General features: G+C 57.5%; 108 protein-coding genes, 6 tRNA genes and 1 pseudogene (2 of these 115 cut by a window edge). 66 read left to right on the top strand and 49 right to left on the bottom strand.

All coding sequences use genetic code 11. From position 1 onward, the window contains the following. Positions 1-208 carry the 5' portion of an exodeoxyribonuclease VII large subunit gene (gene xseA, locus IB144_RS06515; protein ID WP_004174856.1) on the bottom strand. It extends 1,184 nt beyond the left edge of the window, so 208 of the gene's 1,392 nt are visible here — the first part of the coding sequence; its start codon is at positions 206-208; its stop codon lies off the left edge, out of view. 158 nt (positions 209-366) lie between these two features. Here xseA and guaB point away from each other — a divergent pair, with 158 nt between their 5' ends. Both guaB and guaA read left to right on the top strand, forming a co-directional pair. Next, the gene (guaB, locus tag IB144_RS06520) at positions 367-1,833 is read left to right on the top strand and encodes an IMP dehydrogenase (RefSeq protein ID WP_004151980.1); all 1,467 of its coding nucleotides are present in this window, start codon (positions 367-369) and stop codon (positions 1,831-1,833) included. A 67-nt stretch (positions 1,834-1,900) separates the two neighbouring features. Beyond that, on the top strand, positions 1,901-3,478 hold the full coding sequence (guaA, locus tag IB144_RS06525) for a glutamine-hydrolyzing GMP synthase (protein WP_004890427.1): 1,578 nt from the start codon (positions 1,901-1,903) through the stop codon (positions 3,476-3,478). 94 nt (positions 3,479-3,572) lie between these two features. Here the strand turns inward: guaA and IB144_RS06530 are convergent, their stop codons facing one another. The 3 genes from IB144_RS06530 to IB144_RS06540 all read right to left on the bottom strand — a co-directional run bounded on the left by IB144_RS06530 (position 3,573) and on the right by IB144_RS06540 (position 8,129). Beyond that, the gene (locus IB144_RS06530) at positions 3,573-5,441 is read right to left on the bottom strand and encodes a sulfatase-like hydrolase/transferase (protein WP_004890430.1); all 1,869 of its coding nucleotides are present in this window, start codon (positions 5,439-5,441) and stop codon (positions 3,573-3,575) included. Further along, a complete protein-coding gene (locus IB144_RS06535; protein WP_004890433.1) occupies positions 5,425-6,603 on the bottom strand; it encodes an anaerobic sulfatase maturase in 1,179 nt (392 codons plus the stop codon). Before IB144_RS06535 ends, IB144_RS06530 begins: the two co-directional genes overlap by 17 nt. A 293-nt stretch (positions 6,604-6,896) precedes the next feature. Continuing rightward, positions 6,897-8,129 carry an MFS transporter gene (locus IB144_RS06540; RefSeq protein WP_004890437.1) on the bottom strand — a complete coding sequence of 411 codons (1,233 nt, stop codon included), beginning with the start codon at positions 8,127-8,129 and terminating at the stop codon, positions 6,897-6,899. Positions 8,130-8,202: 73 nt separating this feature from the next. On the opposite strand from IB144_RS06540, the gene IB144_RS06545 reads away from it, so the two are divergent. Next, positions 8,203-9,114: a LysR family transcriptional regulator gene (locus IB144_RS06545; RefSeq protein WP_004221278.1), complete on the top strand. Its 912-nt coding sequence runs from the start codon at positions 8,203-8,205 to the stop codon at positions 9,112-9,114. A 96-nt stretch (positions 9,115-9,210) separates the two neighbouring features. Here the strand turns inward: IB144_RS06545 and IB144_RS06550 are convergent, their stop codons facing one another. Continuing rightward, the gene (locus IB144_RS06550; protein ID WP_004174861.1) at positions 9,211-9,384 is read right to left on the bottom strand and encodes a YfgG family protein; all 174 of its coding nucleotides are present in this window, start codon (positions 9,382-9,384) and stop codon (positions 9,211-9,213) included. 370 nt (positions 9,385-9,754) lie between these two features. Between IB144_RS06550 and IB144_RS06555 the strand changes: the two genes are divergently transcribed. Further along, positions 9,755-11,983: an EAL domain-containing protein gene (locus IB144_RS06555; protein ID WP_021469752.1), complete on the top strand. Its 2,229-nt coding sequence runs from the start codon at positions 9,755-9,757 to the stop codon at positions 11,981-11,983. 53 nt (positions 11,984-12,036) lie between these two features. On the opposite strand, the gene ppx is transcribed toward IB144_RS06555, so the two are convergent. The 4 genes from ppx to purM all read right to left on the bottom strand — a co-directional run bounded on the left by ppx (position 12,037) and on the right by purM (position 17,489). Then, a complete protein-coding gene (ppx, locus tag IB144_RS06560) occupies positions 12,037-13,569 on the bottom strand; it encodes an exopolyphosphatase (RefSeq protein WP_004149289.1) in 1,533 nt (510 codons plus the stop codon). Between the two features lie 3 nt (positions 13,570-13,572). Beyond that, the gene (gene ppk1, locus IB144_RS06565; protein WP_002913838.1) at positions 13,573-15,633 is read right to left on the bottom strand and encodes a polyphosphate kinase 1; all 2,061 of its coding nucleotides are present in this window, start codon (positions 15,631-15,633) and stop codon (positions 13,573-13,575) included. Between the two features lie 180 nt (positions 15,634-15,813). Further along, positions 15,814-16,455 carry a phosphoribosylglycinamide formyltransferase gene (gene purN, locus IB144_RS06570; protein ID WP_004145656.1) on the bottom strand — a complete coding sequence of 214 codons (642 nt, stop codon included), beginning with the start codon at positions 16,453-16,455 and terminating at the stop codon, positions 15,814-15,816. Then, on the bottom strand, positions 16,452-17,489 hold the full coding sequence (gene purM / locus IB144_RS06575; RefSeq protein ID WP_149358907.1) for a phosphoribosylformylglycinamidine cyclo-ligase: 1,038 nt from the start codon (positions 17,487-17,489) through the stop codon (positions 16,452-16,454). Before purM ends, purN begins: the two co-directional genes overlap by 4 nt. A 263-nt stretch (positions 17,490-17,752) precedes the next feature. Here purM and bglK point away from each other — a divergent pair, with 263 nt between their 5' ends. From bglK to IB144_RS06600, 5 genes are all read left to right on the top strand, one after another. Continuing rightward, positions 17,753-18,646, top strand: a complete 894-nt coding sequence (gene bglK / locus IB144_RS06580) for a beta-glucoside kinase BglK (RefSeq protein ID WP_004213188.1) — start codon at positions 17,753-17,755, stop codon at positions 18,644-18,646. 9 nt (positions 18,647-18,655) lie between these two features. After that, entirely contained in the window at positions 18,656-20,089 is a 1,434-nt protein-coding gene (locus tag IB144_RS06585) for a 6-phospho-beta-glucosidase (RefSeq protein WP_004174870.1), read from the top strand. A 217-nt stretch (positions 20,090-20,306) separates the two neighbouring features. Next, the gene (upp, locus tag IB144_RS06590) at positions 20,307-20,933 is read left to right on the top strand and encodes a uracil phosphoribosyltransferase (RefSeq protein ID WP_002913827.1); all 627 of its coding nucleotides are present in this window, start codon (positions 20,307-20,309) and stop codon (positions 20,931-20,933) included. Between the two features lie 95 nt (positions 20,934-21,028). Continuing rightward, entirely contained in the window at positions 21,029-22,315 is a 1,287-nt protein-coding gene (gene uraA / locus IB144_RS06595) for a uracil permease (protein WP_002913824.1), read from the top strand. 98 nt (positions 22,316-22,413) lie between these two features. Next, positions 22,414-23,115 carry a DnaA inactivator Hda gene (locus IB144_RS06600; protein ID WP_020947395.1) on the top strand — a complete coding sequence of 234 codons (702 nt, stop codon included), beginning with the start codon at positions 22,414-22,416 and terminating at the stop codon, positions 23,113-23,115. Here the strand turns inward: IB144_RS06600 and IB144_RS06605 are convergent. From IB144_RS06605 to bepA, 3 genes are all read right to left on the bottom strand, one after another. Further along, complete coding sequence (locus IB144_RS06605; protein ID WP_040215409.1) at positions 23,112-24,155, bottom strand: Rpn family recombination-promoting nuclease/putative transposase; 1,044 nt, start codon at positions 24,153-24,155, stop codon at positions 23,112-23,114. The two genes, IB144_RS06600 and IB144_RS06605, sit on opposite strands and share 4 nt — an antisense overlap. A 127-nt stretch (positions 24,156-24,282) precedes the next feature. Beyond that, positions 24,283-24,642 carry an arsenate reductase (glutaredoxin) gene (arsC, locus tag IB144_RS06610; protein WP_002913810.1) on the bottom strand — a complete coding sequence of 120 codons (360 nt, stop codon included), beginning with the start codon at positions 24,640-24,642 and terminating at the stop codon, positions 24,283-24,285. Positions 24,643-24,651: 9 nt separating this feature from the next. Continuing rightward, positions 24,652-26,115 carry a beta-barrel assembly-enhancing protease gene (gene bepA / locus IB144_RS06615; RefSeq protein WP_002913807.1) on the bottom strand — a complete coding sequence of 488 codons (1,464 nt, stop codon included), beginning with the start codon at positions 26,113-26,115 and terminating at the stop codon, positions 24,652-24,654. 51 nt (positions 26,116-26,166) lie between these two features. On the opposite strand from bepA, the gene IB144_RS06620 reads away from it, so the two are divergent. Then, the gene (locus IB144_RS06620; protein ID WP_004221267.1) at positions 26,167-26,283 is read left to right on the top strand and encodes a hypothetical protein; all 117 of its coding nucleotides are present in this window, start codon (positions 26,167-26,169) and stop codon (positions 26,281-26,283) included. 54 nt (positions 26,284-26,337) lie between these two features. Continuing rightward, positions 26,338-27,399 carry an AI-2E family transporter gene (locus tag IB144_RS06625; RefSeq protein ID WP_002913806.1) on the top strand — a complete coding sequence of 354 codons (1,062 nt, stop codon included), beginning with the start codon at positions 26,338-26,340 and terminating at the stop codon, positions 27,397-27,399. Between the two features lie 60 nt (positions 27,400-27,459). On the opposite strand, the gene bcp is transcribed toward IB144_RS06625, so the two are convergent. Further along, positions 27,460-27,930, bottom strand: coding sequence for a thioredoxin-dependent thiol peroxidase (gene bcp, locus IB144_RS06630; protein ID WP_002913805.1), 471 nt, complete (start codon positions 27,928-27,930; stop codon positions 27,460-27,462). Between the two features lie 3 nt (positions 27,931-27,933). Beyond that, the gene (locus IB144_RS06635) at positions 27,934-28,500 is read right to left on the bottom strand and encodes a glycine cleavage system transcriptional repressor (protein WP_002913804.1); all 567 of its coding nucleotides are present in this window, start codon (positions 28,498-28,500) and stop codon (positions 27,934-27,936) included. A gap of 153 nt (positions 28,501-28,653) precedes the next feature. Between IB144_RS06635 and dapA the strand changes: the two genes are divergently transcribed. The 6 genes from dapA to ypfH all read left to right on the top strand — a co-directional run bounded on the left by dapA (position 28,654) and on the right by ypfH (position 35,293). Further along, on the top strand, positions 28,654-29,532 hold the full coding sequence (gene dapA, locus IB144_RS06640; protein ID WP_002913803.1) for a 4-hydroxy-tetrahydrodipicolinate synthase: 879 nt from the start codon (positions 28,654-28,656) through the stop codon (positions 29,530-29,532). A 16-nt stretch (positions 29,533-29,548) separates the two neighbouring features. Beyond that, a complete protein-coding gene (gene bamC / locus IB144_RS06645) occupies positions 29,549-30,583 on the top strand; it encodes an outer membrane protein assembly factor BamC (protein ID WP_004149279.1) in 1,035 nt (344 codons plus the stop codon). A 216-nt stretch (positions 30,584-30,799) separates the two neighbouring features. Further along, positions 30,800-31,513, top strand: a complete 714-nt coding sequence (gene purC / locus IB144_RS06650) for a phosphoribosylaminoimidazolesuccinocarboxamide synthase (RefSeq protein ID WP_002913801.1) — start codon at positions 30,800-30,802, stop codon at positions 31,511-31,513. 119 nt (positions 31,514-31,632) lie between these two features. After that, positions 31,633-32,508 carry a neutral zinc metallopeptidase gene (locus tag IB144_RS06655; RefSeq protein WP_040215408.1) on the top strand — a complete coding sequence of 292 codons (876 nt, stop codon included), beginning with the start codon at positions 31,633-31,635 and terminating at the stop codon, positions 32,506-32,508. A 9-nt stretch (positions 32,509-32,517) separates the two neighbouring features. After that, positions 32,518-34,521, top strand: coding sequence for a GNAT family N-acetyltransferase (locus IB144_RS06660; protein WP_040215406.1), 2,004 nt, complete (start codon positions 32,518-32,520; stop codon positions 34,519-34,521). Positions 34,522-34,597: 76 nt separating this feature from the next. Then, positions 34,598-35,293 carry an esterase gene (gene ypfH, locus IB144_RS06665; protein ID WP_002913770.1) on the top strand — a complete coding sequence of 232 codons (696 nt, stop codon included), beginning with the start codon at positions 34,598-34,600 and terminating at the stop codon, positions 35,291-35,293. 48 nt (positions 35,294-35,341) lie between these two features. Here ypfH and IB144_RS06670 read toward each other — a convergent pair whose 3' ends face one another. The 3 genes from IB144_RS06670 to IB144_RS06680 are packed head-to-tail and all read right to left on the bottom strand — an operon-like array spanning position 35,342 to position 37,056. Next, positions 35,342-35,545 carry a YpfN family protein gene (locus IB144_RS06670; protein WP_002913768.1) on the bottom strand — a complete coding sequence of 68 codons (204 nt, stop codon included), beginning with the start codon at positions 35,543-35,545 and terminating at the stop codon, positions 35,342-35,344. 26 nt (positions 35,546-35,571) lie between these two features. Beyond that, positions 35,572-36,699, bottom strand: a complete 1,128-nt coding sequence (gene dapE / locus IB144_RS06675) for a succinyl-diaminopimelate desuccinylase (RefSeq protein WP_002913766.1) — start codon at positions 36,697-36,699, stop codon at positions 35,572-35,574. Positions 36,700-36,702: 3 nt separating this feature from the next. Further along, complete coding sequence (locus IB144_RS06680) at positions 36,703-37,056, bottom strand: ArsC family reductase (protein WP_002913764.1); 354 nt, start codon at positions 37,054-37,056, stop codon at positions 36,703-36,705. Positions 37,057-37,421: 365 nt separating this feature from the next. Here IB144_RS06680 and ypfM point away from each other — a divergent pair, with 365 nt between their 5' ends. Next, positions 37,422-37,481: a protein YpfM gene (ypfM, locus tag IB144_RS06685; RefSeq protein ID WP_100181659.1), complete on the top strand. Its 60-nt coding sequence runs from the start codon at positions 37,422-37,424 to the stop codon at positions 37,479-37,481. Positions 37,482-37,608: 127 nt separating this feature from the next. Here the strand turns inward: ypfM and acrD are convergent, their stop codons facing one another. Beyond that, positions 37,609-40,722: a multidrug efflux RND transporter permease AcrD gene (acrD, locus tag IB144_RS06690; RefSeq protein WP_149358906.1), complete on the bottom strand. Its 3,114-nt coding sequence runs from the start codon at positions 40,720-40,722 to the stop codon at positions 37,609-37,611. A 372-nt stretch (positions 40,723-41,094) separates the two neighbouring features. Here acrD and aegA point away from each other — a divergent pair, with 372 nt between their 5' ends. The 3 genes from aegA to IB144_RS06705 all read left to right on the top strand — a co-directional run bounded on the left by aegA (position 41,095) and on the right by IB144_RS06705 (position 44,842). Next, positions 41,095-43,077, top strand: a complete 1,983-nt coding sequence (gene aegA, locus IB144_RS06695; RefSeq protein WP_032429689.1) for a formate-dependent uric acid utilization protein AegA — start codon at positions 41,095-41,097, stop codon at positions 43,075-43,077. Positions 43,078-43,135: 58 nt separating this feature from the next. After that, positions 43,136-43,732: a GDP-mannose pyrophosphatase NudK gene (gene nudK, locus IB144_RS06700; RefSeq protein ID WP_002913754.1), complete on the top strand. Its 597-nt coding sequence runs from the start codon at positions 43,136-43,138 to the stop codon at positions 43,730-43,732. A gap of 63 nt (positions 43,733-43,795) precedes the next feature. Continuing rightward, entirely contained in the window at positions 43,796-44,842 is a 1,047-nt protein-coding gene (locus IB144_RS06705) for a DUF1176 domain-containing protein (RefSeq protein ID WP_040215405.1), read from the top strand. Here IB144_RS06705 and tkt read toward each other — a convergent pair. After that, positions 44,832-46,826 (bottom strand): transketolase, encoded by a 1,995-nt coding sequence (tkt, locus tag IB144_RS06710; RefSeq protein ID WP_002913734.1) that lies wholly within the window; start codon positions 46,824-46,826, stop codon positions 44,832-44,834. The two genes, IB144_RS06705 and tkt, sit on opposite strands and share 11 nt — an antisense overlap. A gap of 16 nt (positions 46,827-46,842) precedes the next feature. Then, the gene (gene tal, locus IB144_RS06715; protein WP_065888741.1) at positions 46,843-47,799 is read right to left on the bottom strand and encodes a transaldolase; all 957 of its coding nucleotides are present in this window, start codon (positions 47,797-47,799) and stop codon (positions 46,843-46,845) included. Between the two features lie 294 nt (positions 47,800-48,093). Between tal and maeB the strand changes: the two genes are divergently transcribed. The 18 genes from maeB to eutR all read left to right on the top strand — a co-directional run bounded on the left by maeB (position 48,094) and on the right by eutR (position 65,473). Further along, complete coding sequence (gene maeB, locus IB144_RS06720; protein WP_002913731.1) at positions 48,094-50,373, top strand: NADP-dependent oxaloacetate-decarboxylating malate dehydrogenase; 2,280 nt, start codon at positions 48,094-48,096, stop codon at positions 50,371-50,373. 218 nt (positions 50,374-50,591) lie between these two features. Next, positions 50,592-50,927 (top strand): ethanolamine utilization microcompartment protein EutS, encoded by a 336-nt coding sequence (gene eutS / locus IB144_RS06725; protein ID WP_002913729.1) that lies wholly within the window; start codon positions 50,592-50,594, stop codon positions 50,925-50,927. 12 nt (positions 50,928-50,939) lie between these two features. Next, positions 50,940-51,419 (top strand): ethanolamine utilization acetate kinase EutP, encoded by a 480-nt coding sequence (gene eutP / locus IB144_RS06730; protein ID WP_002913727.1) that lies wholly within the window; start codon positions 50,940-50,942, stop codon positions 51,417-51,419. Next, entirely contained in the window at positions 51,397-52,086 is a 690-nt protein-coding gene (eutQ, locus tag IB144_RS06735; protein ID WP_065888742.1) for an ethanolamine utilization acetate kinase EutQ, read from the top strand. The genes eutP and eutQ overlap by 23 nt, the downstream gene beginning before the upstream one ends. Beyond that, positions 52,083-52,892: an ethanolamine utilization cob(I)yrinic acid a,c-diamide adenosyltransferase EutT gene (eutT, locus tag IB144_RS06740; RefSeq protein ID WP_065888743.1), complete on the top strand. Its 810-nt coding sequence runs from the start codon at positions 52,083-52,085 to the stop codon at positions 52,890-52,892. Before eutQ ends, eutT begins: the two co-directional genes overlap by 4 nt. Next, complete coding sequence (pta, locus tag IB144_RS06745; protein ID WP_065888744.1) at positions 52,882-53,898, top strand: phosphate acetyltransferase; 1,017 nt, start codon at positions 52,882-52,884, stop codon at positions 53,896-53,898. Before eutT ends, pta begins: the two co-directional genes overlap by 11 nt. Before the next feature lie 38 nt (positions 53,899-53,936). After that, positions 53,937-54,227 carry an ethanolamine utilization microcompartment protein EutM gene (gene eutM / locus IB144_RS06750; RefSeq protein ID WP_000387720.1) on the top strand — a complete coding sequence of 97 codons (291 nt, stop codon included), beginning with the start codon at positions 53,937-53,939 and terminating at the stop codon, positions 54,225-54,227. A gap of 128 nt (positions 54,228-54,355) precedes the next feature. Continuing rightward, entirely contained in the window at positions 54,356-54,643 is a 288-nt protein-coding gene (gene eutN / locus IB144_RS06755; RefSeq protein ID WP_002913719.1) for an ethanolamine utilization microcompartment protein EutN, read from the top strand. An 11-nt stretch (positions 54,644-54,654) separates the two neighbouring features. After that, positions 54,655-56,058, top strand: coding sequence for an aldehyde dehydrogenase family protein (locus IB144_RS06760; RefSeq protein WP_004152003.1), 1,404 nt, complete (start codon positions 54,655-54,657; stop codon positions 56,056-56,058). 9 nt (positions 56,059-56,067) lie between these two features. Beyond that, positions 56,068-56,907 (top strand): ethanolamine utilization protein EutJ, encoded by an 840-nt coding sequence (eutJ, locus tag IB144_RS06765; protein WP_048270921.1) that lies wholly within the window; start codon positions 56,068-56,070, stop codon positions 56,905-56,907. Next, on the top strand, positions 56,897-58,084 hold the full coding sequence (eutG, locus tag IB144_RS06770) for an ethanolamine utilization ethanol dehydrogenase EutG (RefSeq protein WP_016947278.1): 1,188 nt from the start codon (positions 56,897-56,899) through the stop codon (positions 58,082-58,084). Before eutJ ends, eutG begins: the two co-directional genes overlap by 11 nt. Before the next feature lie 199 nt (positions 58,085-58,283). Further along, positions 58,284-59,516: an ethanolamine utilization protein EutH gene (gene eutH / locus IB144_RS06775; RefSeq protein WP_004149260.1), complete on the top strand. Its 1,233-nt coding sequence runs from the start codon at positions 58,284-58,286 to the stop codon at positions 59,514-59,516. Beyond that, on the top strand, positions 59,513-60,916 hold the full coding sequence (gene eutA, locus IB144_RS06780; RefSeq protein ID WP_062920576.1) for an ethanolamine ammonia-lyase reactivating factor EutA: 1,404 nt from the start codon (positions 59,513-59,515) through the stop codon (positions 60,914-60,916). The genes eutH and eutA overlap by 4 nt, the downstream gene beginning before the upstream one ends. 11 nt (positions 60,917-60,927) lie before the next feature. Beyond that, positions 60,928-62,289 carry an ethanolamine ammonia-lyase subunit alpha gene (gene eutB / locus IB144_RS06785; protein WP_004152001.1) on the top strand — a complete coding sequence of 454 codons (1,362 nt, stop codon included), beginning with the start codon at positions 60,928-60,930 and terminating at the stop codon, positions 62,287-62,289. Positions 62,290-62,309: 20 nt separating this feature from the next. After that, positions 62,310-63,209, top strand: coding sequence for an ethanolamine ammonia-lyase subunit EutC (gene eutC / locus IB144_RS06790; protein WP_004174901.1), 900 nt, complete (start codon positions 62,310-62,312; stop codon positions 63,207-63,209). A gap of 9 nt (positions 63,210-63,218) precedes the next feature. Then, entirely contained in the window at positions 63,219-63,878 is a 660-nt protein-coding gene (gene eutL / locus IB144_RS06795) for an ethanolamine utilization microcompartment protein EutL (protein ID WP_004174905.1), read from the top strand. Between the two features lie 11 nt (positions 63,879-63,889). Next, positions 63,890-64,375: an ethanolamine utilization microcompartment protein EutK gene (gene eutK / locus IB144_RS06800; protein WP_004213215.1), complete on the top strand. Its 486-nt coding sequence runs from the start codon at positions 63,890-63,892 to the stop codon at positions 64,373-64,375. 45 nt (positions 64,376-64,420) lie between these two features. Beyond that, positions 64,421-65,473, top strand: coding sequence for an HTH-type transcriptional regulator EutR (gene eutR, locus IB144_RS06805; protein WP_002913642.1), 1,053 nt, complete (start codon positions 64,421-64,423; stop codon positions 65,471-65,473). A gap of 43 nt (positions 65,474-65,516) precedes the next feature. Here the strand turns inward: eutR and hemF are convergent, their stop codons facing one another. Further along, positions 65,517-66,416: an oxygen-dependent coproporphyrinogen oxidase gene (gene hemF / locus IB144_RS06810; protein WP_004145617.1), complete on the bottom strand. Its 900-nt coding sequence runs from the start codon at positions 66,414-66,416 to the stop codon at positions 65,517-65,519. Continuing rightward, complete coding sequence (gene amiA, locus IB144_RS06815; protein WP_002913639.1) at positions 66,416-67,288, bottom strand: N-acetylmuramoyl-L-alanine amidase AmiA; 873 nt, start codon at positions 67,286-67,288, stop codon at positions 66,416-66,418. The genes hemF and amiA overlap by 1 nt, the downstream gene beginning before the upstream one ends. A 211-nt stretch (positions 67,289-67,499) precedes the next feature. Between amiA and IB144_RS06820 the strand changes: the two genes are divergently transcribed. The 4 genes from IB144_RS06820 to IB144_RS06835 all read left to right on the top strand — a co-directional run bounded on the left by IB144_RS06820 (position 67,500) and on the right by IB144_RS06835 (position 69,992). After that, positions 67,500-67,925 (top strand): GNAT family acetyltransferase, encoded by a 426-nt coding sequence (locus tag IB144_RS06820; protein ID WP_002913637.1) that lies wholly within the window; start codon positions 67,500-67,502, stop codon positions 67,923-67,925. Continuing rightward, positions 67,912-68,361: a DUF2919 domain-containing protein gene (locus tag IB144_RS06825; RefSeq protein WP_002913635.1), complete on the top strand. Its 450-nt coding sequence runs from the start codon at positions 67,912-67,914 to the stop codon at positions 68,359-68,361. The genes IB144_RS06820 and IB144_RS06825 overlap by 14 nt, the downstream gene beginning before the upstream one ends. Positions 68,362-68,422: 61 nt before the next feature. Then, a complete protein-coding gene (locus IB144_RS06830; RefSeq protein ID WP_002913630.1) occupies positions 68,423-68,998 on the top strand; it encodes an RpoE-regulated lipoprotein in 576 nt (191 codons plus the stop codon). A 94-nt stretch (positions 68,999-69,092) separates the two neighbouring features. Then, positions 69,093-69,992 carry a Dyp-type peroxidase gene (locus IB144_RS06835; RefSeq protein WP_004145614.1) on the top strand — a complete coding sequence of 300 codons (900 nt, stop codon included), beginning with the start codon at positions 69,093-69,095 and terminating at the stop codon, positions 69,990-69,992. A gap of 95 nt (positions 69,993-70,087) precedes the next feature. Here IB144_RS06835 and IB144_RS06840 read toward each other — a convergent pair. Continuing rightward, a pseudogene (locus IB144_RS06840) lies at positions 70,088-70,431 on the bottom strand (DUF559 domain-containing protein). A gap of 200 nt (positions 70,432-70,631) precedes the next feature. Between IB144_RS06840 and cysP the strand changes: the two are divergent. The 5 genes from cysP to cysM all read left to right on the top strand — a co-directional run bounded on the left by cysP (position 70,632) and on the right by cysM (position 75,470). Continuing rightward, a complete protein-coding gene (gene cysP / locus IB144_RS06845; protein WP_002913628.1) occupies positions 70,632-71,648 on the top strand; it encodes a thiosulfate/sulfate ABC transporter substrate-binding protein CysP in 1,017 nt (338 codons plus the stop codon). Next, entirely contained in the window at positions 71,648-72,481 is an 834-nt protein-coding gene (gene cysT / locus IB144_RS06850) for a sulfate/thiosulfate ABC transporter permease CysT (RefSeq protein ID WP_002913626.1), read from the top strand. The genes cysP and cysT overlap by 1 nt, the downstream gene beginning before the upstream one ends. Beyond that, positions 72,481-73,356, top strand: coding sequence for a sulfate/thiosulfate ABC transporter permease CysW (gene cysW, locus IB144_RS06855; protein ID WP_020325285.1), 876 nt, complete (start codon positions 72,481-72,483; stop codon positions 73,354-73,356). Before cysT ends, cysW begins: the two co-directional genes overlap by 1 nt. Continuing rightward, positions 73,346-74,440 (top strand): sulfate/thiosulfate ABC transporter ATP-binding protein CysA, encoded by a 1,095-nt coding sequence (gene cysA, locus IB144_RS06860; RefSeq protein WP_002913623.1) that lies wholly within the window; start codon positions 73,346-73,348, stop codon positions 74,438-74,440. Before cysW ends, cysA begins: the two co-directional genes overlap by 11 nt. A gap of 118 nt (positions 74,441-74,558) precedes the next feature. Next, complete coding sequence (gene cysM, locus IB144_RS06865) at positions 74,559-75,470, top strand: cysteine synthase CysM (protein ID WP_004145610.1); 912 nt, start codon at positions 74,559-74,561, stop codon at positions 75,468-75,470. On the opposite strand, the gene IB144_RS06870 is transcribed toward cysM, so the two are convergent. Then, positions 75,467-75,862: a nuclear transport factor 2 family protein gene (locus IB144_RS06870; RefSeq protein ID WP_004174913.1), complete on the bottom strand. Its 396-nt coding sequence runs from the start codon at positions 75,860-75,862 to the stop codon at positions 75,467-75,469. The genes cysM and IB144_RS06870 overlap by 4 nt on opposite strands. A gap of 140 nt (positions 75,863-76,002) precedes the next feature. Beyond that, positions 76,003-77,301, bottom strand: a complete 1,299-nt coding sequence (gene ptsJ / locus IB144_RS06875) for a transcriptional regulator PtsJ (RefSeq protein ID WP_002913617.1) — start codon at positions 77,299-77,301, stop codon at positions 76,003-76,005. A gap of 82 nt (positions 77,302-77,383) precedes the next feature. Between ptsJ and pdxK the strand changes: the two genes are divergently transcribed. Next, complete coding sequence (gene pdxK / locus IB144_RS06880) at positions 77,384-78,250, top strand: pyridoxine/pyridoxal/pyridoxamine kinase (RefSeq protein WP_004174917.1); 867 nt, start codon at positions 77,384-77,386, stop codon at positions 78,248-78,250. Beyond that, entirely contained in the window at positions 78,247-78,486 is a 240-nt protein-coding gene (locus tag IB144_RS06885; RefSeq protein ID WP_002913605.1) for a hypothetical protein, read from the top strand. The genes pdxK and IB144_RS06885 overlap by 4 nt, the downstream gene beginning before the upstream one ends. A 40-nt stretch (positions 78,487-78,526) precedes the next feature. Here the strand turns inward: IB144_RS06885 and crr are convergent, their stop codons facing one another. The 5 genes from crr to cysZ all read right to left on the bottom strand — a co-directional run bounded on the left by crr (position 78,527) and on the right by cysZ (position 83,398). Next, on the bottom strand, positions 78,527-79,036 hold the full coding sequence (gene crr / locus IB144_RS06890; RefSeq protein ID WP_000522253.1) for a PTS glucose transporter subunit IIA: 510 nt from the start codon (positions 79,034-79,036) through the stop codon (positions 78,527-78,529). Between the two features lie 42 nt (positions 79,037-79,078). Next, complete coding sequence (gene ptsI / locus IB144_RS06895) at positions 79,079-80,806, bottom strand: phosphoenolpyruvate-protein phosphotransferase PtsI (protein WP_002913506.1); 1,728 nt, start codon at positions 80,804-80,806, stop codon at positions 79,079-79,081. 44 nt (positions 80,807-80,850) lie between these two features. After that, positions 80,851-81,108 carry a phosphocarrier protein Hpr gene (ptsH, locus tag IB144_RS06900; protein WP_002913505.1) on the bottom strand — a complete coding sequence of 86 codons (258 nt, stop codon included), beginning with the start codon at positions 81,106-81,108 and terminating at the stop codon, positions 80,851-80,853. A gap of 380 nt (positions 81,109-81,488) precedes the next feature. Beyond that, positions 81,489-82,460 carry a cysteine synthase A gene (gene cysK, locus IB144_RS06905; protein ID WP_002913498.1) on the bottom strand — a complete coding sequence of 324 codons (972 nt, stop codon included), beginning with the start codon at positions 82,458-82,460 and terminating at the stop codon, positions 81,489-81,491. Positions 82,461-82,636: 176 nt separating this feature from the next. Beyond that, positions 82,637-83,398, bottom strand: coding sequence for a sulfate transporter CysZ (gene cysZ, locus IB144_RS06910; protein WP_004174922.1), 762 nt, complete (start codon positions 83,396-83,398; stop codon positions 82,637-82,639). A 230-nt stretch (positions 83,399-83,628) separates the two neighbouring features. On the opposite strand from cysZ, the gene zipA reads away from it, so the two are divergent. The 3 genes from zipA to IB144_RS06925 all read left to right on the top strand — a co-directional run bounded on the left by zipA (position 83,629) and on the right by IB144_RS06925 (position 86,995). Beyond that, the gene (gene zipA / locus IB144_RS06915) at positions 83,629-84,690 is read left to right on the top strand and encodes a cell division protein ZipA (RefSeq protein ID WP_004180822.1); all 1,062 of its coding nucleotides are present in this window, start codon (positions 83,629-83,631) and stop codon (positions 84,688-84,690) included. Positions 84,691-84,759: 69 nt separating this feature from the next. Then, positions 84,760-86,775 (top strand): NAD-dependent DNA ligase LigA, encoded by a 2,016-nt coding sequence (ligA, locus tag IB144_RS06920; RefSeq protein ID WP_004180820.1) that lies wholly within the window; start codon positions 84,760-84,762, stop codon positions 86,773-86,775. 1 nt (position 86,776) lies between these two features. Continuing rightward, positions 86,777-86,995 (top strand): DUF3820 family protein, encoded by a 219-nt coding sequence (locus IB144_RS06925; protein WP_002913440.1) that lies wholly within the window; start codon positions 86,777-86,779, stop codon positions 86,993-86,995. Here the strand turns inward: IB144_RS06925 and IB144_RS06930 are convergent. Further along, entirely contained in the window at positions 86,992-87,990 is a 999-nt protein-coding gene (locus IB144_RS06930) for a bile acid:sodium symporter family protein (RefSeq protein ID WP_032418578.1), read from the bottom strand. The two genes, IB144_RS06925 and IB144_RS06930, sit on opposite strands and share 4 nt — an antisense overlap. A gap of 88 nt (positions 87,991-88,078) precedes the next feature. On the opposite strand from IB144_RS06930, the gene IB144_RS06935 reads away from it, so the two are divergent. Continuing rightward, positions 88,079-89,005 (top strand): LysR family transcriptional regulator, encoded by a 927-nt coding sequence (locus tag IB144_RS06935; RefSeq protein ID WP_009486215.1) that lies wholly within the window; start codon positions 88,079-88,081, stop codon positions 89,003-89,005. Positions 89,006-89,089: 84 nt separating this feature from the next. Here the strand turns inward: IB144_RS06935 and IB144_RS06940 are convergent. The 4 genes from IB144_RS06940 to IB144_RS06955 all read right to left on the bottom strand — a co-directional run bounded on the left by IB144_RS06940 (position 89,090) and on the right by IB144_RS06955 (position 89,488). Continuing rightward, positions 89,090-89,165: transfer RNA gene (locus IB144_RS06940), tRNA-Lys, on the bottom strand. Between the two features lie 4 nt (positions 89,166-89,169). Continuing rightward, positions 89,170-89,245: transfer RNA gene (locus IB144_RS06945), tRNA-Val, on the bottom strand. A gap of 46 nt (positions 89,246-89,291) precedes the next feature. Then, positions 89,292-89,367: transfer RNA gene (locus IB144_RS06950), tRNA-Val, on the bottom strand. A gap of 45 nt (positions 89,368-89,412) precedes the next feature. Beyond that, positions 89,413-89,488, bottom strand: a tRNA-Val gene (locus IB144_RS06955). A gap of 259 nt (positions 89,489-89,747) precedes the next feature. Here IB144_RS06955 and gltX point away from each other — a divergent pair. Next, the gene (gene gltX, locus IB144_RS06960; protein WP_004145598.1) at positions 89,748-91,166 is read left to right on the top strand and encodes a glutamate--tRNA ligase; all 1,419 of its coding nucleotides are present in this window, start codon (positions 89,748-89,750) and stop codon (positions 91,164-91,166) included. Positions 91,167-91,217: 51 nt separating this feature from the next. On the opposite strand, the gene IB144_RS06965 is transcribed toward gltX, so the two are convergent. After that, the gene (locus IB144_RS06965; protein WP_002913435.1) at positions 91,218-91,610 is read right to left on the bottom strand and encodes a YfeC-like transcriptional regulator; all 393 of its coding nucleotides are present in this window, start codon (positions 91,608-91,610) and stop codon (positions 91,218-91,220) included. 3 nt (positions 91,611-91,613) lie between these two features. After that, the gene (locus IB144_RS06970; protein WP_002913434.1) at positions 91,614-91,967 is read right to left on the bottom strand and encodes a YfeC-like transcriptional regulator; all 354 of its coding nucleotides are present in this window, start codon (positions 91,965-91,967) and stop codon (positions 91,614-91,616) included. Between the two features lie 219 nt (positions 91,968-92,186). On the opposite strand from IB144_RS06970, the gene IB144_RS06975 reads away from it, so the two are divergent. From IB144_RS06975 to IB144_RS06985, 3 genes are all read left to right on the top strand, one after another. Further along, positions 92,187-92,262, top strand: a tRNA-Ala gene (locus tag IB144_RS06975). A gap of 41 nt (positions 92,263-92,303) precedes the next feature. After that, positions 92,304-92,379, top strand: a tRNA-Ala gene (locus tag IB144_RS06980). Between the two features lie 209 nt (positions 92,380-92,588). Next, entirely contained in the window at positions 92,589-94,760 is a 2,172-nt protein-coding gene (locus IB144_RS06985) for an EAL domain-containing protein (protein WP_020324251.1), read from the top strand. 48 nt (positions 94,761-94,808) lie between these two features. Here IB144_RS06985 and nupC read toward each other — a convergent pair whose 3' ends face one another. Beyond that, positions 94,809-96,011, bottom strand: coding sequence for a nucleoside permease NupC (nupC, locus tag IB144_RS06990; RefSeq protein WP_002913423.1), 1,203 nt, complete (start codon positions 96,009-96,011; stop codon positions 94,809-94,811). 346 nt (positions 96,012-96,357) lie between these two features. Here nupC and IB144_RS06995 point away from each other — a divergent pair, with 346 nt between their 5' ends. After that, positions 96,358-97,599 (top strand): Nramp family divalent metal transporter, encoded by a 1,242-nt coding sequence (locus IB144_RS06995; protein WP_002913421.1) that lies wholly within the window; start codon positions 96,358-96,360, stop codon positions 97,597-97,599. A gap of 57 nt (positions 97,600-97,656) precedes the next feature. Here the strand turns inward: IB144_RS06995 and IB144_RS07000 are convergent, their stop codons facing one another. Then, positions 97,657-98,016: a DUF2502 domain-containing protein gene (locus IB144_RS07000; RefSeq protein ID WP_002913419.1), complete on the bottom strand. Its 360-nt coding sequence runs from the start codon at positions 98,014-98,016 to the stop codon at positions 97,657-97,659. A gap of 130 nt (positions 98,017-98,146) precedes the next feature. Beyond that, on the bottom strand, positions 98,147-99,139 hold the full coding sequence (mgrA, locus tag IB144_RS07005; protein WP_004174934.1) for an L-glyceraldehyde 3-phosphate reductase: 993 nt from the start codon (positions 99,137-99,139) through the stop codon (positions 98,147-98,149). A 180-nt stretch (positions 99,140-99,319) separates the two neighbouring features. Between mgrA and IB144_RS07010 the strand changes: the two genes are divergently transcribed. Continuing rightward, entirely contained in the window at positions 99,320-100,981 is a 1,662-nt protein-coding gene (locus tag IB144_RS07010) for a thiamine pyrophosphate-binding protein (RefSeq protein ID WP_004159719.1), read from the top strand. On the opposite strand, the gene IB144_RS07015 is transcribed toward IB144_RS07010, so the two are convergent. Continuing rightward, positions 100,978-102,213, bottom strand: coding sequence for an ion channel protein (locus tag IB144_RS07015; protein ID WP_004154521.1), 1,236 nt, complete (start codon positions 102,211-102,213; stop codon positions 100,978-100,980). The two genes, IB144_RS07010 and IB144_RS07015, sit on opposite strands and share 4 nt — an antisense overlap. Before the next feature lie 263 nt (positions 102,214-102,476). Between IB144_RS07015 and glk the strand changes: the two genes are divergently transcribed. Next, positions 102,477-103,442, top strand: a complete 966-nt coding sequence (gene glk / locus IB144_RS07020; protein WP_002913377.1) for a glucokinase — start codon at positions 102,477-102,479, stop codon at positions 103,440-103,442. A gap of 53 nt (positions 103,443-103,495) precedes the next feature. On the opposite strand, the gene IB144_RS07025 is transcribed toward glk, so the two are convergent. Continuing rightward, the gene (locus tag IB144_RS07025; protein WP_032419440.1) at positions 103,496-104,233 is read right to left on the bottom strand and encodes a LytTR family DNA-binding domain-containing protein; all 738 of its coding nucleotides are present in this window, start codon (positions 104,231-104,233) and stop codon (positions 103,496-103,498) included. Positions 104,234-104,244: 11 nt separating this feature from the next. Continuing rightward, a complete protein-coding gene (locus IB144_RS07030) occupies positions 104,245-105,942 on the bottom strand; it encodes a sensor histidine kinase (RefSeq protein WP_004149230.1) in 1,698 nt (565 codons plus the stop codon). Here IB144_RS07030 and IB144_RS07035 point away from each other — a divergent pair. Then, positions 105,941-106,054: a hypothetical protein gene (locus tag IB144_RS07035; protein ID WP_004153200.1), complete on the top strand. Its 114-nt coding sequence runs from the start codon at positions 105,941-105,943 to the stop codon at positions 106,052-106,054. The genes IB144_RS07030 and IB144_RS07035 overlap by 2 nt on opposite strands. Here IB144_RS07035 and IB144_RS07040 read toward each other — a convergent pair. Continuing rightward, on the bottom strand, positions 106,051-106,236 hold the full coding sequence (locus IB144_RS07040) for a hypothetical protein (RefSeq protein WP_004145585.1): 186 nt from the start codon (positions 106,234-106,236) through the stop codon (positions 106,051-106,053). The genes IB144_RS07035 and IB144_RS07040 overlap by 4 nt on opposite strands. 88 nt (positions 106,237-106,324) lie before the next feature. Between IB144_RS07040 and alaC the strand changes: the two genes are divergently transcribed. Further along, positions 106,325-107,539: an alanine transaminase gene (gene alaC, locus IB144_RS07045; RefSeq protein ID WP_002913372.1), complete on the top strand. Its 1,215-nt coding sequence runs from the start codon at positions 106,325-106,327 to the stop codon at positions 107,537-107,539. 70 nt (positions 107,540-107,609) lie between these two features. Here alaC and ypdK read toward each other — a convergent pair whose 3' ends face one another. The 3 genes from ypdK to IB144_RS07060 all read right to left on the bottom strand — a co-directional run bounded on the left by ypdK (position 107,610) and on the right by IB144_RS07060 (position 109,669). Next, positions 107,610-107,681 carry a membrane protein YpdK gene (ypdK, locus tag IB144_RS07050; RefSeq protein ID WP_099119320.1) on the bottom strand — a complete coding sequence of 24 codons (72 nt, stop codon included), beginning with the start codon at positions 107,679-107,681 and terminating at the stop codon, positions 107,610-107,612. A 336-nt stretch (positions 107,682-108,017) separates the two neighbouring features. Next, on the bottom strand, positions 108,018-109,214 hold the full coding sequence (locus IB144_RS07055; protein ID WP_004174937.1) for a cyanate transporter: 1,197 nt from the start codon (positions 109,212-109,214) through the stop codon (positions 108,018-108,020). Next, complete coding sequence (locus tag IB144_RS07060) at positions 109,211-109,669, bottom strand: nucleoside deaminase (RefSeq protein ID WP_032420324.1); 459 nt, start codon at positions 109,667-109,669, stop codon at positions 109,211-109,213. The genes IB144_RS07055 and IB144_RS07060 overlap by 4 nt, the downstream gene beginning before the upstream one ends. 132 nt (positions 109,670-109,801) lie before the next feature. On the opposite strand from IB144_RS07060, the gene cynR reads away from it, so the two are divergent. Next, complete coding sequence (cynR, locus tag IB144_RS07065; protein WP_002913369.1) at positions 109,802-110,710, top strand: transcriptional regulator CynR; 909 nt, start codon at positions 109,802-109,804, stop codon at positions 110,708-110,710. 9 nt (positions 110,711-110,719) lie between these two features. Here cynR and IB144_RS07070 read toward each other — a convergent pair whose 3' ends face one another. Both IB144_RS07070 and IB144_RS07075 read right to left on the bottom strand, forming a co-directional pair. Next, a complete protein-coding gene (locus tag IB144_RS07070; protein ID WP_032417382.1) occupies positions 110,720-111,601 on the bottom strand; it encodes a hypothetical protein in 882 nt (293 codons plus the stop codon). A 367-nt stretch (positions 111,602-111,968) separates the two neighbouring features. Continuing rightward, positions 111,969-112,451: a WbuC family cupin fold metalloprotein gene (locus IB144_RS07075; protein WP_004174945.1), complete on the bottom strand. Its 483-nt coding sequence runs from the start codon at positions 112,449-112,451 to the stop codon at positions 111,969-111,971. Between the two features lie 551 nt (positions 112,452-113,002). On the opposite strand from IB144_RS07075, the gene tssB reads away from it, so the two are divergent. Next, positions 113,003-113,494, top strand: a complete 492-nt coding sequence (tssB, locus tag IB144_RS07080; protein WP_032440231.1) for a type VI secretion system contractile sheath small subunit — start codon at positions 113,003-113,005, stop codon at positions 113,492-113,494. Positions 113,495-113,536: 42 nt separating this feature from the next. After that, on the top strand, positions 113,537-113,585 hold the 5' portion of the coding sequence (tssC, locus tag IB144_RS07085) for a type VI secretion system contractile sheath large subunit (RefSeq protein WP_040215501.1). The gene runs 1,496 nt beyond the window's last position; only the first 49 of its 1,545 coding nucleotides appear in the window; its start codon is at positions 113,537-113,539; its stop codon lies beyond the right edge, outside the window.

Genomic DNA, 113,585 nt, shown 5'->3' on the forward strand with positions numbered 1-113,585 from the left:
CCCGGCGGTTGCTGTTGCGGAACATCGCGCAGCGCACCTGGGCGTTATCGTCTTTTAAGGTGAAGTACCAGTGGCCGGAGGAGGGCTGGCTGAAGTTAGAGATCTCGCCGCTGATCCAAACCTGGCCCATTTCGCGCTCAAGCAGCAGACGCACCGTCTGATTGAGGCGGCTTACGGTAAAAATTGCGGGGGATTGAGAGGGTAACATGTGAGCAAGATCAAACTTTAAATCAGCAGGTTATTCAGTCGATAGTAACGCGCTCAGAGGGGATGGCAAGTATTATTTGCAAAAAAGGGTAGATGCAATCGGTTACGCTCTGTATAATGCCACGGCAATATTTATCCACCCTGGTCGAGATATTGCCCATGCTACGTATCGCTAAAGAAGCCCTGACGTTTGACGACGTCCTCCTCGTTCCCGCTCATTCTACCGTTCTGCCGAATACTGCCGATCTCAGCACTCAGCTGACGAAAACCATTCGTCTGAATATTCCTATGCTCTCCGCAGCCATGGATACCGTAACGGAAGCGCGTCTGGCTATTGCCCTGGCACAGGAAGGCGGCATCGGCTTTATTCACAAAAACATGTCCATCGAGCGCCAGGCGGAAGAAGTTCGTCGCGTGAAGAAACATGAGTCCGGCGTGGTCACCGACCCGCAGACTGTTCTGCCGACGACCACTCTGCGTGAAGTGAAAGAGCTGACCGAGCGCAACGGTTTTGCCGGCTACCCGGTGGTTACCGAAGAAAACGAGCTGGTTGGCATCATCACCGGCCGCGACGTGCGTTTCGTCACCGATCTGAACCAGCCGGTCAGCGTCTACATGACGCCGAAAGAGCGTCTGGTCACCGTTCGTGAAGGCGAAAGCCGTGAAGTGGTCTTCGCTAAGATGCACGAAAAACGCGTTGAGAAAGCGCTGGTCGTGGATGAAAGCTTCCACCTGCGCGGCATGATCACCGTCAAAGACTTCCAGAAAGCAGAACGTAAACCGAACGCCTGTAAAGATGAGCAGGGCCGTCTGCGCGTAGGCGCGGCGGTCGGCGCTGGTGCCGGCAACGAAGAGCGCGTAGACGCGTTGGTAGCGGCAGGCGTTGACGTTCTGCTGATCGACTCCTCGCACGGTCACTCAGAAGGCGTTCTGCAGCGTATCCGTGAAACGCGCGCGAAATATCCTGACCTGCAGATCATCGGCGGCAACGTTGCCACTGGCGCAGGCGCACGCGCGCTGGCGGAAGCCGGCTGCAGCGCGGTGAAAGTGGGCATCGGCCCGGGCTCCATCTGTACTACCCGTATCGTCACCGGCGTGGGTGTGCCGCAGATCACTGCTGTTTCCGACGCGGTGGAAGCGCTGGAAGGGACCGGTATTCCGGTTATCGCTGACGGCGGTATCCGTTTCTCCGGCGATATCGCCAAAGCGATCGCCGCCGGTGCGGCGGCGGTGATGGTTGGCTCCATGCTGGCGGGTACCGAAGAGTCCCCGGGTGAAATCGAACTCTATCAGGGTCGCTCTTACAAATCCTACCGCGGGATGGGCTCCCTTGGCGCGATGTCCAAAGGCTCCTCTGATCGCTATTTCCAGAGCGATAACGCTGCTGACAAACTGGTGCCGGAAGGTATCGAAGGTCGCGTGGCCTATAAAGGCCGCCTGAAAGAGATCATTCACCAGCAGATGGGCGGTCTGCGTTCCTGTATGGGTCTGACCGGCTGTGGTACCATTGACCTGCTGCGTACCAAAGCTGAATTCGTACGCATCAGCGGTGCGGGCATTCAGGAAAGCCACGTTCACGACGTGACCATCACCAAAGAGTCCCCGAACTACCGTCTGGGCTCCTGATTTCTTCGCCCGACCTTGCGTCGGGCGATTTATTTACTCTGTTTCACTTGCCTCGGAATTAGCGTCAATGACGGAAAACATTCATAAACATCGCATCCTCATCCTCGACTTCGGGTCTCAGTATACTCAGCTGGTGGCGCGTCGCGTGCGTGAGCTGGGCGTCTACTGTGAGCTGTGGGCATGGGATGTCACGGAAGCACAGATCCGCGAATTTAATCCAAGCGGCATCATTCTTTCCGGCGGCCCGGAAAGCACCACCGAAGAGAACAGCCCGCGCGCGCCGCAGTATGTGTTCGAAGCCGGCGTGCCGGTATTTGGCGTCTGCTACGGCATGCAGACCATGGCGATGCAGCTGGGCGGCCATGTAGAAGGTTCTAACGAGCGTGAGTTTGGTTACGCGCAGGTTGAAGTGGTTAACGACAGCGCGCTGGTGCGCGGTATCGAAGATTCCCTGACCGCAGACGGCAAACCGCTGCTGGACGTGTGGATGAGCCACGGCGACAAAGTGACCGCCATCCCAGCGGACTTCGTAACCGTCGCCAGCACCGACAACTGCCCGTTCGCCATTATGGCCAACGAAGAAAAACGCTTCTACGGCGTGCAGTTCCACCCGGAAGTGACCCACACCCGTCAGGGGATGCGTATGCTGGAGCGCTTCGTGCGCGACATCTGCCAGTGCGAAGCGCTGTGGACCCCGGCGAAAATCATTGACGACGCCGTTGAGCGTATCCGTCAGCAGGTTGGCGACGACAAAGTGATCCTCGGCCTCTCCGGCGGTGTGGACTCTTCGGTGACCGCGATGCTGCTGCACCGCGCTATCGGCAAAAACCTGACCTGCGTATTCGTGGACAACGGTCTGCTGCGCCTGAACGAAGCGAAGCAGGTGATGGAGATGTTCGGCGACCACTTTGGCCTGAACATTGTTCACGTTGAAGGCGAGCAGCGTTTCCTCGACGCGCTGGCGGGTGAAAGCGATCCGGAAGCGAAGCGTAAAATTATCGGTCGCGTTTTCGTGGAAGTGTTCGACGAAGAAGCGCTGAAGCTGGACGACGTCAAATGGCTGGCGCAGGGTACCATCTACCCTGACGTTATCGAGTCTGCCGCTTCCGCCACCGGTAAAGCGCACGTTATCAAATCTCACCACAACGTGGGCGGCCTGCCGAAAGAGATGAAGATGGGCCTGGTTGAGCCGCTGCGTGAGCTGTTCAAAGACGAAGTACGTAAGATCGGCCTGGAACTGGGCCTGCCGTACGACATGCTCTACCGTCACCCGTTCCCGGGCCCCGGCCTTGGCGTGCGCGTGCTGGGCGAAGTGAAGAAAGAGTACTGCGACCTGCTGCGTCGTGCGGACGCTATCTTCATCGAAGAGCTGCACAAAGCTGATCTGTATAACAAAGTCAGCCAGGCGTTCACTGTGTTCCTGCCGGTTCGTTCCGTCGGCGTGATGGGCGATGGCCGTAAATACGACTGGGTGGTTTCCCTGCGTGCGGTGGAAACCATCGACTTCATGACCGCGCACTGGGCACACCTGCCGTACGATTTCCTCGGCCGCGTCTCCAACCGTATCATCAATGAAGTGAACGGTATCTCCCGCGTGGTGTATGACATCAGCGGCAAGCCGCCAGCAACGATTGAGTGGGAATAATCCCCGGCGTTAGCTGAGTAAAACGAAACCCTCTGTGTTTACAGAGGGTTTTTTTATAGCTGCTACATTAAGGTCTCCCACCTGACGGCAAGCGCTAATCGCGCATATATTGATGCATCTGGGCCGCCGTCAGATCCCACTGGCTTCCTTCAAACGGGGGCATATAGCTGCCATCATCTTCGCCAATCTCAGCGGCAGTGAGCTGATTGAGTTTATCGTTCATTGTCATTAACAGATCCCGGTACTTCTCTGGCTCCCGGGCGAGGTTATGATTTTCTTCGGGGTCGTTAACCAGATCGAAAAGTTCAACATCATTATTCTCCAGCAGCTCGGCCAGGGTAGCAGGAATATGATGCTGCTTGAGCGAAAAGTAGCGGGCAAATTTATAGTGTCCATCGTTGATCATACGGATCCCTGAGCGATGGGAAAAATCAGGATGGAGTGACGCGATTGCTTTTTTAAATTGATCGTGCGGGAGTTTTTCTCCAGCCAGCTTTCTGAATTTTGCCGTGTATTGCGCATCCATATACAGGATCATGCCGTAACAATAAAGCGAACCCGGACGCAGCGCATTTAAGCCCGCTTGCTCAGGATGCGCCAGTAATGGGCTCATATCCCGGCCTTTTCTGCCCTCCAGGACTTTCTCTCGCAGCGAGCGATCGCGTCCAGTCAGACCAATCAGGGTCGGTACTAAATCCAGATGATTGGTCAAACTGTTGCAGCGGATATTTCCCGGATACGCCGGATGGCGAATGATCATCGGCACATGGATCTGCTCTTTGTACACCGAGGAACCTTTACCATGCATCTGGTGGGAGCCACCGAGCTCCCCATGGTCGGCGGTAAAGACGATAATCGTATTTTGCGTCAGCTGCAGGTTATCCAGCTCATTGAGAATCGCCTCAAGATGCTGGTCATTATCGCGAATACAGTTGAAATAATAATCCAGTAATTTGCGCCAGCGCCGGTCTTCATCGGGGAACTGTCCCTCCATCACCGCCCTGGCATTCTGGTACTCTTTATGGGCGGCAGGTCTGCCAGGCTCATCGAGCGGCTGGTGGCGGTTTGCAGGCAGCGGATAGTCTGGCCAGCTTTGCTGATAGATTTGGTTGTGCGGGGGTTGGGTTGGCAGCAGGGTGTGGTTTTCTTTATCCATTGGCCCTTTCCACTGCACCTGCTCACCATGCTCATCGGTGTCGATAAACATGACATCGTGGGGGTTAACCAGGTTTACTGCCGCGAACCAGGGTTTATTTTCATCATTCAGCGGGCGGCCGGTGTTACGTAGCCAACTAATGGTCTGCCCCGTGGTGACTGAATCAAAGAAATAGCCGCCCTTACTTTTCCCGATGACATCGCCAATGCCGTGATAATCAGAGAAACCATACTTTTCCATAATTTCATGCAGTCGCGGCGTCGGGATCTCGCCCAGGTCCATTTCTTCTACCGATTTACCAGCGACCGGCTGATCGATCTCCCGGGTAAGATGCCATTTACCTTTATACGCCGTGTAATAACCCAGTTCACGCATCATATGGCCCACGGTACGTAATTCCGGGTCCAGATCGTAATTCATCCAGGGGAAGCCAAGATTATCAAACATCCGGGTGTGCGGCATATGGAGCCCGGTGTACATGACAGAGCGCGATGGCGTACAAACGTTGGCCGTGTTCTGATGATTGGTAAAAGTGATACCCGTTTTCATCAGGCGTTCCCGGCCCGGCACCGGAAAGGGATACCGCTCGAAATAACGTTCCTGATCGCAGGTTATGAGTAAAATATTGTAGCCTTCGGGCAGTGTGTCAGGGATTTCGCCGGTGAAAGGAATATCCCATGCCGCTTTCGCGGCGGCATTATTTTGTGCGGCGTTTCCCGTCTCTGGTAACAGGCTCACGACTGCGGCAATCCCCAGACCTTTGAGGAGATCGCGGCGATTTCCATCTATTTTATTTGGTTCTTTCATCTTCAGACTCCGTTAATTGTAATATATTTTGCCGAATCTCCGGGATAAGGCTCATAATGAGCGCGGGCGGCTGGCAATCTAATAAAAGCCTTCTCATGACGTTCATATAGGGCGTGATATGGCCGAAAAAGGTTAAATAGCCGCTGCACAGGTAATTCTGTGCTTCGTCGTCATGGATGGTAAAACGGTGTTTAGGGCATCCCCCATGGCAGGCAAAGCGCCAGTGGCAGCCCTGACAGCGGGCAGAGAGTTGGCCCTTTTGCTTCCCGAACTGTTGCTGAAATGGCGAGCTCGCCATCGCTGCCATAGCATCTTGCTTCAGATTACCCAGCTTATATTCCGCTGAGACAAAGTGATCGCAGCTGTAGACATCGCCGTTTTGCTCCACCAGTAAACTCTGCCCACAGACAGGCTGCATGGTGCAGAGCGTGGCGGGCTGGCCGGCCCATACGCCGAGCAGATTATCAAAGTACTGGATAAACACCCTGCCAACATCGTTTTCCAGCCAGTCGTCGAAAACACTGCACAAAAATTTGCCCCAGCCCTCAGGGGTAACTGACCAGGGAGCAGGGGAGTCAACGAGAGGAATAAACTGGAGATGGTGAAGGTTTAGCTCGCGGCTCAGGCAGCGATAGAGACTTTTCCCCTGGCTTGCAGACTGGCGGCTGACCACCACCATGGCATTCACCGGAACGTCATGCTGCTGCAGGCAGCGTATGGCCTGCACAACTTTTTCCCAGGTGGGTTTTCCGCAGCCCGTCGTACGCCAGGTGTCGTGGAGTGACGCAGGGCCATCAATGGATAATCCGACCAGAAATCCATGACGACGCAAAAAACGAGCCCATTTATCGTTCAGCAAGATGCCGTTGGTTTGCAGGCTGTTGGCGATGATTTTGTTACCACGGTAACGCTGCTGGAGCTCGACCACCTTTGCAAAAAAATCCAGCCCGCATAAGGTAGGCTCACCGCCCTGCCAGCAAAACTCGACGTTTTGCGAGGGGGTCGATGAAATGGTGTTGTGAATGTACGCTTCCAGCGTGAGGTCGTCCATGGTGGCATACCCTGGACGCGGAACCTCGTTTTCCAGATAAAAACAATACCGACAGGCCAGATTGCATTGATTGCCGCCGGGTTTTGCTACGGTATTAAAATTAGCGCTCATTCTTTGCTATGCTCGAACGTTTTCGATGAGGAAGAGAGTAAAGCTAATTGTGTTACCGGAGGTGTGGCTAATGTTACCGATGGCGACTGACTTTATTTTTTGGATCATTATGCAAGCGAGAAATACAGGCGGTATCGTTATTTTTCGCAGGTGACAGCATGCCCTGCTATTCTCTTAAAAATTTCATCATTGATTTGGTGAATGTATTTTCATTAAAAATTTATAATATGAATAATGCCTGCCATATGGCTATAAGGGCAGGCGTAAATTATCAAGGGCGTAGTGATCCACGTTTACTCTTCAGCAAGGTTGTTTTTGGCTATCGGTTGGTCAACGGCCGCTGCCGGATATTCTACATTACGTTCATCCTGCGCCTTACCCGCCTCGCGCACCATCGCCAGCGCCAGTCCGGCAACGATCAACGTTAACCCGGTGGACACCCACATTCCGCCGATAATGCCCAGCCGGTGGTTCAGCCATGCGTAGGCAAAGGGTGAAACAGCTGCCATCAGTTGCCCGGGGATCAGCAGGAGACCCGTGCGGCTGGCGTAGCTTTCTGCGCTAAACAGCGCCAGCGGCAGCGTCGCTTTGACAATCGTCACCAGCCCGTTAATCGCGCCATAGCCCAGCACAAACCCGGCTGCGCATCCGGCAAAGGTCGAGCTGCTCAATCCAAGGAGAAAACAGAGCGGCATGGCGAGCGCAGTAAAACGCGTTAGCGTGAGCGAGGTGACCCGGGGACCGGCCAGCACTTCCCCCAGCCGGGCGCCGGTCTGGCCGAATCCCCACAGCACACCGACGGCAACCGGCAGACCAAAGTGGCTGATAAACTCCGGCAGATGGGTAGAGGTACCGTTAGAGATGAAGGTGATCAGCGCAATAAAGATCGCGTAACGCGCCCCGTTACGCCGGTCGCCTTCTGCTGTCGCTGGCGGGGCTGGTGATTTCGCCGCTGAACTGAGCCGCTGGCGAGGCAGTTGATAACTCAGCCATGCGCTCAGCAGGCCAAACAGCGCATAGATCCGCAGGGCATTCTGCCAGGGCATGATGGTTAATAACGCCTCGCCCAGCGGCCAGAAGAGGGCAGAGGCCAGACCGCCAGCGAGAGTGATATGAGAGATAGTTTTCCGCGCCTGCTGACCGTACAGATTCACCACTGCGGCGAACAGCGCATCATACAGTGAGAGCCGCATGCCGATGCCGGTCAGCAGCCAGGCGCCGTACCAGCCGGCCAGCGAAGGGCGCCAGGACATCATGGCGCAGCTGGCGGCTATCAGTAAGGTACCGCTGGTGACCACCAGCCTTCCGCCAAAGCGAGCCAGCAGCCTGGCAACGAACGGGGAGACAGCGGCCATCATCAGCATCGCAAGCGTAAGGCCGAGATAGATCTGCGGCAAGGACCATCCTTTGTCGGCGGCGATAGTCCCGGCAAAGGTGCCGGGCATATAAAAAGAGATCCCCCAGTTGATGAGTTGCTGACCGCCCGCGGTGAAGGCAAGGCGTCGGGGAATAGCGTTTATTTCCATGGTTTTTCATTCCGTTAAGACAGTTGTCCTGAGCATACCCGGCAGGCTATTGTTCTGGCAGAGCGGCCACCTTATGCGCGGTATAAGAGAAACTTTTATGACAACACTGAACCTGGGAAATCTGGCGACCTTCCGGCTGGTCGTACAGCGCGGCAGCTTTTCTGCCGCCGCCGACGCGCTGGGGATCTCCCAACCTGCCGTCAGCCTGCAGGTACGTCAGCTGGAGCAGTTTTTACAGACCAGGCTGCTGGAGCGAACCGGACGTGGGATCAAGGCGACGGCGGCGGGAATGGCATTGCTGGCCCACAGCGAGCAGATCGATCGGGCGGTGAATAGCGCGGTGCAGTCGGTCAGCGCATTCAGTCAGGAGGTTAATGGATCGTTGACGCTGGGGACCGGCGCGACGGCCTGCATTCATCTTCTTCCACCGCTGCTGCAGCATCTTCGTCAGCAGCACCCGCTGCTGACGGTGGGGGTGACCACCGGCAACACGCTGGATATCGTCCGCGCGGTGGAAGAAAACCGGCTCGATCTCGGGCTGGTCACGCTGCCCGTGCAGGGGCGCAGTCTGGCGGTGACTGCGATGTTAGATGAGGAGTTCGTGACCATCTATGCCAGCCGCGAGACGGAGATGCCGGCGGTTTATACTCCCGCCGAGCTGCAGGCGCAGCCGCTCATTGCCTTCGAGGCGGGTAGCGGCACGCGGGATCTGATTGACCGCTGGTTCCGCTCGGCGGGACTGGCGGTGACGCCGGTAATGCAGTTGGGGAGCATCGAGGCGATTAAGCGCATGGTGCGGGCAGGGCTGGGCTACAGCATCGTGCCCCGCATGGCGGTGGAGCGGGTGGAGGATCGCGACGGATTACGCGTACACTCGCTGGCGCCGCGGCTATACCGACAGCTGGCGGTAGTCATGCGTCAGGACAAAATTGTGACAAAAGGTATCGCTGAAATGCTGCGCCTGCTGCATACCGTGCGCTTATAAATCGCCGACGGCAAAATTACCGCATCAAAGACAGTACTTCAGCAGCGAGCGGCTCTGCCTGCGGAGTGTGGCGCTTGCAGTATTAGAATCAAAGGATTACTCGCGGGGGGAGGGCTCGACGGTGAGCGATGACTCCTGCGACGCTTTTTTATCCTGATGATGGTACCAGGCGCCGATGGAGGAGTAGACAAAGCGTCCAAAGAAGAAGAGAAAGCTGATAAGCAGTACGATACGGGTCATGCGACGGTTAAATCGATGTCGTTTACGCATACTGGGTGCCTGACTCACAAAAGGATCCTTGAAGTATACCCGAAGATGGGCGATGGGGGTATTAAGGCACAGGAACGAGATGGGGTCAATTGATGCAGATGTAAAAGTGCGGCAGTGAAAACATTAATTAATGTTATATAAGATAATCGTCGTATTTACATGCTCACTTTATTAGCCGTGAAATGTCGGGAAAAATAAGATTTATTAATGTTGGCGTCAGCATTTGTTGATTTATATCAATAGTCTCCTTCTCTTGGCCACTAAAATCAGCGGACGTTACCGTATCGTTATTATTTACGCGGTCAGCATGGGTGGTTGGATGCCTGCCTGAATATGCCTCGCGGGAGCAGAGGCACTCTGTAGAGCACCTATGAATTTATTAAAATACTATCAACAATATCGCGACAAGTGGTGGGCTTTACCGCTCGTTCTGCCTGCGCTGTTATTACCGGTCGCCAGATGGGCGAATACCTACACCATGCTCAATGGTCATATGGTATTTTTGTATTATCTTCCCCTGGCGCTGGTGCTCAGCCTGATGATGTTTTTTGGTTGGGCGGCGATCCCTGGCATTATTATTGGCCTGCTGTTAACTCTGGCCCACGGCATGATGCTTGAGCAGTCCATCGGTGTACTGTTCCATTTCCTTATCCCCTGCGTGCTCTGCTGGGGCGGCTACCGCATTTTTGTCCCCCAGCGTCAGCAGGTCTCACACGGCAACGTCCGACTGATGCCGCATCGTCTGTTCTGGCAAATGCTGCTCCCCTCGGTCATTTTTCTGATTTTGTCACAGATTGCCGAATATCTTGGACTCCATCCGCGCACAACGGAAATGACCGGCGTTACGCCATTTAGTTTACGTTCATTAATCACCTTTCAGGCGCTAATGGTAGGGTGCCTGACCGGCATGCCGCTGTGTTATTTTGTGTTAAGGGTCATTCGTAATCCTTTTCATTTACGCGGCTTTATTTCTCAGGTTCGCTTACAAATTGATCCAAAAATAAAAAAAATTGAAATCATTTGCTGGGCGACGGTATTAATTCTGCTACTGTGGCTATTATTGATGCCGCTTAATGATAGCAGCACCATATTTAGTACGAATTATACGTTGTCATTGCTGATGCCGGTGATGCTCTGGGGTGCCATGCGTTTTGGCTATCGCTTTATCTCACTGATCTGGACGCCGGTGCTGATTGCCGTGATCCATTTTCATTACCGTTACTTACCAATTTACCCAAGCTATAACACCCAGTTGGCGATCACCTCATCAAGCTATCTGGTATTCTCGTTTATTGTCGCCTATACGGCGATGCTGGCGACACAGCAGCGGCTGATCTACGCTCGCGTCCGGCAGATGGCCTTCCTCGACCCGGTGGTTCATATGCCGAACTTGCGGGCGCTGAGCCGGGCGCTCAACGGCACGAGCTGGTCGACGCTCTGTTTTCTGCGCATTCCTGAGCTTGAATTGCTGGGGCGCCACTATGGGGTACTTTTGCGAATCCAGTATAAGCAAATGCTGGCGAACCACCTGAGAACGCTGCTGCAGCCCAACGAAGCGGTATATCATCTTGCCGGTCACGATTTAGTGTTCCGTCTCAATAGCGAAGGGCACCAGGCGCGCATTCACTTAATTGACCGCTCCCTGCGACAGTTCCGTTTCCACTGGGACGGGGTCCCCCTGCAGCCGCGGATCGGCATGAGCTATTGCAACGTTCGCTCGCCGGTCAAGCATCTGTATTTACTGCTTGGCGAGTTGAACACCATTGCCGACATGTCGTTAGCCAGCGGCCATCCGGAAAATTTACAGCGCCGCGGCGCGGGCCATGTTCAGCAGGATCTGAAAGATAAAGTCGTGATGATGAACCGCATTCTCAAAGCGCTGGAACATGACCATTTTGTCCTGATGGCGCAGCCTATCCAGGGCATTCGCGGCGATCGCTATCATGAAGTGCTGGTGAGGATGGAAGGGGAGTCGGGTGAGCTAACGGGGCCAAACGAGTTCTTGCCGGTGGCGCACGAGTTTGGGCTGTCCACGCGGGTGGACCAGTGGGTTATTGAGCATACGCTGGCCTTTATGGACGCCAACCGGCGGGCGCTGCCCGGTCTGCGGCTGGCGATCAATCTTTCTCCGGTGTCGCTGAGCCGCAGCCAGTTTCCTCAGGAGGTCGAAGCGCTGCTGCAGGCCTACAACATTGAGCCATGGCAGATTATTTTCGAGCTGACCGAGAACTACGCGCTCAGCAATCCCGAGCTGGTCTGCCAGACTTTAGAGCATCTGCGGGCGCTGGGCTGCCGGGTGGCGATCGATGATTTTGGTACCGGCTACGCCAGCTACGCCCGGTTAAAAACAATGAACGTCGACATTCTTAAAATCGACGGCAGTTTTATTCGCAATCTGCTTGCCAGCAGTCTTGATTACCAGGTCGTGGACTCTATTTGTCGTCTGGCGCGTATGAAGAACATGCAGGTGGTGGCCGAATATGTGGAGTCGCCGGAAATACGTCAGGCGGTCATCACGCTGGGGATCGATTATATGCAGGGCTATGATATCGGGGTACCGGTACCTCTGACGCAGTTGGCGGAGGAGATGACCGGCTGAGCAGCAAAAAGCCGGGCGTAAGCGCCCGGCTCGGTTGATAGCCAGAGATACGATCAGGCGTCTGGCTCTTCTTCAGCAATCTTCAGCATCCATTCCGGCACGCCTTCCCAGTACTGTTGCTCTTTTTCCAGATCCAGCAGCACCAGCGCATTCTGGCTAAACCAGTTGTGCGGAAACGTCAGCGTCCAGTGGTGAGCTTCCGTCTGCAGGCGCAGCGTCGGCGGCGTAGTGGTAGCCTGACGCTGGTTATTCAGCAGTACGCCCAGGCGCAGTAGCTGAATTAGCGGCAGAAACTGCTTTTTCCTGAATAGCGTAAAGCGCGGCAGATCGTCGAGCTTGATCGCTTTGCGATGATAGCGTACGAGGGTGGCCATCAGCATCTGCTGCTCCTGGTTGAAGCCCGGCAGGTCGCTATTTTGGAGAATGTAGGCCGAGTGACGATGCATGCCGCTGTGGTTGATATTCAGCCCTACCTCATGGAGCATCACCGCCCATTTCAACAGCGCCGCGAGGTGCGGATTGGCCAGCTTGGGATTCTGCTCCTGCCACTGCTCCAGCATCTGGGTGGTAGTTTCCAGTACCCGGCGCGCCTGTTCGCGATCGATGTTGTACTGATTTGCCAGACTCTGTGCCGTGCGGCTACGAATATCCTGGTGGCGGAAGCGGCCTTCCATTTCGTACAGCACGCCTTCACGCAGGGCGCCATCGGACAGACGAAGTTCTTTAATGGCTAGCGCGTCAAACACGCCGCACAGAATCGCCAGCCCCGGGGCAAAGACCGCTTTACGATCTTCAGAAAGACCAGGCAGACTGAGCGCGTCGAAGTTTTTATGCTTCAGCAGCTCACTGACCAGCATTTCGAGGCGCTCCGGCGTAATAAATCCGTCCTTCTCGCCCATCGCCACCAGCACTTCCTGGGCGGCTTTAATGGTGCCGGAGGCGCCCAGCGCCACGGTCCATCCCTGAATACGGAACTGCCAGGCCAGCGTCTCCAGCTTCTGCACCGCCGCCAGGCGCGCGCGCTGGAAGTTTTCTTTATTGATAACGCCGCCAGGGAAATAGGCCTGCGAGAAGCTCACGCAGCCCATGCGGCGGCTTTCCACCAGGCGGGGCTCAAAATCTTCGCCAATGACCAGCTCGGTTGAACCGCCGCCGATATCAATCACCAGCTTGCGGCCGCGCTCCGGCTGCGTGTGCTCAACGCCCATAAAAATCAGGCGCGCTTCTTCATTACCGGAGATGATCTCGATCGGGTAGGGGATCACTTTTTCCGCGCGTTTAAGAAACTCCGCCGCGTTGGTCGCCTGACGCAGCGTATGCGTCCCGACGATACAGACGCTGGAGGGGGAGAACCCCTGCAGGCGTTCGGCAAACAGCGACAGGCAGTTCAGCCCACGGGTCATGGCTTCTTCGCTCAACACCGAGTTTTCATCGAGGCCATCGGCCAGATGTACGCGCTGTTTCAGGCGTCCGATGATCTGCATGGCGCCGTCGACGACACGGGCGATCACCATATGAAAACTGTTCGAACCAAGGTCAACCGCAGCGAACTCCTGCGGCCGAGGGGTGTTATCGTTTATTGGCATAGGTTAGTCGGGTTGTTCGAGTGATTTGAGATAATCGTAAATCGCCATTTGCGCGCGCACTTTACGGCGATTGCCGCGCGGCACATAGCGGTTACTCAGTTCTTTATCAAGATAGCGCGCTTTTACCGTATCGTTGAACAGGATATCAAAAATATCCAGCACCCGCTGCTTCAGACGCGGATCGAGCAGCGGAGCGGCAACTTCGATGCGATAATCGATGTTACGCGTCATCCAGTCGGCAGAGGAGAGCCAGACCTGTTTATCGCCACCGTTTTCAAAACAGTAGACCCGGTCGTGCTCGAGGAAACGGTCCACAATACTGATGACGCGGATATTTTCGCTGATACCTTCCAGACCCGGGATCAGCGAGCACATGCCGCGGATCAGCAGATTAACCGGCACGCCGGAGCTGGAGGCGGCATACAGTCGGTCCACCAGACCTTTATCCACCAGGTTGTTCAGCTTCAGCGTAATCCCGGACGGTTGCCCGTTTTGCGCATTGGCGATCTCGCGATCGATCATCTCATACAGCAGACGACGCGAGTTCTGCGGCGACACCAACAGGTAGTCGAAGCTAACCGGACGATAGGGGTTCTCGATAAAGTTAAACACCCGGCGGACTTCATTGGTAATGCGCGCATCGGCGGTTAACAGCGAATAGTCGGTGTAGATCCGCGCCGTCTTCTCGTTAAAGTTACCGGTGCCGATGTGGGCGTAGCGCACCACCTCATCGCCTTCTTTACGCGAGATAAGGAACAGCTTGGCGTGGATCTTCAGACCTGGCGCAGAGAAGATAACGTGGACTCCGGCTTCCGTCAGGCGTTTCGCCCAGTGAATGTTAGCCTCTTCATCGAAGCGCGCCTGCAGCTCCACCACTACGGTGACTTTCTTACCGTTGTGGGCGGCGTGGATCATCGCGTCAATGATGCGCGAATCCTTGGCTACACGGTAGATGTTGATTTTGATCGCCAGCACGCTGGGGTCGAAGGAGGCCTGACGCAGCAGCTCCAGCACGTGCTCAAAGGTGTGATAGGGATAGTAGAGCAGCACGTCGCGTTCGCGAATGGCGTCGAAGCCGTTGCGGAATTTATCAAACCACAGATGACGCAGGCGCGGCATGGGCTTATTGACCAGATTGGCCTTACCGACGTTCGGGAAGCCGATAAAGTCTTTAAAGTTGTGATAGCGGCCGCCCGGCAGCATTGAGTCATAGTTGGAAATGGAGAGCTTATCGCGCAGCATTTCGACCATCGCATCCGGCATATCGCGCTGGTAGACGAAGCGAACCGGCTCGGCGGTCAGGCGCTGCTTGAGGCTGGAGGACATCAGCTCCATCAGGCTCGACTCCATCTCATGCACCAGATCGTACTCGGCGTCACGGGTCATCTTCATCGAGTAGGCGTTCAGCGCATCGTAATCAAAGAAGCCTTTAAAAATATCGTCCAGGCAATAGCGCAGGATGTTATCCAGGAGGATCATTGGCTTGCGGCGACGCGGCGCTTCCGGCGGCAGGTTCACGAAGCGCGGCACTTTATCCGACGGTATTTCCAGCAGAGCATAGTTGATGTTTTCCCCGCGGATAATCTCCACCGCCAGATAGGTGTAATCATCTTTCAGGAACTGCACGAGGTCCGTTTCGCGGTTGATCAGGATCGGCGAGATATGCTGGCGTAAATACTGCTTGAAGTAGTTGCGCAGCCAGGCCTGCTGATTGACGGACAGCTGGCGCTCGTTGATCAGGAAGATCTGGTTACGCGCCATCTCCAGCAACAGTTCATTATACAGACTATCGAATTCCTGATCGGCCTTCAGAACGCGGGCCTGAATTTTGCCTAACAGGTGGCGAGAATGGGCGGTACTGCCTTGTTCTTCACTGATAATAATCCGGCGCTTCAGCTCAGCGAAGCGCACTTTGTAAAACTCATCCAGGTTGTTGGAGTAAATCCCTAAGAAGCGCATGCGCTCAATCAGCGGGTTACTCTTGTCCGCCGCTTCCTGCAGCACGCGTTCGTTAAAAGACAACCAGCTGAGTTCTTTTTCGATGTATAGCTTTTCCTGGCCCATTACCGCTCACACTCCGTTTTACTCACAGGACGTAGACTATTATGACGAATTTTTCTGCGTAGCGATTTACTGTGTCACAACAATATGACAGTAAGAAGAATTATTTCTGTGAGATGTTTGATTAGTAAACACTTTTAATTAAAAAAAAGCCCCGCGATGTGCACATGCGGGGCTGGTTGTTCATTCGTCGGCGGCATAGCCCTGCGGGGGAAGCTGTCGCTCATCCAGCCAGGCGTGGTTGCCTGCCATGCGCAGACGTCCATCGACGAACCAGCTGATGACCAGCGGATAAATGGCATGTTCCTGGGCCTGAACCCGCGCCGTGATTTCCTCCTCGCTGTCGCCAGCGAAGACCGGCACCTTGGCCTGCAGAATAACCGGCCCACCGTCCAGCTCATCGGTGACGAAGTGCACCGAGGTGCCGTGCTCCTCGTCACCGTTCTCCAGCACCTGACGATGAGTATGCAGGCCAGGATACTTCGGCAGTAGCGAGGGATGGATGTTCAGCAGACGTCCCTGATAGTGGCTGACGAACGCCGGGCTAAGGATACGCATATAGCCTGCCAGCACCACCAGATCCGGGGCGTAGGCGTCGATTTCATGCATCAGCTGACGATCGAACGCTTCCCGGTCGGCAAACTGACTTTGCGCCAGCGCATGGGCCGGGATGCCGGCCAGGCGCGCGCGCTCAAGGCCGAACGCATCAGCCTTGTTACTGAATACCGCACGCAGGGTGCCGTTTATCTGTTTCCGGCCGCAGGCGTCGATGATCGCCTGCAAATTGCTGCCGCTACCGGAAATCAGCACCACGATGTTTTTCATGCAATGACCACACGCTGTTCGGAATCGGAGGCTTTGATATACCCGATTTTCCACGCGTTTTCACCTTTGTCATTCAGCAGGGCAATCGCTTTGTCCGCTTCCGCTGCCGGCAGGGCGATAATCATCCCTACGCCGCAGTTAAAGGTACGGTACATTTCATGCTGGCTGACGTTACCGGCGGTTTGCAGCCAGTTGAAGACGGATGGCCACTGCCAGGAGGACTCATCGATAATCGCCTGGGTGTTATCCGGCAGCACGCGCGGAATGTTTTCCCAGAAGCCGCCGCCGGTCAGGTGGGCAATAGCGTGGACGTCAACGCTGGCGATCAGATCAAGCACCGATTTCACATAGATGCGGGTTGGCGCCAGCAGATGGTCGGCCAGCGGTTTACCGTCAAGGTCGGTAGTTTGTGGGTCAACGCCGCTAACCTCAATGATCTTACGCACCAGCGAATAGCCGTTAGAGTGCGGGCCGCTGGACGCCAGCGCCACCAGCACGTCGCCATCGGTCACTTTGCTGCCGTCGATGATTTCTGATTTTTCCACTACCCCGACGCAGAAACCCGCCACGTCGTAATCTTGGCCGTGGTACATCCCGGGCATCTCTGCGGTTTCACCACCGACCAGCGCGCAACCGGACTGCAGGCAGCCTTCGGCGATGCCGTTGATGACGCTGGCTGCGGTATCGACGTCCAGTTTACCGGTGGCGTAATAATCCAGGAAAAACAGCGGCTCAGCGCCCTGAACCACCAGGTCGTTCACGCACATGGCGACCAGGTCGATACCGATGGTGTCGTGACGCTTCAGATCCATTGCCAGACGCAGCTTGGTACCGACGCCGTCGGTGCCGGAGACCAGTACCGGCTCGCGGTATTTCTGCGGCAGTGCGCACAGCGCGCCGAATCCGCCCAGTCCCCCCATCACTTCCGGGCGACGGGTTTTCTTCACCACGCCCTTAATACGGTCGACGAGAGCGTTGCCTGCATCAATATCCACGCCGGCATCTTTATAGCTGAGAGAGGTTTTATCGGTCACTGCGAAGTCTCCACGCGTTTGCGGTAAGCAAGAAAAATCGGCGCAATTCTAACAGGGAAAGCAAACGTTTGCGAGCCTGCTTTACAGTTGGCGTAAAACCGCTGATGAATGGTTAAATTTGATACTGCTCACGAAAATGAAACCGGGTACAGTCTGGTGCTTGCCTCTACGTAAAGGAATCCTCATCATACGACTGAAACCGGTTTCCGTGTTGGTTTGCCACGCATTTTGTCGGTGATTGACGCGGGTCAGGAGAGGGATGAATGAAGATTGCGGCATTTGATATCGGTGGCACCGCGTTAAAGATGGGCGTGATGGCCCGCGACGGCAGGCTGCTGGAAACCGCCAGGCAGTCAATCAATGACAGCGATGGCGATCGGATCTTACAGGCAATGCTGTCGTGGCTGGCGGCCCATCCGTCGTGTGAAGGAATAGCCATCAGCGCGCCGGGCTATATCGATCCGCACAGCGGTTTTATCACCATGGGCGGCGCTATCCGTCGATTTGATAACTTCGCCATGAAATCGTGGCTCGAGACGCGAACCGGGCTGCCGGTCTCGGTGGAAAACGACGCCAACTGTGTGCTGCTGGCCGAGCGCTGGCAGGGCAAAGCGGCGGAGATGGCCAATTTTCTGGTGCTCACTATCGGTACTGGCATCGGTGGGGCGATTTTCTGCCAACACCAGCTGATCAACGGGGCGCGTTTTCGTGCCGGCGAATTCGGCTACATGCTTACCGACCGTCCCGGCGGACGCGATCCTCGTCGCTATTCAATGAATGAGAACTGCACTCTGCGGGTGCTGCGCCATCGCTATGCGCAACATATTGGCGCGCCGCTGGATAGCGTGACAGGCGAACTGATTTTCGACCGCTATGACGCCGGCGACCCGGTTTGTCAGCGTCTGGTCGCCGAGTTCTTCAATGGCCTGGGCCATGGCCTTTATAACCTCGTCCATATCTTCGATCCGCAGACCATTTTTATCGGTGGCGGCGTTGTGGAACGCCCAGGATTTCTGACGCTACTGCGCCAGCATCTGGCCTGGTTCGGCATTGCCGACTATCTCGATACCGTCAGTCACGGTAACGATGCCGGCCTGATTGGCGCGGTTTACCATTTTAATCAGCTGTATCGTTCGCCAGACGACGATCGACATTAGGGAGAGACTATGTCCGGATTTAAAGCAGGTTTTCTGTGGGGCGGCGCGGTCGCAGCGCATCAGTTAGAGGGCGGCTGGCAGGAGGGCGGCAAGGGGATCAGCGTGGCGGATGTGATGACCGCCGGCGCCCACGGCGTGCCGCGGGAAATTACCGACGGCGTGGTGGCCGGGAAAAACTACCCGAACCATGAGGCGATCGATTTTTATCATCGTTATCCACAAGACCTGGCGCTGTTTGCCGAGATGGGCTTCAAATGTTTTCGCACCTCGATTGCCTGGACGCGTATTTTCCCGCAGGGCGATGAGCTGGAGCCCAACGAGGCTGGCCTGCAGTTTTATGATGATCTGTTCGACGAATGCCTGAAACACGGCATTGAGCCAGTCATTACGCTGTCGCATTTTGAAATGCCTTATCACCTGGTCACCGAGTACGGCGGCTGGCGCAACCGCAAGCTAATCGACTTTTTCGTGCGCTTTGCCAGGGTCGTCTTCACCCGCTATCAACATAAAGTGAAGTACTGGATGACCTTTAACGAGATCAACAACCAGGCCAACTTCCATGAGGACTTTGCCCCCTTCACCAACTCCGGTTTGAAATATTTGCCGGATGAAGACCGGGAACCGGTGATGTACCAGGCCGCGCACTATGAGCTGGTGGCCAGCGCCCTGGCGGTGAAAGCGGCGCGCGAGATCAACCCGGCGCTGCAGATTGGCTGCATGATCGCTATGTGCCCCATCTATCCGCTGACCTGCGCCCCGGACGATATGATGATGGCGATGAACGCCATGCACCGCCGTTACTGGTTTACCGACGTCCACGTGCGCGGTCGCTATCCGCAGCATCTGCTCAACTATTTTGCCCGCCGCGGCTTTACTCTGGATATCACCGAAGCCGATCGTCAGGCGTTAACCGAGGGCTGTGTCGACTACATTGGCTTTAGCTACTATATGTCGTTCGCTACCAAAGCCACCGAAGACAACCCCTTGCTTGATTATGATGAAACCACCAGCCTGGTCTCCAACCCGTACGTCAAAAAGTCGGACTGGGGCTGGCAGATTGACCCGGTCGGCCTGCGCTATTCGCTGAACTGGTTCTGGGATCACTACCAGCTGCCACTGTTTATTGTCGAAAACGGCTTTGGCGCGATTGATGTCCGCGAAGCGGACGGCAGCGTCAATGACCAGTATCGTATCGATTATCTCTCCGCCCATATCGCGGAGATGAAAAAGGCGGTGGTCGAGGATGGCGTCGATCTGATGGGCTACACCCCCTGGGGCTGTATCGATCTGGTTTCCGCCGGCACGGGGGAAATGAAAAAACGCTACGGCTTTATTTATGTCGATAAAGATAATGAAGGCAATGGCACGTTGGCACGCAGCCGGAAAAAGTCGTTTGCCTGGTATCAGCAGGTAATTGCCAGCAACGGGGAGAACCTGTCGTAGTCGGGTGGCGCTAACGCTTAACCGACCTACAATACACGTAGGCCCGCGTAAGCGTATGGACTGCACCCCGCACCCAAGCCGGAGCCTCGCCTCCGGTTTTTTTGTCTCTAAATCACTTTGCTTGATATACGTCAAGCAAGATGGGTATGGCACAATCCGCAAAAAGCGGTATAATCCCGCGATTTTTTTTGTGGCTGCCCCTCAGAGGAGAAAGAGAATGAAGATTGTGGAAGTCAAACACCCACTCGTCAAACACAAGCTGGGCCTGATGCGCGAGCACGACATCAGCACCAAACGCTTCCGTGAACTCGCCTCAGAAGTGGGCAGCTTACTGACTTATGAAGCCACCGCCGATCTGGAGACTGAGAAAGTCACTATTGAAGGCTGGAACGGTCCGGTGGAAGTCGAGCAGATCAAGGGCAAGAAAATTACCGTTGTGCCTATCCTGCGCGCTGGCCTCGGCATGATGGAAGGGGTGCTGGAGCACGTGCCAAGCGCGCGTATCAGCGTGGTCGGTATCTATCGCAATGAAGAAACCCTCGAGCCGGTGCCTTACTTCCAGAAACTGGTGTCTAACATCGATGAACGTATGGCGCTGGTCGTTGACCCGATGCTGGCCACCGGTGGGTCGATGATCGCCACTATCGATCTGCTGAAAAACGCCGGCTGCACCAGCATCAAGGTGCTGGTGCTGGTGGCGGCGCCGGAAGGGATTGCCGCGCTGGAGAAAGCCCACCCGGACGTTGAGCTGTACACCGCCTCTGTCGATAAGGGACTGAACGAGCACGGGTATATCATTCCCGGTCTCGGCGATGCCGGCGACAAGATTTTTGGAACGAAATAAAATATACCGCGAAAAAAGCCGACTTTGAGAGTCGGCTTTTTTTTGAATAAAAGTAATCCACAGCAAATAACAGACGACTCTCAGAGGAATACACTATGACGCGCCGTGCCATCGGGGTGAGTGAAAGACCGCCGCTTTTACAGACAATCCCGCTTAGTTTGCAACATCTGTTCGCCATGTTTGGCGCAACGGTACTGGTGCCTATTCTGTTCCACATTAACCCGGCCACCGTCCTGCTGTTCAACGGCATCGGTACGCTGTTGTACCTCTTTATCTGTAAAGGCAAAATTCCCGCTTATCTGGGATCAAGCTTCGCTTTTATCTCCCCGGTGCTGCTGCTGTTGCCGCTGGGCTACGAAGTGGCGCTGGGCGGCTTTATTATGTGCGGCGTGCTGTTCTGCCTCGTCTCCTTTATTGTCAAAAAAGCCGGTACCGGCTGGCTGGATGTGATGTTCCCGCCGGCGGCGATGGGCGCCATCGTGGCGGTTATCGGCCTCGAACTGGCGGGCGTGGCGGCTAATATGGCCGGGCTGCTGCCGGCCGACGGCCAGTCACCGGACAGTAAAACCATTATTATCTCGATGGTGACCCTGGCGGTGACGGTGTTCGGATCCGTGCTGTTCCGCGGCTTCCTGGCGATTATCCCGATCCTGATCGGCGTGCTGGTGGGCTATGCGCTGTCGTTTGTGATGGGCGTGGTCGATACCACCCCGATCGCCGAGGCGCACTGGTTCGCGCTGCCGACTTTCTACACTCCGCGCTTTGAGTGGTTTGCTATCTTCACCATACTGCCCGCCGCGCTGGTGGTGATTGCCGAGCACGTGGGGCATCTGGTGGTGACCGCCAATATCGTTAAGCGCGATCTGATCCGCGACCCGGGCCTGCATCGTTCGATGTTTGCCAACGGCCTGTCGACGATCGTTTCCGGCTTCTTCGGTTCGACGCCCAACACTACCTACGGTGAAAATATCGGCGTGATGGCGATTACCCGGGTCTACAGCACCTGGGTAATCGGCGGCGCGGCGATCATTGCGATTCTGCTCTCCTGCGTCGGCAAACTGGCGGCGGCTATCCAGATCATCCCGGTGCCGGTGATGGGCGGCGTTTCCCTGCTGCTGTACGGGGTGATTGGCGCCTCGGGGATCCGCGTACTGATTGAATCGAAGGTGGATTACAGTAAAGCGCAGAATCTGATCCTCACCTCCGTGATCCTGATCATCGGCGTTAGCGGCGCTAAAGTGCACATTGGCGCCGCCGAGCTGAAAGGGATGGCGCTGGCGACTATCGTGGGCATCGCCCTCAGCCTGATTTTCAAGCTTATCAGCGTCCTGCGTCCGGAAGAGGTGGTCCTCGACGCGGCGGATAGCGAAGAGTTTAAATAACGATCGCCTGACCGGGCGGCGATCCCGCCCGGTTCTCTCCTGACCTAAATCTGTGGTAAACTCTTCGCGTTTTTCTGTAAGCCTATGTTGAGGTCCATCTGAACGCACCGGCACAGCTCTCTTTGCCACTGTATCTTCCTGACGACGAAACCTTCGCGAGTTTCTGGCCGGGTGATAATCCTTCCCTACTTGCCGCCCTCCAGAACGTACTGCGCCAGGAACACAGCGGGTACATTTATATCTGGTCACGTGAAGGGGCAGGTCGTAGCCACCTGTTACACGCCGCCTGCGCGGAGCTTTCCCAGCGCGGGGATGCGGTAGGCTACGTGCCGCTGGATAAACGGACGTGGTTTGTGCCCGAGGTGCTGGAGGGGATGGAACAGCTGGCGCTGGTGTGCATCGATAACATCGAGTGCGTCGCCGGCGATGAGCCCTGGGAGATGGCCATCTTTAATCTCTATAACCGGATCCTGGAATCAGGCAAAACCCGGCTGCTGATCACCGGCGATCGGCCGCCGCGGCAGCTGAATCTTGGCCTGCCGGATCTGGCCTCACGGCTGGACTGGGGGCAGATCTATAAGCTGCAGCCGCTGTCGGATGAAGACAAACTGCAGGCGCTGCAGCTGCGCGCCAGACTGCGCGGCTTCGAGATGCCGGAAGATGTGTGCCGCTTCCTGCTGAAGCGGCTGGATCGCGAGATGCGTTCGCTGTTTATGACCCTCGATCAGCTGGATCATGCCTCGATTACCGCTCAGCGCAAGCTGACGATCCCCTTCGTGAAAGAGATCCTTAAGCTTTAGTCCGCCAGGGGAGTCAGCTCCTGCTCCGTCAGCCCGGTCAACCGGGCGACCAGGTCGCGCGGAAGGCCGCTGTGCAGCATAGCGACAGCGATGCGCTGCGCCTCTTCTTTCCGTCCTTCCTGACGGCCTTGCGCCAGGCCCCGCTCCAGCCCCTGTTGTTCCAGATATTCCGCAATCGTCATCAACGTCTCCTTATGCTGCGGCGTACGTAACGCCAGCTCGCGAATGAATTTAATCGGCTCGCGCGTGTTGCCTGCCTGTACCAGATAGTGCATCAGGGCTTGTACCTGCGATTCCGTCGCCAGTCCAGTCAATAATAATTCGCTCAGCTTGTCGAGGAGCTGCGCCAGCTCGCGAATGAATTTAATCGGCTCGCGCGTGTTGCCTGCCTGTACCAGATAGTGCATCAGGGCTTGTACCTGCGATTCCGTCGCCAGTCCAGTCAATAATAATTCGCTCAGCTTGTCGAGGAGCTGCGCCAGATCGCGTTGTCGAATATGTTTTTGCAGTAACTCCAGCGTTGCCATGCGCTGGTGGGTGGCAATCTCGTCATCCGGAATGACGGTTATGTCCGCCAGCGGAAACGCCCCGTGATAAAGGTGGCCGGCCAGCTCCGGAGCGACGAATTCATCGAGCCAGCGCAGAGAGAACGGATAGGGGCTCACCAGACCGTGGTAGAAGAGAACAGGGATCACCAGCGGCAGGCGATCGTGGCCGGCATCGAGATGGCGCTGCATGGCGGCGATGGCGTAGCGCATCAGACGAAAGGCCATATGCCGGTCGGGCGTGCTCTGGTGTTCGATAAGCGCATAAATATAACCGTCGCCCGCCGTGGTTTTCAGGGAATACAAAATGTCGGCGTAAAAGGGACGCAGATCGTCTTCGACAAAATGCCCGGACTCGAGATGCAGCGTACGCAGATCGCACACTTTAAGCAGCGTCTCGGGCAGATACAGTTGCAGGAAATCACGGGCGGTATCGGGATGGGAGAGGTAGATCTTAAACACGGCGTCATGGGGCGTGGAGGTCGGCTTTTTCATGTTCATCCGTCCAGTGGATTGAGCGATGGATGAACAGTAGCACCGTCCGGCGGGCGGGAGATATTGGCGTGAAAGATCTGGAATCTCCTACGTAAAAAAAGCGCCGCGCAAGCGCGGCGCGGGTGAGTTAGCTTACGATCTCAAGAACCTGTTCCGGCGGGCGGCCAATACGCGCCTGGCCGCGGCTGACGACGATAGGGCGCTCGATGAGTTTCGGATTGTCGACCATCGCCTGTATCAGCGCCGCGTTGCTGAGAGCCGGGTCGGCCAGATTGAGCGATTTATACAGATCCTCTTTCTGGCGCATGAGCTCGCGGGGGCTCTCCATACCCAGCAGCTGCAGCAGCTGGCGCAGCGTCCCGGCATCCGGTGGCGTCTCAAGATAAAGCACCACCTCAGGATCGATGCCGCGACTCTGCAGCAGGCTCAGCGTTTCGCGGCTCTTGGAGCAGCGTGGGTTATGGTAAATTTTTACCGCGTCGGTCATGGGGTCTCCTTACATTTTTTGATAGGGACGGAAGCGAGCCTGCAGATCGCGTAGCTGATCGATACGGGCATCGTAACGTGCCTGCTGCAGGCTACCGAGTTTCACCTGCGAGCTGGCGCTGCTGAGCAGGGAAATCGCCTGCTCCAGCTGGCCGACCAGCGCCATGCTTTCAGCCCGCGCCGCCAGCTCCTGATCGCGATTGCCCAGCGCGCCTTCCGCCTGGGCCAGCAGGTCCCAGCCGTTGCCATCCTCTTTATAGGTAAAGGTATACCGGTTCAGAATGGTCGCCGCTTCCCCGGGCTGCCCGCCCTGCAGCAGGGCGTTGGCCAGGTTCAGCTGCAGCACCGGATTAGTACGCAGCTCGCGGGCGTTTTTAAGGCGATTGATGGCGTCGCTGGTTTTCTTCTGTCCGAGGTCGATATCGGTGGCCAGATCGAGATACCAGGCATTTTGCGGGTCGGCGTTGAGCAGCGGCTGCAGCGTTTTGCGTGCCTGGTCAAAGTTATTGCTTTCCATCGCCAGCAGAGCGCGACCATACTGGGCGGCATGCTGTTGGCGGATATTGCCTTTATCCCAGGCGTTCAGCAGATCGGTGCCCAGCTTGTTGTCGCCGTTGGTGTACATCCCGAGGGTACGCGCCTTCGCCAGATAGAAGTCCGCCGAGGACTGTACCACCACCGGGCGCATCTGGTTGGCGCGGTTACGGGCATCGGCCAGTCGGCTTTCCGGCAGGGGGTGGGTGAGCAACATTTCCGGCGGTCGCGTCGAGTAGCGCGACTCGTCAAGCAGTTTACCCATAAACATCGGCATGGCCTGTGGGTCGAAACCCGAGCGCTGCAGAACCTGAATGCCAATCCGGTCGGCCTCTTCTTCGTTCTGGCGGGTGAAGCTGATCATACCCTGCTGAGTACCGGCCAGCGTCCCGGTCAGGGCCGCCATTCCGGCCTGCGGGCTGGCCATCGCCAGCAAAATTGAACCCAGCGCGCCGACCCAGGTCAGCGGCGCGTTGCGCTTCTGATCTTCCATCGCGCGGGCGAGATGCCGCTGCGTCACGTGGGAGATTTCGTGCGCCATGACAGAGGCCAGTTCGCTCTCGTTATCAGAGTAGCGGAACAGGGCGGAGTGGAGGACCACATTGCCGCCGAAGAAGGCGAAGGCGTTGATCTGGTCGTTATTAATCAAATAGAAGTGGAACGGGGTACGCACCGAGTTGGCGTGAGCCACCAGACGCATACCCAGCCCGTTGATATATTGCACCAGCAGAGGGTCGTTGATCAGCGGCGCGCTACCGCGCAGTTGGCGGACGTAGTAATCCCCCATCTGCATTTCCTGACCGATTGACAGCGTGCTTCCTGCGGAGGTTCCCATGTCCGGCAGGGTATCTGCGGAGTCAGCAAAAGCAGGACCTATCGAACCCAGCGTCAGCGACGCGATCGCGGTCGCCACCAGCGTTTTCTTCAACTGCCTGAACATAACCTCTGTCCTGTAATGTGGGTGTGCCAGTTTGACCGATTGTGCGGCGTAATGTTCCCTGGCCGCATCCCAGCGAGTTTAGCTGGCGTTGGCCGCCTTGAAAATATGTTCTTCATGGCGGAGAACGGTTTGACTGCGGCGCATCAAAAAGCGAAGTCTTTTTTGTGACATTTCGATACAATTCCCTGGATTGTCGCCGCTTGGCCCTTCAGGGAAGGTTTTATGCTTGAGATGTTAATGCAGTGGTACCGCCGTCGATTCAGCGACCCTGAGGCGATAGCGCTGCTGGTTATTTTGCTTGCCGGTTTCGGCATTATGTTCTTTTTCAGCGGCCTGCTGGCCCCGTTGCTGGTGGCTATCGTGCTGGCCTATCTGCTGGAGTGGCCGACCGTTCGTCTGGAGCGCATCGGTCTGTCGCGCACCTGGGCCACCTCGCTGGTGCTGATCCTCTTTGTGGGCATCCTGCTGTTGCTGGCCTTTGTGGTGCTGCCGGTAGCCTGGCAGCAAGGGATCTACCTCATCCGCGATATGCCGGGCATGCTAAATAAGCTCTCTGATTTCGCCGCCACGCTGCCGCGGCGCTATCCGGCGTTAATGGATGCCGGCATTATCGATGCGATGGCGGAAAATATGCGCACCCGGATGCTGACGGTGGGCGACTCGGTGGTTAAGTACTCTCTGGCTTCGCTGGTGGGGTTACTCACCCTGGCGGTCTACCTGGTGCTGGTGCCGCTGATGGTCTTCTTCCTGCTGAAGGATAAAGAGCAGATGCTCAACGCGGTGCGCCGCGTTCTGCCGCGCAATCGCGGGCTTGCCGGGCAGGTGTGGAAAGAGATGAACCAGCAGATCACCAACTATATTCGCGGCAAGGTGCTGGAGATGATTGTCGTCAGCGTCGCCACCTGGATAGGCTTTATTCTCTTTGGCCTCAACTACTCGCTGCTGCTGGCGGTGCTGGTGGGCTTCTCGGTGCTGATCCCCTATATCGGCGCGTTTGTGGTGACCATTCCGGTGGTGGGGGTGGCGCTGTTTCAGTTTGGCGCTGGCACCGAGTTCTGGAGCCTGTTTGCGGTCTATCTGATTATTCAGGGGCTGGACGGTAACCTGCTGGTTCCGGTGCTGTTCTCGGAAGCGGTCAATTTACACCCGCTGGTGATTATCCTGTCGGTGGTGATCTTTGGCGGACTGTGGGGATTCTGGGGCGTCTTCTTCGCCATTCCTCTGGCCACGCTGATTAAAGCAGTGGTGCATGCCTGGCCGGATGGTTTGGCGGTCGACGACTAAGGCAATGAGAATAAAAAAGACGCCGGGCGAGGGCTTCCTCTCCCGGCGTCTTGCTTTGCATCAGGCGTTTTCTTTCAGCCAGTTCAGCACCACGTCGTGGTGATTGCTGGTTTTAAAATCATCAAAGACGTGTTCGATTTTGCCATCGGCATCAATGAGGAAACTAATCCGGTGGATCCCGTCGTAGGTTTTCCCCATAAAGGATTTTTCGCCCCAGACGCCAAACTGCTCGCAAACCTGATGGTTTTCATCAGACAGCAGCGTAAAGTTCAGCAGCTCTTTTTCGGCGAAACGGGAGAGTTTTTCCGGTTTATCGGTGCTGATGCCCAGCACTTCAACGCCGGCTTTTTTCAGGTCGTCCATATTATCGCGCAAGCCGCACGCCTGGACGGTGCAGCCCGGGGTCATGGCTTTCGGGTAAAAATAAACCAGGACACGTTGTCCCTGGAAGTCGGTTAAATTTACTTCCTCGCCGTCCTGGTCCGGTAAGCTAAATTTCGGTGCGATATCACCGGCTTTCAGTGGGGTCATGGGTTAAACTCCATCCTGTTCATCATGCTGTGAATAATTAACGATGTTAATACTGCCTTGTGCGTTCAGTTCTGTACATAGGGCTTTGAACGCTTGTTCGATATTTGCTGCATTTTGCGTCGCAGGACTGTGGGCAGTTATCTGGATAAAAAGCTGCGCGGAATCGCCGTCTCCCGGCTGCGTGCGGGACACCAGCTCCGCAATATTCATATTCCATGTATCGCACAGGGCAGTAAAGCGCTCGATGATATGCGGTGAGTCCGGCACCTCAACCTGGACCCAAACGGTGTTTGGCATGGCCTGCGGCGGGCGCGCAGTGGTGCGTTTCATCACGATCAACAGCTCCAGCTCCGCGCCTTTCAGCGGCAGAGTTGATTCGATCAGGTTAATCGCATTCCACGACCCGGAAAGCAGCATGATAAACGTAAACTCATCACCGAGCATGGCCAGCCGGCTGTCTTCGATATTACAACCGCAGCTGCTGACGTGGCGAGTGATCGTATTCACGATGCCGGGACGGTCAGCCCCCAGGGCGGTAATAACCAGATAGTGTTGTAATGAGGCTGTCAAACCTGTTCTTCCTTTAAAAAGGTGAGGTAACATTAGGAAAGCATAAAAAAAACCGCCATACAACATCCCTGATGGCGTCGGGTCTCTTGCTTTTATTACAGCTCCAAACGTAACATTGAGAATCTTGTCGCACTTCTGCTCTGAGGATGGCCCATGTTCACGGGAAGTATTGTAGCGCTTGTCACGCCGATGGATGAAAACGGTAATGTCTGCCGGACAAGCCTGAAAAAACTGATTGATTACCATGTCGCCAACGGAACCTCGGCGATCGTTTCGGTAGGGACTACCGGTGAATCCGCAACGCTGAGCCATGAAGAGCATGGCGACGTGGTGATGATGACGCTGGAGCTGGCCGACGGGCGTATTCCGGTTATCGCTGGAACGGGAGCCAATGCAACCGCAGAGGCGATTAGCCTGACCAAACGTTTTAACGACAGCGGTGTTGTCGGCTGCCTGACGGTCACTCCTTATTATAACCGTCCGACCCAGGAAGGCCTGTTCCAGCACTTTAAAGCTATCGCCGAACATACTGACCTGCCGCAAATTCTGTATAATGTGCCATCCCGTACCGGTTGCGATATGCTGCCGGAAACCGTTGGCCGTCTGGCGGAAATTAAAAATATTGTCGGTATTAAGGAAGCAACAGGGAACTTAAGTCGCGTTCACCAGATCAAAGAGCTGGTTTCAGACGACTTTATTCTGCTGAGCGGTGACGATGCGACCGGTATGGACTTCATGCAGCTCGGCGGCGTAGGCGTGATTTCTGTTACGGCCAACGTGGCGGCGCGCGAAATGGCCGACATGTGCCGTCTGGCGCTGGCGGGTCAATTTGCCGAAGCTCGTGCGATTAACCAGCGTCTGATGCCACTGCATACAAAATTATTTGTCGAACCCAATCCTATCCCGGTGAAATGGGGATGCAAGGCGTTGGGTCTTGTGGCGACCGATACGCTGCGCTTGCCGATGACGCCTATCACCGATCATGGTCGTGAAGCCGTCACTGCCGCGCTGAAGCATGCCGGTTTGCTGTAAAGTTTAGGGAGATTTGATGGCTTACTCAGTACAGAAGTCGCGCCTGGCGAAGGTTGCGGGTGTTTCGCTGGTTCTACTCCTCGCGGCCTGTAGTTCCGACTCGCGCTATAAGCGTCAGGTGAGCGGTGATGAGGCCTATTTACAGGCATCACCGTTGAGCGAACTTCACGCGCCGGCGGGGATGATCCTGCCGATTCAGGTGGGTGATTACAATATTCCGGTGGCTAACAGCACCGGCGCGGTCGGTAAAGCGCTGGACATTCGTCCGCCGGCGCAGCCGCTGGCGCTGGTGAGCGGTGCGCGGACCCAGTTTAACGGCGATACCGCGACGCTGATGGTCGAGAACGGCCGCAGCGGTTCGCTGTGGGCACAGGTCACCAGTATTCTTCAGGCGAAGAACTACGTTATCGCCAAGCGCGATGATGCGAGCCAGACGCTGAACACCGACTGGGTTGAGTGGAACCGTCTTGATGAAGATCAGCAGTATCGCGGCCGTTATCAAATCTCCGTCAAACCGCAGGGTTATCAGCAAGCGGTGGTCGTTAAGCTGGTGAATCTGGAGCAGGCGGGTAAACCGGTTGCCGATCCGGCATCTTTGCAGCGCTACAGCACTGCTATGCTGAACGTCATTTCGGAAGGTCTTGACATGAATGCCACCAGCGCCCAGAACGCCGCCCAGCGCAGCGCGGGGGCCACCTTCGACGTGCAGAGCGCCGCCGACGATACCGGCCTGCCGATGCTCGTAGTTCGCGCGCCGTTTAACCTGGTGTGGCAGCGTCTGCCTGGCGCCCTCGAGAAAGTGGGGATGAAAGTGACCGACAGCACGCGCTCTCAGGGCAGCATGGCGCTGACCTATAAGCCGCTGTCTGACAGCAGCTGGCAGGAGCTGGGCGCACGTGACCCGCAGCTGGTCTCCGGCGACTACAAACTGCAGGTCGGCGACCTCGATAACCGCAGTAGCCTGCAGTTTATCGACCCGAAAGGCCACACCCTGACGCAGTCGCAAAATGACGCCCTGGTAGCCGTATTCCAGGCCGCATTTAACAAGTAATCAAAAGGGCTGGAGCAATCCGGCCCTTTTTCATGTATAGTGACGCAAACGTGTGCGTGGCCATATAATCCTGTAAATCGCCGCGTTAAGGCTGCTCCAGTCGCCTGACTGCAGTTCGCCCCGCAAGCGTACAGCATCCGCTCCAACGCCCGTTGCAGGATGTTATGTAAGACCGACACGTCATTTTTTGGCTCAATATCACTGGAGTAGTGAAAGATGAAAAAGCAAGCTGAGTTGTATCGTGGTAAGGCGAAGACAGTATACAGCACCGATAATCCGGACCTGCTGGTACTGGAATTCCGTAACGATACGTCAGCAGGTGATGGCGCGCGCATCGAGCAGTTCGATCGTAAGGGCATGGTGAACAACAAATTCAACCATTTCATTATGAGTAAACTGGCAGAAGCGGGCATCCCTACCCAGATGGAAGCGCTGCTCTCCGATACCGAATGTCTGGTGAAAAAACTGGATATGGTGCCGGTAGAGTGCGTGGTGCGTAACCGTGCGGCAGGCTCGCTGGTAAAACGTTTAGGCATTGAAGAAGGTATCGAGCTGAATCCGCCGCTGTTCGACCTGTTCCTGAAAAACGATGCTATGCACGATCCGATGGTCAACGACTCCTACTGCGAAACCTTCGGCTGGGTGAGTAAAGAGAATCTGGCGCGGATGCGCGAGCTGACCTACAAAGCCAACGACGTGCTGAAAAAACTGTTCGATGACGCCGGTCTGATTCTGGTGGACTTTAAGCTGGAGTTTGGTCTGTTCAAAGGCGAAGTGGTGCTGGGCGACGAGTTTTCGCCGGACGGCAGCCGCCTGTGGGATAAAAACACCCTCGATAAAATGGACAAAGACCGCTTCCGCCAGAGCCTTGGCGGCCTGATCGAAGCCTACGAAGAAGTGGCTCACCGCCTGGGCGTTAAGCTCGACTAACCCGCCCGCCGCCAGAAGATGGCCTCATCTTCTGGCGTCTCTTGCTGTTTCCTGTGGTAATCCTGCGCTGAACCGCCTACGATCTCTGCTATTGATACATAACAGGGAATGAGGTGCTTATGCGCTGGCAAGGGCGTCGCGAAAGCGACAATGTTGAAGATCGACGTGGACAATCAGGCTCGCCGTTTGGCGGCGGCGGGGGCGGCGGCTTCCGTCTGCCGAGCGGGAAGGGCGGCATTGTACTGCTGATTATTGTGCTGGTGGCGGGCTACTACGGCGTGGATTTGACCGGCATGTTGACCGGCGAACCGATGCCGCAGCAGCAGACCTCCACGCAGCGCTCCATCAGTCCGAAAGACGATGAAGCGGCGAAGTTTTCTTCCGTCATTCTGGCTACCACCGAAGATACCTGGGGGCCGATCTTTGAAAAGATGGGCCGCCAGTACCCGCAGCCAAAGCTGGTGCTCTACCGCGGCGCGACCCGTACCGGCTGCGGCACCGGTCAGTCGGTGATGGGCCCCTTCTATTGTCCTGCCGACAGTACGGTCTATATCGACCTGTCATTCTACGATGAGATGAAAAATAAACTGGGCGCCGACGGCGACTTTGCCCAGGGGTACGTCATTGCTCATGAAGTGGGTCATCACGTACAAAAACTGCTGGGCATTGAGCCGAAGGTCCGCCAGCAACAGCAGCATGCCACGCAGGCCGAAGCCAACCGCCTGTCGGTTAAGATGGAGCTGCAGGCAGACTGCTTCGCCGGCGTCTGGGGTCATAATATGCAGCAGCAGGATATTCTGGAAACTGGCGATCTGCAGGAGGCGCTGAACGCCGCCGAGGCCATCGGCGACGATCGTCTACAGCAGCAGAGCCAGGGACGCGTGGTGCCGGACAGTTTTACCCACGGCACCTCGAAACAGCGCTACACCTGGTTCAAACGCGGTTTCGATAGCGGCGATCCGGCGCAGTGCAATACCTTCGGCAGCGCGCTGTAATCGTCCCCCATGATGGACGCGCTGCTTAACCTCACCGCGCAAATGGCGCGGGAGGGGATCCGTCGCCTGCTGGTGCTCAGCGGCGATGAGAGCTGGACGCTGCAGCAGGCGCAGGCGCTACGGGAGAGGCTCGGCGGCGATGGCCTGTGGGTTGGCCCCGAGCCGGTTTCTGCGCCCTGCGTGGCGCCCGGCGCGCTGAAAACGCTGCTGGGGCGGGAAGTGATGCACGCCTTTTTCGATGCCCGGCGCGGGTTTGATGTGGCCGCCATGGCGGCCCTGAGCGGCACGCTGCGGGCGGGAAGCTGGCTGGTGCTGCTGACGCCCCCCTTCGCCGACTGGCCGACCCGGGCGGATGAGGACTCTCTGCGCTGGAGCGATACGCCTGACCCTATCGTTACCCCTAACTTTGTTCACCGCTGCTGTCGGCAGTTTATCGCCGATCCGGAGGTGTTGCTATGGCGGCAGTCGGACCGGCCACGTTTCCCGCTGGCCGCCCCGCGTCCAGACTGGCATCCCGCCGATGGCCGCCCGCAGGCCGAGCAGGCGGCAATCCTTGAGCAACTGATACGCCTGCCGCCCGGTATCGCGGCGGTGACGGCGGAGCGTGGACGGGGGAAGTCCGCGCTGGCGGGTATGCTCCTGCGCCAGCTTGGGGGCGAGGCCATCGTCACCGCCCCAACGCGTAGCGCTGTCGAGGTGCTGGCCAGCTTTGCCGGCGAGGCGTTCCGCTTTATGGCGCCCGATGCGCTGTTGGCGTCGCAAGAAACGGCGGTCTGGCTGATAGTCGATGAGGCCGCGGCTATCCCGGCTCCGCTTCTCCGGCAACTGGTGAGCCGTTTTCCCCGCACGCTACTCACCACGACGGTGCAAGGGTACGAGGGCACCGGTCGCGGATTCCTGCTGAAATTTTGCGCCAGTCTGCCCCATCTGCAATCGTTCACCCTGAGCGCCCCGATCCGCTGGGCGGCGGGCTGTCCGCTGGAGTCAGCCATCAGTCAGTTGCTTATCTTTAACGATGAGGCATTTCGCGACGCGCCGATGGGGGAGCTAGCCCTGGAGGCGGTCAATCAGTCCTGCTGGCAAACGCAGCCAGCGCTACCGGAGGCGATGTACCAGCTATTGTCCGGGGCGCATTACCGAACTTCCCCGCTCGATCTGCGGCGCATGATGGATGCTCCGGGCCAGGCTTTCCGCTGCGCTCGCGCCGGCGGCGCGGTAGCGGGCGCCCTGTGGCTGGTGGCCGAGGGGGGACTTTCTCGCGAACTGAGCCGGGCGGTATGGGCGGGTTTTCGCCGGCCGCGCGGGAATCTGGTCGCCCAGTCGCTGGCGGCGCACGGCGGCAGTCCCCTGGCGGCGACGCTGTCCGGGCTTCGGGTCAGTCGGATCGCTGTCCATCCTGCCCGTCAGCGCGAAGGCCTCGGGCGGAAGATGATCGCCAGTATCGCCGCCGATGCCGCAGGCTATGACTATCTGTCCGTCAGCTTCGGCTATACCGCTGAGCTGTGGCGCTTCTGGCAACGCTGCGGGTTTATCCTCGTGCGGCTGGGAACCCATCGCGAGGCCAGCAGCGGCTGCTATACCGCGATGGCTCTGTTCCCGCTGACTGCGGCGGGACACCAGCTCGCGCAGCGGGAGGCGCAGCGGCTGCTGCGGGATGAATACTGGCTTCGCCCGTGGCGGGACGAATCCGCGCCGCTGCCGGCCGTCGCAGACGCTATGCTTAGTGATGAGGACTGGCTGGAAGCGGCGAGCTTTGCTTTCGCCCACCGCCCGCTGGCCGCGGCGCTGGGCTGCCTCAACCGCCTACTGATGCAGGCCGACATGCCGTTGCCGGCCCTGCGGGGACGACTGCAGGGCAAAGAGGAAGCCGCACTCTGCGCCGTGCTGCAGCTGACGGGGCGAAAAGCCTTGCAGGCGAGATGGCGTCGGGAGGCCGCTGACGCCTTGCGCTTCCTTGATGCAGCGCGCGCTGAGGCGCTGCGTCAGCAGGTGGCGCATCTGCAATTTTTTTAACTAACTCATTCAGTTAAATGGCATGGTCATATCTGGCGAGCGGCGTACACTGCCCGCAAACACTAAGGAGACAGCCATGAAACACGATCATTTTATTGTTCAAAGTCCTGCGACGCCTGCGCAACAGCTGTTGCTGCTGTTTCATGGCGTAGGGGATAACCCGGTCTCCATGGGGCAAATCGGCAGCTGGTTCGCGCCGCAGTTTCCCGATGCGCTGATCGTCAGTATCGGCGGGGTGGAACCTTGCGGCCCCAACGGTCGGCAGTGGTTTTCACTGCAGGGGGTGACGGAAGAGAATCGTCAGCAGCGCATCGACGCCATTATGCCGACCTTTATTGAAATTGTACGCTACTGGCAGGAAAAGAGCGGCGTCAGTCCACTGGCCACCGCGCTGATCGGTTTCTCTCAGGGGGCGATTATGTCGCTGGAGAGTATCAAAGCGGCGCCGGATCTGGCTTCGCGGGTCATCGCCTTTAATGGCCGCTATGCGACGCTGCCGGAGACGGCAACGACGGCCACTACCATTCACCTGATCCACGGGGGTGAAGATCGGGTTATCGACCTGGCGTGGGCGGTGTCGGCCGAGGAGGCGTTACAGCAGGCGGGCGGCGACGTGACCTTAGATATTGTCGACGATCTCGGGCATGCCATTGACGATCGCAGTATGCAGTTGGCGATCGAGCGTCTGCGTTATACCGTGCCGAAGCACTATTTTGATGAGGCGCTGAGCGGCAGTACGCCAAAAGGGGATGATATCATCGAAATGCTGTAACCCCGGAGAGCGGGGTTACAGGCGGGCGGTACCGCGATAAAGGCAAACTTACGGTTTCTTCGACTGGTCGTGCTTCGGCCAGTCGTCGTCATCGTCCCATTTATCGTTAAAATCACGGTGCGGCGGCAGATCGGGTTTGTTGTTGAGGAATTTTTTGTGGTCAACGCGATTCAGATCTTTAATCACGTTGATAATTACCCCCACCAAAAAGACCAGCACCAGAATCCACCAGTGTTTAATAAGCCATTCCATGCGCGCTTCCTCTTTACGTCAATTCGTCAGGCGACCAGCTGTTCCATGACGCGTTGATACATCCGCGCCAGCAGCTGCAGGTCGGCGGCGTTCACACATTCATTAATTTTGTGAATCGTTGCGTTTACGGGGCCCAGCTCAACCACCTGCGCCCCCATGCGCGCGATAAACCGTCCGTCTGAGGTGCCGCCGTTGGTTAACAGCTGCGGTTTGATCTCATTATAGTGCTCAATCGCGTTGACGACCGCATCCACCAGCTTGCCCCGTCCGGTGAGGAACGGCTGGCCGGAGAGCCACCACTCCACGCTGTAACGCAGCTGGTATTTTTCCAGCAGGGCGATCACCCGGGATTTGATCATCTCGTCCGTCAGCTCCGTACTGAAGCGGAAGTTGAACTGGACGAACATATCGCCGGGGATCACGTTATTGCTGCCGGTGCCGGACTGCACGTTGGCGATCTGCATGCTGGTCGGCGGGAAGAACTCATTGCCTTTATCCCACTCGATATTGACCAGTTCCGCCAGCATCGGCGCCGCGCGGTGGACAGGGTTATCGGCAAGGTGCGGATAGGCGACATGCCCCTGCACGCCGTGAATAGTCAGGTTGCAGGTCAGCGAGCCGCGGCGGCCGTTTTTCACCACATCGCCGACCACTTCGGTACTGGAAGGTTCGCCGACCAGACAATAGTCCAGACGCTCGTTACGCGCCATCAGCGTCTCCACCACTTTGACGGTGCCGTTTTTGGCGCTGGCCTCTTCATCAGAGGTGATCAAAAACGCCAGTCGGCCCCTGTGGTTCGGGTACTGCGCGACAAAACGCTCTGCGGCAACCACCATCGCCGCCAGCGAGCCTTTCATATCCGCCGCTCCGCGGCCAAACAGCATCCCGTCGCGGATGGTCGGTTCGAACGGGGGATTGATCCAGCGGTCGGCGTCGCCTGCCGGGACTACGTCGGTGTGGCCGGCGAAGGCCAGCGTCTCGCCGTGGCCGCGCCAGGCCCAGAAATTCTGCGTATCGCCGAAATCCATCGGTTCAACGGTAAAGCCGATCGCACGCAGGCGTTCAATCATTAACGCCTGGCATCCCGCATCATCGGGGCTAAGGGAAGGGCGGCGAATAAGCTGCTGAGCCAGCTCAATGACCGGGCAAGACATAGACTATACCTCGTTAAACTGCTGATAACTTGCTTCACTAAAACCCAGCAGCATAGGACGACCGGGCGCGCAGAGCAATGGGCGTTTGATAATTGCCGGCATTTCCAGCATCAATGCGGCAGCGGCGTCGGCATTATCGATGCTATTGCGCAGCGACTCGTCGAGTTTGCGCCAGGTGGTGCCACGGGTGTTCAGCAGCGCCTGCCAGCCCAGCTCGGCAATAAAGGTATCCAGTTGCGCGCGCTCAAGGCCATCGGCGCGGTAATCATGGAAGCGATACTCAATCTGATGCGCTTCCAGCCAGCGGCGGGCTTTTTTAATGGTATCGCAGTTTTTAATTCCGTACATGGTGAGCATAGATAAACCTTTTACATTCAATTAAGCGGTTAACTCAGATATTCCCGAATATATAAGTCTTACTGAAATAATACGTGATTCAGATGAATAAATATAACTTTTTACCGGGGATCTCATTCGATATATCGGGTGGTTAAATGTTGGCCACCTGTGGGCATGATGTGAGGGCTTTAACATTATTGCAAAAATGTTGTCTGAGGTTGCTCTACGTCACATTATGTTTACATACGAAGCGGCATAGTAGCGACAACCAGAGGTTTTATCTCTGTCAGCGGTCCATAAGACAATCAGAGCAATAGGGGAGCACAACTTCCCATCGGTAATGAAGTTATATAGAATCGACCATAATAATAAGAGAGGCTATTATGATTGAACATGAACTGGGGAACTGGAAAGACTTTATTGAAGGCATGCTTCGTAAATAAATTTCCGCAATGTGAGCAGGGGAATAACGCGAAGTAAATAAGCGCGCTAGGGTTCTGAACACATAAAGAAGGCGACCACCGTGGTCGCCTTTTCTGTTATTACGCCTCGCCGCCGAAGCTCGTCGGTTTATTGCGGACGCTCCTTTAGCGGAAAACGGCGACGCACCAGCACAAAGAACAGCGGCACGAAAAAGATCGCCAGCACGGTGGCGGAGATCATCCCGCCCATCACTCCGGTGCCGACCGCATGCTGGCTGCCGGAACCGGCGCCGGTGCTGGTCGCCATCGGCAGCACGCCGAAGATGAACGCCAGCGAGGTCATCAGGATGGGGCGCAGGCGCTGACGGCAAGCCGACAGCGTGGCGCTGAGCAGATCCTGGCCCTTCTCGTTGAGCTCATTGGCGAACTCGACGATCAGAATGGCGTTTTTCGCCGACAGGCCGATCACCGTCAACAGACCCACCTGGAAGTACACGTCATTCTCCAGCCCGCGCATCCAGGTCGCCAGCAGGGCGCCAATCACCCCCAGCGGCACCACCAGCATCACCGAGAACGGCACTGACCAGCTCTCGTACAGCGCCGCCAGGCACAGGAACACCACCAGCAGAGAAATCGCGTACAGGGCCGGCGCCTGAGCGCCAGAGAGGCGTTCCTGGTAGGACATGGCGGTCCATTCGAGGCCAAAGCCGGTGGGTAACTGCGCGGCCAGCTTCTCCATCATGTCCATCGCGGTACCGGTACTGATACCCGGCGCCGCCTCACCGACGATCTCCACCGCTGAGTAGCCATTGTAGCGCTCCAGCCGCGGCGAGCCGGTCTCCCAGCGCGAGGTGGCGAAGGCCGAGAATGGCACCATCGTACCGCTGCTGTTGCGCACGTACCAAAGATTGATATCGTCAGGCAGCATCCGGTATTTCGCCGCCGCCTGGACGTAGACTTTCTTTACCCGGCCGCGATCCATAAAGTCGTTGACGTAGCTCGACCCCCATGCGGTTTGCAGCGTATCGTTGATGTCGTCAATGGAGACGCCAAGCGCCTGCGCTTTACGCTGATCGATATCGACCTGCAGCTGCGGGCTGTCATCGAGCCCGTTATGCCGGACGCGGGTCAACAGCGGATTTTTCCCGGCCAGCTCAAGTAGCGTATCGCGCGCCGCCATCAGCGCATCGTGCCCCTTCCCGGCATGATCCTCCAGCTCCATATCGAAGCCTGCCGAACTGCCGAGGCCGCTGATCGCCGGCGGGCTGCTGGCGATAACCCGCGCTTCGTTAATCTGATTAAACGCTTTGGTGGCGCGTTCAATAATGGCAAAGGAGGTGCCGGTTTGCGGGTCGCGCTGGTCCCAGTCTTTGAGACGAACGAACATACGGGCCACGTTCTGCCCATTGCCGCCGGGGCCGGAGCCAACGGTAGCGAACACCGACTCGACGTTCTTCTTCTCGTTATTGAGGAAGTAATCTTCCGCCTTCTGCACCACCTTCAGCGTCTGCTGCTGGGTGCTGCCGCTCGGCAACTGGACCGAGGTGGTGAACATCCCGCGATCCTCCAGCGGCAGGAACGAGGTCGGCAAATGCAGAAACAGGAACACCATCCCGCCGAGCAGGAGGACGTAGATCAGCATCCAGCGCAGCGAGCGGTGCAGGATTTTGCCGACGAAGGTTTCGTAGCGGCTGGCGCTGCGGTTGAAGGTGCGGTTGAACCAGCCGAAGAAGCCTGTTCTTTCATGGGATTCACCTGGCTTAACCGGCTTAAGCAGCGTGGCGCAAAGGGCAGGGGTGAGGATCATGGCCACCAGCACCGAGAGGACCATCGCCGCGACGATAGTGATTGAGAACTGGCGATAGATGGCGCCGGTGGTGCCGCCGAAGAAGGCCATCGGCACAAATACCGCCGACAGAACCATCGCGATCCCTACCAGCGCGCCCTGAATTTGTCCCATCGATTTGCGGGTCGCCTCGCGTGGCGACAGGCCCTCCTCGCTCATGATGCGCTCGACGTTCTCCACCACCACGATGGCGTCATCCACCAGCAGGCCGATCGCCAACACCATCGCGAACATCGTCAGGGTGTTGATGCTGTAGCCACAGGCATACAGCACCGCGAAAGTGCCCATCAGCACCACCGGCACGGCGATGGTCGGGATCAGGGTGGCGCGGAAGTTCTGCAGGAACAGATACATCACGAGGAAGACCAGCAGGATCGCCTCCAGCAGGGTTTTCACCACGTCGGTGATGGAAGCCTTCACGAAGGAGGTGGTCTCGTAGGCGACCTTATATTCCAGACCGTGGGGGAAAAACTGCGCCAGCTCATTGAGGCGATTGATCACGCGCTCCGCGGTGGCCATTTCGTTGGCGCCGGAAGCCAGCTTGATCCCGAGGCCTGAGGCCGGCTGGCGGTTGTAGCGGCTAAGATAGTCGTACTTCTCCGCCCCCATCTCGACGGTGGCGACATCGCCCAGCGTCACCTCTGAACCATCCTGATTGACGCGCAGAGTGATATTGCGGAACTGCTCCGGGGTTTGCAGCAGAGATTGCGAGTTGATGGTGGCGTTCAGCGCTTGCTTATCGACCGAAGGCGTCCCGCCAAGCTGGCCGACGGCAATCTGGGCGTTCTGCGAACTGATGGCGTCGGTAACATCCTTGGTGGTCATCTGGTAGCTGTTGAGCTTCGCCGGGTCGAGCCAGATGCGCATTGAGTATTGCGAACCGTAGGCGTCGATATCCCCCACGCCGTTGACGCGGCTGAGCGGGTCCTGGATGTTACTGGCGACGTAGTCGGCGATATCTTGTTTATCCATACTGCCGTCAGTGGAGACGAAGGCGAGCGTCAGGATATTGGTATCACCGGTCTTGCGTACCGTCACCCCCTGATTTTGCACCGCCTGCGGCAGCTTACGCATCGCCGACTGTAGCTGGTTCTGAACCTGCTGCACGGCTTCATCCGGGTCGGTACCGGCGGTAAAGCTGAGGGCGATCGTCGCCTGGCCGGTGGCGCTGCTCTGGGAGGACATATACATCAGGTTATCGAGGCCGGTCATATTCTGTTCGATAACCTGAGTGACGGTATTCTCCAGGGTTTGCGCGGAGGCGCCGGGATAGTTGGCGGTGATCCGCACATTCGGCGGGGCGAGGTCGGGATACTGTTCAACCGGCAGCGACAAAATGGCAAGGGTGCCCGTCAGGCATAACAGGATTGCCAGCACCCATGCAAAAATGGGGCGATCGATAAAGAAATTCGCCATCAGAATAAAAACCTCATATGCACATTTTCTTGTTATTGCACAGCCTGTGCCACTTTAGCGCCAGCCTCTCCGGCAATCGTGGAGAAATTAAGGAGATAGTGTAATTTATCATGTTGCTTTTGCCGTATCGTAAAGAAACCTCGAGCTTTCCTGCCAGCAGGTAGCGAGTCTGCTTCGTCACCGCAGACCGGCGCATTATCCCTTGCCGGTGTGAAACCTCATTTCATTTAAGTCAAAAAAATTGATCCAAAACGGATTCTCTCCAGAAAAAGTTTATCCTGGGCAATTGGACATTGTTCCGGCGTCATCTTGTCGGGTAATAAATAGGCATGCGCATTGAGGGGTTATTCACCAAGAAGACAAAAGGAAGCCATGAACCACTTTATTTTGAGCGATAGCCGAAAGTGCATCGGCTGCCAGGCCTGCGAAGTGGCCTGCGTGATGGCGCATAACGAGGAGCAACACGTGCTGACCCCGCAGCGCTTTTTGCCACGTATCACCGTGATCAAAGCGGAGGGCCAGCGTAACGCCATCACCTGCCGCCACTGCGAGGACGCCCCCTGCGTCCGCAGTTGTCCCAACGACGCCATCGCCCAGTCCGGCGACAGCGTTCAGGTCCGTCAGGAGAAATGCATTGGCTGTAAATCCTGCATGGTGGCCTGCCCGTTCGGGGTGATGCAGGTGGTGGTGACGCCGCAGGCCGCAGGCCTGGTGAAAGCCAGCGCGCACAAGTGCGATCTATGCCAGGGCCGCGAGGCGGGGCCGGCCTGTGTGGAAAACTGTCCCGCGCAGGCGCTGACCCTCGCCGACGATGAGACGTTGATCACCCTGGCGAAGCAGCGGCGACTGCGCTCGGCATGCCAGGAGGTGCAGCCGTGGCAGCGCGCTACGCCGCTCTGCAGCCAGCCCAATGCTGGCGCGAAGGTCAGGCAAATGGCGATGACGCCCCCGCGCGGGGAGCCGGATAAGCTGGCGGCGGAGGTGCGTAAGAGCCACTTTGAGGAGATCTATCAGCCGTTCACCCCGGAGCAGGCGCAGCAGCAGGCCGCCCGCTGTCTCACGTGTGGGGAGCACAGTATTTGCGAATGGACCTGCCCGCTGCATAACCATATCCCGCAGTGGATCGAGCTGGTTAAAGCGGGGAATATCGCCGCCGCGGTCGCGCTTTCCCATCAGACCAACTGCCTGCCGGAGATCACCGGCCGCGTCTGTCCCCAGGACCGGCTGTGTGAAGGCGCCTGCACCCTGCGCGATGAAAGCGGGGCAGTCACCATCGGCAATATTGAGCGCTATATTTCCGACCAGGCGCTGGCCAGCGGCTGGCGTCCGGACCTTTCGCAGGTTAAGCCGAGCGGCAAGCGGGTGGCGATTATCGGCGCCGGGCCTGCCGGGCTGGCCTGCGCCGATATGCTGGTGCGCCACGGCGTCCAGCCGGTGGTCTTCGACCGTCATCCGGAGATTGGCGGTCTGCTGACCTTCGGCATTCCGGCGTTCAAGCTGGATAAATCGCTATTGGCCCGGCGGCGGGCGATCTTCAGCGAGATGGGTATCCGCTTTGAGCTCAATTGCGAGGTGGGGAAAGATATCTCCATGGCGACACTGCTGGCCGATTATGACGCAGTGTTCGTCGGCGCCGGAACCTATCGCTCCATGAAGGCGGGGCTGCCGAACGAAGAGGCCCCCGGGGTCTACGATGCGCTGCCGTTCCTCATCGCCAACACCAAACAGGTGATGGGGCTGGCGGCATCGGCGCAAGAGCCTTATGTCAACACCGCCGGGCTGAACGTGGTGGTGCTGGGCGGCGGCGATACGGCGATGGACTGCGTGCGCACCGCGCTGCGCCACGGCGCCCGCCAGGTGACCTGCGCCTATCGGCGAGATGAAGCCAACATGCCGGGCTCGAAAAAAGAGGTCAAAAACGCCCGCGAAGAGGGGGCGCTCTTTGAGTTTAACGTCCAGCCGGTGACGCTTGAGCTGGACGAGAAAGGGCGAGTTAACGGGGTTCGCTTTTTGCGCACCGAGCTGGGCGCTCCGGACGCCGGGGGAAGACGCCGTCCGACGCCGATCCCCGGCAGCGAGTTTGTTATGCCGGCAGATGCGGTGATCATGGCCTTTGGCTTCCACCCGCACCGCATGCCCTGGCTGGAGGCGGCGGGGGTGGCGCTGGACAGTCAGGGGCGTATTAAAGCCGGAGTGGAGAGCCGTTACCGTTATCAGACCAGTCAGGAGAAGATCTTTGCCGGCGGCGATGCCGTGCGCGGCGCAGACCTTGTAGTGACGGCGATGGCGGAAGGCCGTCACGCGGCGCAGGGGATCCTGGACTATCTGGCGCGGAAAACGACGCCGCTTCACTGACGACAAACCCGGCTCCGCAGCGTAGTATGAGGGCGTCCTTTTACGCTGTGGGGTCGGTATGTCACTCAATATTCACGTCATTAAAGATAAAATCCTCTCTGAGAACTGGTTCGTACTACGCAACATGACCTATGAGCTGACGCGGGCGGACGGCAGCGTCGTGCGCCACAAGCGCGAGGTCTACGATCGCGGCAATGGCGCCACCGTGCTGCTGTATAACCGCCATAAGCAGACGGTGGTCCTGGTGCGTCAGTTCCGTGTCGCCACCTGGGTCAATGGCAATCATGACGGCATGCTGATTGAAACCTGCGCCGGGCTGCTGGACAACGACGAGCCGGAAGCCTGCATTCGTAAAGAGGCGGTGGAAGAGACCGGCTACGAAGTGGGCGAGGTGAGAAAGCTGTTTGAGCTGTTTATGTCGCCAGGGGGCGTCACCGAGGTAGTGCATTTCTTTATCGCCGAGTACAGCGACGCGCAGCGAACCACCAGCGGCGGCGGGGTGGATGATGAAGCCATCGAGGTGCTGGAGCTGCCTTTTAGCCAGGCGCTGCAGATGGTCGCTGACGGGGAGATCCGCGACGGTAAGGCGGTCATTCTGCTGCAATATCTGCAAACCTCCGGCCTGATGTCGGGGAACTCTGACAAATCCGATTGAGTAACCCGCTGCCGTTGTCCAGGATAGGCGCCGTGGTCGGGTTTATCTGGGGTCGGGCGGTTCATGCTTTTTCGCGTCATCTTTTTCCTTTTTCTGGCGGTGCTGCCTTGCTCGCAGGCATGGTCGGCACCGACGCAGCAGCGCTTCAACGACTGGCTGGTCACCTGTAACAACCAAAATTTCTGCGTCACCCGTAATGTGGGGCTGCATCATGGCCTGGTGATGACCCTCAGCCGCAGCGCTGGGGCAGTCACTGACGCCAGTCTGCGTATCGAGCTGGGCGGCACCGGCAATCCAGTGGCGACGCTCGCGCCGATAGCGCCGCGCCTGCTGCTGGATGGTAAACCGCTGCCCTTGACCGACAAGCGCTGGCACATTGAAGATAAGCTCATTAAAACCGCCGACAGCGTGACGATCGATGCGTTTCTCCAGCAGGTTCAGGAGGGTAAAGCGCTCTCGCTGGCCGATGGCCTGCAGACCATCTCCCTGCAGGGGTTGAAAGCGGCTCTGTTTTTTATCGACGATCGGCAAAAGCGGGTAGGTAGCGAAACGGCCTGGGTCGGCAAAGGGGAAGAGCCGCCGCTCAGCGTACCGCCGGCGCCGGCGCTGCGCGCGGTGGCGAGCGCGGAAACGGCGCAGTCGCCGCTGGGGCGTGAGGAGCTCAACGATCTGATGGACTACGGTAATGAGCGGATGACCAACAGCCACTGCTCCCTCGATCCCTTCCGCCGCGAAATTCGCGTTACAGCGCTGACGGATGACAAAGTGCTGCTGATGACCAGCTGCGAATCCGGCGCCTACAACACCGTCTGGCTGGCCTGGCTGGTCTCCCGCCAGCGCCCCTATGTCGCCCGTCAGGTGCGGCTAACGTTGCCATTCCAGCCGCCGGGCGAGGCGCCGCGTGAGATTGAGCTGATCAACGCCAGCTATGATGACCGCCGCCATGAGCTGGTGACCCTGGATAAAGGCCGCGGGGCCGGCGATTGCGGGATCCAAACCCGCTGGCGTTTTGACGGCCAGCGGTTCAGCCTCTCCCGCTACGCGCAGCAGCCGACGTGCGACAACTGGCAGGGGCCAGATGCCTGGCCCACGCTGTGGATCACCCGTTAAGCACCTGTTCGGCGGTGGCGACGATATGGTCGACCGTAAAGCCAAAGAACGGGAACAACTGCTCTGCCGGGGCGGATTCGCCATAGCCGGTCATGCCGACGATCTTGCCTTTTAAGCCGACATATTTATACCAGTAGTCCGCTATCCCGGCTTCGACCGCCACCCGGGCGCTGACGTCCGACGGCAGCACCGATTCGCGCCAGGCCTCATCCTGGGCGTCAAACACATCAGTGGAAGGGAGCGAGACGACCCGCACATTTACCCCTTTGGCCAACAGTTTTTCCGCGGCCAGGACGGTGATCTCCACTTCCGAGCCGGTGGCGATGAGGATCAGGTCGGGCTTGCCGCCGGCATCCTTCAGCACGTAGCCACCCCGGGCGATATCCTGTACCTGTTCCGGGGTACGCGGCATCTGCGCCAGGTTTTGTCGCGACAGGATCAGCGCCGTCGGTCCGCCCTGTCGCGCGATAGCCGCCTGCCAGGCGACGGCGGTCTCCACCTGGTCGCAGGGGCGCCAGGTGCTGAAGTTGGGCGTCAGCCGCAGACTGGCCAGCTGTTCCACCGCCTGGTGCGTCGGCCCGTCTTCCCCAAGACCGATCGAGTCATGGGTATAGACCATGATCTGCCGGGCCTTCATCAGGGCCGCCATGCGCGCGGCGTTGCGGGCGTACTCCACAAACATCAGGAAGGTCGAGGTATAAGGAATAAAGCCCCCGTGCAGGGCAATGCCGTTGGCCACCGCGGTCATGCCAAACTCGCGCACCCCGTAGTGGATATAATTGCCCGCAGGATCTTCTTTAATCGATGTCGATCCAGACCAGATGGTCAGGTTACTCGGCGCAAGATCCGCAGAACCGCCCAGCAGTTCCGGGAGGTGCGGGCCGTAGGCGTTCAGCGCGTTTTGCGAAGCCTTGCGGCTGGCGATTTTCGCCGGCTCGGCCTGCAGTTTCGCCACGTAGTCGCGGGCGATCGCGGCAAAGTCTTCCGGCAGGGCGCCATTCATACGTCGGGTCAGCTCAGCGGCCAGCTCCGGGAACTGCTGCTGGTAGGCGGCGAATTTCTCGTTCCAGGCGTGCTCCGCTTTTTCCCCGCGCGGACGCGCATCCCAGCCCGCGTAGATCTCTTTCGGGATCTCGAACGGAGGATATTTCCAGCCAAGCTGCTGGCGGGCCAGCGCTACCTCTTTTTCGCCCAGCGCCGCCCCGTGAGACTCCTCTGAGCCGGCTTTGTTGGGCGAACCGAAACCGATGATGGTCCGGCAGATAATCAGTGACGGTTTATCTTTCACCGCCTGCGCTTCCGTTATCGCCTGTTTGATAGCCTGCGGATCGTGGCCGTCGATATCGCCTATGACGTGCCAGTGATAGGCGCGGAAGCGTTCGGCCGTATCATCGGAAAACCAGCCTTCGGTTTTGCCGTCGATGGAGATGCCGTTGTGATCGTAAAAACCGATCAGCTTGCCCAGTCCGAGCGTGCCGGCCAGCGAACAGGCCTCATGGGAGATCCCCTCCATCAAACAGCCATCGCCCATGAAAACCCAGGTGTGATGGTCAATGATCTCATGGCCGGGGCGATTAAACTGCGCCGCCAGCGTCCGTTCGGCGATGGCCATCCCAACGGCGTTCGCCAGCCCCTGGCCCAGCGGGCCGGTGGTGGTTTCCACCCCAGGGGTATAGCCATGCTCCGGGTGGCCGGGCGTTTTAGAGTGCAGCTGACGGAACTGCTTCAGTTCAGACAGCGGCAGATCGTAGCCGGTCAGGTGCAGCAGACTGTAGAGCAGCATCGACGCGTGGCCGTTGGACAAGATGAAACGGTCTCGGTCCACCCAGTCAGGGTTCTGCGGATTGTGCTTGAGAAAATCGTTCCACAGCACTTCGGCAATATCAGCCATCCCCATCGGCGCACCGGGATGGCCGGAGTTGGCTTTCTGCACGGCGTCCATACTCAGGGCGCGGATGGCGTTGGCAAGCTCTCTTCGGGACATATTTTTCTCCGTGAGACTAAAGTGACAGTTTGGCGGCAAGCAGATCTTCCAGTTTGCGCTGATCGACGGCGAACAGGCGGATCCCCTCCGCTAGCTTTTCGACCGCCATCGGATCCTGATTATGTTCCCAGCGGAACTCCGCTTCACTGAGCGGCACCGGACGCGGCAGGATCTGGCTGGCAGGGATCAGTTTGCGCACCACCGGGGTATCGCTGGCCTGCAGCTCTTTTAATAAAGGCGGGGCGATGGTCAACCGGTCGCAACCGACCAGCGCCAGGATCTGCTCGGTGCGGCGGAAGCTGGCGCCCATCACGATGGTGTTGTATTTATGCTGTTTGAAATAGTCATAGATATTGCGCACCGATTTCACCCCCGGATCTTCCTCAACCACGTAAGGATCCAGCGGTTTGCGCGCCTGATACCAGTCATAAATACGCCCAACGAACGGGGAGATGAGATAAACCCCGGCCTCGGCGCAGGCCCGGGCCTGGGCGAAGGAAAACAGCAGCGTCAGGTTGCAGTGGATCCCCTCTTTCTCCAGCACCTCCGCAGCGCGGATCCCCTCCCAGGTGGATGCCAGCTTGATCAGGATCCGCGACTTATCAATGCCCATCTCCTGATACAGCGCCACCAGGCGGCGAGCCTTCTCGATACTTTTCTCGCGGTTGAAGGAGAGCCGGGCGTCCACCTCGGTGGAGACCCGCCCGGGAATGCTTTTGAGGATCTCCGCGCCAAAATTGACCGCCAGCTTATCGCAGGCGTGAGCCACCTGCGCTTCGCGGCCGCCACCCTGTTTTTTGGCCCAGGCGATAGCGTCGTCGATGAGGCCGCTATAGGACGCCAGGCCGGCGGCCTTCAGCAGCAGAGAGGGGTTGGTGGTGGCGTCTTCCGGATGGTAGTGGCGGATGGATTCGATGTCTCCGCTGTCGGCGACCACCGTGGTGAACTGCTTGATGCTGTCTAACTGATTCATGGATAAGTCCTCCTGGAACAAGGTGTTACATGAGTGCTTGCCGGTATACGGTATAAACATTGATGAGGTACATAACCAAAAAGCATAGCAGACAGGGCTATTATTGGCGGCGAATCCGGGTAACATAACCGCTATAAATTGATAACAACAAAATCATAACGATGGCCAGAGTTTGGCGGTGTTCAAAGTTTATCGCCCCGCCAGGAGGGATACTGTCTGCCACTGAAAGGTGAACGACAGGATGGTCATCACGCTTTTCCCCTACGAACGATACGTGAAAGAAAGGAATAGAAAATGGATGAGCAGTTAAAACAGAGCGCCCTCGACTTCCACGAATTTCCGGTTCCCGGAAAAATCCAGGTCTCGCCGACCAAACCTCTCGCCACCCAGCGCGATCTGGCGCTGGCCTACTCGCCGGGCGTCGCAGCCCCCTGCCTGGAAATCGAAAAAGATCCGCTGGCCGCCTACAAATACACTGCCCGTGGCAACCTGGTGGCGGTCGTCTCCAACGGCACCGCGGTGCTGGGGCTCGGCAACATCGGCGCGCTGGCCGGTAAGCCGGTAATGGAGGGCAAAGGCGTCCTGTTTAAGAAATTTGCCGGTATCGATGTGTTTGATATCGAAGTCGATGAGCTGGATCCGGACAAATTCATTAACGTCGTCGCCGCCCTCGAACCAACCTTCGGCGGTATCAACCTGGAAGATATTAAAGCGCCGGAGTGTTTCTACATCGAGCAGCAGCTGCGCGAGCGGATGAATATCCCGGTCTTCCATGACGATCAGCACGGCACGGCGATCATCAGCACCGCGGCGATCCTCAACGGTCTGCGCGTCGTCGAGAAGAATCTGTCCGACGTGCGGATGGTGGTCTCCGGCGCGGGCGCGGCGGCGATCGCCTGTATGAATCTGCTGGTGGCGCTGGGGATGCAAAAGCACAACATCGTGGTCTGCGATTCGAAAGGCGTTATCTATAAAGACCGTGAGCCGAACATGGCGGAAACCAAAGCGGCCTATGCGGTGGAAGACGACGGCAAACGCACCCTCGATGACGTGATCGACGGCGCCGACATTTTCCTCGGCTGCTCTGGCCCGAAAGTGCTGACTCAGGAGATGGTGAAGAAGATGGCGCGGGCGCCGCTGATCCTCGCCCTGGCCAACCCGGAGCCGGAAATTCTGCCGCCGCTGGCGAAGCAGGTCCGCGATGACGCCATCATCTGTACCGGCCGCTCCGACTACCCTAACCAGGTCAACAACGTACTTTGCTTCCCGTTCATCTTCCGCGGCGCGCTGGACGTCGGCGCGACGGCGATCAACGAAGAGATGAAGCTGGCGGCGGTGCATGCGATTGCCGAGCTGGCCCATGCCGAGCAGAGCGAAGTGGTGGCCTCCGCCTACGGCGATCAGGATTTAAGCTTTGGTCCGGAGTACATCATTCCGAAACCGTTCGACCCGCGGCTGATCGTCAAGATTGCCCCCGCGGTGGCGAAGGCGGCGATGGATTCCGGTGTGGCGACGCGCCCGATCGCTGATTTTGACGCCTATATCGAGAAGCTGAGCGAGTTCGTCTATAAAACCAACCTGTTTATGAAGCCTATCTTCTCTCAGGCGCGCAAAGAGCCGAAGCGCGTGGTGCTGGCGGAAGGGGAGGAGACTCGGGTGCTGCACGCCACCCAGGAGCTGGTGTCGCTGGGACTGGCCAAACCGATTCTGGTGGGCCGCCCGAGCGTGATTGAAATGCGCATCCAGAAGCTGGGCCTGCAGATCAAGGCCGGCGTTGACTTTGAGATCGTCAATAATGAATCCGACCCGCGGTTTAAAGAGTACTGGAGCGAGTACTACCAGCTGATGAAGCGCCGCGGCATTACCCAGGAGCAGGCGCAGCGGGCGGTGATTAGCAACACCACGGTGATTGGCGCCATCATGGTTCATCGCGGTGAAGCGGATGCGATGATCTGCGGGACTATTGGCGAGTACCACGATCACTACCGCGTGGTGCAGCCGCTGTTTGGCTATCGCGACGGCGTCAGCACCGCCGGGGCGATGAATGCGCTGCTGCTGCCGAGCGGCAACACCTTTATCGCCGATACCTATGTCAATCACGATCCGTCGCCGGAAGAGCTGGCGGAGATCACCCTGATGGCGGCGGAAAGCGTGCGACGCTTTGGTATTGAACCGCGCGTGGCGTTGCTGTCGCACTCCAACTTTGGTTCCGCCGACTGTCCGTCAGCCAGCAAAATGCGTAAAACCCTGGAGCTGGTGAAGGCGCGCGCCCCGGAGCTGATGATCGATGGCGAAATGCATGGCGACGCCGCGCTGGTGGAAAGCATCCGCAACGATCGCATGCCGGACAGCCCGCTGAAGGGGGCGGCCAATATTCTGGTGATGCCGAATATGGAAGCCGCCCGGATCAGCTATAACCTGCTGCGCGTCTCCAGTTCGGAAGGGGTGACCGTCGGGCCGGTGCTGATGGGGGTGGCGAAGCCGGTGCATATTCTGACGCCGATCGCCTCCGTACGCCGGATCGTTAATATGGTGGCGCTGGCGGTTGTTGAAGCGCAAACCGAACCGCTGTAATTTTCTATTTCCCCCGTTAACGCGCGGATCCGTTTCCGCGCGCAATATCAGGCAGGCCGGTGAGTAAAAAACGCTGAGCCTGCCTTTTTAATTCCACCGCAATATTATTTTCTCTCCTGAGTGATCCACTTCACCTTTTAACCCCACTTGCCGAAATTTGTTATTTGCCGCGCTGAAATGTCGTCACCATGAGGACAGATTTCAGGGGGCAATCAGTCATGGATAAAGAACGCATTATTCAGGAATTCGTACCAGGCAAACAGGTCACGCTGGCGCATCTGATTGCCCACCCGGGAGCGGAGCTGGCGAAAAAGATCGGCGTACCCGAATCCGGCGCGATCGGCATTATGACGCTGACGCCGGGAGAAACGGCGATGATCGCCGGCGATCTGGCGATGAAGGCCGCCGACGTGCACATCGGTTTTCTCGACCGGTTTAGCGGCGCGCTGGTGATCTACGGCTCGGTCGGCGCGGTGGAGGAGGCGCTCCTGCAGACCATCGGCGGATTAGGCCGCTTATTAAATTATACCTTGTGCGAATTAACGAAAAGTTAATTGAGAGCGACCATGAAGCGTATTGCGATTGTCGGCGCCGTCGGTGCAGGAAAAACCACGTTATTTAATGCTCTGCAGGGGAATTATTCCCTCGCCAGAAAAACGCAGGCGCTGGAATTTAACGATCGTGGCGACATCGATACACCCGGGGAATATTTCAGCCATCCGCGCTGGTATCACGCCTTAATTACCACCTTGCAGGATGTGGACACCCTGATTTATGTCCATGCGGCCAATGATACCGAAAGTCGCCTACCACCCGGGTTGCTGGATATTGGCAGCCGAAAGCACCTTATCGTGGCGATCAGCAAAACGGATCTGCCGGATGCCAATGTCGCCGCGGTGCGGCAGCTGCTGGACGGGATGGGGTTTCAGGCGCCGGTTTTCGCCCTCAACGGTTGCGATCCGCAAAGCGTTGCGCCGCTGGAAAATTACTTGAGTGAGCTCAGCCAAAAGGAGGAAGGGCCAGGTGAAGAAACTCATTACCGCTAACGATATTCGTGCCGCCCACGCGCGCGGCGAACAGGCGATGTCAGTAGTTCTGCGCGCCAGCATTATCACCCCGGAAGCGCGCGAAGTCGCCGAGCTGCTGGGATTCACTATCACCGAAGACGCTGGCGCCGCGCCGGCGGCGACAGCGGCGGACAGCGACAAAACGGAAAGCCAGCGGATCCGGGAAACCATCCTGGCGCAGCTACCGGAAGGCCAGTTTACCGAAAGCCTGGTGGCGCAGCTGATGGAAAAGGTGATGAAGGAGAAGCAGTCCCTGGAGCAGGAGGCGATGCAGCCGGGATTTGAGGCAGTGACCGGCAAAGGCGGCATCAAAGTGATCGACGGCAGCAGCGTGAAGTTTGGCCGCTTCGACGGCGCCCAGCCGCACTGCGTTGGCTTAACGGACCTGGTGACTGACCAGGATGGCAGCAGCATGGCGGCCGGATTTATGCAGTGGGAGAACGCCTTCTTCCCGTGGACGCTGAACTACGACGAAATCGATATGGTGCTGGAGGGCGAGCTGCATGTGCGCCATCAGGGGGAAACGCTGGTCGCCAAAGCGGGGGACGTCATGTTCATCCCGAAAGGCTCCAGCATCGAATTCGGTACCCCGTCGACGGTGCGCTTCCTGTACGTCGCCTGGCCGGCAAACTGGCAATCGCTATGAACGATTTCATTACCGAAGCGTGGCTCAGAGCGAATCATACGCTCAGCGAAGGCGGTGAAATCCATCTTCCTGCCGATGCTCGCCTGACGCCCTCGGCGAGGGAACTGCTGGAAAGTCGGCATCTGCGGGTCAAATTTCTCGACCGCCAGGGGCGCCTGTTTGTCGAGGATGACGAACAGACGCCGCAGCCGGTGCATGTCCTGACCAGCAGCGACCATCCGCCCCAGGCCTGCTGCGAGCTTTGTCACCAGCCGGTGGGCAAAAAGCCGGACACCTTAACTCATCTGACGGCCGATACCCTGGTGGCGAAAAACGATCCGCGGCTGGCCTTCCGCGCGGTGCTGGACAGCACCATCGCCCTGACGGTGTGGCTGCAAATTGAACTGGCGGAGCCCTGGCAGCCGTGGCTGACGGATATCCGTTCGCGGCTGGGCAACATCATGCGCGCCGATGCGCTGGAGGAACCGCTGGCGGCGCAGTCGATAGCCGGATTCAGCGAGGCGCAGCTGCATCGTCTGTCCCATCAGCCGCTGCGTTACCTGGGTCACGATCACCTGGTGCCGGAGGCCCGCCATGGGCGCGATGTCGCGCTGCTTAATTTGCTGCGCAGCAAAGTGCGCGAGGCGGAGGTGACCGCGGCGCAGGTGTTTATTACGCCGCAATTTGCGGTCCAGCGCGCCGATATTATGCAAGCGCTCAACCGCCTTTCCAGCGCGGTCTACGTGATGATGATCCTGGGCGTGACGGATTCGCCGCCAACCCTCAGGCAGCTACAGCAGCAGCTGGGAGGTGAAGATGATCATTGACCAGTGTCGCAAACTGGCGCTGCGCGCCCCCGCCAGGGTGGTGTTCCCGGATGCGCTGGACGTCCGCGTGTTGAAGGCGGCGCATTATCTGCAGCAGCAGGGCCTGGCGCATCCGATCCTCGTCGCCAGCCCCTTCGCGCTGCGGCAGTTCGCCCTTGGCGAACGTCTGCCGCTGACCGGGGTGCAGGTCATCGATCCGCACAGCAACCTGGCGATGCGCGAGGCGTTTGCCGCCGCCTGGCAGGCGCGCGCCGGCGATAAAGCGCCCGCTGACGCGGTCGACAAGCTGGCCGACCCGCTGATGTTCGCCGCGGCGATGGTCAGCACCGGGCAGGCCGAGGTGTGTATCGCCGGAAATCTCTCGTCAACCGCCAGCGTGCTGCGCGCTGGTCTGCGCCTTATCGGCCTGCAGCCGGGATGTAAAACGCTCTCTTCGCTGTTTCTGATGCTGCCGCAGTATGCCGGACAGCCGCTGGGGTTTGCCGACTGCAGCGTGGTGCCGCAGCCGACCGCGGCGCAGCTGGCGGATATCGCGATTGCCAGCGCCGAGACCTGGCGAGCGATCGCTGGAGAAGCGCCGCGGGTGGCAATGCTGTCCTTCTCGACACACGGCAGCGCCCGGCATCCCTGTGTGGCTAACGTCCAGCAGGCCACGGAGATCGTGCGTCAGCGGGCGCCGCAGCTGATGGTCGATGGCGAGCTGCAGTTTGACGCCGCCTTTGTACCGGACGTCGCTGCGCACAAAGCGCCCGGCAGCCCGCTGCAGGGCCGGGCCAATGTGCTGGTCTTCCCGTCGCTGGAGGCGGGCAACATCGGCTACAAAATCGCCCAGCGGCTGGGCGGATATCGCGCCATCGGGCCGCTGATCCAGGGCCTGGCCGCCCCGCTTCACGACCTCTCGCGAGGCTGTAGCGTAGAGGAAATTATCGAACTGGCGCTGGTGGCGTCGGTACCGCGCCAGACGGACGCAAGCCGGATCCCCGACTCGTCCACGCTGGTTGAATGAATGGTCCCCTTCAGGACCCCTTATGAGAGGAAAACACAATGGAAGCATTAGGAATGATTGAAACACGGGGCCTGGTTGCACTGATTGAGGCCTCCGACGCCATGGTCAAAGCGGCCCGCGTCAAGCTGGTGGGAGTGAAACAGATCGGCGGGGGCCTGGTGACCGCCATGGTGCGCGGCGATGTCGCGGCGTGCAAAGCCGCGACGGATGCCGGGGCGGCGGCGGCTCAGCGTATCGGTGAGCTGGTCTCTGTACATGTCATCCCGCGCCCGCATGGCGATCTGGAAGAGGTCTTCCCGATTAGCTTCAAGGGCGACAGCAACATCTAACGGGGGAGGGGGTGCCGGAAAGTTCTGGCCGGATAAGACGCCAGCGCGTCGCTATCCGGCCATGAAAAGGCATGAATGCCGGATGGCGTTGCGCTTTTCCGGCCTGCACATCACACGCGGAGACGGACATGAAGCTGGCTGTGGTAACCGGATATGTGGTCTGCACCGTACGCCATGAAGGTCTGGCCCACGACAAACTGCTGATGGTGGAGATGCTCAATGCCCGCGGCGAGCCCGACGGGCAATGCGCGGTCGCCATCGACAGCATCGGCGCGGGATGCGGAGAGTGGGTACTGCTGGTCAGCGGCAGCTCGGCGCGACAGGCGCACGCACACGGCGCCTCTCCGGTCGATCTGTGCGTGATTGGTATCGTGGATGAGGCTGCGGCCGATGGTCAGGTGCTCTTCCATAAGTAGGGTGAAAAATCATGAATCAACAGGACATTGAACAGGTAGTGAAAGCGGTACTGCTGAAAATGAAAGACAGCAGCCAGCCTGCCGGCACCGTTCATGATATGGGCGTTTTTGCCTCACTGGATGACGCTGTCGCGGCGGCAACGGTGGCCCAGCAGGGATTAAAGCGGGTGGCGATGCGTCAGCAGGTGATTCAGGCCATTCGTGAGGCGGGTGAAAAGTATGCCCGTGAACTGGCGGAGCTTGCGGTGACGGAGACCGGCATGGGACGCGTTGAAGATAAGTTTGCCAAAAACGTGGCGCAGGCGCGCGGCACGCCGGGCGTGGAGTGTCTGACTCCGCAGGTGCTCACCGGCGATAACGGCCTGACGCTGATTGAAAATGCGCCCTGGGGCGTGGTGGCCTCGGTGACGCCGTCCACCAATCCGGCGGCGACGGTGATCAACAACGCCATTAGCCTGATAGCCGCCGGCAACAGCGTGGTCTTCGCCCCCCATCCGGCGGCGAAAAAGGTCTCGCAAAGGGCAATTACCCTGCTTAACCAGGCGGTAGTGGCCGCCGGCGGCCCGGCCAACCTGCTGGTGACCGTGGCGAACCCGGATATCGACACCGCCCAGCGGCTGTTTAAGTACCCTGGCATCGGCCTGCTGGTGGTGACCGGCGGCGAAGCGGTGGTCGAGGCGGCGCGCAAACATACCAACAAACGCCTGATCGCCGCCGGGGCCGGCAACCCGCCGGTGGTGGTGGATGAGACTGCCGATCTACCGCGCGCCGCGCAGGCGATCGTCAAAGGCGCCTCTTTTGATAACAACATTATCTGCGCCGACGAGAAGGTGCTGATCGTGGTCGATAGCGTTGCCGACGAACTGATGCGCCTGATGGAAGGCCAGCAGGCGGTGAAACTCACGGCGGCGCAGGCCGAACAGCTCCAGCCGCTGCTGCTGAAAAATATTGACGAGCGCGGCAAAGGCACGGTCAGCCGCGACTGGGTCGGTCGCGACGCGGGCAAAATCGCCGCGGCGATTGGTCTGCAGGTGCCGGCGCAAACCCGCCTGCTGTTTGTGGAAACGCCCGCCAGCCATCCGTTTGCTGTTACTGAACTGATGATGCCGGTGCTGCCGGTGGTGCGGGTGGCGAACGTTGAAGAGGCCATCGCCCTAGCGGTGCAACTGGAAGGCGGCTGCCACCACACCGCGGCGATGCACTCGCGCAACATCGACAACATGAACCAGATGGCGAATGCCATCGACACCAGCATCTTCGTCAAAAATGGACCGTGCATCGCCGGGCTTGGGTTGGGCGGCGAGGGCTGGACCACCATGACCATCACCACCCCAACCGGGGAAGGGGTGACCAGCGCGCGCACCTTCGTTCGTCTGCGCCGCTGCGTGCTGGTGGATGCGTTTCGAATCGTATAAGGGATGAACATGGCGCACGACGAACAACGCTGGCTTTCGCCGAGACTGCAAAAAGCCGCTGCCCTGTGTAACCAGGCGCCCGCCGCCAGCGAGTCGCCGCTGTGGCTGGGCATCGATTTGGGCACCTGCGACGTGGTGTCGATGGTGGTCGACCGCGATGGCCAGCCGGTTGCGGTATGTCTTGACTGGGCCGATGTGGTGCGCGACGGCATCGTCTGGGACTTCTTCGGCGCCGTCACCCTCGTGCGCCGACATCTTGCGACTCTCGAGCAGCAGCTGGGCTGCCGCTTCACCCATGCGGCGACCTCGTTTCCGCCCGGCACCGATCCGCGCATTTCGATCAATGTCCTGGAGTCCGCCGGGCTGGAGATCAGTCATGTGCTGGATGAGCCTACCGCGGTGGCCGATCTGCTGCTGCTCGATAACGCCGGGGTGGTGGATATCGGCGGCGGCACCACCGGGATCGCCATCGTTAAACAGGGCAGGGTGACATATTCGGCGGATGAAGCCACCGGCGGCCACCATATCTCCCTGACTCTGGCCGGGAATCGCGGCATCGGGCTTGAGGAGGCGGAGCAGTACAAGCGCAGCCACGCCGGGGAGATCTGGCCGGTGGTTAAGCCGGTGTACGAGAAGATGGCCGAAATTGTCGCCCGACATATTGCCGGACAAGGGATTGTCGATTTGTGGCTGGCAGGCGGCGCCTGTATGCAGCCGGGCGTGCATGAGCTGTTTCGTCAGCGCTTCCCGGCATTACCGGTGCATTTGCCGCAGCACAGCCTGTTTATGACCCCGCTGGCAATCGCCAACAGCGGGAGGGAAAAAGCGGAGGGGATGTATGCAAGCTGAACTGCAGACGGCGCTGTTCCATGCCTTTGATACGCTGAATCTTCAGCAAATGAAAAGCTTCAACGTTCCGCCGGTGACGCTGCACGGCGTCGGCGCGCTGGCGGCCTGCGGTCCGCAAGCGCAGTCCCGGGGCCTTAGGCATCTGTTTGTCATGGTTGACAGTTTTCTCCATCAGGCGGGAATGACCGCCGGGCTGGAGCGTAGCCTGGCGATGAAAGGGATTGCTATGACTCTCTGGCCCTGTCCCGCCGGCGAACCCTGCGTCACCGATGTCTGCGCCGCCGTCGCCCAGCTGCGGGACGCGCGCTGCGACGGCGTGGTGGCCTTTGGCGGTGGATCGGTACTGGATGCGGCGAAGGCGGTGGCGCTGCTGGTCGCCAATCCTGAGCAGACGCTGGGGGAGATGACGGAGCACAGCGAGTTGCGTCCACGTCTGCCGCTGATCGCGGTGCCGACCACCGCTGGCACCGGGTCTGAAACCACCAATGTGACGGTGATTATCGATGCGGTGAGTGGACGCAAACAGGTGCTGGCGCATGCCTCGCTGATGCCGGATGTGGCGATCCTCGACGCCGCGCTGACCGAAGGCGTCCCGCCGCATATCACGGCAATGACCGGGATTGATGCGCTGACCCACGCCGTCGAGGCCTACAGCGCCCGCCACGCCACGCCGTTTACCGACAGTCTGGCGATGGGGGCGATAGCCATGATCGGCGAGGCGCTGCCGAAAGCGGTGGGCTGCGGTCAGGATCTGGCGGCGCGGGAGAACATGCTGCTGGCTTCCTGCATGGCGGGGATGGCGTTTTCCAGCGCCGGGCTGGGGCTATGCCATGCCATGGCGCATCAGCCGGGGGCGGCGCTGCATATTCCGCACGGACTGGCCAACGCCATGCTGCTGCCAACGGTGATGGAGTTTAACCGCATGGTGCGCCGGGCGCGCTTCAGCCAGATCGGCCGGGCGTTAACCGGCAAGAAAACCGATGACCGCGAGGCTATCGCCGCCGTGCGCGAGCTGATCGCCGAGGTCGGTCTGACGATGCGGCTGACGGAGGCTGGCGCGACGTCCGCGCACTACGCCGCCTGGGCGCAAGCGGCGCAGGAGGACATCTGTTTGCGCACCAATCCACGCACCGCCAGCCGGGAGCAGATTATCGAGCTGTACGCGGCGGCGCGATAAATGCCGATTTTCCCGGAGGCGTGTGGCTGTGGCTTTCCCGGCTCGCGCTGCGCTTAGCCGGGCTACAGGATCACAGCCGTCTGCTATGCCGTAGCCCGGGTAAGGCGTTCACGCCGCGGCCCGGGAAAGTCGCCTGAGTGCGGCTAATGTCCCGGTATTCACAGTATCTACAAATCATAAATGACAGGGAGTAAGGGCTATGGGAATTAACGAAATCATCATGTACATCATGATGTTCTTTATGCTGATTGCCGCCGTGGACAGGATCCTGTCGCAGTTCGGTGGCTCGGCGCGCTTTCTAGGCAAACTGGGGAAAAGCATTGAGGGATCCGGCGGTCAGTTTGAAGAAGGGTTTATGGCGATGGGCGCGCTGGGCCTGGCGATGGTCGGGATGACCGCCCTGGCGCCAGTGCTGGCTCATCTGCTTGGTCCGGTGATTATTCCGCTGTATGAGATGCTCGGCGCCAACCCGTCGATGTTCGCCGGCACGCTGCTGGCGTGCGACATGGGCGGTTTCTTCCTCGCTAAAGAACTCGCGGGCGGCGACGTGGCGGCCTGGATGTACTCAGGCCTGATCCTCGGCTCTATGATGGGTCCGACCATTGTGTTCTCCATTCCGGTGGCGCTCGGCATTATCGAACCAACCGATCGCCGCTGGCTGGCGCTCGGCGTGCTGGCGGGCATTGTCACCATTCCCATCGGCTGTATCGCCGGCGGTCTGGTGGCGATGTATTCCGGGGTGGAGATCAACGGCCAGCCGGTAGAGTTTACCTTCGCGCTGATCCTGATGAATATGATCCCGGTGATCATCGTCGCCGTGCTGGTGGCGCTGGGGCTGAAGTTTATTCCGGAAAAAATGATCAACGGCTTCCAGATCTTCGCCAAATTCCTCGTGGCGCTGATCACCATCGGCCTGGCGGCGGCGGTGATCAAGTTCCTGCTCGGCTGGGAGCTGATACCGGGGCTCGATCCGATCTTTATGGCGCCTGGCGACCAGCCCGGCGAGGTGATGCGCGCCATCGAAGTCATTGGCTCTATCTCCTGCGTGCTGCTCGGCGCTTATCCGATGGTGCTCCTGCTGACCCGCTGGTTTGAAAAACCGCTGATGCGCGTTGGTAATCTGCTAAAAATCAACAATATGGCTGCCGGCGGCATGGTCGCTACCCTGGCGAACAATATCCCGATGTTCGGCATGATGAAGCAGATGGATACCCGCGGGAAAGTGATCAACTGCGCCTTCTCGGTGTCAGCGGCGTTCGCCCTCGGCGACCATCTCGGTTTTGCGGCGGCCAATATGAACGCCATGATCTTTCCGATGATTGTCGGCAAGCTGGTCGGCGGCGTTACCGCGATTGGCGTGGCGATGCTGCTGGTGCCAAAAGATGAAAACGTACCGGCGCCTGCCAACAACGAAGCGGAGGCGCACTCGTGAACACGCGCCAGCTATTGAGCGTCGGTATTGATATCGGCACCACCACCACGCAGGTGATCTTCTCGCGCCTCGAGCTGGTGAACCGCGCGGCGGTTTCCCAAGTGCCGCGTTATGAATTCATCAAACGCGACATTAGCTGGCAAAGCCCGGTCTTCTTTACGCCGGTTGATAAAAAGGGAGAACTGAAAGAGGCCGAGCTTGAGGCGCTGATTCTGGCTCAGTACCGGGCCGCAGGGATCGCTCCACAAGCGGTGGATTCCGGGGCGATCATCATCACCGGCGAAAGCGCGAAAACCCGCAATGCCCGCCCGGCGGTGATGGCGCTCTCGCAGTCGCTGGGCGATTTTGTCGTCGCCAGCGCCGGGCCGCATCTGGAGTCGGTCATTGCCGGACACGGCGCCGGGGCGCAGACCCTGTCCCGGCAGCGGATGTGCCGGGTGCTTAATATCGATATTGGCGGCGGTACCTCGAACTATGCCCTGTTTGACGCCGGAAACGTCAGCGCCACCGCCTGCCTCAACGTCGGCGGCCGCCTGCTGGAAACCGACGCTCAGGGGCGCGTGGTCCACGCGCACCCGCCGGGGCAGCGGATTGTTGATGCGCTGTTTGGCGCCGGCACTAACGCCCTGGCGCTGACCGCCGGGCAGCTGGCGCAGGTGGCGAGCCGGATGGCGGCGCTGATCGTCGAGGTGATCGACGGCACCCTCTCACCGCTGGCGCAGGGGCTGATGCAAACCGAAGTACTGCCTGCGGGTGTTCAGCCGGAGGTGATTACCCTTTCCGGCGGAGTGGGGGAGTGCTACCGCCATCAGCCCGCCGATCCTTTCTGCTTTTCCGATATCGGGCCGCTGCTGGCCACGGCCCTGCACGAGCATCCGCGCCTGCGTGAGATGAACGTGCAGTTCCCGGCGCAAACCGTGCGCGCCACGGTGATTGGCGCCGGGGCGCATACGCTGTCCCTGTCCGGGAGCACCATCTGGCTGGAGGGGGTTCCATTGCCGCTGCGCAATCTGCCGGTGGCTATCCCGCAGGATGCCGCCGATCTGCCGAACGCCTGGCTCCAGGCGCTGACGCAGCTCGATCTGGCTCCCGAGGCGGACGCTTACGTGCTGGCGCTTCCCGCTTCACTTCCGGTGCGCTACGCCACCTTACTGACCGTAATTGACGCCCTGCTGGCGTTTGTCGCCCGCTTTCCCAATCCCCGTCCGCTGCTGCTGGTGGCCGAGCAGGATTTTGGCAAAGCGCTGGGCATGCTGCTGCGGCCACAGCTTCCACACCTTCCGCTGGCGGTCATCGATGAGGTGAGCATCCGGGCGGGAGACTATATCGACATTGGTACGCCTCTTTTTGGCGGATCGGTTGTGCCGGTGACGGTGAAATCACTCGCATTTCCTTCCTGAGGGAACGACTTATGAAACTAAAGACCACATTGTTCGGCAATGTTTATCAGTTTAAGGATGTAAAAGAGGTGCTGGCGAAAGCCAACGAACTGCGTTCGGGGGATGTGCTGGCGGGGGTAGCGGCGGAGAGTTCGCAGCAGCGCGTGGCCGCCAAGCAGGTGCTCTCCGATATGACGGTGGCCGATATCCGTAATAACCCGGTGATCCCGTATGAGGAGGACTGCGTTACGCGCCTGATCCAGGATGACGTGAACGAAACCGCCTATCAGCGGATTAAACACTGGACCATCAGCGACCTGCGGGAATACGTGCTCAACGACGAGGTCACCAGCGACGATATCGCTTTTGTCCGCAAAGGGCTGACCTCCGAGGTGGTGGCTGCGGTGGCCAAGATCTGCTCCAACGCCGATCTGATCTACGGCGGTAAAAAAATGCCGGTGATCAAAAAAGCCAATACCACCATCGGTCTGCCGGGGACCTTTAGCTGCCGCCTGCAGCCGAACGATACCCGCGACGATGTGCAGAGTATTGCCGCGCAAATCTATGAAGGGCTCTCCTTCGGCGCGGGCGACGCGGTGATTGGCGTCAACCCGGTCACTGACGACGTGGAGAACCTGAGCCGGGTGCTGGATACGGTGTACGGGGTGATCGACAAGTTTAACATCCCGACCCAGGGCTGCGTGCTGGCGCACGTCACCACCCAGATTGAAGCCATCCGCCGCGGCGCGCCGGGGGGGCTTATCTTCCAGAGCATCTGCGGCAGCGAAAAAGGGCTTAAAGAGTTCGGCGTCGAGCTGGCGATGCTCGATGAAGCGCGGGCGGTGGGGGCGGAGTTTAACCGCATTGCCGGGGAGAACTGTCTTTACTTTGAAACCGGGCAGGGCTCGGCGCTTTCCGCGGGCGCTAACTTCGGCGCCGACCAGGTGACCATGGAAGCGCGTAACTATGGCCTGGCGCGGCACTACGATCCGTTCCTCGTCAACACCGTGGTGGGCTTTATCGGGCCGGAGTATCTCTATAACGACCGGCAAATCATTCGCGCCGGACTGGAAGACCACTTTATGGGCAAGCTGAGCGGCATCTCAATGGGCTGCGACTGCTGCTATACCAACCATGCCGATGCCGACCAGAACCTCAACGAAAACCTGATGATCCTGCTGGCGACCGCAGGCTGCAACTACATCATGGGCATGCCGCTCGGCGACGACATCATGCTCAACTACCAGACCACCGCCTTCCACGATACCGCGACCGTGCGCCAACTGCTGGGCCTGCGGCCGTCGCCGGAGTTTGAACGCTGGCTGGAAACGATGGGCATTATGGCAAATGGTCGCCTGACCAAACGGGCGGGCGATCCGTCACTGTTCTTCTGATGACGCGGGGATGACACATCATGGATCAAAAACAGATTGAAGACATTGTACGCAGCGTAATGGCGTCGATGGGACAACCACAGTCGCAGCCGCAGGCCCCCGCAGCGTCGACGCCGGCCTGCCATGCCGCCTGCGCCAGCGAAGCGGTGGTGGAAAGCTGCGCGCTGGACCTGGGCTCAGCGGAAGCGAAAGCCTGGATTGGCGTACAACATCCGCACCGCGCCGAAGTACTGACTGAACTGAAACGCAGTACCGCGGCGCGCGTTTGCACCGGCCGCGCCGGCCCGCGTCCGCGCACTCAGGCGCTGCTGCGCTTCCTGGCCGATCACTCGCGCTCGAAAGACACGGTGCTCAAAGAGGTGCCGGAAGCGTGGGTGAAAGCGCAGGGGCTGCTGGAAGTGCGTTCCGAGATTAGCGATAAGAACCTCTACCTGACGCGTCCGGATATGGGCCGTCGCCTCAGTCCGGAAGCGATTGATGCGCTGAAGGCGCAGTGCGTGATGGATCCGGATGTGCAGGTGGTGGTGTCCGATGGCCTGTCGACGGATGCCATCACCGCCAACTACGAAGAGATCCTGCCGCCGCTGCTTGCCGGCCTGAAACAGGCGGGTCTGAAGGTCGGGACGCCGTTCTTCGTGCGCTATGGCCGCGTCAAGATTGAAGATCAGATCGGCGAGATCCTCGGCGCGAAGGTGGTGATCCTGCTGGTTGGCGAGCGCCCGGGGCTCGGCCAGTCGGAGAGCCTCTCCTGCTACGCGGTGTACTCCCCGCGGGTGGCGACCACCGTCGAGGCCGACCGAACCTGTATCTCCAATATCCACCAGGGCGGCACCCCGCCGGTAGAAGCCGCCGCGGTGATCGTGGATTTAGCCAAACGCATGCTGGAGCAGAAAGCCTCCGGCATCAACATGAGCCGTTAAGGAGGCATCATGCCAGCATTAGATTTGATTCGACCCTCGGTCACCGCGATGCGCGTGATTGCCTCGGTGAATGACGGTTTCGCGCGCGAGCTTAAATTACCGTCGCATATACGTAGCCTCGGACTCATCACGGCAGATTCTGACGATGTGACGTATATTGCCGCCGACGAAGCGACAAAGCAGGCGATGGTGGAGGTGGTCTATGGCCGCTCCCTCTACGCCGGTGCGGCCCATGGTCCGTCGCCTACCGCCGGCGAAGTACTGATCATGCTTGGCGGCCCGAACCCGGCGGAAGTTCGCGCCGGGCTGGATGCCATGATGGCGCATATTGAAGGTGGGGCGGCATTCCAGTGGGCTAACGACGCGCAAGATACCGCCTTTCTGGCGCACGTGGTGTCGCGTACCGGCTCTTATCTTTCATCGGCCGCTGGCATCGCGTTGGGCGATCCGATCGCTTATCTGGTGGCGCCGCCGCTGGAGGCGACGTTTGGTATCGATGCGGCGATGAAGTCGGCCGACGTTCAGCTGGTGACCTACGTCCCGCCGCCATCGGAAACCAACTATTCGGCCGCCTTTTTGACGGGAAGCCAGGCCGCCTGTAAAGCCGCCTGCAATGCCTTTACCGATGCCGTTCTCGATATAGCCCGTCATCCTGTACAGCGTGCGTAATGGAGGGAGCGATGATCAATGCGCTGGGATTGCTCGAAGTGGAGGGCATGGTCGCGGCTATAGACGCTGCGGATGCCATGCTTAAGGCGGCCAATGTGCGCCTGCTCAGTCATGAAGTGCTCGACCCGGGCAGGTTAACGCTGGTGGTGGAGGGCGACCTGGCGGCCTGCCGCGCCGCGCTGGATGCCGGGTCCGCCGCTGCCCGGAGGACCGGCTGCGTGATCAGCCGTCGGGAAATTGGTCGCCCGGAAGAGGATACCCAGCGGCTGATCGGCGGTTTTCAGCCACCGCCGCCAGCGCCCATGCCGCCTGCTGACCCGGCTTCATCGGAAGCCTTACTGACGCTGCTGGCTTCAGTTCGTCAGGGCATGACGGCCGGCGAGGTCGCCGCGCATTTTGCCTGGCCGCTGGATAAGGCCCGCCAGGCGCTGGAGCAGCTCTTTTCCGCAGGGACGCTACGAAAACGCAGTAGCCGCTATCGTCTCAAAAATCCATAACCTGTCGGAGGTGCCGGGAGCGGCTTGCCCCCGGCTTTAACGATTATGAAAAAGCGTCGTTCTGCAAATTTGCACCATCTCTGTTGCGAGGCGTTGCCGGAAGACACCAGGCTGACGCCTCAGGTTGAAATTGACAATATTCATCAACGACACACAACCGATGTGTATGAGCACGCCCTGACCATTACCGCCTGGCAACAGATCTACGATCAGCTGCATCCGGGGCAGTTTCGCGGCGAGTTTACCGAAATCCTGCTCGATGAGATCCAGGTCTTCCGCGAATATACCGGGCTGGCGCTGCGCCAGTCCTGCCTGGTCTGGCCGAACTCCTTCTGGTTTGGCATTCCGGCGACCCGGGGTGAACAAGGTTTTATCGGCTCGCAGTGTCTGGGCCGGGCAGAAATCGCCACCCGTCCCGGCGGTACGGAGTTCGAGCTCAGCACGCCGGATGATTACACCATTCTCGGGGTAGTGATTTCGCAGGAGGTGATTGCGCGTCACGCCAGTTTCCTGCACCACCCGGAGCGAGTGCTACATATGCTACGCAACCAGTCAGCGCTGGCGGTCCGCGAGCCGCATAAGGCCGCGCTGTGGGGGTTTGTCCAGCAGGCGCTGGCCACCTTTAGCGAGCATCCGGATACCCTTCATCAGCCGGCCGTGCGTAAAGTCCTGCGGGATAATCTGTTGCTGGCGATGGGCACGATGCTGGAAGAAGCGCAGCCGATGGTAAGTGCAGAGAGCGTCAGCCACCAGAGCTACCGCCGCCTGCTGGCGCAGGCGCGCGAATATGTGCTGGAAAACAGCGCGGAGCCGTTAACCGTTCTCGATCTGTGCCAGCAGCTGTACGTCAGCCGTCGCACCTTGCAAAACGCCTTCCATGCGATACTGGGGATTGGTCCTAACGCCTGGCTCAAACGGATCCGCCTGAACGCCGTGCGTCGGGAGCTGATAAGCCCCTGGTCAGAGCGCGAGACGGTCAAGGAGGCGGCCATGCAGTGGGGATTCTGGCATTTGGGGCAGTTCGCCACCGACTATCAGCAGCTGTTTGCTGAGAAACCGTCGATGACGCTGCACCATCGCCTGCGCCAGTGGGTGTGAGGGAAGAGACTCCGCTACCGGGTGGCCAGCCGCCATCCGGCCGTTACAGCCAGTCGCGCACCTGAATAAACTCGCTCAGCGCCGCCTCGGGGCTGCCGGGCTCGGGCTGATAATCATATTCCCAGCGCACCAGCGGCGGCATCGACATCAGAATCGACTCCGTACGCCCGCCGGTCTGCAGGCCGAACAGGGTGCCGCGGTCCCAGACCAGATTGAACTCGACATAGCGGCCGCGACGGTAGAGTTGAAAGTGGCGCTCGCGTTCGCCGTACGGCGTGGCTTTCCGGCGTTCGACGATAGGTAAATAGGCGTCAGCATAGCCGTTCCCGACCGCCTGCATAAAGGCGAAGCAGTGGTCAAAATCCGGGGTGTTCAGGTCGTCAAAGAACAGACCGCCGATGCCGCGCTGCTCCTGGCGGTGCTTGAGATAGAAGTAATCATCGCACCATTTTTTATAGCGCGGATAGACTTCCTCGCCGAACGGCAGACACAGATCGCGGGCGGTACGATGCCAGTGGACGGCATCCTCTTCAAAGCCGTAGTAAGGGGTTAAATCAAAGCCGCCGCCGAACCACCACACCGGGTCGGCGCCAGGCTTTTCGGCAATAAAAAACCGCACGTTGGCATGGCTGGTGGGCACGTAGGGGTTCAGCGGATGAACCACCAGCGAGACGCCCATGGCTTCAAAACTGCGTCCGGCCAGCTCCGGGCGGTGCGCGGTGGCGGAGGCAGGCATGGCGTCGCCATGGACGTGGGAAAAGTTGACCCCCGCCTGCTCGAACACCCGGCCTTCGCGCAGCACCCGGCTGCGTCCGCCGCCACCGCCTTCCCGCTGCCAGGCATCTTCAATAAACGGCGCGCCATCCACGGCGCTCAGCTGCTGACAGAGGCTGTCCTGGAGCTGGAGCAGAAAAGTTTTTACCTGCGCGGCATCGGGTTTCATTAACGTCTCTTCGAATGGGCTTTCTGGTTATCGAACCAGTGGAAATAGCTGATAATGCCGTTGGCAATCGCGGTGGCGATTTTCTGCCGGAAGGCGGTGGTGCCGAGCAGTTTCTCCTCGTTCGGGTTGGTGATAAACGAGGTTTCCACCAGCACGGACGGTATGGATGGTGACTTCAGCACCACGAACGCCGCCTGCTCGGTATTGCGGCTGTGCAGCTTATGTACCGGCTTGATCTTTTTCAGGATATGCGAGCCCAGCGTCAGGCTGTTTTTGATGGTGTCGGTCTGCACCAGATCGAACAGTACCTGCTGCAGCAGATGGTCTTTATCCGTCGCTTTCTTACCGGCGACCTCATCGGCGCGGTTTTCGCGATCGGAGAGGTATTTCGCCATGGCGCTACTGGCGCCGCGGTTTGACAGGGCGAACACCGAGGCGCCGGCGGCGCTCGGGTTGGTAAAACCATCGGCGTGGATTGACATAAACAGATCGGCGCCGTGCTGATGGGCGATCTCCACGCGGTCGTAAAGCGGGATAAAGGTATCCCCGGTGCGGGTCAGGCGGGCGTCGATGCCGTTGCTGCGCAAAATGCTGCGCACGTTCTTAGCGATCGCCAACACCACATGCTTCTCTTTCGAGCCGTTATGGCCGATAGCGCCGGTATCGATGCCGCCGTGGCCCGGATCTAACATTACAATCCGGCGACCCCCGGCCTTTTTGGCGGCGGGTTTGCTGTGTCCATTTGACGTTTTCAGTGGCTGTTCTTTTGCGCTGACCTGTGAGGCGACGCCGCTCAGCGTCATCGCAGCCAGCCCGGCTTTCAGCACCTGACGGCGCGAAGCAAGTATTTTTAAGGGTTTAAAAGTGCTCATTCGGCCTGAATTGTAAACAAGTGATGTCCAATGTTATATCGTATCGCGTTTGCCGTTACGACCATTCAAAATAAGAATTGTTTTACTTTTCATTTCAATACATGACAAAGTCATATTATGCCATTTTTTGTCGCTGATTTCGCCTGATATTGGCTATCAGTTATATTCGCGCCATAATCACTGTTTTTAACCGTCAATGGTGGGGAATACCATGGAGATTCGCGTTTTTCGCCAGCAGGATTTCGAAGAGGTTGTGACGCTGTGGGAGCGCTGCGATCTGCTGCGCCCGTGGAACGATCCGGAGATGGATATTGAGCGCAAGCTGAATCACGACGTCAGCCTGTTTCTGGTGGCGGAAGTGAATGGCGAAGTGGTCGGCACAGTGATGGGCGGATATGACGGTCATCGCGGATCGGCCTATTATCTCGGCGTCCATCCGGAATATCGCGGCCGGGGTATCGCGAACGCGCTGCTCAACCGTCTGGAGAAAAAGCTGATTGCTCGCGGCTGCCCGAAAATCAACATTATGGTCCGTGAAGACAACGACGTGGTGCAGGGAATGTACGAGCGGTTGGGCTATGAGTACGCCGATGTCCTGACCCTGGGCAAACGCCTGATCGAAGATGAAGAATACTGAGTTTATCCCCGCCGATTTTGATGCCCATGGCCGTCTGCGCCTGCCTTTGCTTTTCTGGTGCGTGCTGTTGTTGCAGGCCCGCACGTGGGTGCTGTTTTTGATGGCCGGCGCATCGCGCCAGCAGGGCGACGCGATTCTTAATCTGTTCTATCCCGATCACGAGCGCTTCTGGCTTGGTTTACTGCCAGGCGTGCCGGCGGTGCTGGCCTTTCTGCTTAGCGGCTATCGTCAGCGCCTGCCGCGCCTGTGGCGGGCGATGCGCTGGCTGCTAGTGCTATCGCAAGTGCTGCTGTTGCTGTGGCAGCCGATGCTATGGCTGAGCGGCGAATCTCCCTCCTCGTTGACCATTGCGCTGCTGGTCGCGGATGGCTATGCCCTGTGGTGGCTGTTAACCAGCCGTCGCCTGGGCGCCTGTTTTCACCAGACCACCTTTTAATGGCACTTTTTGCCGATCGTGAACTCCAACATGCGTTGAATGACTCAGAAAGGATTGAGATATGAAATCGCTACGTGTAATGCTCTGTGCGCTTCCGCTGGCGCTGACCGGCTGCTCCACGATGAGCGCAGTCAACTGGTCGGCGGCCTATCCGTGGAACTGGTTTGGCGCTTCCACCGAGGTGACCGAGCAGGGAGTGGGTAAACTGACGGCTTCCACGCCGCTCAATGAACAGGCGATTAGCGATGCGCTGGGCAGCGACTACCGTTTACGCAGCGGAATGAAGACCGATAAGGGCAATATCGTCCACTACTTTGAAGCCCTGAAAAACAACAGCGTGGCGCTGACCATCAATGGCGACAACGGTGCTATCAGCCGGATTGACGTGCGTGATGCGGATATCAAAACCGCCAGCGGCGTGAAAATCGGCACACCGTTTAGCGACCTGTACAGCAAAGCCTTCGGCAACTGCCAGAAAGGCAGCCATGACAACGGGGCGGTCGTCGAGTGTCAGGCCGAGGGGAGCCAGCATATCAGCTATGCCTTCACTGGCCACTGGAGCGGTCCGGACGAGCTGATGCCCTCCGACGATACGCTGAAAAACTGGAAGGTCAGCAAGATTATCTGGCGTCGCTAAATTGATCTGAAGAGACACGACAGCTCTGAAAAACGGTTACAATGGCGCGTTAGCAACGCGACAGCGTTGTGGTTGCATCATTTCAGGAGGAGCGATGTCTCAGGTTCAGAGCGGCATTTTGCCGGAACATTGCCGCGCGGCGATTTGGATTGAAGCCAATCTCAAAGGGGACGTTAACGCCCTGCGCGAAGCGAGCAAAATTTTTGTCGATAACGTGGCCACCTTCCAGGCTAAATTCCCCGACGCCAAACTCGGTGCGGTGGTGGCGTTCGGCAATAACGTCTGGCGTCAGCTGAGCGGCGGCGAAGGGGCGGATGAGTTAAAAGATTTCCCGGTCTATGGCAAAGGGCTGGCGCCGTCCACCCAGTATGACCTGCTGATTCATATTTTATCCGCCCGTCATGAAGTTAACTTCTCGGTGGCGCAGGCCGCGCTGGCCGCCTTTGGCGACGCTATCGACGTGAAAGAAGAGATCCACGGCTTCCGCTGGGTGGAAGAGCGTGACCTCAGCGGCTTCGTCGATGGCACCGAAAACCCGGCGGGGGAAGAAACCCGCCGCGAAGTGGCGGTCATTAAAGACGGCGTGGATGCGGGCGGCAGCTACGTGTTCGTCCAGCGCTGGGAGCATAATCTCAAACAGCTGAACCGCATGAGCGTGCCGGATCAGGAGATGATGATCGGCCGTACTAAAGACGCTAACGAAGAGATCGATGGCGATGAACGTCCGGTCACGTCGCACCTGAGCCGCGTGGACTTAAAAGAAGATGGCAAAGGGTTGAAAATCGTCCGTCAGAGCCTGCCGTACGGCACCGCCAGCGGCACCCATGGCCTCTATTTCTGCGCCTACTGCGCGCGCCTGTATAACATCGAGCAGCAGCTGCTGAGCATGTTTGGCGATACCGACGGTAAACGCGACGCGATGCTGCGCTTCACCAAACCGGTGACCGGCGGGTATTACTTCGCGCCGTCGCTGGAGCGTATCCAGGCGCTGTAATTTTTCCCCTCACCCTAACCCTCTCCCCAAAGGGGAGAGGGAACTGTTCGGTGCGGTTATGGAATCTGCGTGCGGATTCTTTTATTCCCTCTCCCTCAGTCAGAGGGGAGGGGTGAGGGCATCGGCGACTCAGGCGCTTCAAGTATCCCCTCCATCACCGCATCACCATGCTCTTCAAACTCATTATTCCAGAAGCGTAAAACACGCCATCCCTCGCTCTGTAGCCAGCGGGTGCGGCGTCATCGTGTTGGCCGCCGTCCAGTCCAATCGCCAGCCGTATTGCGCAGCAGGCGAAATCGAGAATATAGGGGCCAACGGGGTGCTGACGGCGAAACGTGTCGCTAGCAAAACGGCGGTTGCGCAGTCAGTACCCTGGTCGACGTTCTGCGGGCGTTAAGCTACGTCTGAGCTGACGAGCAAATATCTGTGTGTTTTTCATATAAACACAGTGCACGCCTGGCTGCCGTTTGTCACAATGACCCGTCTAATCTGCGAGCCGCTTTCAGCTAAGCTTTGCCAGTTGCTTATTCCCTTTTCGACTTCCAAATCGCCAAACGGTATATAAAACCGTTACTCCTTTCGTACCCGTTATAAATATGATGATCATCAGAAAATGTTCAACGTTGATAAGGGTGCGCAATGGCCGTTAAATCACTGAAAAAAGGATATCTGGCGCTGGCGGCTTCCATGCTGCTGGTGGCGCAGGCGCAGGCGACGGAGCTGCTGAACAGCTCCTATGATGTCTCCCGCGAGCTGTTTGCCGCCCTTAACCCGCCTTTTGAGCAGCAGTGGGCGAAAGACAATGGCGGGGACAAGCTGACCATCAAGCAGTCGCATGCCGGTTCATCCAAGCAGGCGCTGGCTATTTTGCAGGGCCTGAAGGCGGACGTGGTCACCTACAACCAGGTGACGGACGTGCAGATCCTGCATGACAAAGGCAACCTGATCCCGGCCGACTGGCAAAGCCGTCTGCCGAACAACAGCTCACCGTTCTATTCGACGATGGGTTTCCTGGTGCGTAAAGGCAATCCGAAAAACATTCATGACTGGAACGACCTGGTTCGCTCTGACGTTAAGCTGATCTTCCCGAATCCGAAAACCTCGGGTAACGCCCGATACACCTACCTGGCGGCATGGGGCGCGGCGGATAAAGCTGATGGCGGCGATAAAGCTAAAACCGAACAGTTTATGACTCAGTTTCTCAAGAACGTCGAAGTCTTTGACACCGGCGGGCGCGGAGCGACCACCACCTTCGCCGAGCGCGGCCTCGGCGATGTGCTGATTAGCTTCGAATCGGAAGTGAATAATATTCGCAAGCAGTATGAGGCGCAGGGATTTGAAGTGGTTATCCCGAAAACCAACATTCTGGCGGAGTTCCCGGTAGCCTGGGTCGATAAAAACGTCAAAGCCAATGGCACGGAAAAGGCGGCGAAAGCCTACCTGAACTGGCTCTATACGCCACAGGCGCAAACTATCATTACCGACTACTACTATCGGGTAAACAACCCGAAAGTGATGGATGCTCTGAAGGATAAATTCCCGCAGACCGAGCTGTTCCGCGTGGAAGATAAGTTTGGCTCCTGGCCTGAGGTGATGAAAACCCACTTCGCCAGCGGCGGCGAACTGGACAAACTGCTGGCGGCGGGGCGTAAGTAATGTTTGCTGTGTCGTCCAAGCGCGTGCTGCCGGGTTTTACCCTGAGCCTTGGCACCAGCCTGCTGTTTGTCTGTCTGATTTTGTTATTACCGCTCAGCGCGCTGGTGATGCAGCTGGCGCAGATGAGTTGGGCGCAGTACTGGGATGTGATCACCAACCCGCAGGTGGTGGCTGCCTATAAGGTGACGCTGCTGTCGGCGTTTGTGGCCTCGATTTTTAACGGCGTCTTTGGTCTGCTGATGGCCTGGATCCTGACCCGCTATCGTTTTCCGGGCCGCACGCTGCTGGATGCCTTAATGGACCTGCCGTTTGCGCTGCCGACGGCGGTAGCCGGTCTGACCCTGGCCTCGCTGTTTTCGGTGAACGGTATTTACGGGGAATGGCTGGCGAAGTTCGATATTAAAGTCACCTATACCTGGCTCGGCATCGCCGTGGCGATGGCCTTCACCAGCATCCCGTTTGTGGTACGCACCGTGCAGCCGGTGCTGGAAGAGTTGGGGCCCGAGTATGAGGAAGCGGCGGAAACGCTGGGCGCCACGCGCTGGCAGAGTTTCCGCAAGGTGGTGCTGCCGGAGCTGTCGCCGGCGCTGCTGGCGGGCATTGCTCTGTCGTTTACCCGCAGCCTCGGCGAATTCGGCGCGGTGATTTTTATCGCCGGCAACATCGCGTGGAAGACGGAAGTGACGTCGCTGATGATCTTTATTCGTCTGCAGGAGTTTGACTATCCGGCGGCGAGCGCCATCGCCTCGGTGATCCTGGCCGCCTCACTGCTGCTGCTGTTTTCCATCAATACCCTGCAGAGTCGCTTTGGTCGACGCGTGGTAGGTCACTAATGGCGGAAGTTACTCAATTGAAACGCTACGACGCGCCCCGTATCAACTGGGGAAAATGGTTTCTGATTGGCGTCGGGATGCTGGTCTCCGCCTTCATCCTTGTGGTGCCGATGCTCTACATCTTTATCCAGGCCTTCAGCAAAGGATTGATGCCGGTGCTGGAAAACCTGGCGAACCCGGACATGCTGCATGCCATCTGGCTGACGGTGATGATTGCGTTGATTACCGTACCGGTGAACCTGGTGTTCGGTACCTTGCTGGCCTGGCTGGTGACACGTTTTACCTTTCCGGGGCGCCAGCTGCTGCTGACGTTGCTGGATATCCCGTTCGCCGTCTCGCCGGTGGTGGCCGGTCTGGTGTATCTGCTGTTTTACGGCTCTAACGGTCCGCTGGGCGGCTGGCTTGACGCGCATAATCTGCAAATCATGTTCGCCTGGCCGGGCATGGTGCTGGCGACCATCTTTGTTACCTGTCCGTTTGTGGTGCGTGAGCTGGTGCCGGTGATGATGAGTCAGGGCAGTCATGAAGATGAGGCCGCGGTGCTGCTGGGCGCGTCCGGTTGGCAGATGTTCCGCCGGGTGACGTTGCCCAATATTCGCTGGGCGCTGCTGTACGGCGTGGTGCTGACCAACGCCCGCGCCATCGGCGAATTTGGCGCGGTGTCGGTGGTTTCCGGCTCGATCCGCGGCGAAACGCTGTCGCTGCCGCTGCAAATTGAACTACTGGAGCAGGATTACAACACCGTCGGCTCGTTTACCGCCGCTGCCATGCTGACGTTAATGGCTATTCTGACCCTGTTTTTAAAGAGTATGTTGCAATGGCGTCTGGCCAATCAGAAAGAACGCGCGCAACAGGAGGGAAATCATGAGCATTGAGATTGCCAATATTAAGAAATCGTTTGGTCGCACCCAGGTGCTGAATGATATCTCGTTGGATATCCCTTCCGGACAAATGGTTGCGCTGCTGGGGCCCTCGGGCTCCGGAAAAACCACCCTGCTGCGAATTATCGCCGGTCTGGAGCATCAGACCAGCGGTCATATCCGCTTCCACGGTACCGACGTCAGCCGGATGCACGCTCGCGACCGTAAAGTGGGCTTCGTTTTCCAGCACTATGCGCTGTTCCGCCATATGACGGTGTTCGATAACATCGCCTTTGGCCTGACCGTGCTGCCGCGCCGCGAACGCCCCAATGCGGCGGCGATTAAAGCCAAGGTGACCAAACTGCTGGAGATGGTGCAGCTGGCCCATCTGGCGGATCGCTATCCGGCGCAGCTGTCCGGAGGCCAGAAGCAGCGCGTGGCGCTGGCGCGCGCCCTGGCGGTGGAGCCGCAAATTTTGCTGCTGGATGAACCTTTCGGTGCGCTGGATGCGCAGGTGCGTAAAGAGCTGCGCCGCTGGCTGCGTCAGCTGCATGAAGAGCTGAAATTCACCAGCGTGTTCGTCACCCACGATCAGGAAGAGGCGATGGAAGTTGCCGACCGGGTGGTGGTCATGAGCCAGGGCAACATCGAACAGGCCGATGCCCCGGAGCGCGTATGGCGTGAGCCGTCTACCCGTTTCGTGCTGGAGTTTATGGGGGAAGTGAACCGCCTGCAGGGGGTCATCCGCGGTGGACAGTTCCACGTCGGCGCCCACCGCTGGCCGTTAGGCTATACCCCGGCATACCAGGGGCCAGTGGACCTGTTCCTGCGCCCATGGGAAGTGGACATCAGCCGGCGGACCAGCCTGGATTCGCCGCTGCCGGTGCAGGTCCTGGAGGCCAGTCCGAAAGGGCACTACACCCAATTAGTCGTTCAGCCTCTGGGGTGGTATGACGAACCGCTGAGCGTGGTGTTAACGGGCGATGAGGCGCCGTCCCGCGGCGAACGGCTGTTCGTCGGGCTGCAAAACGCGCGGTTGTACAACGGTACCGAGCGTATCGAGCCGCGCGGCGAGCTTGCTCTGGCGGAGTCGGCCTGATAGCTTAAATCAATGTGCTTTTGCCGGGTGAGGCTCTGCTTACCCGGTCTGGAATTATCACGCGTCTGCCAGGCCGGGTAAGCGAAGCGCCGCCCGGCTTTTTTATTGAGTAAAAATCGTGAATACACTCGAACAAACCATCGGCAATACCCCACTGGTCAAACTTCAGCGTCTGGGACCGGACAACGGCAGCGAAGTGTGGGTCAAACTCGAAGGCAATAATCCGGCCGGCTCGGTGAAAGATCGCGCCGCGCTGTCGATGATCGTCGAAGCGGAAAAGCGCGGCGAAATTCAGCCCGGCGACGTGCTGATCGAAGCGACCAGCGGCAACACCGGTATTGCGCTGGCGATGATCGCCGCGCTGAAAGGCTACCGGATGAAGCTGCTGATGCCCGACAACATGAGCCAGGAGCGTCGGGCCGCGATGCGCGCTTACGGCGCCGAGCTTATCCTGGTCAGCAAAGAGCAAGGGATGGAGGGTGCCCGCGACCTGGCTCTGGAGATGGCCCAGCGCGGAGAAGGCAAACTGCTCGATCAGTTTAACAACCCGGATAACCCCTACGCCCACTACACCACCACCGGGCCGGAAATCTGGCAGCAGACCGCGGGGCGTATCACCCACTTTGTCTCCAGTATGGGGACCACCGGCACCATTACCGGCGTGTCACGTTTTCTGCGTGAACAGAGTAAACCGGTGACCATTGTTGGCCTGCAGCCGGAGGAGGGGAGCAGTATTCCCGGGATCCGCCGCTGGCCGGCAGAGTATATGCCGGGGATCTTTAACGCTTCGCTGGTGGATACGGTGCTGGATATTCATCAGCAGGATGCCGAGAACACCATGCGTCAGCTGGCGGTGCGGGAAGGCATTTTCTGCGGCGTCAGTTCGGGCGGCGCGGTAGCGGGCGCGTTACGCATAGCCCGCGAAAATCCTGGCGCGGTGGTGGTGGCGATTGTCTGCGATCGCGGCGATCGTTACCTTTCCACCGGCGTGTTCGGCGAAGAACACTTTAGCCAGGGGGCGGGCATTTAATCATCAAGCAGGTCGGTGCCGTAGGAGTTATCGACGGTGCACAGCCAGCGTTCGCCCTGCTTCTGAAAGACATAGGTGGCGCGTCGCGTAACCTGGGATATCCCGTCCGCCGTCGGGATATCCAGCCGGGTCTCCATAATCACCAGCGCATTGCCGCCGCCTTCAATAACCTCCATTTTCCCCTGAGTCACCACCAGTCGGTGCTGGAAATAGTCGGCAATGGCGATAAAGGCTTTGCGGATATTCTCTTTCCCTCTGACCACCATGCCCGGTTTGACGACCAGCGCGGCGTCTTCTGCGTAATAACTCATCAGGGTATCGTAATCTTCCTGCGAGATAGCGCGATCGCAGGCTTCAATGACCGCTTTCAGTGCCGGGTCAGCGTGATGCATCTCTGGTGCTCCTTGTTGTGAGCGATTTATCCGCCTCGGCGATCAGGGCATGCAGGTAAGACTAGCCTGCTGTCGTTTATTTTTCATTAATTTGTCGGCAGCTGCCATCACTCCCCGATACGTTCGGTGGACTGCCTGCGTCAGGGGGCGTCTAAGGCCTGCGCAATATCGGCCGCCAGGCGGGAAATCTCAGCGTCACTCAGACGGCCCAGCGACAGGCGTAGCCCGTGGGAGGGCGTCCGGATGCCAAACACCTCTCCCTCCCGGACCAGCCAGCCGGCGCGGGCCAGGCGTAAGGCGTAGGGCTGGCTCGCCGCTGGCAGCGGCAGCCAGAAATTGAGGCCATCCCCTGGCGTAGCATGGCTGAAGCCGTGCCGGGCCAGCGCCGCCGCCAGTTTCTCATTTTGCTGGCGATAGTGACGACGAGTCTCCGTCATCGAGGCGATAAACGCCTCGTCGGTCAGGCAGGCCAGCGTCAGGTCCTGCAGCAGATGGCTGACCCACTGGCTGCCGGCGTTAAGCCGCAGGCGCAGCGCCGCTGAAGTAGCGGCATCGCTGGCGATAAAGGCCAGCCGCAGGTCTGGTCCGAGGGTTTTTGACATCGAGCGCACCAGCGCCCAGCGTTGGGTGCTTGCAGGAAGAGGGGAGTGCCATGGCGTGGCCGACAGCAGGGCAAAATGGTCATCAACAATCGCCAGTACCTGCGGATAGCGGGCTAGCACCTCCCGCAGGGCATGCGCCCGGGTTTCCGTCAGGCTACAGCCGGTAGGATTATGCGCGCGTGGGGTTAAGATCACCGCCCGTGCGCCGTTGCGTAACGCCTCCTCCAGGCCGTCAGGATCCATCCCTTCGGCATCCACCGCCACCGGGCAGGGGGTAAAACCGGCGTAACGCACCATATTGATGCTGCTGAGAAAACAGGGATCTTCCACCACAACGCCGTCGCCGGGGAGCAGCAGAGCGCACAGCAGGCGCTCCAGGGCGTCTATCGCCCCGCTGGCGAGATTCACCGCAAAGGGAACGGCTATCTCTCTGGCAAACCACGCCTCGGCCCATTGGCCAAGCCGCGGCTCAATGGGCGCATCGCCATACAGGCGGGGCGTGCGGGCAATCTGGCCCAGATAGCGGGGTAAATCAGGCAGTCTGGCCGGATCCGGATTGCCGCTGGAGATATCGTTCAGCGGGGTCGTTGGGTCACCTCCCTCCAGCGCCGGCAGTGTGTCCCGCGCTTTAATGGCTGTACCGTTGCGTCCCTGACTGACGGCCAGCCCGGAGGTCACCAGCCGTTTATAGGCGGCGGCGACAGTGTTGCGATTCACTGCAAGCTGGCTGGCGAGTTCACGTACCGGCGGCAGAACCTCTCCGGGCTGCAACCCGCCGCTCTGCACCAGATGGCGGATGTTATCGAAGATTTCGCTGGCGGTTTTTCCGGCTAACATTATTGACCTATGACAAAATGGAATTTAGCATAGGACGAATCATAATCAGTGCGTGACCCGCTGTCCAGCGGGGGGAGAAAAGATGGGCCAGCAGGATGATATACAATCAGTGCTCTTTCACGACAAAAGCCGGGCGTCGGAAGTGGATATCGTCGCCGTGCAGTCGCAGGTAGTCTATGGCAGCGTCGGCAACAGCATCGCGGTTCCGGCGATTAAACAGCATGGTCTGCGCGTGCTGGCGGTGCCGACGGTGCTGTTCAGTAATACGCCCCATTATGAGACGTTCTATGGCGGCATTATTCCGGAAGAGTGGTTTGTCGGGTATCTGCAGGCGCTGGAGGAGCGCGACGCGCTGCGCGAACTGCGTGCGGTCACCACCGGCTATATGGGCAGCGCTGTGCAAATCGAACGCCTGGCGCAGTGGCTGACGCGCGTACGGGCCCGCCATCCCGGGTTATGCATTCTGGTGGATCCGGTCATCGGCGATGTCGACAGCGGCATCTATGTCAAGGCTGAGATCCCGGACGCCTATCGTCAGCACCTGCTGCCGCTGGCGCAAGGGATCACCCCCAATCTGTTCGAACTGGAGACGCTGAGCGGCCAGCGCTGTCGCGATCGGCAGGAGGCGGTCGCCGCGGCGCGAAGCCTGCTGTCGGACACCCTCAAATGGGTGGTGATCACCAGCGCGCCGGGAGAGGCCGATTCGACGATCAATGTGCTGGTGGTGACGGCCGATGCAGTGGAAGTGGTGGTTCACCCGCGGGTGGAGACAGACTTAAAAGGAACCGGCGATCTGTTCTGCGCGGAGCTGGTGAGCGGGTTGCTTTCCGGCCTGGCGCTGGGGGCAGCGACGCAGGCTGCTGCCCAGCGCGTGCTGGAGGTGATGAACTGGACTGCCGCCCAGGGTTGTGACGAATTGATCCTACCGCCGCTGGAGCAAAGCAGATGAAAAGCTATCGGTTAGTGATCCGCCAGCAGGGACGCATTGTTGGTCATTTTGATACGACAGGTGAGGCGGCGCTGGAGGATGCCTGCGTGGCGCGGTCGCTGTTCGGCCTGGCCGGTGGATATCAGTGCGAACTGCTGGTCGCTGACAGCGAGCGGCGAATTCTGGAGAGCACCCCGGAGGGATTGCGCGTCTTGTCCCGCGAGAAGTGCTATCGACCGGTAACCTGCGCGGTATAAAAAAATGGCGCCTTTCGGCGCCATTTTTATGCAGCAAGCATTACTTCTTGATGCGGATTACCGGGGTTTCACCCACGGTCACGCTACCGGACAGTTTGATCAGCTCTTTGATCTCGTCCATGTTGGAGATAACCACCGGCGTCAGAGTCGACTTGGCTTTCTCTTCCAGCAGCGGCAGATCAAATTCGATAACCGGATCGCCGACTTTCACGCGCTGACCTTCTTCAGCGATACGCTTGAAGCCTTCGCCTTTCAGTTCAACGGTATCAATACCGAAGTGAACGAACAGCTCGATGCCGCTATCAGATTCAATAGAGAACGCGTGGTTGGTTTCGAAAATTTTACCAATGGTACCGTCTACCGGCGCGACCATTTTGTTGCCAGTCGGTTTGATGGCAATCCCATCGCCCACAATTTTTTCCGCAAAAACCACATCCGGCACGTCTTCAATGTTGACGATCTCACCGGAGAGGGGAGCAACAATCTCAATAGTTCCGGTGTCTTTCTTGTCATCAGAAACCAGAGATTTCAATTTATCAAACAAACCCATGATCTTCTCCTAAGCAGTAATTTGGGCCGCGCATCTCGTGGATTAGCAGATTGTTTTTTCTTCAATGAACTTGTTAACCAGCGTCATTAACTCGTCCGTTGTCGGTTGAGCAAGAGCCTGCTCTGCTAATACTTTCGCATCTTCGAAGTTCGTATTACGAATAATCTTCTTGATGCGCGGGATGGAAATGGCGCTCATAGAGAATTCGTCCAGCCCCATACCCAGCAACAGAAGTGTAGCACGTTCATCGCCCGCAAGCTCACCGCACATGCCAGTCCATTTACCTTCAGCGTGAGAAGCATCAATAACTTGCTTAATCAGATTCAGTACAGACGGTGACATCGGCTGGTAAAGATGTGAAATCATATCATTACCACGGTCAACTGCCAGAGTATATTGCGTTAAATCATTGGTGCCGATACTAAAGAAATCAACTTCTTTGGCCAGATGACGAGCAATGGTCGCCGCAGCCGGTGTTTCCACCATCACGCCGATCTCAATGGATTCGTCAAATGCTTTACCTTCGTCACGCAGTTCCTGTTTGTAGATTTCGATCTCTTTCTTCAGCGCACGCACTTCTTCAACAGAGATGATCATCGGGAACATAATGCGCAGCTTACCGAAAGCGGAGGCACGCAGGATGGCGCGAACCTGGTCGCGCAGGATCTCTTTACGATCCATCGCAATACGCACGGCACGCCAGCCGAGGAACGGGTTCTCTTCTTTCGGGAAGTTCATGTACGGCAGCTCTTTGTCGCCGCCGATATCCATGGTACGGACGATAACGGCCTGAGAGCCACAGGCCTCAGCCACCGCTTTATAAGCCGCAAACTGTTCTTCTTCAGTTGGCAGCGCGTCACGGTCCATGAACAGGAATTCGGTACGATACAGGCCTACGCCTTCGGCGCCGTTGCGCTCAGCACCTTCGACATCGCGAACGGTACCAATGTTGGCGCAGACTTCAACCTGATGGCCGTCGAGGGTAATCGCCGGCAGATCTTTCAGTTTCGCCAGTTCGGCTTTTTCTTCCGCAACCTGAGCCTGCAGGCTACGCAGCGCTTCAATTTGCTCGTTAGACGGGTTGATCAGAACCTGGTTGTTCACCGCGTCGAGAATCAGATAGTCGCCGTTTTTCACCTGCGCCGTGATGCTGCCGGTGCCCACGATGGCCGGCAATTCCAGGGAACGCGCCATGATAGAGGTGTGGGAGGTACGACCGCCCGCATCGGTGATGAAACCCAGCACTTTTTTCAGATTCAGCTGTGCGGTTTCAGACGGGGTCAGATCGGCGGCGACGAGGATGACTTCATCCTGAATCGCACTCAGATCGATGATTGCCAGACCAAGGATGTTGCGCAGCAGGCGCTTACCGATATCACGTACGTCAGCCGCACGTTCTTTCAGGTATTCATCATCCAGCTCTTCCAGGGCAGTGGCCTGACCGTCGATAACTTCATTGGCTGCCGCGTCGGCAGTCATGTGCTTATCTTTAATCAGGGCTATGATTTCCTGCTCAAGCTCCTCATCTTCCAGCAGCATAATATGCCCTTCGAAGATGGCTTCTTTTTCTTCACCGAAAGTTTCACCAGCTTTGGTTTTGATGACCTCCAGCTGGGCGGAGGCCTTGGCGCGGCCGCTCAGGAAACGTTCGACTTCCTGATCAACCTTATCGGCAGAAATTTTCTTCCGGTCGATGACAATTTCATCTTCCTTCAGCAGCAATGCTTTGCCGAAGGCGATACCCGGGGATGCTAAAATGCCTGAAATCATAACCCTACCTTACTTGTGACTGATATGAAAAAGAACCCGTGAACTTACTCGAGTTCAGCCATCAGTTTAACCAGATGCTCAACAGCTTTCTGCTCATCTTCGCCTTCAGCGGAGAGGGTCACTACGGTGCCCTGGGTCAGGCCCAGAGTCTGCAGTTTGAACAGGCTTTTGGCGCTGGCGCTTTTGCCGTTGGAGGTTACAGTGATCTCAGAAGTGAAGCCTTTAGCTTCTTTAACAAACTGAGCAGCAGGGCGGGTGTGCAGACCGTTCGGAGCGGTAATGGTAACTTCTTGCTGGAACATTATATTTCCCCAACTTATAGGTTTAGTGTTGTGGACCTAAAGTCTAGTCTAACGACTCGACTTTAGCCTGTATTGTTAGCGCCGGCGTTACGTTTCCGGCCTTGGCGTCGGCAGCGCCTGGCGCTGCGAAGACCTGCGGGCCATTGACGTCTAGCACGTCATTAAACATTATGCCGCGAAAGGAAGACTTGAACCAAATCATAAAATCGATTCAGCTGGCGGAAATCCTCTTCTGAATAATTTCGCGCATCAAAATAAATGTGCTGGTTAAATACCAGACCCTACGAGGTGAATCAATGCCAGGAGGGGTAAAACTTTGACGTGTGCCACAAAAAAGCACCCGAAAAGGTGCTTTTTTACACATTATTTACAAGCTGGCACTACTGTTGCAGCTCTTTCTCAGTGAAGAGATCGGCGAACAGCGCGGTGCTTAAATAACGCTCACCTGAGGAAGGCAGGATAACCACAATATTCTTATTGGTAAAGGCCTCATCTTCCTGCAGCTTCAGCGCGGCGGCAACGGCGGCCCCGGAAGAGATACCCGCCAGGATGCCTTCTTCTTCCATCAGGCGGCGCGCCGTGGAGATAGCTTCCTCGTTGGTAATGCCGATCACTTTGTCGACCAGCTTCAGATCCAGGTTGCCAGGAATGAAGCCGGCGCCGATACCCTGAATTTTGTGCGGACCCGGCTTGAGCTCTTCCCCCGCCAGCGCCTGGGCGATCACCGGGGAATCGGTCGGTTCAACGGCGACGGTGATCAGATCTTTTTTACCTTTGGTGTTTTTGATATAGCGGCTGACGCCGGTCAGCGTTCCGCCGGTACCTACGCCGGAGATAAATACATCCACCTGACCATCGGTATCTTCCCAGATTTCCGGGCCGGTAGTCTTCTCGTGGATTTCCGGGTTAGCCGGGTTGCTGAACTGCTGCAGCAGCAGGAATTGTTCCGGGTTGCTGGCGACAATCTCTTCCGCTTTCTGGATAGCGCCTTTCATGCCTTTGGCGCCTTCGGTCAGCACCAGGTTGGCGCCCAGGGCTTTCAGCAGCTTACGACGCTCGATGCTCATGGTTTCCGGCATGGTTAGCGTCAGTTTGTAGCCGCGGGCCGCCGCCACGTAGGCGAGGGCGATACCGGTGTTGCCGCTGGTCGGCTCGACCAGTTCCACGCCAGGTTTCAGAACGCCGCGCTTTTCAGCATCCCAGATCATATTGGCGCCGATACGGCATTTTACGCTAAAGCTCGGGTTACGAGATTCTACCTTTGCCAGGATACGGCCATTACCGATGCGGTTCAGTCGTACCAGCGGCGTATGACCGATAGTCAGGGAGTTGTCTTCAAAAATCTTACTCATGGCCCGTCCTTAACTGTATGAAATTTGGGGGTACGGCATCAGCATACCCGCTTAAAGAATATGCGGAAGTAAGGATTTAGCATATCTATATGCGGAAGGGAAATAATGATAAGCAAGAAGGAATAAGCGCGATATAAGGGAGCGGCCTTTGCCGCCCCCAAGTGAAGGTGTTACCGCTATTTCCAGCTGGCGTGTCTATCGCGATAGCAATCGACCCACATGGCGGTGGCGCCGCAGATAGCCACCGGAAGGATCACCAGGTTTAACACCGGGATCATTGTGAACAGGCTGGTGAGCGCCCCAAACTGCATATTCATCACTTTGCGACTGCGCAGCGCTTCGCGCATGGTTTTGAAGGGAACCTTGTGATTATCAAAGGGATAATCACAGTATTGAATCGCCAGCATCCATGCGCTGAACAGGAACCAGAGTACCGGGGCTACCGTCTGGCCAACGCCGGGAATAAAGTAGAGCAGCAACAGCACGATGGCGCGCGGCAGATACCAGGCCAGCTTCTGCCACTCACGCTTCATAATCCGCGGAATATCTTTCATGATGCCAAAGACGCCGACGTCCGGCGGGGTAGCGCCGGTCAGGCGCGCTTCCAGCTGTTCCGCCAGCAGGCCGCTGAACGGCGCGGCTATCCAGTTGGCGATCGTCGAAAAGAAGTAGCCAAACACCAGCAGGATTGAGAGCACTACCACCGGCCACAGCAGGTAGTTTAGCCACTGCAGCCAGTCCGGCACATGGCTCATCAGCGAGGGGATCCAGCTGCCGAGACGGGTAAACAGCCACCAGAAGGCAGCGCCCATCAGCAGTACGTTAACCAGTAAAGGCAGGAAGACATAACGCCGTATGCCCGGCAGCCCGATGAGTTTCCAGCCCTGCGAAAAATAATAAACGCCGCTGCGCGGGGTCGGTGCGGATGATGAAACCATAGCCAGGCATTGCTCCTTTTTTAACATCCGGTGTGAATGCTCGCTTATTTTATCGGGTCGTCAGACAATAACCAGTTAGGAAATGTTCGAAAAAACAGCAAAAAGCACGATTTAGTTCATCTTTATGTGGTGAAAGCGGCCGACGCACTTGCACTTGAGGTAATCGGCAAATACTCTTAGTGAGTAAATGTTTGCCGTGGTGGCAAGGTGTTAGAACAACAGAGAATATAATGATGCAGGATTTGCGTCTGATATTAATCATTGTTGGCGCGATCGCCATAATCGCTTTACTGGTACATGGTTTCTGGACCAGCCGTAAAGAACGTTCTTCGATGTTTCGCGATCGCCCACTGAAACGTATGAAGTCGCGCGACGATGAGTCGGAAAACGACGACTTTGATGATAATGTTGAAGGCGTAGGAGAAGTCCGCGTTCATCCGGTGACTCACGCCCCGCACGGCGCGCATGGGGAGCATGAAGCCCCTCGTCAGGCGCCGCAGCACCAGTACCAGCCGCCTTACGAGCGCCAGATGCAGCAGCCTGCGCGTCCTGAAGAACCGGTTCGCCAGCCGCCGCAGCCGCCGCGCCAGGCCCCGGTTCCACCGCAGCAACAGCCTGCGCCGCATGCGGCTCCGCAGACTGGCTGGCAACAGCCGCAACCTGCGCAGCCGCCCGTACAACCGCAACACCAGCCGCAGCCTGTTGTGCAGCAGCCTGTCGCGCCGCAACCGGTGACGCCGACCGTCGCTCAGCCGCAGCCAGCCGCCCCTCAGCAGCCTGCGCCACAGCCTGTTGCCGCGTCGCAGCCCGCCGTCGCGGAACCGCAGCCGGTAGAGCCGCAGCAGCCCGCCGCGCCGCAGCCGAAAGAGCGCAAAGAGACGGTCATTGTGATGAACGTCGCCGCGCATCATGGCGCCCAGCTTAACGGTGAAGTGCTGATCAACAGTATCCAGCAGGCCGGCTTTAAGTTTGGTGAAATGAATATTTTCCACCGCCACCTAAGTCCGGACGGCAGCGGTCCGGTGTTGTTCAGTCTGGCCAACATGGTGAAACCGGGAACCTTCAATCCGGACAGCATGGCGGATATGATGACCCCTGGGGTGACTATCTTTATGCAGGTCCCTTCCTACGGCGATGAACTGCAGAACTTCAAGCTGATGCTGCAGTCTGCGCAGTATATCGCTGACGAAGTGGGCGGCGTGGTGCTTGACGATCAGCGTCGCATGATGACGCCGCAAAAACTGCGTGAATACCAGGATCGTATTCGCGAAGTGAAAGACGCGAACGCCTGACGTTCCGCGTTAACTCAATCCTTTCTCAACCCCCGCCTGTCGGGGGTTTTTTATCATTGATGGTGTGATATGGAACCAATCGAACAACAACTGACTGAACTGCGAACCACGCTTCGCCATCATGAATATCTGTACCACGTTATGGACGCGCCGGAAGTGCCGGATGCGGAATATGACCGCCTGATGCGCAAGCTGCGCGAGCTGGAGAGCCAGCACCCGGAGCTGATTACCCCGGATTCGCCAACTCAGAGGGTGGGGGCGGCGCCACTCACCGCCTTTAGCCAGATCCGCCATGAAGTGCCGATGCTGTCGCTGGATAACGTGTTTGACGAAGAGAGCTTTCTCGCCTTCAACAAGCGGGTACAGGATCGCCTGAAAAGCACAGATCATCTTACCTACTGCTGCGAGCTTAAGCTCGACGGCCTCGCGGTGAGCATTCTCTATGAAAACGGCGTGTTGGTGCAGGCGGCAACCCGCGGCGACGGCACCACCGGCGAAGATATTACCTCTAACGTGCGAACTATTCGCGCCATCCCCCTCAAGCTGCATGGCGAGAATATTCCTGCACGCCTTGAGGTACGTGGGGAAGTGTTCCTCCCGCAGGCCGGGTTTGAAAAAATCAATGAGGAAGCTCGCCGCACCGGCGGGAAAGTGTTTGCTAACCCGCGTAATGCGGCAGCGGGTTCGCTGCGCCAGCTCGATCCGCGCATCACTGCGAAGCGACCGCTTACTTTCTTCTGCTACGGCGTGGGCGTGCTGGAGGGCGGCGAGCTGCCGGCCAGCCACTCGGCTCGGTTGCTGCAGTTCAAAGCATGGGGGCTGCCGGTGAGCGATCGCGTCACCCTGTGCCACACCCCCGAGGAAGTGCTTACTTACTATCGTAAAGTCGAGGAAGAGCGTCCCCACCTGGGCTTTGACATTGATGGCGTGGTGATCAAAGTCGATTCGCTGGCGCTGCAGGAACAGCTGGGTTTCGTCGCCCGCGCGCCGCGCTGGGCCGTGGCCTTTAAGTTCCCGGCACAGGAGCAGATGACCTTCGTCCGGGACGTGGAGTTCCAGGTGGGCCGCACCGGGGCGATTACGCCGGTGGCGCGTCTGGAGCCGGTCCATGTTGCCGGCGTGTTGGTGAGCAATGCCACCCTGCATAATGCCGATGAAATTGAACGCTTAGGCTTGAAAATCGGCGACAAGGTGGTGATTCGCCGGGCAGGCGATGTGATCCCGCAGGTGGTTAACGTGGTGCTTTCCGAGCGTCCGGCGGATGCCCGGGATGTCGTCTTCCCGACCCACTGTCCTGTATGTCAGTCAGACGTTGAACGGGTGGAAGGCGAGGCGGTAGCCCGCTGTACGGGCGGCCTGATCTGCGGCGCGCAGCGCAAAGAGTCGCTCAAGCACTTCGTCTCCCGTCGCGCGCTCGACGTTGACGGCATGGGCGACAAGATCATCGACCAGCTGGTGGAGAAAGAGTACGTCCATACCCCGGCGGATCTGTTCCGGCTGACGGCGGGGAAACTGACCGGGCTGGATCGAATGGGGCCGAAGTCCGCGCAAAACGTAGTCAATGCCCTCGAGAAAGCCAAAGAGACGACCTTCGCACGCTTCCTCTACGCCTTAGGTATTCGCGAGGTAGGAGAAGCGACGGCGGCGGGCCTGGCGGCGCATTTCGGCACTCTCGAAGCCCTGGAGCAGGCTTCAATTGAGGAGCTACAGAAAGTCCCTGATGTCGGCATCGTCGTCGCTACCCATACCTTCAACTTCTTTGCCGAAGAGAGCAACCGCGATGTCATTGCGCAACTGCTGGCGGAGGGGGTTCGCTGGCCTGCGCCAGTGGTGGTGAAGGCGGAAGAGATTGATAGCCCGTTTGCAGGCAAAACCGTGGTCCTTACCGGCAGCCTCAGCCAGCTGTCGCGCGATGACGCCAAAGCGCGTCTGGTGGCGCTGGGGGCGAAGGTGGCAGGCAGCGTGTCGAAGAAAACCGACCTGGTGATTGCCGGCGAAGCGGCGGGGTCTAAGCTGGCGAAAGCGCAGGAGCTGGGCATCGAGGTGATTGATGAAGCCGAAATGATGCGTCTGCTGGGAGAATAACGTGGATAAAGCGCAGCTGGTCGAGATAGCCAATACCGAAATGCCGTTCGGTAAATACAAGGGACGTCGCTTAATCGATGTCCCGGAAGAGTATTTATTGTGGTTCGCGCGTAAGGATCAATTCCCTGCCGGGCATCTTGGCGAGCTGATGGCGTTGACCCTGCTGATTAAAACTGAGGGGCTGAGCGATCTGGTCCAGCCCCTGAAGAAAGCGCGTTAGGCTTTGGCCGCGTTGGCCTTTTCCTCAGCGAGACGCGCATCGGTTTGCTGCTTGTAGCGCCGCGCCAGCACCGCGCAGACCATCAGCTGGATTTGGTGGAAGATCATCAACGGCAGCACCATGATGCCGAGGATGGAGGTCGGGAAGAGAATATTGGCCATCGGAATGCCGTTGGCCAGGCTCTTTTTCGAACCGCAGAAGACGATGGTAATCTCATCGGCTTTGTTAAAGCCGCAGCGGCGGGCGACCAAGACGTTGACCGCGATGACGATGGCCAGCAGCACCAGGCTGACCACCACGATAAACAGCAGCGATCCCAGACCGACTTTATGCCAGATGCCATTCACCACCGCCTCGCTAAAGGCGGAGTAAACCACCAGCAGAATCGAGGTCTGGTCGGTCTTACCAATCCACTTCTTATGCTTCGCCACCCAGTCGCCAATCCACGGCCGCGATAAGTGACCGAGCACGAAAGGCAGCAGCAGCTGCAGCATAATTTTACCGACCTGCTCCAGACTGCCGCCTGCGCCGTGAAGGTTCATCAGGACCCCCACCAGTAGCGGGGAAACAAAGATCCCCAGCAGGCTGGAGGCCGAGGCTGAGCAAACCGCAGCCGCGACGTTGCCCCCGGCCAGCGAAGTAAAGGCGATAGCGGATTGCACGGTGGCCGGCAGAATGCACAGATAGATAAAGCCGCTGTAGAGCATCGGATCGACATTCACCGGCGCCCACCAGGCAAACAGAACCCCGAGTAGCGGGAAGAGAATAAAGGTGCTGCACATCACCCAGAGATGCAAACGCCAGTGGCTGCCGCCGGCGATAATCGCCTCCCGGGAGAGTTTAGCGCCATGCATAAAGAACAGCAGCGCGATGGCGGCGGTGGTCAGATGTTCAAAGAAAGGGACGAAAGCGCCACGGGCCGGGAAGAATGAGGCCAGCAGGACAACGGTGATTAGCGTGGCCGTAAACGGATCGAGAATACGGAAAAGTTTCATAAACGCTCCTGAAAAGAGATGCGCTATTGTGCTTTTTTTCATTTGAGAAATAAAATTGATTTATTGCATCTATTCATGAATAAAAAAGATGAATTACTCTCTGCGTCAGTTAAAAGTATTTGTCACCGTCGCCCGGGCCAGAAGCTTCAGCCGGGCAGGGGAGATGATTGGCTTAAGTCAGTCGGCCGTCAGCCATAGCGTCAAGGAGCTGGAGCATCAGACCGGCGTCCGTCTGCTCGACCGTACTACTCGCGAAGTGGTGCTCACCGAGGCGGGCCAGCAGCTGGCGGGCAGGCTGGAACGTTTGCTCGATGAGTTGACGATTACCCTGCGCGACGCCGGGCGGGTTGGCCAGCAGCTGAGCGGCACCGTCAAGGTCGCCGCCAGTCAGACGATTTCCGCTCACCTTATTCCGCAGTGTATTGCTCACAGCAATCGTCGTTATCCCGATATCGATTTTGTGCTGCACGATCGGCCCCAGCAGTGGGTGCTGGAGAGTATCCGCCAGGGGGAAGTGGATTTTGGCATCGTGATTGATCCGGGGCCGGCGGCAGACCTTCAGTGTGAAGTGGTTCTGGCGGAACCATTTTTGCTGCTCTGCCGGGAGGATCATCCTTTTGCCAGCCTGACAGAAGTGCCGTGGCTGGCGCTGCAGGATGAAAGGCTAATCCTGCAGGATTATGCGTCCGGCAGCCGCCCGCTGATCGATGCGGCCCTCAGCAGGCTGGCTATCCGGGCGAACATCGTCCAGGAGATTGGCCACCCGGCAACGCTGTTTCCGATGGTAGAATCGGGAATTGGCATCAGCGTTCTGCCGGCGCTGGCGCTACCGTTACCGCAGGGGAGCCATCTGACGGTGAAACGGCTGACTCCGGTGATGGAGCGGCAGCTGATGCTGGCATGCAGGAAAAATCGCTCGCTGTCGACCGCCGCTCAGGCGTTATGGGAAATTGTGCGTGAAGAAGGGGAGAATTTAACCGCCGCCAGGGTTGAAGATCCGCTATATCAGCGCTGACAGGGGAGATTGCTGCGGAGGGACTCGTGGCAGGGCCATGTTCCGCGCATAGCAAAAAGGCGCCTTTAGGGCGCCTTTTTACATTGGTGGGTCGTGCAGGATTCGAACCTGCGACCAATTGATTAAAAGTCAACTGCTCTACCAACTGAGCTAACGACCCGAAGTGGTGGGTGATGACGGGATCGAACCGCCGACCCCCTCCTTGTAAGGGAGGTGCTCTCCCAGCTGAGCTAATCACCCACTTCGGTACTTCACATTTTGACAGAAAATCCAGCTGGCGAGAAAGTGGTGGGTGATGACGGGATCGAACCGCCGACCCCCTCCTTGTAAGGGAGGTGCTCTCCCAGCTGAGCTAATCACCCACTTCTCAATTTTCTGTTCTACACGGCGGAGACTACGTTAAGTAGTGGTGGGTGATGACGGGATCGAACCGCCGACCCCCTCCTTGTAAGGGAGGTGCTCTCCCAGCTGAGCTAATCACCCCCGCTGTGTGGAGTCGCATTATAGGGAGAGTTGAAAATGAGTCAACGCCTTTTCTAAAGAATTCGTTCGTTCGTCGTAAAATTAAACAAAGCGATCGCGAAACCGGCGCCATAGCATGATTTATAAACAAAAATGGCAAACCGTGACGTTCCGATGGGAACAACATTGAGGAATCAGCCCACGGTGTTAGAATATTGACCCATAATTTCCACCGGACATTGCCGGCTATCGGCATCTTTATTAAACGTAAGGCCAATTCATGAAAATCAAAACTCGCTTCGCGCCAAGCCCAACCGGCTATCTGCACGTTGGCGGTGCGCGTACTGCTCTCTATTCCTGGCTTTTTGCCCGTAACCACGGCGGTGAGTTTGTGCTGCGTATTGAAGACACCGATCTCGAACGCTCCACCCCGGAAGCAATTGAAGCCATCATGGATGGCATGAACTGGCTGAATCTGCAATGGGACGAAGGCCCCTATTTCCAGACCAAACGTTTCGATCGTTATAACAACGTAATCGATGAGATGCTGGAAGCCGGTACCGCTTACAAATGCTATTGCTCGAAAGAACGTCTGGAAGCGCTGCGCGAAGAGCAGATGGCGAAGGGTGAGAAGCCGCGTTACGATGGCCGCTGCCGCCATAGCCACGAGCACCATGCTGACGATGAGCCGTGCGTCGTGCGTTTCGCCAACCCGCAGGAAGGTTCGGTTATTTTTGACGATCAGATCCGCGGACCTATCGAGTTCAGCAACCAGGAACTGGACGATCTGATCATTCGCCGTACCGATGGTTCCCCGACCTATAACTTCTGCGTGGTGGTAGATGACTGGGATATGGCGATCACTCACGTGATCCGCGGCGAAGATCATATCAACAACACGCCGCGCCAGATCAACATCCTCAAAGCGCTGAATGCGCCGGTGCCGGTTTATGCGCACGTGTCGATGATCAACGGCGATGACGGTAAAAAACTTTCCAAGCGCCACGGCGCAGTGAGCGTGATGCAGTATCGCGACGACGGCTACCTGCCGGAAGCGCTACTCAACTATCTGGTGCGCCTGGGCTGGTCTCATGGCGATCAGGAGATTTTCACTCGCGAAGAGATGATTGAGTTCTTCTCACTGGGCGCGGTGAGCAAATCCGCCAGTGCCTTTAACACCGATAAACTGCTGTGGTTAAACCATCACTATATCAATACCCTGCCGGCGGAATATGTGGCAACGCATCTGCAGTGGCATATCGAGCAGGAAAATATCGACACTCGCAACGGCCCGCAGCTGGCTGAGCTGGTGAAACTGCTGGGCGAGCGTTGCAAGACGCTGAAAGAGATGGCCCAGAGCTGCCGCTACTTCTATGAAGAGTTCGCTGAATTCGATGCCGACGCCGCGAAAAAACATCTGCGTCCAGTGGCGCGTCAGCCGCTGGAAGTGGTTCGCGATAAGCTGGCGGCGATTAGCGACTGGACGGCGGAAAACGTCCATCACGCGATTCAGGCAACTGCTGATGAGCTGGAGGTGGGGATGGGTAAAGTCGGTATGCCGCTGCGCGTGGCGGTTACCGGGGCAGGGCAATCTCCTGCGCTAGACGTTACTGTCCATGCTATCGGTAAATCCCGTAGCGTAGATCGTATCAATAAAGCGCTGGCTTTTATCGCTGAACGCGAAGGCCAGGCGTCCTGACGGCGACGCAGCTGAAACAACGGCAGGTTACCCTGCCGTTTTTTTTGCCTGTTATTCCGGACTGGCGATGCCGAGGCGGGCAAGAAAACCGCTAATCCCTTCCCGGGCCAGCAGATCGCGGAGCTGCAGCTGTTCTGCCGGAGTCATCAGCTGTAGGGTTTCCGTGATTTGCCGCCAGATCGCGTCTGCCTCATTGACCAGGTATGCACCTGGCGATTCCGCGAGATGATTGTCGGTAAGCAGATGGCGTCTGGCAGGGATGTTGGTCAGAAACTCGCGTACCGGTTGGTCGATAACCACCAGTCGCGCTCGCCCCCCTTTAACGCCGGGTATTGCTTCGGTGCGCCATTGTTTCTCGCGAACCCAGCGATTGATCGTTTGTCTGGCCAGCCCCAGGCAGTCGGCAAGCTCTGCGGGCGTCATTTTATCTTTCAGTTTCATCATGGTTTACCGATCGCGGATCCCTAACCGAAGCAGTAACCCGGTGATCCCCTCGCGCAGCAACAAAGACATAAGCTGCTTCTGCTCGCTGGGGGTGAGTTCTTTACTGAGGGTCAGCAGCAGCGATTCCAGATCGCTATCATGGGGAGAATAGATGCCGGGCGTCTCCGCCACGCGCTGGGCGCTGCGGATAAACTCCCTGACTTGCTCATTGACATGGACCAGGCGCGCTTTGCCGCCCTGGACGCCAGGTCGCGGAGAGGTTTGCCAGCCTTCTTTCCGCACCCACTTATTGATAGTTTGCCGACTGTAGCCGGTTAGATGGGCAATTTCTTCAGGTGTCATTCGTTCCTTGAGCATACTATTTCCTGAGTAAATGTATGGGAATTAGCTGCCCATGTTATAGCATCCTTTTACGTGAAAAGGTGACCTGTTTAACTTCTGACTGCGATAAGGCTCGCAATGTCAGCAAGTTGCCTGCTTTTTCAGCGATTGAATCGGGAAGGATAATTTTGCCGTTGACACCTGAGCGAGGAATTCATATTATGCCGCCCGTCAACACGACACGCTTTACGTTACGGGGCTATAGCTCAGCTGGGAGAGCGCTTGCATGGCATGCAAGAGGTCAGCGGTTCGATCCCGCTTAGCTCCACCAAATTCTGCACCCAGCGGATTTGGTTCGTAAAGAAGTCCTGTGGGGCTATAGCTCAGCTGGGAGAGCGCTTGCATGGCATGCAAGAGGTCAGCGGTTCGATCCCGCTTAGCTCCACCAAAATTCAGAACCCTCGCTTCGGCGGGGGTTTTTGTTTTTAGCGGGTTTCATGTAAAGCACTTTCTGGTTACGTCAGTTAATCTCCAGCAATTAAAATCGAAAGTAATTTCAGACTTTTTCCTGATAATTCGCCTTGCCTGCCCTAAATAAGCAACATAACATTTCCCCCATTAAACGTGATGAGGTTTCTGGAGTTTTAATTAACAATAATGCTTGATAAAATTAACATTAATATCAAAAAAACTCTATTGGCCTTTATCATTTGTTTAGTCGCTATTCCGCTGGCTCGTTTTATTTCACCGCAAACGATAATTGACGGCAACCTTATTTATATTGCCTGGCTGCCAATCAGCGTGATGTTTTCTGTTATTTTTATCTTTGGCCGCTATGCAATTGCGCCATTAATTCTCGCGTTTGCCATCACCAATAGTTTTCTCATTAAATTAACGCTGCCGCAGGCGTTTATCTTACTTTTTTGTCAACTGTTCGCCGTGTTTGTCTCCTGCGCTATTCTGCGACTGTTGGTGGGGAAGCGCTGGCGCTGCGGTCCAACGGCAAAACATATGGGGGCGCGGATCTTCTGGGGCGGCTTCTTCGCGCCGGTGCTCCTGAAAATCACCATGTATCTCGCCGGACAATATTTTGCGTTTCCATTAGCTATTACCAGTTACTTTGGTAGTATGCCGTTGATTTATACTGTAATAGATATCCAAAGTTTAATCAGTGCGGCATTAATTTTTACGACGTTTCTTTATTATCCAATGCGGATGATTATCAGTCCGCGCTACGCCCGACGTTTCTGGCAGCAGGAATGTTTACCGTGGCTGGCACCGCAATATCGCTCCTTTACCCTATATTGGTTTATCGCGTTGGCGGTGATATTAACGCTATTGTGTGCGCCGTATCAGTCTGAATTTATTGCCGGTTATTTAGTTCCGGTTATTTTTATTGTCTACTTTATCGGTATCAGTCGAATAGGCCATGCGCTATTGCGTATTTCATGGTCTGTCTCGGCCTTTTTGCTGGTGGTATATAACAAAAACTTTCTCCAGGGGGTGCAAAGCGAGTATTCACTCTCCTTTGTGCTGTCGGTTCTGATCTCCTTTACTATCTGTTTGTTTTATATGGCCGACATCTATGCCCGCAGCGACCGCAACAAACGCCGCTGGCGTAGCCAGGCGGAAGAGGATCCGCTGACCGGCTTGCCTAACCTGCGCGCGCTGGAGAGCCATTTACAGAGCTGTCCTCAGCAGGCTATCTGCAGCCTGCGTATTGATAATCTCGACTTTCTCAGTCGGCATTATGGTCTGATGATGGGGGTGGACTGTAAACGGCAGATTATTCGGGCGCTGCAACCGCTGCTGGGAGCGGCGGATAAAGTCTTCCAGGTACCGGGCAGCGAACTGATCCTCGTGCTTGATGGACCGGAGCCGTCGTCCCGCTTGAACCATATGGTCGCGGTCCTCAACCACAAAAAGTTCAGCTGGCACAATCAGCCGCTGGATTTGGAGTTTGGCGCGGCCTGGGGCCGCGATGACGGCCAGGGTGAGGGACTTTACCAGATGCTGGGCCAGCTAAGCTGGCTTTCCGAACAGGCGGGCAGTGAACGTCGGGTGCTGGCGCTGGACGAGGAGCAGGATCTGGTGGTGGATCAAACTACCGAGCAGGTGCGCCTCCTAATGCGCGTCAAGCAAGTGTTCAAAGATCGCGCGCTGATGCTCTATGCGCAACCGATTCAGAATCCGGAGGGGGAGGGTTATCATGAGATCCTCACGCGCATGCGCTGTGGCGATAGCGTCATTATGCCCGACCGATTCATTCCGCTGATTGTGCAGTTTAACCTCAGCCAACGTTTTGACATGCTGGTGCTGGAGACCTTGTTCAGTATGCTCCATAAGCATCCCGGCCAGCGATTCTCGGTCAACCTGCTGCCTGCAACTCTGATGCAAAAGAACAGCGCAGAGCAGATTATCGCGCTGTTTCAACGCTATAGCGTCTCGCCAGAACTTATAACTATTGAGGTGACCGAAGAGCAGGCCTTCTCTAATGCGGACACCAGTCGGCAAAATCTTGAAGCGTTGCGCGCGTTTGGCTGCGCCATCGCTATTGATGACTTTGGCACCGGCTATGCGAACTATGAACGTCTGAAACATCTACAGGCCGATATCATTAAGATTGACGGCTGCTTCGTCCGCGACATCCTCACGGACCCGCTGGACGCCATCATGGTGAAATCGATTGTCGAGATGGCGCGGGCGAAACAGATGAGCGTGGTGGCGGAATATGTCGAAAGCGAACCGCAAAAAGCGCGCTTGCTGGAGCTGGGCGTGAATTATCTGCAGGGTTATCTGATCGGTAAACCACAGCCGCTGGGTGAATGACGGGCAAAAAAAAGCCGGGCATTGCCCGGCTCAGATGACTGACGTCTGTTACAGAACCAGCGCCGCAATCGAGGCGGACAACACGCTAACCAGCGTGGAGCCGTACACCAGCTTCAGACCGAAGCGAGAAACTACGTTGCCCTGTTCTTCGTTCAGACCTTTGATCGCCCCGGCAATAATACCGATAGATGAGAAGTTGGCGAAGGAGACCAGGAAGATAGAGATAATGCCTTCCGCGCGCGGGGAGAGCGTCGAGGCAATTTTCTGCAGATCCATCATGGCGACGAATTCATTGGAGACCAGTTTGGTAGCCATAATACTGCCCACCTGCAGCGCTTCGCTTGCCGGCACACCCATCACCCAGGCGACCGGGTAGAAGATATAGCCGAGGATACCCTGGAAGGAAATGCTATAGCCGAACCAACCGGTCACGGTGGCGAACAGGGCATTCAGCGCCGAGATCAGCGCGATGAAGCCGATCAACATCGCCGCCACGATAATCGCGACTTTAAAACCTGCCAGAATATACTCGCCCAGCATCTCGAAGAAGCTCTGACCTTCGTGCAGATTCGACATCTGCAGATTTTCTTCGCTCTCTTCCACGCGGTAAGGGTTAATTAATGACAGAACGATAAAGGTGCTGAACATGTTGAGCACCAGCGCCGCAACGACATACTTTGGCTGCAGCATGGTCATGTAAGCGCCTACGATGGACATGGACACGGTGGACATCGCCGTCGCCGCCATGGTGTACATGCGGTTGCGCGACATTTTGCCGAGAATATCTTTATACGCGATAAAGTTTTCCGACTGGCCGAGGATCAACGAGCTCACGGCGTTGAAGGACTCCAGCTTGCCCATGCCGTTAACTTTCGACAGGACGGTACCGATCGCGCGAATGACAATCGGCAGGATACGAATATGCTGCAAAATGCCGATCAAAGCCGAAATGAAGACGATAGGGCACAAAACTTTGAGGAAGAAGAAGGCCAGGCCTTTATCGTTCATGCCGCCGAACACGAAGTTTGTCCCTTCGTTGGCAAACCCGAGGAGTTTTTCAAACATCTCGGAAAATCCTTTCACAAAACCCAGACCAATATCGGAGTTGAGGAAGAACCAGGCCAGCAGGACTTCAATGACAAGCAGTTGAACAACATAACGAATACGGATCTTTTGGCGGTCATGGCTGACCAACAGGGCCAGTATAGCCACCACAACGATCGCGAGGACAAAATGCAAGACGCGGTCCATAGTTGCTCCAAATATGAGGCAGGTTAAATTTCCGTGCACATTCTATGCAACGGCTTTAAAGAAAACGAGATCAATTGCACACTATTGCAAGGAACTGTGACCAATGGCAAAAATAGTGATCCAACATCCACTTTTGTTATGTTACGTAAAGGTTTTAAAAGTTGCATTCTTGTACTACTCTTAATAGCGGGCTGGATCTCGTTTTCTGACGCCCGTATTTCATTTCCGGCCAGCTATTGTTCCCTTCTATCACAGCAATCATTATCTCCATTCTAAATGAACTTGATAATCATTCGCATTTTGATAGCATAAAACATAGCAAAGGCTATATTTCCAGAGGCAGAAGATGACTAGCAGTCGCGTTGAGAATAGCAGTAGTCGCGCCGCGCGCAAGGTGAAGCTCGCCTTAATGGGCCCGGCTTTCGTCGCTGCCATTGGCTATATCGATCCGGGTAATTTCGCCACTAACATTCAGGCCGGCGCCAGCTTTGGCTACCAGCTGCTGTGGGTCGTGGTGTGGGCTAACCTGATGGCGATGCTGATCCAGGTGCTTTCTGCCAAACTGGGCATTGCCACCGGCAAAAACCTGGCCGAGCAGATCCGCGACCATTACCCGCGTCCTGTTGTCTGGTTTTACTGGGTACAGGCGGAAATTATCGCTATGGCCACCGATCTGGCTGAATTTATCGGCGCCGCGATTGGCTTTAAGCTGGTGCTCGGCGTGTCGCTTCTGCAGGGGGCGGTGCTGACCGGGGTGGCCACTTTTCTGATCCTGATGCTGCAGCGGCGCGGACAAAAACCACTGGAGAAGGTGATCGGTGGATTGTTGCTGTTTGTCGCCGTGGCCTATGTCGTGGAGTTGATCTTTTCCCAGCCCGCGCTGGCTCCTCTGACGAAAGGGCTGGTGATCCCCACGCTGCCCAACGGGGAGGCGGTATTCTTAGCCGCCGGGGTACTGGGGGCGACCATTATGCCGCACGTTATCTACTTACATTCCTCGCTTACCCAGCATCTGCATGGCGGAACGCGAAAAGAACGCTATAACGCGACCCGCTGGGATGTGGCGATCGCCATGACCATTGCCGGGTTCGTCAATCTGGCGATGATGGCGACCGCTGCGGCGGCATTCCACTTTAATGGCCATACCGGCGTCGCCGATCTCGATCAGGCCTACATGACGCTGGAGCCGCTGCTGAGCCACGCGGCGGCGACCATCTTTGGCCTCAGCCTGATTGCCGCCGGTTTATCGTCGACCGTGGTGGGCACTTTGGCAGGTCAGGTCGTTATGCAGGGGTTTATCCGCTTTCATATTCCGTTGTGGTTTCGCCGGGCGATCACCATGCTGCCGTCGTTTGTCGTCATTCTGCTGGGGCTGGATCCTACGCGCATCCTGGTAATGAGTCAGGTGTTGCTCAGCTTTGGCATTGCGCTTGCCCTGGTGCCGCTGCTGATATTTACCAGCAATGCGAAGCTGATGGGGGACCTGGTGAATACCCGTTGGGTGAGAGGCATCGGCTGGGCGATAGTCGCTATTGTGGTGAGCCTGAACGGCTGGTTAATAGTGGGGTCGCTGCTCGGGGTGGATTAATTGATTCCTGATGCTGAATAAAGTAAAGGGGAGCCGATGGGCTCCCCTTTTCGTTTGTTAGTGATGGCCATGTCCATGACCGTGACCGCGCCCACCCGGGCCGCGTCCCCAGCCGCCGCGGTGGTCATCGCGGTCGTTCCAGCCAGCACGATAGCCGCGCTCCCAGGCTTTATCTCTGCCTTTGTACCAGCCTTTGTGCCAGCCGTTGTCATGACGATGCCAACGGTTATCACGCCATTCATAGTGACGACGCCAGTAATCACGGTCGCGCCAGCTGCCACCGTCCCAGTAGTTACCGTAATTGTCACGATCGCCTATTTGTAATTTTACCGACGGCAGCAGGGTGATTTCACCAGCGTTAGCGACCAGTGGCCCTGCGGCCAGCAGTACTGCTGCCAGAATCAGTGACCTGAACATACTCTTCTCCTTCACGATCGGGGCCGTAAGCGGCCTGTTAACCTGATATTACGGGTCGGTAAAGACCCGCCGCATCGGACGAACTCCGAAAGCGCAGGAAAGAGCACTTTTTGCTAAAGTAACATTTGCTTTACAGCGCAAGGATGGCGTCGATGGCCGCGCACTCCTCGGTGGTGAAATGGCGATTCTGCAGCATGCCGACGGCATCATCCAGTTGCGCGGTTTTGCTGGCGCCGATCAGCACTGAGGTGACTTTCTCTTCGCGCAACACCCAGGCCAGCGCCATTTGCGACAGCTTCTGCCCACGCGCTTCCGCCTGCCTGTTAAGCTGACGAATTTTTTCTAATCGGGCTGGAGTCAGTTGCTCCGGCTGCAGAAAACGACTGCTGCTGGCGGCGCGCGAGTCGGCCGGAATGCCGTTGAGATAGCGGTCGGTAAGTTGCCCGCCGGCCAGCGGTGAAAACGCTATGCTTCCAATCCCTTCCGTCTGCAGAAAATCCAGTAGTCCTTCTTCCACGCCGCGTTCGAACATCGAGTAGCGAGGCTGGTGGATGATGCAGGGGGTGCCGAGGTCGTTAAGGATCTTCACCGCCTCCCGCGCCTGGGCCAGAGGATAGTTGGAGATCCCGACATATAGCGCTTTACCCTGACGAACCAGATGATCGAGCGCACGCATCGTTTCCATCAGCGGCGTCTGTGGATCAGGCCGGTGATGGTAAAAAATATCGACGTATTCCAGCCCCATGCGTTTAAGGCTCTGGTTAAGACTGGCTACCAGATATTTTCGCGATCCCCAGTCGCCGTAAGGGCCGTCCCACATCGTGTAACCTGCTTTAGTGGAGATGATTAACTCATCGCGATAAGGCAGGAGCGACTCTTTCAGAATGCGGCCAAAGTTGCTTTCCGCCGAGCCCGGCGGCGGCCCATAGTTGTTGGCCAAATCGAAATGGGTTATACCGAGGTCAAAAGCGTGCAGGAGCATCTGCCGGCTGGTTTCCACTCGCGTTTCATCGCCAAAGTTATGCCACAGGCCAAGGGAAATGGCCGGTAGTTGCAGACCGCTGCGGCCGCAGCGACGGTACTCCATCGTTTGATATCGCGTGGTGCTTGCCTGGTAAACCATTCTTCCTCCGCCGACAAAACAGGGTGTGTATACGTTTACACTAAACAATGTTCTGCGTGGAGTACACTGCTTTTTCTGCGTAATTATTGCTTTACACTGCCATTATCACCTCCCATCTGGACAGGCGGATCGCTTATTCAATACTCAAATTACACCTGCACCAAAATGAGGATAATGGATATGCAACCGACCTACACTATTGGGGATTATCTGCTGGATCGCCTTGTCGACTGCGGTATTGACCGCTTGTTCGGCGTGCCGGGAGATTACAACTTACAGTTTCTCGATCGCGTCATCGCGCACAGCGCCTTGGGGTGGGTCGGCTGCGCCAACGAGCTGAATGCGGCATATGCCGCTGACGGCTATGCGCGCATCAAAGGGGCCGGTGCGCTGCTGACCACTTACGGCGTCGGCGAATTGAGCGCGCTGAACGGCATTGCGGGTAGCTATGCGGAACATATTCCGGTATTGCATATTGTCGGTGCGCCCTCTACCGGCGCCCAGCAGCGCGGCGAACTGCTGCACCATACCCTCGGCGATGGCGATTTTCGCCATTTCGCCCGCATGAGCGAGCAGATCACCTGTAGCCAGGCGCTGCTGACCGCCGGCAACGCCTGCCATGAAATCGACCGTGTGCTGCGCGATATGTTGACGCATCATCGCCCCGGCTATTTGATGCTGCCAGCCGATGTCGCCAGAGCGGCAGCGATTGCCCCAGCCCAGCGCTTGCTGGTGGAGCCCGCTCCGGCGGATGAAAACCAGCTTGCCGGGTTCTGCGAACATGCCAGCCGCCTGCTGCGGGGCAGCCGACGCATTTCCCTGCTGGCGGACTTCCTGGCGCAACGTTATGGCCTGCAGAAGACGCTCCGGGAGTGGGTGGCGAAAACGCCTGTCGCCCATGCGACGATGCTCATGGGCAAGGGATTGTTTGATGAGCAGCAGAGCGGGTTTGTCGGCACCTACAGCGGGATTGCCAGCGCGCCGCAGACCCGGGAGGCGATTGAAAACGCCGACACCATCATCTGCATTGGCACGCGCTTCACCGACACCATCACCGCAGGATTTACCCAACATCTGGCGCGGGAAAAGACTATTGAGATCCAGCCCTTCGCCGTCAGGGTGGGCGATCACTGGTTCAGCGGGGTGCCGATGGATAAGGCTTTGGCCGCGCTGATGACGCTTTCCGCCCCGCTGGCGGCGGAGTGGGCTACGCCTCAGGTCGTGGCGCCGGAGGCTGAGGAGGGCGCTGAAGGCGAGTTGACCCAGAAAAATTTCTGGGCGACGGTGCAGGGCGCCCTGCGTCCGGGGGATATTATTCTCGCCGATCAGGGGACGGCCGCCTTTGGCATTGCGGCGCTGAAGCTGCCCTCTGAAGCATCGCTGATCGTCCAGCCGCTGTGGGGCTCGATTGGTTTTACTCTCCCGGCCGCCTATGGCGCACAAACCGCGGCGGCGGAGCGGCGGGTGGTGCTAATTGTCGGCGATGGCGCGGCCCAACTGACCATTCAGGAGATGGGCTCCATGCTGCGTGATAAGCAAAAGCCGCTTATTCTGCTGCTGAATAACGAAGGGTATACCGTGGAACGGGCGATTCATGGTCCAGAGCAGCGCTACAATGACATCGCTCTGTGGGACTGGCAGCGGCTGCCGGAAGCCTTCGCCCCTGACGTTGCTTCGCGCTGCCGGCGGGTCACTCAGACGTCTGAACTGCGGGAGGCGATGACGGAGAGCATCACCTCCGATACCCTCACTCTGGTAGAAGTGATGCTGCCGAAAATGGATATCCCCGATTTCCTGCGCGCGGTGACGCAGGCCCTTGAGGAGCGAAACAGCCGCGTTTAATCGGTATGCCGTTTGGCAATCATCAACGGTCTCCCGGCCAGCAGCAGCCAGGCCGGGAGCATCACCATACACAACAGCGGCAGCAAAGTCGTATCCGGGACCACCACGGCGGCCATAAACAGGCTCAACCAGCCGTCGCGAGTGACGACCAGCACCATGCCGAGGATCGCGCAGGAAACGGTGATTGCCGCCGGCACCGCGTCAACATGAGCATGCAGCATCAGCCCCAGCGCTACCCCGACGAACACCGCCGGGAAAATTCGCCCGCCGCGAAAGCCGCTGGCTGAGGCAAGAACCAGGGCCGCCAGTTTGACCAGCGCGATAAGCAGAAAATCCGCGGCGGTTAGCGTCTGGCTGAAGGCCAGCTGCTGCATCTCATCCAGCCCTTTAAATAGCGTTAAGGGCCCGCCTATCGTCCCCACGATCCCCAGCAGCAGCCCGCCGATGCCGAGGGTCAGGATTGGATTTTTCAACCGATGCATCAGGGCATGCAGTCGCGGCAGACACCAGACGGCCACCATGCCGACGGCGATAGCGATCAGGGCGACGATAATACCGCTGAGAATATCAACGAAGCGCATCTGACCATAGTGCGGGATCGGCAGCGAAAAATGGGGATGGAAAAACAGACCCGTCGTCAACGCGCCGGCGGCGGCGGCGAGGAGGGGAGCAAAGAGGCGATCCCACAGTGGCGTATCGTTGCTGCTATTGAGGGTTTGCGAAAAAATCAGCGCGGCGGCAACCGGGGTACCGAAGAGGGCACCGATGGTGCCTGAGGCCGCGAGGATGGTCCAGTCCAGCGAGCTGACGCGCGGAAACAGACGGGAGCCGACGGCGACAGCCAGCGCGATATTCACCACCATAATCGGATGCTCCGGGCCGAGGCTGACGCCGCCGGCGAGGCCGAGGATCAGCGCGGCCAGGAGTCCGGGCAGCGCGCCGGTGGCAATGGGAGCGCCGATTAACGACTCGGTCGCTGGATCCGGCCCGGCGTGCCCGGGGCTGTAACGAATGACCAGACCCACCGCGATGCCTGTCGCCGTCAGCATGGCGATGATCCACAGCGGGCTGTCGGCGCTCACCCCCAACTGCGCGGGCAGATTGCTCCACAGCACGCGCTGCAGCAGCGCGGCAACCTTCATCGCCACGATCAGGATCAGGCTGCAGGCGATGCCTATCAGGATGGCCGGCACCGACAGGATCAGCATTGTTCTGGCGCGAGGATGGAGCATGGAAATGTCCTTGTAAAAGTGCTGGAGCACTACTTTGCCTTCGTCAGCGGAGACCGTCGATGCAAATGGTGCTGAAACGATAAAGTTAAGGTGACATCTGATATCCGGCGCGTCCTTTACAGGCTACCTTGCATAGATTACAAACTAAATGTGACCTGTGTCGCTAAACAAGGGGCGTCTGCGCGTTGGACGTTGTTGTTAAGCCGCCATGAATTTACAGTGTGCCAAAAGATTTATTTTGACTTTAGCGGAGCCGTAACGGAATGACAAAATTTGCTTTAGTAGGAGATGTCGGGGGGACCAACGCCCGCCTGGCGCTATGTGATCTGGCGAGTGGAGAGATCTCTCGCGCAAAGACCTATTCCGGGCTCGATTACCCCAGTCTGGAGGCAGTGGTGCGCGTCTACCTCGAGGAGCACCAGGTAACGGTCAACGAAGGTTGTATCGCCATCGCATGCCCGATTACCGGCGACTGGGTGGCGATGACCAACCATACCTGGGCTTTCTCTATCGCCGAAATGAAGCGTAACCTCGGCTTTGCCCATCTGGAGATAATTAACGATTTTACCGCTGTTTCAATGGCCATTCCGATGCTGAAAGCTGAGCACCTTATTCAGTTTGGCGGCAGTGCGCCGGTAGCGGGCAAACCGATCGCCGTTTATGGCGCCGGGACCGGGCTCGGCGTGGCGCATCTGGTCCACGTTGATAAGCGTTGGGTCAGCCTGCCGGGCGAAGGCGGTCATGTTGATTTTGCCCCGAACAGCGAAGAAGAAGGGATCATTCTGGAAGAGCTACGCGCCGAGCTGGGGCATGTTTCCGCAGAACGCGTGCTCTCAGGTCCCGGGCTGGTCAACCTGTATCGCGCGATTGTCAAATCGGACGGCCGACTTCCGGAGAACCTGCAGCCGCGTGAGGTGACCGAGCGAGCGCTGGCGGACAGCTGCACCGACTGTCGTCGGGCGCTGTCGCTGTTCTGCGTCATTATGGGACGCTTCGGCGGTAACCTGGCGCTGACCCTAGGGACGTTTGGCGGGGTGTATATCGCCGGCGGCATCGTGCCGCGCTTCCTGGAGTTCTTTAAAGCCTCTGGTTTCCGCGGCGGTTTTGAAGACAAAGGCCGTTTTAAAGCTTATGTTCAGGATATCCCGGTTTACCTGATTGTGCATGATAACCCAGGCCTGCTGGGCTCCGGCGCGCATCTGCGTCAGACGCTGGGCCAGGTGCTTTAAGCATTCTTCTCCCGGGCTACCGTCGTAGCCCGGATGGCGGCGCTTTCCGCTCTCTACAGATTCATCAGCTGGCGAAACTCTTTCACTTTACTGCGACTGACCGGAACCTGAAACTCCAGGTCACGCAGGCGCAGCACATAGGTGTTGTTGAACCACGGCTCAATTTCCCGAATTTTGCTGAGATTTACGCAATACGAGCGGTGGCAGCGGAAGAAATGCGCGGTGGGCAGTTTGCTGCAGAATTCAGTAATGTTCATCGGCATGACGAATGACTCCCGGCGGGTATAGACGAATGTCATCTTTTCATGCGCCTCGGCATAATAAATATCATGAATACTGGTGACGATGATCCGCTCATCTTTGATCAGATTGATGGTGTCGTTTTCCCGTGGCGCCGCGCTGGCTAATCCTGAAGCAGCGTTATTTTGCTGCTGCCAGGCGGTGGTCAGCTTTTGCAGCATATTGATGATGCGCGACTCCTGGTAAGGTTTCAGGATGTAGTCAAATGCTTCCAGCTCAAAGGCTTCCACCGCATGTTCTTTCCACGCGGTGATAAAGACGATAAAAGGTTTATGGGCAAACTGGCTGATGTTTTGCGCCAGCAGAACCCCGTCGAGCGACGGAATATTGATATCGAGAAAGATGGCTTCGACCTTGTTGTGCTGGAGAAATTTCAGCACGTCCAGGCCGTCGTCAAAGCTGCCGACGATCTCCATCTGGCTATGGGTGTTAATAAGCCAGGAGAGCTCCTGCTGGGCCAGAAACTCATCCTCCACAATGATAACTTTCATCTTTTCTCCGCTCATGACAACAGCGACTCCGTCAGCGCCTGCGGCGTAGAGTTATTGGGGACATAAAAGGCGATTTCGGTTCCCGGCGTCAGATTGCGGATATGCAAACCCTCGCCGTAGAGAAGTTTCACCCGATGATGCACATTGAGCAGGCCGATTTTGTTACCCGGCATCTCATCGGCTTCCACGCGGGCGACCACGGCGGGATCGATACCGTTGCCCGTATCGCGAACGCTGATGCGTACCCGATTTCCGCACTCGTTAATGCCGATCGTCACCACGCCTTTGCCTTTACAGGGTTGAATACCGTGAACAATGGCATTTTCCACCAGCGGCTGGATAAGCAGGCTCGGGATCACGCAGCTGACGTCGTCGTCAATATCGTAGATGACCGTCAGCTTGTCGCCGAATCGCGCCTGTTCAATAGCGATATAATCTTTGATCTGATACAGCTCTCGTTTGATATCAATCTGCTCATCGTCTTTTAATTCGATGTTATAGCGCAGGTAGCGCGACAGATTAAAAATGAGCTGGCGCGCGGTGTCCGGATTAAGGCGAATCGAGGAGGAGATCGCGTTCAGCGCATTAAATAAAAAATGCGGGTTAATTTTGCTTTGCAGGGCGCGCAGCTCCGCTTTGTTGGCCATCTCCCGCAGCTGTTCGGCGCGGGAGACTTCCAACTGGGTGGAGATTATTTGCGACAGGCCAATCGCCATCTCCTGCAGCGTCGAAGTGATGCGATGGGCGTGGCAGTAATAGATTTTTAGCGTGCCGGTCACCACCCCTTTTTCCCACAGCGGGATCACCATCAAGGAGTGGATCTCCGGGGTACGGTGGGCTTCGTCATTGTTTTTTATGATGATTTTCCCATAACGAATCGCCTGCCGGGTGGTGGGGCTAATCATATCGTCGTGGCGTTGATAGTTGGCTTCACCGACGCCCACGTAGGCCAGTACGTGCTCGGTATTGGTGATCGCCACCGCGTCGGCGGTAATGTCGCGGCGGATAATCTCGCAAACCTGGCGCAGAGAATCGCTGTTAACGTGTCGAAACAGCGGCAGGGTTTTGTTGGCGATATCGAGCGCCAGTTTCGCCTGCCGCGCCGCGCTGGCCTCCTTTTCCCCTTCAACGCTCTGCACCAGCAGCACAATAAAGCCGATGCAGACGCTGCCGAGGATCATCGGGATACCAATTTTCGAAACAATATCTACGCCGAGACTCAGGGAAGGCGCCCAGACCACCACCAGAATCATGGTCAGAGTTTCACACATCATCCCCGCCAGAATGCCGATTTTCCACCGTTGTTCGCGGGCCACTTTACGATTAATCAACCCCGACAGCAGGCCGGCGACAATGCTGGTGATAAAGCAGGGCACCGCGGTCACGCCGTCGATATCAATCAAATAGCGGTGCACGCCGGCAATCGCCCCGACAATCGCGCCCACCCAGGGACCAAACAGGATCCCACCGGACATCACGGCGATAATGCGGACGTTCACCAGGGACCCCTCAACCGGGACGCCGGACCAGGTACTAAATAGCGCGAACAGCGAGAAAATGGCTGTCACCGCCAGCAGCTCTTTCGGAGTATGGGCCGACTTATGCAACAGTTCGCGGAACAGGCGCAGGCGAATAAGGAAAAAGAGGCAAATAAGCATCAGGGCCGCACGATCATAGACCGCCAGCATCATAGTAAAGATTTCGTGCATGGGTGCGCCGCGTCAGTGGCCAGAAAGGGACATGATAAAAAACCTGACGGCAGAAGACCAGCCGTGGAACCATAAAGCGGAAAAGTCGCACTTTTTAAAGGGGATTAATTAAAAAGCATCGCGATAGCGGCGGTCTTCGCCATTAACGATAATATTCTGTGTTAAGAAAGATATCAGTGTGTTACCACCTTTATACAACCCGGGATTATTCCGCCAATGAACTGCCGCATTTAGCGCAGTCGATACCCGTTTTATATGCCAGGGAATATTTTTTAACGGGCCTCTCGACAACATGAATTTTTTCAGGTTATTTTCTAAACGAGCCGCAACAGCGGCAGCGTCGCTCGGACGGTCCGGGCGCTAACGTTAATTAGAGGAACCTATGGCTGAATCCAGTCCTGAACGCCGTTTTACGCGTATCGATCGTCTCCCTCCGTACGTTTTTAACATTACTGCTGAACTGAAAATGGCTGCGCGTCGGCGCGGCGAAGATATTATCGATTTCAGTATGGGTAATCCCGATGGCGCGACGCCGCCGCATATCGTGGAAAAACTCTGCACCGTTGCTCAACGGCCTGACACCCATGGTTACTCTACCTCGCGGGGGATCCCGCGCCTGCGTCGCGCCATTTCACGCTGGTATGAAGAACGCTATAACGTCGATATCGATCCGGAATCGGAAGCGATCGTCACCATTGGTTCGAAAGAGGGGCTGGCGCACCTGATGCTGGCGACGCTGGATCATGGCGACACCGTACTGGTGCCGAACCCCAGCTATCCGATTCATATCTATGGCGCGGTGATTGCCGGGGCGCAGGTGCGCTCAGTGCCGCTGGTGGAAGGGGTGGATTTCTTTAACGAGCTGGAACGCGCCATCCGCGAGAGCTATCCGAAGCCGAAGATGATGATCCTTGGCTTTCCCTCAAATCCGACCGCGCAGTGCGTCGAACTGGATTTCTTTGAAAAGGTTGTCGCTCTGGCGAAGCAGTATGACATTCTGGTCGTCCACGATCTGGCCTATGCCGATATCGTGTATGACGGCTGGAAAGCGCCCTCCATCATGCAGGTGCCCGGCGCGCGGGATGTCGCCGTCGAGTTCTTTACCCTGTCGAAAAGCTATAACATGGCCGGCTGGCGCATTGGCTTTATGGTGGGTAATAAGACTTTGGTGAATGCCCTCGCTCGTATCAAAAGCTATCATGACTACGGGACTTTTACTCCGCTGCAGGTGGCGGCGATAGCTGCGCTGGAGGGCGATCAGCAGTGCGTGCGCGATATTGCCGAACAGTATAAGCGCCGTCGCGATGTGCTGGTCAAAGGGCTTCATGAGGCCGGCTGGATGGTGGAGTGTCCGAAAGCGTCTATGTACGTGTGGGCGAAAATACCGGAACCTTACGCCGCCATGGGGTCGCTGGAGTTTGCGAAAAAGCTGCTTAATGAAGCGAAGGTTTGCGTCTCGCCGGGGATTGGCTTTGGCGACTATGGTGATACCCACGTCCGCTTCGCCCTGATCGAGAACCGGGACCGTACGCGCCAGGCGATCCGCGGTATCAAGGCGATGTTCCGCGCGGATGGTCTGCTGGCCTCCGCGAGCTAGCGCTGCGGGCAGCACGGCAAAATAAAAACGGGAGCATGAAGGCTCCCGTTTTTTTTGACACCGCTGCAGTCTAGATCATCAGGGCAAAAGTACCGGCCCAAACGATGACCATAAAAGAGAGGCCCATAAAGAAGTATTTCACGACTCATCACTCCACGCGCTTGTGCGACGTTCAAATGAATTAATTGTTCTGTTTTTCAAGGGCTGTCGCCAGTGTAACTTCACCCTGCAGCAGCCCGTAATTCTGTGCGTTTAGTGCTCCAGATGGCGCTAATGTACGCCTAAAAAATCAGGGAAACAAGAGGCATTTTTTTATTAATTTTTAGTTACTTACGAGTGTCGTGATTCGGCGACACATTAATTTCACAGGGTAATAAATTTAGCGCCAGCGACGCGAAGGAAACGGGTTTTAGCGATGGGGCGGGCGGAGAAGGCCAACGAGAGCGCGGCATTATCTTTGCCACGCGCCGCCGTCGGTTCAGGGCAGGTCTGAGGCGCGCTGTCGCCACTCGGCCGGGTAGTGTGCCGGGATAAAGCGCAGCGTCAGCGCCATGAGTAGCAGGACGCAGATCGCATGCCAGGACCAGTCAAGCGTGTAGTTCCCGCTCAGGCTACGCAGCAGGCCTGAAAGCCAGGGCGACAGACCGGCGATGATAAATCCGATCCCCTGCATAAAGGCTACCAGCCTGCCGGCCACCGCCGGTTGTCCGGCGTGATCCAGCGCCAGCACCAGGCACAGAGGAAACGCGCCGCCCAATCCCACGCCGCAGGCAATGGCCCAGAGCGCAGAGAAATGCTCTGGCAGCCAGATAAAGCCGCAGAAGCCAATCAGCTGTAGCGCCAGCGCTAGCAGAAGAAGCTGGCGCCGATCCTCCTGGCGAGCCAGCGCCGGGAGCAGCAGCGCGCCGGCGGTTTGCCCGACGGTCAGCAGCGCCAGCAGCGAACCGCTGTACTGGGCGCTGTCGCCTAGCTGGATGTAGTAAGGAGGCAGCCAGGCGATCAGGCTGGCGTAACCGGCATTGATCAGTCCGAAATAGAGTCCCAGCGTCCAGGCGCGGCGCTGGCCAATAATCGCGACCCGGGGGGAAGCGCTGGTCTGATGCGGTGCGCGAGGCAAATGCCGACAAATCGCCAGCCAGCTGAGCAGAGCCAGGAGCGCAGGGAGCGCCCACCAGGCTAGCGCATCATGCCAGGCCGCGCTATGTGACGCCAGCCATGGGGTGAACGCGGCGCCTAACCCGCCGCCGCCCATCAGCGCCGCTGACCATAGTCCCATCACCAGCGGCGTCCGTCGGGGAAAGAGATGCTTAATTACCGCCGGGATGGCGGCCTGAATAATGCCGATGCCAATTCCTCCGGCCAGAGCGCTGGTGAGCAGTAAGCCACTATTCGGGGCGATTTCCCGCAGCAGGGCGCCTGCCGCGATAATCAGCAGGCTCAGCGCAATACTGCGCTTTTGACCGATATAGCGATCGACCCAGCCAGCGGCCAGCGCCAGCACCCCCATCGCGATCACCGGCAGCGCGGTCAGGAGTGCGGCCAGGGTATAGCTCATGCCGCTGGCTGCGCGGATGTCCGGCAGCAAAGGACCAATGGAGGTAAGCAGCGGCCGCATATTGATCCCAGTCAGTACCAGGACTGCCAGCGTCAGGTTCTGTCGCAGCGCTGGTGTCATGACTGCCGTTCCGCCCAGCGCTGATAAAGTTCAGCTCCCTCCGGCTGCGGGCGATGATGGATCGGCAGCGTTTGCTGGGCCAGCGGCTGCTGCAGCTGCTGATAAATCGCGGCGGTCGAGAGCTGAAAAGGCTCCCCGTCCTGATTGCTATTGGCGAAAAACACTTCCCGCACGCCGGTTAAATAGAGCGCGCTCAGGCACATAGGGCAAGGTTGTCCGCTGGCATAGATGACGCATTCACGCAACACCGCGCTTCCCAGTCTGGCGGCAAGATCGCGAACGGCGTTCAGTTCGGCATGCGCCGTTGGGTCACCGCTCAGATGAAAGGTATTGACGCTTTCAGCGACAATCTCATCATTCCGCACCAGCACGGCGCCGAAGGGGCGCCCACCGTCAGCAATGTTTTGTTTTGCCAGCACTAATGCGCGCTGAAGATAACGATCGTGAGCGGACATAGTCACTCCTGCATAAAACGATGTTAAAGGTGAAATATGTTGAGGGTCGTGCGAAGAGGGTACGTCTCTTGTTTCATAAGTTAAAAGACTTATTTATGATAATGCCTATTGGAATTTCTTATAGGTGGGCCGATGCTTCTGCGCCAACTTTCCTACTTTATCGCTGTGGCTGAACATTGTGGCTTTTCCCGCGCCGCCGCGGCGCTGCATGTCTCCCAGCCTGCGCTGTCACAGCAGATACGCCAGCTGGAAGCGATGCTGGAGGTTCAGCTTTTCGACCGCTCTGGCCGACGTATTCGCCTGACCGATGCCGGTGAGATCTGGCTGGAGTATGCCCGTCGCGCGTTACGCGAGCTTGAGGAAGGTCGGCGCGCCTTGCATGACGCAGAAGATCTCCAGCACGGTAAACTCCGCATTGCTATGACGCCAACTTTCACTACCTATATGCTGGGCCCGCTGATGGAGGCGTACTACCGACGCTATCCTGGAGTAAAAGTGCTTATCCAGGAGATGAACCAGGAGCGGATGGAGGCGATGCTGCTGGAGGATGAACTGGATGTGGGGATTGCCTTTGACGATTGCCGGTCACAGGAAATTGTGGTTCAGCCGCTGCTGACGGAAACGCTTGCGCTGGTGGTGAGCCGTGCGCATCCGCTGGCAGGAGAGCGCGACTTGCAACTGCAGGCTCTCGACGCCCAGCCGCTAATTTTACTGAGCAGCGAGTTTGCTACCCGCGAGCAGATTGATCGTTATTGCCGCCTTCATCGGCTCGAACCAGACGTGCGGATGGAGGCCAACTCCATCGGGGCCGTTCTGTCGGTTATTCGAAGCACAACGTTAGCAACGCTGCTGCCGGCGGCGATCGCTGGGCAGTTTGATGATGTGGTGGCGATTGAGCTAAGACCTGCGCTGCTGCAGCGCACGGCCTGTTTATTGCAGCGGCAGGGCGCCTGGCAGAGCGCCGCAGCGCGCGAATTCATCACCCTGGCCCGAGAGAACGCGATAACGATTGAGCAGGAAAACCGCCAGTCCCTTGCCTGAAGGACTACGTTACTCGCCGGCGAACTGCGACTCACGGCTGGCTTCGCTGCCGATATCGCCTTCATCGGGCTGGGCATTCTCTATAAGCATGCCTTCTTCCTTAAGCCTTTCCAGCACGTGATGAAAGAGCTGAGTCTTGTCTGGCTCAGCCATATTCTGCAACTTCTCATTAAATACAGTATGGGACTGAACAAGATAATGGATAAATTCCAGCAATACCTCACTTTGCGGCAGGACGGTTAATTCCTGCTGGATGTAACGGGTTTGATCCAGTAGCGGATTTTTCGTCACGTCCATAGGCCGGGCGCTAATACTGTGGGCGTATATTTTCTCAATGGCCTGGCTGGTGATATAGATGCGGTTCAATGATATCGAGGGGCGTTCGTCTTCCTCTGGAATGAAATGACAATAAACAAATGGTTTATCCGGCAGCATCATGCTGAGGCGGTTTTCGAAAAGAATATCATCTGGCGCCTCCAGCAGCGCCATTAGGTTCCGACAGTGTGGATGCCAGAGCCCTGAAGCAAATACCTTTACGTTGAACTGGGTTACCGTATTTCCGCGCAGGGTTTCCATCGTCGGAATATCGCCTTCAAGCCGCAGAATGCTGCGGATATGGGAGTGTTGCGACCAGACTGTTTCTCCTGCCTCGACTGAGGTAAATGGATTAAACGCGCTGGTTACCTCTTTTTCCTGATGGGAGAGGACGGCGATTTTTAATATTCCCGGCGTTGGGTTAAGCTTAAGACATAGATTGATTGCGCCAATATCATGCCAGTGAAGAATGTCTTCCAGTTCGCAGTTTAATAATTTTTGCGCCCGCGCCAGAGAGCAATACTCCATTGGCGGTAAATTATTTAGCTTCCAGATATTCCGTTCTGTAATATTCATAAGAATTGTATGTCGATGAAAAAATAAATCGCCATGGTGAGCAAAAGCATCAATGACAATGATTTATTTTTTCTGCTGACTTCCTTTACCTGATTAACAAAATCCATTCACATTGAGAATAATATATCGATAAATTGGCTGTTTTTATTGTTTTGCTGCCGCATATTTACTCTTTCCCGTTATCTTATCATCTCTTATTCGTAGAGAAAAATAGTTTGCTGAATATAAGCGTTTCTTCCTGTTTAGCAGCAATATTTAAGGTGAGTATGAGCGGAGCACGAAAAAAGGGACGGTCAATTTGGCAAACTTTGTGGTCGGCAGGAAGTATCAAACAGACGCCTGCGGCGCCTGTCGAACCTACCTGTGGTTATTGCGGCATAGACAGGAAGCGGTCACCCGGTTGCGCGATGGCATACCAGGCCATCATTTCGGCAGTGCCCGGCTGGCCTTCAGCAGGCGCCCAGGCCATAGTGTCCATTTCGGCAAGCGGTTGATAAGCGCCTTGTTTGACTTCAAATACCATGCCGCCTGCGTCGAGCGAGAGCACCGTATGCCAGGTGCCAGCCTCCATTTCCAGCGCCGTACAGGTTTCACCCAGCACCACCCGGTTGGTGACCACGCCGTGGTCATCAAAATTCAGCACCACAAAACGGCCTTTCAGCGGCAGCAAAAGTTCGAAAGTATGTCTATGCCGGTGGGGGCGGATATAGGTGCCGGGTTCCATGGCGATGGCCAGACGCTGTATCGGGTCGCTCAGTTCAGGATGAAAATTGCGATGGGCACGCAGGCGCGGAGCGCTGGCTGCCGCTTCGCTCTGCTGCTGCATATCGCTGAGGGTGATCTGTTTCATATCAACGCCTGGCTCCTTTGTTGTCCGGAGAAGATTACACCGGGGTAGTGGCTTGTGACTGTTTAAGCCAAGGGGTATTGTACGCAGAATTGCGATACATGTGTCTACATCATCGGTAACAGATGATACCGTCACATCGTTACATCATGCAGGTAGCTGTAGAAATGTGAAAGTAAGTCATTTGTTTGTTGAGTATTAGTGTAAATGTGCTCAATACATCTTTTGTTATAACTCTTCATACTGCTATATCAATATAGTTATTAACATTGATGCTCTTAATATATCAATCTGATTTAAAGCAAGTTTATGGCGATTAATTAAGTCATTAAGTGATGGTTTTACGGTGTGGGGTATTTTAATGTTATGTGATTTTTATCTTTAATAATTGATGTAATTATCATTCATTATTGATATGAATTATTGCTGTATTTGTTTTGTAGTTTTACTAATAGTAGGTGGCTTGCTGTTTTGTTCAGCGTTGTTTTATCATTGTGCCTTATTAAGTATAAGGCGAAAATGCGTATGATAATTAACTAAGGAAAAAGACAAAAGTGGCTGATACGTTCCAGAATGAAGTCCCCAGGGCGCGCATTAATCTCAAATTATCTCTTCATACCGGCGGCGCGCAAAAGAAGGTCGAACTGCCGCTGAAGCTGCTTACCATTGGCGATTTTAGTCATGGTAAGGAAAACCGGCCTTTATCGGAAAGAGAAAAAATCAACGTCAATAAAAATAATTTTAACAGCGTACTTTCGGAATTTAGCCCGGAAGTTAACCTCTCGGTGCCGAATACGCTGGCCAGCAATGGCGAAGAGGAGAACGTCAGACTGCGTTTTACCGACATCAAAGATTTTGAACCGGAGCAGGTTGCCCGGCAAATTCCGCAACTCCGTGCCATGCTGGCGATGCGTAATTTATTACGCGATCTCAAATCCAATCTGCTTGATAACGCCACTTTCAGAAAAGAGCTTGAGGCAATCCTGAAAGATCCGGCGCTGTCCCAGGAATTACGCGACGAAATGAGTGCGCTTGCCCCGAAATAAGTGCGGGGCAAGTCTGTTAATGGATTAACCGGGAAAATGCTAATGTCTGTTACCACAGAAAACGCCCCTGTTCAGGGGCAAACCACGCTGC

The sequence above is a fragment of the Klebsiella sp. K4 genome (assembly GCF_014596785.2).
GTDB classification, from domain to species: domain Bacteria; phylum Pseudomonadota; class Gammaproteobacteria; order Enterobacterales; family Enterobacteriaceae; genus Klebsiella; species Klebsiella pneumoniae.

Excerpts from the sequence above, each read along its gene's own strand:
- guaB (WP_004151980.1), top strand. The coding sequence starts at position 367 with ATGCTACGTATCGCTAAAGAAGCCCTGACGTTTGACGACGTCCTCCTC.
- guaA (WP_004890427.1), top strand. The coding sequence starts at position 1,901 with ATGACGGAAAACATTCATAAACATCGCATCCTCATCCTCGACTTCGGG.
- IB144_RS06530 (WP_004890430.1), bottom strand. The coding sequence starts at position 5,441 with ATGAAAGAACCAAATAAAATAGATGGAAATCGCCGCGATCTCCTCAAA.
- IB144_RS06535 (WP_004890433.1), bottom strand. The coding sequence starts at position 6,603 with ATGAGCGCTAATTTTAATACCGTAGCAAAACCCGGCGGCAATCAATGC.
- IB144_RS06540 (WP_004890437.1), bottom strand. The coding sequence starts at position 8,129 with ATGGAAATAAACGCTATTCCCCGACGCCTTGCCTTCACCGCGGGCGGT.
- IB144_RS06545 (WP_004221278.1), top strand. The coding sequence starts at position 8,203 with ATGCGCGGTATAAGAGAAACTTTTATGACAACACTGAACCTGGGAAAT.
- IB144_RS06550 (WP_004174861.1), bottom strand. The coding sequence starts at position 9,384 with ATGCGTAAACGACATCGATTTAACCGTCGCATGACCCGTATCGTACTG.
- IB144_RS06555 (WP_021469752.1), top strand. The coding sequence starts at position 9,755 with ATGAATTTATTAAAATACTATCAACAATATCGCGACAAGTGGTGGGCT.
- ppx (WP_004149289.1), bottom strand. The coding sequence starts at position 13,569 with ATGCCAATAAACGATAACACCCCTCGGCCGCAGGAGTTCGCTGCGGTT.
- ppk1 (WP_002913838.1), bottom strand. The coding sequence starts at position 15,633 with ATGGGCCAGGAAAAGCTATACATCGAAAAAGAACTCAGCTGGTTGTCT.
- purN (WP_004145656.1), bottom strand. The coding sequence starts at position 16,455 with ATGAAAAACATCGTGGTGCTGATTTCCGGTAGCGGCAGCAATTTGCAG.
- bglK (WP_004213188.1), top strand. The coding sequence starts at position 17,753 with ATGAAGATTGCGGCATTTGATATCGGTGGCACCGCGTTAAAGATGGGC.
- IB144_RS06585 (WP_004174870.1), top strand. The coding sequence starts at position 18,656 with ATGTCCGGATTTAAAGCAGGTTTTCTGTGGGGCGGCGCGGTCGCAGCG.
- upp (WP_002913827.1), top strand. The coding sequence starts at position 20,307 with ATGAAGATTGTGGAAGTCAAACACCCACTCGTCAAACACAAGCTGGGC.
- uraA (WP_002913824.1), top strand. The coding sequence starts at position 21,029 with ATGACGCGCCGTGCCATCGGGGTGAGTGAAAGACCGCCGCTTTTACAG.
- IB144_RS06605 (WP_040215409.1), bottom strand. The coding sequence starts at position 24,155 with ATGAAAAAGCCGACCTCCACGCCCCATGACGCCGTGTTTAAGATCTAC.
- arsC (WP_002913810.1), bottom strand. The coding sequence starts at position 24,642 with ATGACCGACGCGGTAAAAATTTACCATAACCCACGCTGCTCCAAGAGC.
- bepA (WP_002913807.1), bottom strand. The coding sequence starts at position 26,115 with ATGTTCAGGCAGTTGAAGAAAACGCTGGTGGCGACCGCGATCGCGTCG.
- IB144_RS06620 (WP_004221267.1), top strand. The coding sequence starts at position 26,167 with ATGTTCCCTGGCCGCATCCCAGCGAGTTTAGCTGGCGTTGGCCGCCTT.
- IB144_RS06625 (WP_002913806.1), top strand. The coding sequence starts at position 26,338 with ATGCTTGAGATGTTAATGCAGTGGTACCGCCGTCGATTCAGCGACCCT.
- bcp (WP_002913805.1), bottom strand. The coding sequence starts at position 27,930 with ATGACCCCACTGAAAGCCGGTGATATCGCACCGAAATTTAGCTTACCG.
- dapA (WP_002913803.1), top strand. The coding sequence starts at position 28,654 with ATGTTCACGGGAAGTATTGTAGCGCTTGTCACGCCGATGGATGAAAAC.
- bamC (WP_004149279.1), top strand. The coding sequence starts at position 29,549 with ATGGCTTACTCAGTACAGAAGTCGCGCCTGGCGAAGGTTGCGGGTGTT.
- purC (WP_002913801.1), top strand. The coding sequence starts at position 30,800 with ATGAAAAAGCAAGCTGAGTTGTATCGTGGTAAGGCGAAGACAGTATAC.
- IB144_RS06655 (WP_040215408.1), top strand. The coding sequence starts at position 31,633 with ATGCGCTGGCAAGGGCGTCGCGAAAGCGACAATGTTGAAGATCGACGT.
- IB144_RS06660 (WP_040215406.1), top strand. The coding sequence starts at position 32,518 with ATGATGGACGCGCTGCTTAACCTCACCGCGCAAATGGCGCGGGAGGGG.
- ypfH (WP_002913770.1), top strand. The coding sequence starts at position 34,598 with ATGAAACACGATCATTTTATTGTTCAAAGTCCTGCGACGCCTGCGCAA.
- IB144_RS06670 (WP_002913768.1), bottom strand. The coding sequence starts at position 35,545 with ATGGAATGGCTTATTAAACACTGGTGGATTCTGGTGCTGGTCTTTTTG.
- dapE (WP_002913766.1), bottom strand. The coding sequence starts at position 36,699 with ATGTCTTGCCCGGTCATTGAGCTGGCTCAGCAGCTTATTCGCCGCCCT.
- IB144_RS06680 (WP_002913764.1), bottom strand. The coding sequence starts at position 37,056 with ATGCTCACCATGTACGGAATTAAAAACTGCGATACCATTAAAAAAGCC.
- acrD (WP_149358906.1), bottom strand. The coding sequence starts at position 40,722 with ATGGCGAATTTCTTTATCGATCGCCCCATTTTTGCATGGGTGCTGGCA.
- aegA (WP_032429689.1), top strand. The coding sequence starts at position 41,095 with ATGAACCACTTTATTTTGAGCGATAGCCGAAAGTGCATCGGCTGCCAG.
- nudK (WP_002913754.1), top strand. The coding sequence starts at position 43,136 with ATGTCACTCAATATTCACGTCATTAAAGATAAAATCCTCTCTGAGAAC.
- IB144_RS06705 (WP_040215405.1), top strand. The coding sequence starts at position 43,796 with ATGCTTTTTCGCGTCATCTTTTTCCTTTTTCTGGCGGTGCTGCCTTGC.
- tkt (WP_002913734.1), bottom strand. The coding sequence starts at position 46,826 with ATGTCCCGAAGAGAGCTTGCCAACGCCATCCGCGCCCTGAGTATGGAC.
- tal (WP_065888741.1), bottom strand. The coding sequence starts at position 47,799 with ATGAATCAGTTAGACAGCATCAAGCAGTTCACCACGGTGGTCGCCGAC.
- maeB (WP_002913731.1), top strand. The coding sequence starts at position 48,094 with ATGGATGAGCAGTTAAAACAGAGCGCCCTCGACTTCCACGAATTTCCG.
- eutS (WP_002913729.1), top strand. The coding sequence starts at position 50,592 with ATGGATAAAGAACGCATTATTCAGGAATTCGTACCAGGCAAACAGGTC.
- eutP (WP_002913727.1), top strand. The coding sequence starts at position 50,940 with ATGAAGCGTATTGCGATTGTCGGCGCCGTCGGTGCAGGAAAAACCACG.
- eutT (WP_065888743.1), top strand. The coding sequence starts at position 52,083 with ATGAACGATTTCATTACCGAAGCGTGGCTCAGAGCGAATCATACGCTC.
- pta (WP_065888744.1), top strand. The coding sequence starts at position 52,882 with ATGATCATTGACCAGTGTCGCAAACTGGCGCTGCGCGCCCCCGCCAGG.
- eutM (WP_000387720.1), top strand. The coding sequence starts at position 53,937 with ATGGAAGCATTAGGAATGATTGAAACACGGGGCCTGGTTGCACTGATT.
- eutN (WP_002913719.1), top strand. The coding sequence starts at position 54,356 with ATGAAGCTGGCTGTGGTAACCGGATATGTGGTCTGCACCGTACGCCAT.
- IB144_RS06760 (WP_004152003.1), top strand. The coding sequence starts at position 54,655 with ATGAATCAACAGGACATTGAACAGGTAGTGAAAGCGGTACTGCTGAAA.
- eutJ (WP_048270921.1), top strand. The coding sequence starts at position 56,068 with ATGGCGCACGACGAACAACGCTGGCTTTCGCCGAGACTGCAAAAAGCC.
- eutG (WP_016947278.1), top strand. The coding sequence starts at position 56,897 with ATGCAAGCTGAACTGCAGACGGCGCTGTTCCATGCCTTTGATACGCTG.
- eutH (WP_004149260.1), top strand. The coding sequence starts at position 58,284 with ATGGGAATTAACGAAATCATCATGTACATCATGATGTTCTTTATGCTG.
- eutB (WP_004152001.1), top strand. The coding sequence starts at position 60,928 with ATGAAACTAAAGACCACATTGTTCGGCAATGTTTATCAGTTTAAGGAT.
- eutC (WP_004174901.1), top strand. The coding sequence starts at position 62,310 with ATGGATCAAAAACAGATTGAAGACATTGTACGCAGCGTAATGGCGTCG.
- eutL (WP_004174905.1), top strand. The coding sequence starts at position 63,219 with ATGCCAGCATTAGATTTGATTCGACCCTCGGTCACCGCGATGCGCGTG.
- eutK (WP_004213215.1), top strand. The coding sequence starts at position 63,890 with ATGATCAATGCGCTGGGATTGCTCGAAGTGGAGGGCATGGTCGCGGCT.
- eutR (WP_002913642.1), top strand. The coding sequence starts at position 64,421 with ATGAAAAAGCGTCGTTCTGCAAATTTGCACCATCTCTGTTGCGAGGCG.
- hemF (WP_004145617.1), bottom strand. The coding sequence starts at position 66,416 with ATGAAACCCGATGCCGCGCAGGTAAAAACTTTTCTGCTCCAGCTCCAG.
- amiA (WP_002913639.1), bottom strand. The coding sequence starts at position 67,288 with ATGAGCACTTTTAAACCCTTAAAAATACTTGCTTCGCGCCGTCAGGTG.
- IB144_RS06820 (WP_002913637.1), top strand. The coding sequence starts at position 67,500 with ATGGAGATTCGCGTTTTTCGCCAGCAGGATTTCGAAGAGGTTGTGACG.
- IB144_RS06825 (WP_002913635.1), top strand. The coding sequence starts at position 67,912 with ATGAAGAATACTGAGTTTATCCCCGCCGATTTTGATGCCCATGGCCGT.
- IB144_RS06830 (WP_002913630.1), top strand. The coding sequence starts at position 68,423 with ATGAAATCGCTACGTGTAATGCTCTGTGCGCTTCCGCTGGCGCTGACC.
- IB144_RS06835 (WP_004145614.1), top strand. The coding sequence starts at position 69,093 with ATGTCTCAGGTTCAGAGCGGCATTTTGCCGGAACATTGCCGCGCGGCG.
- cysP (WP_002913628.1), top strand. The coding sequence starts at position 70,632 with ATGGCCGTTAAATCACTGAAAAAAGGATATCTGGCGCTGGCGGCTTCC.
- cysT (WP_002913626.1), top strand. The coding sequence starts at position 71,648 with ATGTTTGCTGTGTCGTCCAAGCGCGTGCTGCCGGGTTTTACCCTGAGC.
- cysW (WP_020325285.1), top strand. The coding sequence starts at position 72,481 with ATGGCGGAAGTTACTCAATTGAAACGCTACGACGCGCCCCGTATCAAC.
- cysA (WP_002913623.1), top strand. The coding sequence starts at position 73,346 with ATGAGCATTGAGATTGCCAATATTAAGAAATCGTTTGGTCGCACCCAG.
- IB144_RS06870 (WP_004174913.1), bottom strand. The coding sequence starts at position 75,862 with ATGCATCACGCTGACCCGGCACTGAAAGCGGTCATTGAAGCCTGCGAT.
- ptsJ (WP_002913617.1), bottom strand. The coding sequence starts at position 77,301 with ATGTTAGCCGGAAAAACCGCCAGCGAAATCTTCGATAACATCCGCCAT.
- pdxK (WP_004174917.1), top strand. The coding sequence starts at position 77,384 with ATGGGCCAGCAGGATGATATACAATCAGTGCTCTTTCACGACAAAAGC.
- IB144_RS06885 (WP_002913605.1), top strand. The coding sequence starts at position 78,247 with ATGAAAAGCTATCGGTTAGTGATCCGCCAGCAGGGACGCATTGTTGGT.
- crr (WP_000522253.1), bottom strand. The coding sequence starts at position 79,036 with ATGGGTTTGTTTGATAAATTGAAATCTCTGGTTTCTGATGACAAGAAA.
- ptsI (WP_002913506.1), bottom strand. The coding sequence starts at position 80,806 with ATGATTTCAGGCATTTTAGCATCCCCGGGTATCGCCTTCGGCAAAGCA.
- ptsH (WP_002913505.1), bottom strand. The coding sequence starts at position 81,108 with ATGTTCCAGCAAGAAGTTACCATTACCGCTCCGAACGGTCTGCACACC.
- cysK (WP_002913498.1), bottom strand. The coding sequence starts at position 82,460 with ATGAGTAAGATTTTTGAAGACAACTCCCTGACTATCGGTCATACGCCG.
- cysZ (WP_004174922.1), bottom strand. The coding sequence starts at position 83,398 with ATGGTTTCATCATCCGCACCGACCCCGCGCAGCGGCGTTTATTATTTT.
- zipA (WP_004180822.1), top strand. The coding sequence starts at position 83,629 with ATGATGCAGGATTTGCGTCTGATATTAATCATTGTTGGCGCGATCGCC.
- ligA (WP_004180820.1), top strand. The coding sequence starts at position 84,760 with ATGGAACCAATCGAACAACAACTGACTGAACTGCGAACCACGCTTCGC.
- IB144_RS06930 (WP_032418578.1), bottom strand. The coding sequence starts at position 87,990 with ATGAAACTTTTCCGTATTCTCGATCCGTTTACGGCCACGCTAATCACC.
- IB144_RS06935 (WP_009486215.1), top strand. The coding sequence starts at position 88,079 with ATGAATTACTCTCTGCGTCAGTTAAAAGTATTTGTCACCGTCGCCCGG.
- gltX (WP_004145598.1), top strand. The coding sequence starts at position 89,748 with ATGAAAATCAAAACTCGCTTCGCGCCAAGCCCAACCGGCTATCTGCAC.
- IB144_RS06965 (WP_002913435.1), bottom strand. The coding sequence starts at position 91,610 with ATGATGAAACTGAAAGATAAAATGACGCCCGCAGAGCTTGCCGACTGC.
- IB144_RS06970 (WP_002913434.1), bottom strand. The coding sequence starts at position 91,967 with ATGCTCAAGGAACGAATGACACCTGAAGAAATTGCCCATCTAACCGGC.
- IB144_RS06985 (WP_020324251.1), top strand. The coding sequence starts at position 92,589 with ATGCTTGATAAAATTAACATTAATATCAAAAAAACTCTATTGGCCTTT.
- nupC (WP_002913423.1), bottom strand. The coding sequence starts at position 96,011 with ATGGACCGCGTCTTGCATTTTGTCCTCGCGATCGTTGTGGTGGCTATA.
- IB144_RS06995 (WP_002913421.1), top strand. The coding sequence starts at position 96,358 with ATGACTAGCAGTCGCGTTGAGAATAGCAGTAGTCGCGCCGCGCGCAAG.
- IB144_RS07000 (WP_002913419.1), bottom strand. The coding sequence starts at position 98,016 with ATGTTCAGGTCACTGATTCTGGCAGCAGTACTGCTGGCCGCAGGGCCA.
- mgrA (WP_004174934.1), bottom strand. The coding sequence starts at position 99,139 with ATGGTTTACCAGGCAAGCACCACGCGATATCAAACGATGGAGTACCGT.
- IB144_RS07010 (WP_004159719.1), top strand. The coding sequence starts at position 99,320 with ATGCAACCGACCTACACTATTGGGGATTATCTGCTGGATCGCCTTGTC.
- IB144_RS07015 (WP_004154521.1), bottom strand. The coding sequence starts at position 102,213 with ATGCTCCATCCTCGCGCCAGAACAATGCTGATCCTGTCGGTGCCGGCC.
- glk (WP_002913377.1), top strand. The coding sequence starts at position 102,477 with ATGACAAAATTTGCTTTAGTAGGAGATGTCGGGGGGACCAACGCCCGC.
- IB144_RS07025 (WP_032419440.1), bottom strand. The coding sequence starts at position 104,233 with ATGAAAGTTATCATTGTGGAGGATGAGTTTCTGGCCCAGCAGGAGCTC.
- IB144_RS07035 (WP_004153200.1), top strand. The coding sequence starts at position 105,941 with ATGGGTGCGCCGCGTCAGTGGCCAGAAAGGGACATGATAAAAAACCTG.
- IB144_RS07030 (WP_004149230.1), bottom strand. The coding sequence starts at position 105,942 with ATGCACGAAATCTTTACTATGATGCTGGCGGTCTATGATCGTGCGGCC.
- IB144_RS07040 (WP_004145585.1), bottom strand. The coding sequence starts at position 106,236 with ATGTTGTCGAGAGGCCCGTTAAAAAATATTCCCTGGCATATAAAACGG.
- alaC (WP_002913372.1), top strand. The coding sequence starts at position 106,325 with ATGGCTGAATCCAGTCCTGAACGCCGTTTTACGCGTATCGATCGTCTC.
- IB144_RS07055 (WP_004174937.1), bottom strand. The coding sequence starts at position 109,214 with ATGACACCAGCGCTGCGACAGAACCTGACGCTGGCAGTCCTGGTACTG.
- IB144_RS07060 (WP_032420324.1), bottom strand. The coding sequence starts at position 109,669 with ATGTCCGCTCACGATCGTTATCTTCAGCGCGCATTAGTGCTGGCAAAA.
- cynR (WP_002913369.1), top strand. The coding sequence starts at position 109,802 with ATGCTTCTGCGCCAACTTTCCTACTTTATCGCTGTGGCTGAACATTGT.
- IB144_RS07070 (WP_032417382.1), bottom strand. The coding sequence starts at position 111,601 with ATGAATATTACAGAACGGAATATCTGGAAGCTAAATAATTTACCGCCA.
- IB144_RS07075 (WP_004174945.1), bottom strand. The coding sequence starts at position 112,451 with ATGAAACAGATCACCCTCAGCGATATGCAGCAGCAGAGCGAAGCGGCA.